This window comes from Streptomyces sp. CNZ287 (genome assembly GCF_007827615.1).
The window spans coordinates 114409-211112 of the sequence record NZ_VISV01000014.1 but is presented as its reverse complement, the minus strand read 5'-3'; the positions used below and the strand labels follow the sequence as shown (position 1 = coordinate 211112).

The window sequence follows — 96704 nt, the reverse complement described above, 5'->3', positions numbered from 1 at the left end:
ACAGACACGACGTACCAGCTCAGAACCCCGCTCCCCCCGCACTGTCAGACCAGCCGCATACCCTTGGGCGGGCGTGAGGGGAAACGGGGAAACGGTTAAACGGGGAAACGGGGCCCGCGCACACCACACCAACCTGCTGCGTCGATCACGCAGCCCCTACGCCGCCCCCTTGCCGCCCCGGACGACGAGCGAGTCCAGCAGCTCCTGCGTCACCGCGGCGATCTCCTCCACCGCCTTGTCGAACGCCTCGGCGTTGTGCGGCGCGGGGTGGCGGAAGCCGGAGATCTTCCGTACGTACTGCAGCGCCGCGGCCCGCATGTCGTCGTCGGTGACGGTGTCGGCGTACGGGGGGCGCAGGGTCTTGATGCTTCGGCACATATGTACGACGGTACGCCGTACCACTGACATCCGGACGGGGCTGGAAAGGGCGGGGATCTACCAGCTTGTGACCAGCAGGTGGTTCACCGCCAGTGCCACCGCCGCCTGCGCCGTCAGCCAGGTCCGGTGGTCGCGGGCCGGGAGCAGGGCGGCGGCGGGCAGCAGCCAGAGCGTGAACGGCAGCCAGATCCGCTCCGTCTCCGCCTTGCTCAGACCGGAGAGATCCGCCGCCACGAGGCAGGCGAGCCCGGCGACCGCCATGACCGCCACGGCGTACGCCGAGGAGCGCCCGGCGCCGCGCCGGCAGGCGGTCCGTACCGCGCGGCGCGTGCCCGCCACCGCCGCCAGGCCCGCGCTGATCGCCGCGACCGTCAGGTTCGCCCACACCCAGTAGCTGTACGGGCGCTCTCCGCCGAAGCCCTGGTAGTAGCGCTCGTGCAGCAGCGTGTACCCCTCCCACCACCAGAAGCCCGCCGCCGTGAAGGCCACCGCGACCGGCAGCGCGCCCAGCACCACCCACGGCAGCGTCCGCAGCACCCCGGTCCCGCGCCCCCGGCGGGCCGCGCACCACAGCACCGCCGCCATCGGCAGCACCAGCAGCGTCAGCCCGTACGACAGGTACACCGCCCACCCCAGCAGCAGCCCCGCGCCCGTCGCCGCCACCGCGGGCCGCCGCGCGGTCCGCGTCGCCGCGAGCGCCAGCAGCGCGAGGCCCCAGGCGGCCACCGCCGCGAAGTAGCCGTCCGCCGACACCCCGGCCCAGACCGCCCACGGACCCAGCACCAGGAACGGCGCCGCGCGCCGCGTGCGCTCCTCGCCGCCCAGCGTCCGCAGCGCCACCAGCACCGCGACCGCCGCGGACCCGCCCACGGTGATGCAGAAGACCGCCGCCCACGCCCCGCCGCCCAGCCCCGCCCGGTCCAGGCCGACGAAGGTGAGGATCGCGGCGGGCGGGTGCCCGGCGATGTGCGCGGGCCAGTTGTCGGGGGTCTGGATGAGGATGTGGTCGGTGAAGGTGCGTACGGCGTGCCCCAGGTCGGCGAAGCGGGCGACGGTCTCCGGCCGGGCGTATTCGTTCGTCGCCGTCAACTGCCCGGTGACGCCGTCCCGCCAGCCGTCGACCAGTGCCAGGGACCAGATCCACGCCATGGACGCCGCCCACGTGGTGAGGAGCAGCCGGCGCCACGGAAGCCGGTCGGCGAGCGCGGGCCCGTACGCGACGACGGCGGCGGCCACCGCGAGCGCCGCGGGGGTGCCGGGTCCGTAGTGCGGCTCCCAGACGGCGGACAGGGGCGGGAAGTGCACGTGCAGGATGTCGCGGTCGTTGACGGCCCGTCCGACGAGGGCCGCCGTCGTGATCGCCACAGCGGCCAGGCCGGCGGCCAGGAGGTCCCACCGGCGGCCGGCGGCGGGGGCGGACGCCGGTGAGGCGGGGACGACGGTCTCCGCGGCCGGTCCGGGGCCGGTCCCGGTCCCGGTCCCGGTTTCCGTCTCCGTGCCGGCGGCGGGCGGCCCGAGGGGTGAGGAGGTCACGTCGTCACGCTAGGCAGCCGCACCCCGCCCGCGCGGGGAACGCGCGGCGACGTCACGCTTTCGTCAGGAGTCGTTGCGGTGATACGGGCGCATTCGCGGCCTACGGTCGGTCCATGTCCGCCGTACGCCCGCCGGCACCCCGACCCGGCCCTCACTCCGGCCCCGCCGCCGGCCCGGGGGCCGGCCCGCCCCCGCCCGGCCCCTTCCGGCCCGCCTTTTGGCGCAGCCCGCTGCGCGGCCCGTGGTTCACCGCGCTCCTCGGCACGGTCCTCCTCGCCGGCCTGCCCCTGATGCTGCTCACCGGCTTCCTGTCGTACGCCGCCTACAACCCCGACCTCCCCGGCAACGACACCACCCCCGGCAAGGGCCTCCTCGGCTTCTACCTCTTCTCCTGGCCCACGGACCCGCACTGGCTCTACCGCCTCAACCAGGGCGTCCACGTCACCCTCGGCGTCGCCCTCGTCCCCGTCCTGCTCGCGAAGCTCTGGTCCGTCCTGCCGCGGCTCTTCGCCTGGCCGCCGCTGCGCTCCGCCCGGCACGCGCTGGAGCGCGGCTCGACGCTGCTGCTCGTGGGCAGCGCGCTCTTCGAGTTCGCGACCGGCATCCTCAACATGCAGCTCTTCTACGTCTTCCCCGGCTCCTTCTACACCCTCCACTTCTACGGCGCCTGGGTGTTCCTCGGCGCCCTCGCCGTCCACCTCGCCACCCGCGTCGGCAAGCTCCGCCGCGGGCTGCACGACCGGGGCATGGACGAGCTGCGGGCCACGGAACCCGCGCCGCCGACGATCTCGCGGCGCGGCGCCGTGGCGCTGGTGGGCGCCGGGTCGCTGGGCCTGGTCGCGGTCACCGCGGGGCAGAGCATCGGCGGCCCGCTGCGCCGCACCGCGCTCCTCGCCCCGCACGGAGGCGGGAACCCGGGCGAAGGACCGAACGGCTTCCAGATCAACAAGACCGCCGCGGCACTCGGGATCGAGCCGGCCGACATCGGCGAGCGCTGGCGGCTGGTCGTACGCGCCGGGGACGGCCGCCCCGCGGTGCTCACCCGGGCGGAACTGCTGGCGCTGCCGCAGCACACGGCGGCGCTGCCGATCGCGTGCGTGGAGGGCTGGTCGACGGACGACCAACTGTGGCGCGGGGTCCGGCTCGCGGACCTGGCCGCGCTGGCGGGCGCGGGGGAGGGGGACGGGGTGTTCGCGGAGTCGGCGCAGCAGAAGGGGGCGTTCCGCGCGGCGTCGCTCCGGGCCAACCAGGTACGCGATCCGCGGTCGTTGCTGGCGCTCCACGTCAACGGCGCGCCGCTGTCCCGCGATCACGGGTACCCGGCGCGGATCATCGTCCCGGCGAACCCGGGGGTGCACAACACGAAGTGGGTCACGAGGCTGACGTTCGGGGAGCTGCCGTGAGCGCGGGTCGCCCTCCGGGCGGATCCGGGCGGGAGCCGGGGGCGGAGGAGCCGGACGCGCAGGGTGCCGGGCACCCGGGTGCGCGGGATGCCGTGGGGCCGGACGCGCGGGACGTACGGCACGCACATGACGCACATGATGCAGGGGACGCGCCCCATGCACCTGACGCACGTGACCCGGGGGGTGTGCGGGATACGCCGGACACTGAAGAGACTGCGGGGCGGCTGGACGGAGGCGGATCGCGTACGGAACGGGCGCCCGGGTCCGTGGGCCACCGCCTCCGCGCGCTCCTCCGCCGCACGCCCGCCCCCGGGCCCGTACGCCGTCTGCTCGCCCCCGGGCCGCTCCCCACCCTCGCCCTCCTCCTCGCCTCCTTCGCGCTCACCGGCTACGCCGGCGTCCGGCTCTTCGGCAAGGACCCCCTCGGCGTCGCCCTGTGGCTGGCGGGTGCGGCGGTGCTGCACGACCTGGCGCTGCTGCCCCTGTACTCCCTCGCCGACCGAGGGGCCCAACGTGTCCTGGGCCCGCGGCTGGTGAACTACGTGCGCTTCCCCGCCGCCGTCTCCGGGCTGCTGCTCCTCGTCTACTTCCCGCTCATCACCCGCCAGGTGGGCCGCTACGAGACCGTCACCGCGCTGCCCGCCGACGCCTTCCTGCACCGCTGGCTGCTCATCACCGCCGCGCTGTTCGCGGCGTCGGCTCTGGTGCTCGCAGCGCGGCGAACCGTCGCCCGCCCGCGGTCCAGCGGTCCTCCTCCCGCCAGCGGCCCGCCGCCGCGTACCTGAGCAGGGCGGGCAGCCCGACCCGGGCCCAGGGGAAGGCGGCACGCTCGGGGCGGGGCCCCGCGGCGGAGTGAGGGGTGCCGCCCGTGCCGTGGGTGCCGGGGGTGCCGTCCGTGACGTGGACGTGCACGCGCTCGTCCACGTCGTCGTCCGCGGCGACCTCGACGACCAGCCGCCCGCGTGGGCGCAGCAGCGCGGCGGCGCGGGCGAGGAGCGCGGCGGGGTCGCCGCCGATGCCGACGTTGCCGTCGACGAGCAGCGCGGTGCCCCAGCGGCCCTCGCCGGGCAGCGGCTCGAACACCGACCGGCGCAGCGCGGCGGCGCCCCGCGACCGGGCGTGCGCGACGGCCTCGGAGCTGACGTCGACGCCGAGCGCGGGCCGCCCCAGCGCGGCCAGCGCGGCGACGAGGCGGCCGGGCCCGCAGCCGATGTCCAGCACGGGCCCGGTGCACCGCCGCAGCACGGTCACGTCACCCCCGTCGGGCACCCCGCACCACCGCTCCACGTCGAGCGGCAGCAGCCACCCGTCGTGCCGCCTGAGGAAGAGCGGCCCGGCACCGCTGCGCAGGGCACGGGCGTACGGATCGGCGCGGTCCCAGGCGTCGTCGGTGACGTCGAGGCGGGGCGGGGGAGCCGCGGGGTGGGGCAGGGGCCGGCGGGCGCCGGGGCGGGAGGCCGCGGGGCCCGGCGGGGCGGGGTCGGGTGAGTGGCGGGGTGGGGGCGAGGTCATCCGGCGGCTCGGTCGAGTGCCGCACCGTCCGCCGCCGCGGGGTGCACGGCGGCGCCGTCCGGTGCCGCGGCGCCCGGTGCGGTGGCCGCACGGGCCGCGCGGGTCCAGGCGTCCAGGCGGTGGGCCGTGGCGGCGAAGCGGCTGCCCGGGGCGGCGGCTTCGGCGACCGGCGGGACGTCCGCCGGGGTGTCCACGTCGCGGAGCGGCGGCAACTCCCGTACGCGCAGCCCCGCCTCGCGCAGCCGCCGGTGCTGCGCCGCACCCGTGTGCGGCGTCGACATCGGTACGCCCCGCAGCAGTTCCGGGTCCGGCCGCGCCAGCCCCAGCGCCCAGAAGCCGCCGTCCTGCGCCGGGCCGAGGTAGGCGTCGCAGGCCGACCAGGCGTCCCCGGCCAGGGCGGGCGCCAGCAGGGCGGCGGTGAGCTGGGGGGTGTCCATGCCGACGAGCAGCGCGGGGCCCGTACAGCCGCCGAACGCGGCGGCCAGCCGCTCGTCGAGCCCGCCGGCGGCCTGCGGTACGACGGTGAAGCCGGGCGGCAGCCAGTCGCCGGGAGCGCCGTCGAGGACGAGCACGCGGCGCCGGGCGGGCAGGCCCCGTACGACGGCGAGGGTGTCGGCGAGCGCCGCCTCCGCGAGCCGGGCGGCTTCGGCGGGGGTGTAGGCGGGCGTGAGCCGGGTCTTGACCCGGCCGGGGCGCGGCTCCTTCGCGATGACGAGTACGGTGACGCCCCCGCCCCTCACCGCCCGCCCTCCGCACCCCGGCCACCCGCGGCGACACCGCCGCCGGAACGACGTACCGTCCCGCCGGCCCCGGACGCCCGGGTACCGGCGCCGTCGCTCACCGGACGACCGGAACCCGACCGGGATCGCGCCCCGGCACCGGAGCCCGCACCCGGCCCCGCGGCTACGCCCGCGCCCGCGCTTGCGCCGCCACCCGCGCCCTCACCCGGCCCCGCCCCGGCAGCCGTCGTTCCCCCGGTTCCCCCGCCCGCCTCCGGACGCACGCCCGCACCGGCTCCGGCCACCGCCTCCGGTCCGGCCGTGCCCCCGTGGCCTCCCGGCGCGGTCCGCAGGACATCCGGTGCGGACCGCGGGTCGCGCCGCAGGTCGCCCCGGAGGACGCCGCTCATGTCGTGGACCGCCTGCCACGTCCCCCGCCACGTCCCCGTCACCTTCGACTTCCCCGTCCGCGGCGCGTACGGCACCGGCAGCTCCGCGATCCGCCACCCCGCGTCCGCGGCCCGTACCACCGTCTCCAGCGGGTACCCGCTGCGCCGGTCCGTCACCCCGAGATCCAGCAGCGCCGCCCGCCGGGCGGCCCGCATCGGGCCCAGGTCGTGCAGCCGCACCCCCGTGCGGCGGTACAGCATCAGGCCCAGCGCCGCGTTGCCCGCCCGGGCGTGCAGGGGCCACGCCCCGCGCGAGGTAGGGCGGCGGCGGCCGAGGACGAGGTCCGCCGTGCCGGCCGTGATGCGGTCGGTGAGCAGGGGCAGCAGGCCGGGGTCGAGCGAGCCGTCGCAGTCGCAGAAGCAGACCAGTTCGGCCGTGGCCGCCGCGAGGCCCGCCGCGCAGGCGGCGCCGAAGCCGCGCCGCGGCTCGTGCACGACGGTGGCGCCGAGCGCGCGGGCGAGGTCGCCCGAGCCGTCCGTGGAGCCGTTGTCGACCACGATCGCGCGCCAGCCGGCGGGGATCCGGGCCAGCACCCGGGGCAACGCCCCGGCTTCGTCCAGACAGGGGAGTACGACGTCGGTCATGGCCACCACCCTACGAGCGCAAAAGCCGCATAGCGGACGCACGGTTCTTACGAATCACGGACGTCGCCCGCCGCCATCCGTTCGGCCCCCGCCCATCGCCGCCCGCCCGTGCCACGCTGGCACCATGGACCTCGTCCCGCCCGCCAGGATGACCCGGCCGCCGGACGGCCCGGCCCGCGTACTCGTCGTCGACGACGACCCCACCGTCGCCGAGGTCGTCGCCGGCTACCTCGACCGCGCCGGCTACGCCGTCGAGCGCGTCGAGGACGGCCCGCAGGCGCTGGCCGCCGCCGCCTCCGCGCGCCCCGACCTCATCGTGCTCGACCTGATGCTGCCCGGCATGGACGGCCTGGAGGTCTGCGCGAAGCTGCGCGCCGCCGGCCCCGTACCGGTGATCATGCTCACCGCCCGCGGCGACGAGGACGACCGCATCCTCGGCCTCGAAGTCGGCGCCGACGACTACGTCACCAAGCCCTTCAGCCCGCGCGAGCTGGTGCTGCGCGTGGAGTCCGTGCTCCGCCGCAGCCGCGCCGCCCCGCCCCGCGGCGGCGAACTGAGCGGCGCCGGGCTCACCGTGGACCCCGCGGCGCGCCGGGCCGCCAAGCACGGGGCCGAGCTGGCGCTGACCCTGCGGGAGTTCGACCTGCTCGCGCACTTCCTGCGGCACCCGGGGCGGGTGTTCGGGCGGGAGGAGCTGATGCGGGAGGTGTGGGGCTGGGAGTTCGGCGACCTGTCGACGGTGACCGTGCACGTACGGCGGCTGCGCGGCAAGGTCGAGGACGACCCGGCCAGGCCCCGGCTGATCACCACGGTCTGGGGCGTCGGGTACCGCTTCGACACCGCGGTACGGGACGGGGCGTACGACGGCGAGAAGGCCCCGGAGCCCGGCCCCGCCGCCCGCACCGACGCCACCCCCGAAAACGGCACCGACGGGGGCGGCCGCCCGTGAACGACATCCTCCTCATGGCCGCCTTCGCCTTCCTCGGCGCCGCCGTCGCCGGCCTCCTCGGCGCCGTCGCCCTGCGCCTGCTGCGCAACCGCTCCCTCGTCGTCTCCGTCTCCGTCGTCGCCGCGACCGCCGTCACCGCGATGCTGCTGGGCACCCTCGCCGTCGCCCGCGAGATGTTCCTCTCCGGGCACGACCTCACCGTCGTCAGCATCGTCTGCCTCATGGCCGCCGTCGTCTCCCTCGCCACCGCCGTGCTCCTCGGCCGCTGGGTCGTCGCCCGCAGCAACGCGCTGGCCGCCGCGACCCGTTCGTTCGGCCACGCCTTCGACGCGGGCGGCTCCTTCGCGCCCCCCGCGGGCGGCGCGACCGCCGAGCTGGCCGCGCTGAGCCGGGAGCTGGCGGCGACCGCCGAGCGGCTGGCGCAGTCCCGGCAGCGGGAGCGGGCGCTGGACGCCTCCCGGCGCGAGCTGGTCGCGTGGATCTCGCACGATCTGCGGACCCCCCTGGCCGGGCTGCGCGCCATGGCGGAGGCGCTGGAGGACGGCATGGCCGCCGACCCGGGGCGCTACCACCGGCAGATCCGTGCCGAGACCGAGCGCCTCGACGCCATGGTCGGCGACCTCTTCGAACTCTCCCGCATCCACGCGGGCGCCCTCGCGCTCGCGCCCACCCGGATGTCGGTCCACGACCTCGTCGGCGACGCGCTCGCGGGCGCGGATCCGCTCGCGCGCGAGCGGGGCGTACGGCTCGTCGGTGAGCCGCCGGAGCCGGCGGCGGCGGTGCCGGTGGAGGTCGACGGCAAGGAGATGACCCGGGTACTGGGCAACCTCCTCGTCAACGCCATCCGCCGCACCCCCGCGGACGGCACGGTCGCGGTCACCGTCGCGGTGCGGGAGCGGGAGGGCCCGGCGGTCGTCGTCTCGGTCACCGACCAGTGCGGCGGGATCCCGGAGGAGGACCTGGCGCGGGTCTTCGACACGGGGTGGCGGGGCAACCACGCCCGCACTCCGGTGCCGCCCGCGGGCGCCGGGCTGGGCCTCGCGATCGTGCGCGGGATCGTCGAGGCGCACCGCGGGCGGGCGGAGGTGCGCAACGTGCCGGGAGGCTGCCGCTTCGAGGTCACCCTGCCCGCGGCTACCGGCTGACGATCCGCGGTCGCCCGCCCGCGGCCGGCGGCCGGCGCCTCAGGGCGCCGCGCCCAGCGGGGACTTCGCGAACTCCGTCACGCCCTCCGCGAACCCCACCGCCGGCCGCCACCCCAGCTCCGCCCGCAGCCGCGCCGAGTCCGCCGTGATGTGCCGTACGTCCCCCAGCCGGTACTCGCCCGTGATCCGCGGCGCGGGACCGCCGTACGCCGCGGCCAGCGCCGTCGCCAGCTCGCCGACGGTGTGCACGTCCCCGCTGCCCGCGTTGTACGCCGTCAGCGCCCCCGCCGCCGCGCCGTCCCCGTACACCGCCTCCAGCGCCCGGACGTTGGCCTCCGCGACGTCCCGTACGTGGACGAAGTCCCGCCGCTGCGCCCCGTCCTCGTAGACCCGCGGCGCCTCGCCGCGCGCCAGCGCCGAGCGGAAGAAGGAGGCGACGCCCGCGTACGGGGTGTCGCGGGGCATCCCGGGGCCGTAGACATTGTGGTAGCGCAGCGACACCGCACACGCGCCCGTGACCCGCGCCCACACACCCGCGAGGTGCTCCTGCGCCAGCTTCGTCGCCGCGTACACGCTCCGCGGGTCCACGGGCGCGTCCTCCGCCACCAGACCCGGCGCCAACTCCGCGCCGCAGCGCGGGCACCGCGGCTCGAAGCGCCCGCCCGCGAGGTCCGCCGCCGCCCGCGGCCGCGGCCGTACGGGGCCGTGTGCGGCGCAGTCGTAGCGCCCCTCCCCGTACACGACCATCGACCCCGCCAGCACCAGGCGCCGCACTCCCGCGTCGGCCATGGCGGCGAGGAGCACGGCGGTGCCGAGGTCGTTGACGCCGACGTACGCGGGCGCGTCGGCGAAGTCCTCGGTGAGGCCGACCATCGCGGCCTGGTGGCAGACGGCGTCCACGCCGGCGAGGGCCGCCGCGACGGCGTCGCGGTCCCGCACGTCGCCCCGGCGGTACGCGTCGCACGTATGACCGGGCGGCCCTCCGTCCCGGACGTCCAGCACCACCGCCTCGTGCCCCCGCTCGGCGAGGGCGGAGACCACGTGCGATCCGATGAACCCGGCGCCGCCGGTGACGAGTACGCGCATGCCGCGAGCCTAGGGTCGCCGGCGGCGGCGGGCGGCTACTGCCACGCCCACCGTCATACTCCGGTAAGAGCCAGCTCTATCCAGGAATCAAGACAGATATTCCTACTCTTTCGAGCGATTGCTGCCGCTTTGCGCCGAAGCCTAGCTTCGGTGGCATGACGACCTCGCCAGAAGAAACGTCCGCGTCCGTCGAACTCCCCGCCCGGCTCAGCCTCGACACCGCCGCTGCGCGGAACCTCACGACCACCACCAAGACGCCCCCGCAGATGCAGGGGATCTCCTCCCGCTGGCTGCTCAAGGCGCTGCCGTGGACGGAGGTCAAGGGTGGTGCGTACCGGGTGAACCGGCGCCTCACCCACACGCTCGGCGACGGACAGGTCGAGTTCACCTCGGTCGGCGACGAGGTGCGCGTCATCCCGCAGGAGCTGCGCGAGCTGCCGCAGTTGCGCGCGTACGAGGACGAGGAGGTGCTGTCGGCGCTGGCCGACCGGTTCGCGCAGCGGGAGGTCGCGCCGGGGGACGCGGTCGTGTCCGCGGGGTCGGCGGCGGACCAGGTGGTGCTGGTCGCGCACGGGCGGCTGGAGCGGGTCGGCACCGGGAAGTACGGGGACGAGACCGTCCTCGGCGTCCTCGCCGACGGCGACTACATCGGCGGGGAGGTGCTCCTGGAGGCCGACGGGACCTGGCCGTTCACGGTGCGGGCCCAGACCCGCGGTACGGTGCTGGTCCTCGCCCGCTCCGCCCTCGACGATCTGCTGGCGCAGGCGGCGGGGCTGCGCGAGCACCTGGCGGCGTTCGGCTCCCTCCCGCAGCAGCCGCAGAACAGCAAGGGCGAGGCCGAGATCGCGCTGGCCTCCGGCCACCACGGCGAGGCGGAGCTGCCGGGCACGTTCGTCGACTACGAGCTGACGCCCAGGGAGTACGAGCTGGAGGTCGCGCAGACCGTGCTGCGCGTCCACAGCCGCGTCGCCGATCTCTACAACGACCCGATGAACCAGGTCGAGCAGCAACTGAGGCTGACCGTCGAGGCGCTGCGCGAGCGCCAGGAGCACGAGCTGATCAACAACCGCTCGTTCGGCCTGCTGCACAACGCCGACCTCAAGCAGCGCATCCACCCCCGCTCGGGCCCGCCCACGCCCGACGACCTGGACGAGCTGATCTCCCGCCGCCGGCAGACGCACGTGCTGCTGGCGCACCCGCGGGCGATCGCGGCCATCGGCCGGGAGTGGAACAAGCGGGGCATCTACCCGCCGCGCACGGAGTACCTGGGCAGCGAGGTCAACAACTGGCGCGGCATCCCGCTGCTGCCCTGCAACAAGATCCCGGTCACCCAGGAGGGGACCAGCTCGGTCATCGCCATGCGGCTCGGCGAGGCGGACCAGGGTGTGGTGGGGCTGCACCAGACGGGGCTGCCGGACGAGATCCGCCCGGGGATGAACGTCCGGTTCATGGGGATCAGCGACAAGGCGATCATCTCGTATCTGGTGAGCGCCTACTTCTCCGCGGCGGTGCTCGTCCCCGACGCGCTCGGCATCCTGGAGGACGTGCAGATCGGCGCCGGCTGACCGGGACGCGACGGCTACCGGCCGGTCCGGCGGAAAGCGCCGCCCCGGCCGGTAGCCGCCCTCGGGACCACCGCGGCCCGGCTCAGCCCGGCCAGGTCCAGTCCGCCACCTCGGGCAGGTCCGTGCCGTGCTCGCGGATCCAGGCGTGGTGCCGGCCGCGTACGTCCGCCATCCGCTGCCGCACCGCCGCCGCCCGCACCGCCAGGCCGGGGACGCGGTCGACGACGTCCATCACCAGCCGGTAGCGGTCGAGGTCGTTGCGTACGACCATGTCGAAGGGCGTGGTCGTGGTGCCCATCTCCTTGTAGCCGCGGACATGGAACTGGTCGTGTCCCGCGTGCCGGTAGGCCAGCCGGTGGATCAGCCACGGATAGCCGTGGTACGCGAAGATGACCGGGGTGTCGCGGGTGAACACCGAGTCGAACTCCCGGTCCGTCATCCCGTGCGGATGGTCCTCGTGCGGCATCAGCCGGGCGATGTCGACGACGTTGACGACCCGTACCGCCACCTCCGGCAGATGCTCGCGCAGCATCGCCGCCGCGGCCAGCACCTCCAGCGTCGGCACATCGCCGGCGCACGCCAGCACCACGTCCGGCGCCTCGCCGGGGCGTTCGGTGCCGGCCCACTCCCAGATGCCGACGCCGCGCAGGCAGTGCGCGCGGGCCTGCTCCAGCGTCAGCCAGTCGAACGACGGCTGCTTGCCGGCGACGACGACGTTGACGACGTCGCGGGTGCGCAGCACGTGGTCGGCCACGCACAGCAGGGTGTTGGCGTCCGGCGGCAGGTAGACCCGGACGACGCCGGGGCTCTTGTTGAGGATGTGGTCGACGAAGCCGGGGTCCTGGTGGCTGAAGCCGTTGTGGTCCTGCCGCCAGACGTGCGAGGTGAGCAGGTAGTTGAGCCCGGCGACCGGCGCCCGCCAGGGCTCCTCGTGCGCGGTCTGGATCCACTTGATGTGCTGCGCGGCCATGCTCGCGACGATGTGCGCGAACGCCTCGTACGACGAGAACAGCCCGTGCCTGCCGGTGAGGACGTACCCCTCCAGCCAGCCCTGGCACAGGTGCTCGGAGAGCACCTCCATGACCCGGCCGTGCGGCCCGTGGTGCTCGTCGGTCCGCTCCGTCTCCGCCTGCCACGCCCGGTCCGTGACCTCGAACAGCTCCTGGAGCCTGTTGGACGCGGTCTCGTCCGGGCCGAAGACGCGGAAGTCGCGGCGTTCCGCGGTGTCCGCCATCACCTGCCGCAGCATGGCGCCGAGCACCCGGGTCGGCTCGTGCATCCGGCCGCCGGGCCGGTCGACGGCGACGGCGTACGTCTCGGGCCCCGGCAGCGGCAGGGCGCGCAGCAGCCGGCCGCCGTTGGCGTGCGGGTTGGCGCCGAGGCGGCGGTCGCCGTGCGGCACGCAGGCGAGCACCTGCGGGCGCGGCCGGCCGTCGGCGCCGAAGAGCTTCTCCGGTTCGTAACTGCGCAGCCACCGCTCCAGCTCCGCCAGGTGCTCGGGGTTCTCGCGCACGTTGGGCAGCGGCACCTGATGGGAGCGCCAGGTGCCCTCGACGGGGGTGCCGTCGACGTCCTCGGGGCCGGTCCAGCCCTTGGGGGTGCGCAGCACGATCGCCGGCCAGCGGGGGCGCCCGCGCAGCCCGCCGCGGGCGCGGGCGGCCTGCTGGAACTCGGCGATCCGGTCGAGGGCCGTGTCCATCGCGTCGGCCATGTCGCGGTGGACGCGCGCGGGGTCCTCCCCGCTCACGTGCAGCGGTTCGTGCCCGTAGCCGCGCAGCAGCTCGTCCAGCTCGCGTTCCGGGATGCGGGAGAGCACGGTGGGGCCGGCGATCTTGTAGCCGTTGAGGTGCAGGATGGGCAGTACCGCGCCGTCGTACGCGGGGTCGAGGAACTTGTTCGCGTGCCACGACCCGGCGAGCGGCCCGGTCTCCGCCTCGCCGTCGCCGATGACGCAGGCGGCGACGAGCCCGGGGTTGTCGAAGGCGGCGCCGTAGGCGTGCGCGAGGGAGTAGCCCAGCTCGCCGCCCTCGTGGAAGGACCCCGGGATCACGGGCGCGACGTGGCTCGGCGTCCCGCCCGGGAAGGAGAACTGCCGGAAGAGCCGCGCCATCCCGGCGGCGTCGCGCGAGACGTCGGGGTGCGCCTCGCCGTACGAGCCGTCGAGCCACGCGCCGGCGTAGACCGCGGGGCCGCCGTGTCCCGGGCCCCAGACGCAGACGGCGTCGAGGTCGCGGGCGCCGATGACGCGGTTGAGGTGGGTGTAGACGAGGTTGAGGCCCGGGCAGGTGCCCCAGTGGCCGAGCAGCCGCGGCTTGATGTCTTCGGGCGTCAGCGGATCGGTGAGCAGCGGATTGCGGGTGAGGTAGATCTGACCCGCAGCCAGGTAGTTGAGGGCGCGCCAGTGGGCGTCGAGGTCGGCCAGCTCCTGCTTCTTCATCGTCGTCCCATCGACGAAGGGGGCGGTAGGCGGTACGGCCAAGTCTTACGGCCCGGGGGCGCGCCCACCACCCGACGGCGCGCGACGCGCGCCCGCCCGCCCCGGACGGCCCCGCTATCACCCGGATGGCGGGCACGGCTCGCACGGAACGGGGGGCACAGGTGGGACAGACTGCCACGTATGTGGACGGCGAACCCGGGGACCGGTGATCAGATGGCCGTGTCGGTGTCGGTCGTGCTGCTGCTCTTGGTGCTGGCCGTGGTGTTTCTGCGCAGCGGTTCGCTGAAGACCTCGCACGCGGTGGTCTGCGTGCTCCTCGGCTTCTATCTCTCCGGCACCACCGTGGCCCCCACGATCCAGTCCGGTCTGGAGGCCACGGCGAACGTGGTGAGCAGCATCCGGCCGTGAATGTGGCCGCGCCGGGAACTATTCGGTACTGCCTTGTACGTTGAACCCCCGGGGGATGACCTTGGTGGGTGCCTGATCGGAATCAAGCGCGCACGCTGTGTGCACGTACATTTGCGCGTGCACCTAGCCGCCAACACAGCTATGATCCCCGACAGTTGACACTGGCAACCACCTTGGAGATGCACTGTGGCCCACGCATACAACGGCATTGCGGCCAGAGATCTTCACGGCGCCGCCTGGCAGAAGAGCCGGCACAGCAACTCGCAGGGTTCCTGTGTGGAGTTCGCCAGGCTTCCCGGCGGCGAGATAGCCGTTCGCAATTCCAGATTTCCCGAAGGACCCGCCCTCGTCTACACCCGTGCCGAGGTAGAGGCGATGCTGCTGGGCGTCAAGGACGGAGAGTTCGACCATCTCATAGTTGACTGACACCCCCCTATTCCCGGCCGCACCGCCCGCTTCCGTCATCGGCGGCGTGACACCGCGGCCGGCCGTCATCCGGATCCAGGCTGAGATATCGCCCACGTAGGCGTTGCTCGCGGCACGTCCGTCGATCCGCACAGAATGCGATCGCTTCCTTTCCGTCCGCGAACGGTCCAGGAGTGTGAATCACACCCGGTATCCGGGGCACGGCGAACATCCGCCGCCGCGCGGCGGTTCCGTCTCCGGTACGCCCGTAGGTCCGCCCGATCCTCCGCGGGGCCCGCCGCGCCGCAGCGCGCCGCTTCCCTCGTACCCGGGCGCCCGGGAGCGGGCAGGGGGCGGCGGATCCGGGGCGGGTGCGGGTGTGTGCCGTACGGGGAGTTCGACTGCGGCAGGGCTGCCGGGCCGGGCTGCGGGCCGTCAGCCCGCCGCCGGCGGCGGCAGGTGGAACACGGCCCACACGACCTTGCCGCGCAGCGGGCCGTCCAGCGGGTGCCAGCCCCAGCCGTCGCTGAAGGAGTCGACCAGATAGAGCCCGCGCCCCGACTCGGCGCCCACATCGGCCACCCCGGCCACCGGACTGGCGGTGCTCGGGTCGCGTACGGCGCACACCAGCCGGGACGCCCAGCGCATCAGGTGCAGCCGCACCGCCGGGTCCTGTCCTTCGCGGCCGGTCAGGGCGTGCCGGAGCGCGTTGGTGACCAGTTCGGAGACGACCAGGGCGACGTCGTCGCTGAGGTCGGTCAGCTCCCAGTGCCGCAACGTGGTGTGCGTAAAGGCGCGCGCGCCGCTCACTGACTCGTGGCTGCCGGATATCGCACAGGAGGCCGCACCGTCGACGGCGCCGGAGTCCAGCGAGGGCAGCCCTCGCCATAGGGGGGCGAGCACGGCTGCTGCTTCGGTCCCCATGCGCGGCACTCCCCAGTCGCGTGCGTGTCTGTCGTCACCGTGCGGATGCCCATGCTTCCGAATGACTTTGGCAGATGCAAGGGCAGATGCACGTGCACGCGCGAGGAATGTCTAGCAACTTACCGGTTCATGGGCATTGCCCGGCAAGATTTTCTCGGTTGGGTAACCGTTCGAGCACGCAATGATACGGAGTGGTGGCAGTATGGGCCGGTGGCGCCGGGGGCGCGCTTGTAGTGCCATGTCGTTTGTAAGTGCCATGTCGCCGAGGTGGGTGGAGGGCTCCGATGGCCGTGGACGGATCAAGCGGATCGGTCGTGCGCCGTATCCTGCTGGGCTCCCAGCTCAGACGGTTGCGGGAAGAACAGGGGATCTCGCGCGACGCCGCCGGATACGCGATCAGGGCCTCGGAATCCAAGATCAGCCGGATGGAGCTGGGCCGGGTGAGTTTCAAGAGCCGAGACGTGGAGGACTTGCTCACGCTGTACGGCGTGACCGATCAGACCGAGCGCGACGCCCTCGTCGGCCTCGTCAGCGAGGCGAACACCGCCGGGTGGTGGCACAGCTACAGCGACGTCCTGCCGGGCTGGTTCCCCACCTATGTGGGACTGGAGTCGGCCGCCGCCGGTATCGACGTGTACGAGGTCCAGTTCGTACACGGCCTGCTGCAGACCGAGGACTACGCGCACGCCGTCGTCACCGCCGGGCTGCCCATCTCGCCCGCCGAGGCGGACAAGCGCGTCGGCGCCCGGCTGGAGCGGCAGAAGCGGCTGTACGCCGAGCACCCCGCCCAGCTCAGGGCGGTGCTCGACGAGGCCGCGCTCAGCCGCCCGTACGGCGGCCGGCAGGTGATGCGCAAGCAGTTGCAGCACCTGCTCGACGCCTCCGAGATGCCGAACGTGTCGCTGCGGATCATCCCGCTGGCGCAGCACGGCCACACCCCCGACTCCGGCGCCTTCACGATCCTGAGCTTCCCGGAGAAGGACCTCTCCGACGTCGTGTACGTGGAGCATCTGACGAGCGCCCTCTACCTGGACAAGCCGGAGGACGTCGCGACCTACACGAAGGCCATGGACCTGCTGCGCGTCGCCGCCCAAGACGAGTCGGAATCAAGGGAGTTGCTGCACAGGCTCATCCGGGAGGTGTAGCGGGGGCGCTTTCGCGCACCAGTACGATGGCGGGTCAGCGGTCACAGCCGTGCCCGCCGTCCGCTGTGCGCAGGGGGGTGCAGCCTCGCTCATGTCTCTCTTCTCCGACCTGGCACTGCAGTACATCGACGGCAAGTGGTGCCCCGGCGCCGGCTCGTGGGACGTCATCGACCTCGACCCGTACACCGGCGAGCAGCTCGCGGCCGTCACCGTCGCGACCGCCGCCGAGGTGGATGCCGCATACCGCGCGGCGGAGCGGGCGCAGCGGCCCTGGGCGGAGCGCTCGCCGTACGAGCGGCGGCTGGTCTTCGAACGCGCGCTGCGGCTGGTGGAGGAGCGCGAGGAGGAGATCACCCGCGCGATCGTGGCGGAGCTGGGCGGCACCCGGCTGAAGGCCGCGTTCGAGATCGCCCTCACGAGGGACGTGCTGCGCGAGTCCGTGTCGTACGCGCTGCGCGCCGAGGGCCGGGTGCTGCCGTCGCCGACGCCCGGCAAGGAGAACCGCGTCTACCGGCTGCCCGTGGGCGTCGTCGGCGTCATCGGCTCGTACGACTTCCCGCTCTTCCTGGCCGCGAAGTCCGTGGCGCCCGCGCTCGCGCTCGGCAACGCCGTGGTGCTCAAGCCGCACGACTACTCGCCCGTCGTCGGCGGCACGCTGCTCGCGTGGCTGCTCCAGGACGCCGGGCTGCCGCCCGGGCTGCTGAACGTCGTCATCACCGACACCTCCGAGATCGGCGACGCCTTCCTCGAGCACCCGGTGCCGCGCGTGCTCTCCTTCACCGGCTCCACCGAGACCGGCCGGCACGTCGCGGGCGTCGCCGCCCGGCACTTCAAGCGCACGGTGCTGGAGATGAGCGGCAACTCGGCCCTCGTCGTGCTCGACGACGCCGACGTCGACTACGCGGTGGACGCCGCCGTCTTCAGCCGCTTCGCCCACCAGGGACAGGTCTGCATGGCGGCCAACCGGGTGCTGGTGGACCGGGCGGTGCTGCCGGAGTTCGCGGCGAAGTTCGTCGCCAAGGCCGCCGCGCTGAAGACCGGCGACCCGTCGGACCCCGCGACCCAGCTCGGCCCGCTCATCGGCGCCCGCGAGGCCGCCGACCTCGCCGCCCGGGTCGACGCGGCGCTCGCCGCCGGCGCCACCGCGCTGCTGCGCGGGCGCACGGAGGGCACGCTCGTGGAGCCCACGGTGCTCACCGGGCTGCCGGCGGACAGCGAGCTTCTGCGGCGGGAGTTCTACGGTCCCGTCGCGTTCCTGCTGCCGTTCACGGGCGAGGACGAGGCGGTACGGATCGTCAACGACACCCCGTTCGGGCTGAGCGGCGCGGTGCACACCCGGGACCTGGAGCGGGGCGTACGGCTGGCGGGGCGGATCGACTCGGGGATGGTGCACGTCAACGACGGCACGATCCACGACGAGCCGCTGGTGCCGTTCGGCGGCGAGAAGTGCTCGGGGCTGGGGCGGCTGAACGGCGAGTCGACGGTCGACGCCTTCACCACGCTGAAGTGGATCTCCGTACAGCACGGCCGGACGCCGTTTCCCTTCTGAGCGGCGGCCTCCTGCGCGCGGTCGTCGCCCGTTCGGCGGCGCCCAGCTCGCCCACCCGGTCGGGGGCCCGGAGCATGGCGGTGACGGTACCCCTTCCGTACCCCCTCCGGATCTCAGGACTCACGAACAGGAGCCCACCGCATGACCGCTCCCACCACCGCCCGGACCGCCCGCGACCTCATGCATGAGGGCTGCGAGTGCATCGACTCGACCGAATCCGTCGCCACCGCCGCCGCGAAGATGCGCTCCATGGATGTCGGCTGCCTGCCGGTGTGCGGCCAGGACGGCAAGATCGCCGGCATGATCACCGACCGCGACATCGTCGTGGAGTGCGTCGCTCAGGGCCGCGACATCACGACCTGCATGACCGGTGAGCTGGCGGAGGGCCGCCCGGTGTACGTCGAGGCCGGCGCCCCGGTCGACGAGGTGCTGCGCGCGATGGAGCAGCACCAGGTGCGCCGCCTCCCGGTCATCGAGAACCACCAGCTCGTCGGCATGATCAGCGAGGCGGACCTGAGCAGGGCCCTGTCGGACGAGCAGATGGCGGCCTTCTGCCGCAGCGTGTACGCGGGCGGCCACCACTGACCCGTACCACCACAGGACCGGCGCAGGGCCGGGCTCCCGCGCGGGGAGCCCGGCCCTTCGTCGTGCGCCCCGCGGCGCGTCCGGCCCTCGTGCCGCTCTTCGCGCGGGGCCCCCTCACCGTGCTAGTCAAGGTTGACTAGGCTGGGAGGCCACACTTCTCCGCGGAAGGCAAGGGGTCCATTTGTCCGCGACTCGCCTCCTGGTCCTGGGGGCCGTCCGCCGGCACGGCCGGGCGCACGGCTACCAGGTCCGGGCCGACCTGGAGTACTGGGGCGCCCATGAGTGGTCCAACGTCAAGCCGGGCTCGATCTACCACGCGCTCAAGCAGATGGCCAAACAGGGGCTGCTGATCGCCCACGAGGTGGCGCCCAGCACGGCCGGCGGCCCGCCGCGCACCGAGTACGAGATGACGGCCGAGGGCGACTCCGAGTACTTCCGCCTGCTGCGCGAGGCGCTGCGCCGGCATGACGAGAAGATCGACTTCCTCACGGCGGGCGTCGGCTTCCTCGTCGACCTGCCGCGCGCCGAGGCCATTTCGCTGCTCAAGGAGCGCGTCGCGGCGATGGAGGAGTGGCGCGGCGCGGTGCTCCGGCACTACTCGCCCCAGGACGGCGAGGACTACGGCCACATCGGCGAGATCATGCGGCTCTGGCTGCACACCGCCGAGGCGGGCGCCGAGTGGACCCGCGCCCTCATCGCGCGGCTGGAGGGCGGCGCGTACGTGATGGCCGGCGAGGGCGATCCGTGGGCCGGGGTGGCGACGAGCCCGGAGGGGCCCGCCGCCCGGGACCCCCATTAATCAAGTTTGACTAATGGTCGGACGGTGGGTACCTTCGCCTCGGTGGTCAAACTTGACTACCCGAGGAGCGGAGGAGGCGTATGACGGCGATCCTCGCCGAAGGACTGCGCAAGACCTACGGGAAGAAGGGCGCCGCCAAGGCGGCGCTCGCGGGCCTGGACCTCGCGGTCCCCGCGGGCACGGTGCACGCCGTGCTCGGCCCGAACGGCGCGGGCAAGACCACGGCCGTACGGATCCTGGCCACCCTGCTGCGCCCCGACGGCGGCACCGTGCGCGTCGCGGGACACGACCCCGTACGGGAGCCGGACGAGGTCCGCTACCGCATCGGGCTGCTCGGCCAGCACGCCGCCGTCGACGAGGTGCTCAGCGGCCGGCAGAACCTGGAGCTGTTCGGCCGGCTCTACCACCTCGGCCGGGCCGGCGCCCGGCGGCGGGCGGCGGAGCTGCTGGCGCGCTTCGGCCTCGACGGCACCGGGGACAAGCCGGTCGGGCAGTACAGCGGCGGCATGCGGCGCCGGCTCGACCTGGCCGCGAGCCTCCTCATGCGGCCGCAGGTGCTCTTCCTGGACGAGCCGACCACGGGCCTCGACCCCCGCGGCCGTACGGAGGTGTGGCAGGCGGTCCGCTCGCTCGTCGGCGACGGCACCACCGTGCTGCTCACCACCCAGTACCTGGAGGAGGCCGACCAGCTCGCCGACCGGGTCTCGGTCGTGGACCACGGCAGGGCCGTCGCCGAGGGCACGGCCGACGAGCTGAAGGCCCGGCTCGGCGGGGACCGTATCGACGTCGTCGTACGGGACGCGGACCGGCTCACCGCCGCCGCGGCCGTCATCGGCATGGCCGCCCGCGCCGAGGAGGACGACATCGAGGTCGACGCGGACGCCCGGCGGATCAGCGCACCGGTCGCCGACCGCATGGCGGCGCTGGCCGAGACCGTCCGGGGGCTCGGCGCGGCCGGCGTGGCGGCGGAGGACGTGTCGCTCCGCCGGCCGACGCTGGACGAGGTGTTCCTCCACCTCACCGGCCGCAGACCGGAGCAGGACCGTAAGCCGGACAAGGACCGGGACCGGGCGGACGGCGGCGCCGCCGGCCCGGCGGGCACCGTAGCGGAAGGGAGAACCGTATGACCGCCACCACCCCCCTCGCCGTCCCGCCGCCCGCCCGCACCGCGGGCGCGCGGCTGAAGTGGGCGGTCGCGGACGGGCTGACGATGACCGGCCGCGGCCTCGCGCACTGGGCCCGCCGGCCGGCCCTGGTCGCGGTGAACCTGGCCTTTCCGGTGATGATGCTGGTGGTCTTCACCTACCTGCTCGGCGGCGGCATGGCCGTCGGCGGCGGTGGCAGCTACCGCGAGTACCTGGTGCCCGGCATGTTCGCCCTCTCCATGTCCTTCGGGCTGGAGGCCACGATGGTCTCCCTCACCTCCGACCTCGGCAAGGGCGTTGTCGACCGCTTCCGGACCATGCCGATGGCCCCGTCCGCGGTCCTCGTCGGCCGCGCGCTCACCGACATGGCCGAGTCCGCCGCCGGCCTTGCCGTGATGGCCGGCGCGGGGCTCGCGGTCGGCTGGCGCTGGCACGGTACGTGGGCGGAGGCGCTGGCCGCGTTCGGGCTGCTGCTGCTCCTGCGGTTCGCGATGCTGTGGGCCGGGATCTTCCTCGGTCTGGTGGCGGGCAAGCCGGAGATGGTGCAGGCCGTGCAGATCCTGGTGTGGCCGGTGGCGTTCCTGTCCAGCGCGTTCACCTCGCCGGAGACGATGCCGGGCTGGCTGGGCGCCGTCGCGGAGTGGAACCCGATGTCGGCGACGGCGGGCGCGATCCGCGAGCTGTTCGGCAACCCCGGCTGGACCGGCGACTCGTGGGCGGCGCAGCACCCGGTGCTGCTGGCGGTGGTGTGGCCGCTGGTGCTGCTCGCGGTCTTCTTCCCGCTGGCGGTGCGGAGGTACCGGGGCCTGGGGCGCTGAGGGCGCGTACGAGCGGGTGGCGGGCGGTGCCCGCGGGCGTGGGCGACGGCGCTCTCGACGCGGGTGGCGCCCCCGCTGCACACCAGTGGCGCCTCGTTCGTACGACTTGATCCGATGTGCCGCCGTGCCTCCGTACCCTTCCGACCCCCCGGGGGCGTTCTTCATGCGGCCGACTTATGCTCGCGGGCGTAAACCTTTCGGCACGTCCGCGGGGGGTGATGGTCCAGTGGGTCAGGAGCCCGAACCGGATAACGGTGAAGAGAAGCCGCAGTCCGACGAGGCACACAGCGCGTTCACGCCGCCCTTCGGCGTGCCCCTCCCCCCGCCGCCTGAAGACGGGCAGACGACCTCGGAGTTCGCCCTGCCGGCGGGCGTCGGCGAGCACGCGGCCGAGGACCACGGCAACGGCCACTCCGGCTTCCGGCCCCCGCGCGGCGGCCCCGCGGCCGCCGCCGGGGTCGCCCCGCCACCCCCACCCGCTACGGGTCCTCTGTCACGATCCACGCCGTGGCAGGACCGGATGCGTGTCATGCTCCGTACGCCCATGACGGAACGCCCCACGCCCGAGCGGACGCTGTCGCCCACCGAGGAGACCGCGCTGCCGGTCCCGCGCGTACTCGACCTCACCCTGCGCATCGGCGAACTGCTGCTCGCCGGCGGCGAGGGCGCGGAGGACGTCGAGGCCGCGATGTTCGCCATCGCCCACGCCTTCGGCCTGGACCGCTGCGAGCCGACGGTCACGTTCACCCTTCTGACGGTCACGTACCAGCCCTCCCTGGTCGACGATCCGGTGACGCTCAGCCGCACGGTGCGCCGCCGCGGCACGGACTACAACCGGCTCTCCGCCGTCTACCGCCTCGTCGACGCCATCGTGGACGAGGAGGCCGCCGTCAGCCTGGAGGAGGCGTACCGCGGCCTCGCCGAGATCCGGCGCAACCGGCACCCGTACTCCAAGTGGGCCCTCACCGTCGCCAGCGGCGGCCTGTCGGGCGCGGCGGCGACGCTCGTGGGCGGCGGGCCGCTGGTGTTCTGCGCGGCGGCGATCGGCGCCATGCTCGGCGACCGGCTCGCGTGGCTGGCGGCGGGGCGCGGGCTGCCGGAGTTCTACCAGTTCGTGGCCGCCGCGATGGCCCCCGCGGCGGTCGGCGTCACGCTCAACATCGCCGCCGTCGAGGCCCAGTCCTCCGCCGTCATCACCGGCGGTCTCTTCGCGCTGATCCCCGGGCGGGCCCTGGTCGCGGCCGTCCAGGACGGGCTGACCGGCTACTACATCACCGCCTCCGCCCGCCTGCTCGAAGTCCTCTACCTCGTCGTCGGCATCGTCGTCGGGGTCCTGATCGTGCTCTACGTGGGCGTCCAGCTCGGCGCCGAGCTGAGCCCGGACGCCGCGCTGCACCGCCAGGAACGGCCGATCGTCTCGCTGCTCGCGGCGATGCTGCTGACGCTGGCCTTCGCGGTCCTGCTCCAGCAGGAGCGTTCCACCGTGATCGTCGTGACCCTCAACGGGGGCGTCGCCTGGCTGATCTACGCGGTCATCGCCCACCAGGCGAACAAGTCGGCGGTGCTGGCCACCGCGCTGGCCGCGGGCCTCGTCGGGCTCTTCGGCCAGCTCCTCTCGCGCTACCGGTTCATCTCCGCGCTGCCGTACGTCACGGCCGCCATCGGCCCGCTGCTGCCGGGCAGCGCCACGTACTTCGGCCTGCTGGGCTTCGCCCAGGACAACCTGAACGCGGGCGCGCGCTCGCTGCTGACCGCCGCCGCGCTGGCGCTGGCGATCGCGATCGGGGTGAACCTGGGCGGCGAGATGGCCCGCCTCTTCATGAAACGCCCGGGCGAGAAAACGGCCCCCGCCCGCCGAGGCGTCAAACGCACCAGAGGCTTCTGACCCACCAGCCCTGGCGAGGCGTTCGCGCCGGCACCTCCCGCGCCGTACCCCGCACAGGCCCCCCGCCGGACCACGCCGCCGGCCTCCTCGCGGAAGCCGGCGGCGTGGGACCTACGTCAGTGGCCCGTCAGTGGTGGCCGCCCGAGGCTTCCAGGCGCTTCTTGGACGCCTCGATCTCCGCCTCCGCGTCCTGGCGGCCCACCCAGCTCGCGCCCTCCACGGACTTGCCGGGCTCCAGGTCCTTGTACACCTCGAAGAAGTGCTGGATCTCCAGCCGGTCGAACTCCGACACGTGGTGGATGTCCCGCAGGTGCTCCACCCGCGGATCGTGCGCCGGCACGCACAGCACCTTGTCGTCGCCGCCGGCCTCGTCGGTCATGCGGAACATGCCGATCGTGCGGCACGCGATGAGGCATCCGGGGAACGTCGGCTCGTCCAGAAGGACCAGCGCGTCCAGCGGGTCGCCGTCCTCTCCGAGCGTGCCTTCGATGAAGCCGTAGTCTGCCGGGTAGCTGGTCGAGGTGAAGAGCCGCCTGTCCAGGCGGATCCGGCCCGTCTCGTGATCGACTTCGTACTTGTTCCGCGAACCCTTCGGGATCTCGATGGTGACGTCGAACTCCACGGGTGGCTCTCCTTCAAGATCAGCATGGTTCAGATGATTAAGTGTCCCCCACGCAGCGGGGTGGTGGCGAAAGGGGCTGGTCCCTGGTGAGGGTCAGGGTCGCGGTGGCACGGCGGAAGGCCGCCCGCTGGGTACGGCACTGGACCCGGCGGTGGGAAGCGCAGCCCCTGCACACCCGGCGTACGGTGCGGCTGGTGGCCGCGTCCGGCGCGCTGGGCGGCGTCCTCGCCGCCGGCATGATCGCCGCGGCGGGGCCCTGGGACTCGGGTCAGCGTACGGCGGAGAAGCAGACGGCCGCGCGCGCGGATGCCGCCGGAGGCCGTACAGGTGACGCGGATCACGGCTCCTCCGACGGCGTACCGGGCAAGGGCGCCCCCGGAGACGGCCTGCAGGGCGCCGGCGCGGGCGCTCCGCGGGTGCTGACCCCGCTCGGCCCGCAGGACGGCACGAGGCCGGTCGCCGCCCCCCGGCCGACCGGCGCCGGGCTCGCCAAGGAACTGGCGCCGCTGCTGAAGGACCCCGCGCTCGGCTCGCCGACCACCGCGGCCGTGTGGGACGTGACCACGGGCCGCGAACTGTACGGCGCGCACGAGACCACCGGCGTCGTCCCCGCCTCCACGGTCAAGCTGGCCACCGGCGCCGCCGCCCTCGCCGCCCTCGGCCCCGACCACCGCATCCCGACCGCCTCGCTCGCCGAGGGCGGCGAGGTCTTCCTCGTCGGCGGCGGCGACCCCACGCTGTCCGCGAAGCGGCTGAAGGGGCTGGCGCGGGACACGGCGCGGAAGCTGAAGAAGGACGGCGTGCGGAAGGTGGCCGTACGGTACGACGCCACCGCGTACGCCGGAGACGTCCTGCACGAGATCGGGCCGAACGAGAACATCGCCCCCGTCACCCCGCTCATGGTGAACGAGGCCCGGCTCGACGACTCCTGGCACGGCCCGGCGCCCCGCGGCACGGATCCGGCACGGGACGCGGCGGACGCCTTCGCCGGGGAACTGCGCGAGGCGGGCGTACGGGTCGCGGGCGAGCCGCGGGCCGAACGGGTGCCGGAGAAGGCGGGCGAGCTGGCGGCGACGTACTCGGCGCCGCTGGCGGAGCTGACCGAGCGGATGCTGACGTACAGCGACAACGACCTCGGGGAGGCGCTGGCCCGGCAGACGGCGATCGCGGCGGGACGGGACGCGAGCTTCGCGGGGTCGGGGAAGGCGGTCGCGGGGCAGTTGAAGAAGCTGGGGCTGCCGGTGCGCGGGGCGCGGTTCGCCGACGGCAGCGGCATCAGCCGCGACAACCGGGTCTCGGCGGACCTGCTGGCCCGGCTGCTGGTCACGGCGGCGGACCCGGACCGCCCGGAGCTGCGGTCGCTGCTGACGGGGCTGCCGGTGGCGGGGTTCAACGGCACGCTGCGGGACCGGTACGGGGACGCCGGCGCGGACGGCTCGGACGCCGGGGACACGGCGGCGGCGCGGGGCGTGGTGCGGGCGAAGACGGGGACGCTGACGGGGGTCAACTCGCTGGCGGGGACGGTGGTGGACGCGGACGGGCGGCTGCTGGCGTTCGCGTTCTTCACGATGGGCGCGACGGACCGCACGGGGGCGGGGGACGCGCTGGACCGGATGGCGGCGGCGGTGGCGAGCTGCGGCTGCCGCTGAGGACGGGCGGCTTCGCGTGCGAACCTCCGGGGACTCCCGAACCTTCTGGAACCCCCGGGGGGCCCTGCGAATCCTCCGAATCCTCCGGACCCGCCGGGACCCCCTGAACCCCTGAACCCCTGAACCCCGGGGGACCCCCTGAACCCTCCGCCGCCCCGAACTCCCCCGGAGCCCCCGAAATCCCCCGAACCTCCAGAATCACTCGAACCTCCCGCACCTCCCCGAACCACCCCGTGTCCCAGCCGTGTTGCAACTTCTCATCCGGTTATCCACAGGTCTGTGGATGAGGGCTGCGGGAGTTGCGGCGGATATGGCAGCATCCGAGGCATGTGATCGCGCGGGGCTGGCCAGAGCCCCGTGACGGGCCCGCCGGAAGGAGGGGCCCGCGGACCACGATCGGGGGAGTGGGGGAGACGCATGCGCGGAATCGGGGAGGCGGCGGGAGCGCGCCGGCGCAGGAGCATCGTCCTGGCTTTGACCGGCCTGCTGGCGCTGTTCGTGCCGCTGACAGGGCCGGCCGCCGAGGCGGAGCCGAAGCCGACGGTCGAGGAGGTGCACGCCCGCGTGCAGCGGCTGTACCGCGAGGCGGAGGCCGCCACCGACGCGTACAACGACGCGGAGGAGAAAGCGAAGAAGCAGCGCAAGGAGGTCGAGCGGCTCGACGAGGCCGTGGCCGACGCGAGCGAGCGGCTGGCCGGGCTGAAGGACGAGGCGGGCGCGCTGGCCCGGGCGCAGTATCGCGGCGGCGGGGTGCCGATGGAGGCGCAGTTGCTGCTCAGCGACGATCCGGAGGAGTTCGTCGACGACCTGCGGCTGGCCCGCAAGGGGCAGCACGCGCAGCGGCGGCTGATCACCGAGGTGACCGGCACGCAGCAGCGGCTGGACGGCTATGCGAAGAAGGCCGCCGGGACGTACGAGCGGCTGGAGCGCAGCCGCGAGGCCAAGGCCGGGGCGAAGGAGCGGATAGAGGAGCGCCTCGCCGAGGCGAAGGAGCTGGAGAAGAAGCTCAAGGCCGAGGAGCGGGAGCGGCTGCGCCGGCTGGAGCGGCAGCGTGCCCGCGAGGCGCAGGCGCGCTGGCTGGACTCCGGGATCCTCGACGAGATCGACGCCGAGGCGACGCCCGCCGGCCGGAAGGCCATCGCGTACGCCACGGACCAGCTCGGCAAGGACTACGTGTGGGGCGCGGAGGGGCCGGACACGTTCGACTGCTCGGGGCTGACGATGCGCGCCTGGGAGGCGGCGGGGGTAAGGATCCCGCGGACCTCGCAGACCCAGTTGGCGGGGCTGGCGCGGATCGACGTGAGCGAGATGCGCCCGGGCGACCTGATCATTTATCACTCTGACGCCAGCCACGTCGGCATATATGTCGGTGACGGCGCGATCGTGCACGCGCCGCGGCCCGGCCGGCAGGTGACCGTCGCGGGCGCGGGCAGCATGCCGATCAAGGCAGTGGTGCGTCCCGACGCGTGATCTGCGTCATGTGACCGACCTGACGGATTCGGACCGGGAGGGCCCGGCGCGACCCCTCCGAGCAGGGCAAAGGACCGGGGGAGCGGCCGTCTTCCAGGCCGCGTCGCCCGTTCCTGCCGGCGGGTGATCACGCTAGGGTCCCTCCTTGGCGGTTTTGCCGGAGGAACGGCACGAGCCGCCGCCCACGGCCGCGAGCGCGCTCGCGCCCGGCCGTCACCCTCGGGGGGAGGGAAGGAAGAGCGATGCCCGTACCCGGGCGTTCCCCGGCCTCCGGATCGTCCGGCGGAACTGACCAGTCCGCCGCAGGTGCCGGGGTGGCCGAGACGCAGGCCGCGACGCGGCGACGGCACCCGCTGCCGTCGGCCGCGCACGCGCCGTCGCCGCAGCCGCACGCGCCGTTGCCGGCGCAGCGCTCGGGCCACGGCCCGGTGCCCGGGCAGCCGCACGCGCGCCAGCGGGCGGTGCCGGAGGCGCTGACGCTGCTGCTGATAGAGGCGGAGCCGGGCAGCGGTCCCGGCATCGCGCGGCTGCTGGAGCAGGCGGGCGCCGGGCGCCACGGCGAGCGGATCCGGGTGCGTACGGCGCGCAACCTCACGGAGGCGGAGCGGCTGCTCGGCCCCGACGTGCACTGCATCCTGCTGGACCTCAGCGTGACCGGCGAGGCGGCCGCCGCGGACGACGGCGAACCGGCCGAGGAGGGCGACGAGCTGGGGGCGCTGCGCGAGGTGCTGGCCATGGCGCCGCTGCACGCGGTGCTGACGCTCACCGACGAGGACGACGTCGAGCTGGCCGCCGAGGCCGTCCGCGTCGGCGCGCAGGACTACCTCTTCCGCGGCGAGCTGGACGGCCGGGTGCTCGGCCGGGCCATCCGGTACGCGGTGGAGCGCAAGCGCGCCGACCTGGCGCAGAGCCGGCTGACGGCCTCGCGGCTGCGGGCGCAGGAGAACGCCCGGCTGGAGCGCGGGCTGCTGCCCACGCCGCTGCTCGCCGGCTCCGGCCTCGGCTTCGCCGCCTGCTACCGCCCCGGCCTGCCGCCGCCCGCCGCCGGCGCCACCCCCACCCGCGCACTGCTCGGCGGCGACTTCTACGACGCGGTGCGCACCCCCGACGGCGCGGTGCACGCCATGATCGGCGACGTCTGCGGCCACGGCCCGGACGAGGCCGCGCTCGGCGTGGAACTGCGCATCGCCTGGCGGGCGCTGACGTTCGCCGGCCTGGTCGGCGACGAGCTGCTGGCCACGCTCCAGCAGGTGCTGGAGAACGAGCGGGCGGACGACGAGATATTCGCCACGATGTGCACCGTCGACGTCTCCCCGGATGCCCGCCGCGCCGGCCTCTACCTGGCGGGCCACCCGGCGCCGCTGGTCGCCGTCCCGGGCGGCCGGCCGCGGCTGATGCCGCAGGAGCTGGGCGGCCCGGCGCTCGGCCTGCTGCCGCGCGCCCGCTGGCCGCGTCAGCAGGTGGAGCTGGGCGGGGCCTGGAGCCTGATGCTCTACACCGACGGCCTCATCGAGGGCCGTACGGGTCCTGGCCGCGGCCGGCTGGGCCAGGACGGCATGCTCGCGCTGGTCGGCAGGCTGCTGGACCAGGGCCTGGCCGGCGACGATCTGCTGCACGGCGCGGTCACCGAGGCGCGGGCGCTCAACGGCGGCGACCTCACCGACGACGTGGCGGTGCTGCTACTGGATCGGCCCCCGGGCCCTTGCGGACCCGGGGACCGGATGCCGTGAGCGCGGACGCGCGGGTCAGCGCCCGTTGAACGGGCCGTAGGGCCCGTCGGAGCTGCTGCCCCCGCGTCGCCGCCCGCCGCCGACCTGCTTGAGCGCGGGCCGCACGTCCACCATGAAGACGATGGCCGCGATCAGCGCGATGATCGGCAGGAACGACATGATCGGGAAGATGACCATCACGGCGAAGCCGACGCCGAGGATGATCAGCCAGAACTGCTTGGTGTTCTTGTCGGCGGCGCGGTACGCGTCCTCGCGGGCCAGGGCCGCCAGGATCAGGGCCGCCCCGGCGAACACCGTCAAGGCCAGGCTGAGCAGCCCGAGCAACGAGTAGAAGCCAGAGATGAGCACGCGGTCCACCGCCTATTAGTCCGACTCAGTGTTCAGGGATCCGGCGCAGACACCGTACCCGGATAACGCCCCGGGCACGCGAGGGGTGCCCGGGGCGCGAAGCTCAGGAGTCCGCCTTGGGGGTGTTCTTCTTGGCGGCGGACTTCTTCGCGGTGCCGTTGGCGCCGGCCCGGGGGGCGCGCTTGCGGGGGGCGGCCTTCTTCGCGGCGGGCTTGCCGGCGGCGGGAGCGTCGTCAGCGGCGACGTCCTCGTCGGCACCCTTGTCGGCGACGCCCTCCCCGGCGGCGGTCTTCTCGCCACCGGGCCGGATGATCTCGGTGGTCACCTGCACCGCGTCGGCGGTCTCGCCGCGCCACTCCGCGACGGCACCGCGACCGCGCTCGGCCAGCTCGTCGTAGGTCTCGCGGGCCTTCACCGCGTACTCGGCGGCGCGACCGACGCCCTGAAGGGCGAGGTCCTGCGCCGTCTCGCGCAGCTTCTTGATGTCGGTGTCCAGGTCGCCGAGCCGCTCGGCGACCTTCGCCTGCGCCTCCTTGGCCTGCTTCGACACCCGCTCCTGCACCTCACGCGGGTCGGTCTCGCGCACCGCGGACAGCCGCTCGGGCGCCTCGGCCCGCAGCCGCTCCACCAGCGCGGGCACCTCACGCAGCTTCTCCAGCGCCAGATCGGCGGTACCCGCGACGGCGTAGAGGGGCGTGGGGTCGCTGAGCGTCTTGCGTACGTCGTCGGTCATGGTCATGGTTTTCTCCTCCGGTCACTGGCGGGCCTCGCGTCGCCCTCACCCCGCCCGCCACCCGGCCGCGGGGCATCCCCTTCCCTCTGTCCCTCCTCCACGCCGCCGCCCGCGTCCTCGCGCGCGTTCTCCTTGCGGAAGGAGTCGTAGATCTGCAGCAGCACCTGCTTCTGCCGCTCGCTGATCGCGGGATCGGTGAGTATCGCGGTGTGCACCGCCATCCCGTCGGCCCCGTCACCCCGGCGCTCGTCCAGAATCCCCGCCTGCACATACAGCGTCTCGGCGGAGATCCGCAGCGCCTTCGCGAGCTGCTGCAGAATCTCGGCGCTGGGCTTGCGCAGCCCGCGTTCGATCTGACTGAGGTACGGATTCGACACCCCGGCGGCATCGGCAAGCTGCCGCAGACTGAGCCGCGCACTGCGCCGCTGCTCCCGCAGGAACTCCCCGAGATTGCCGACGTGTATCGAACCCATACGTCGATGCTGCCGCACCCGTGCTAACTATTGCAAGCACTTTGCTTGCAAGTGTGTCGCACACCACATATCGCGACACTATCGCGAGTCCCGCGATCGCGGCGACCGCGGCCGCGCGGTCTCACATCCGGGATCTCAGCACGTCGACCTCGCAGCCCGGTGCGAACGGGTCGAAGCCGTGCTCGACCAGCCAGCGAACCCCCAGCAGGCTGCGCAGCGACCACCATGCGCGGATCGCGTCGATGTCGACGTCGGTGCCGTAGCCGGCGAGGAGGTCGTCGAGGTTTTCCTCGTGCCCGAGCGTCAGGGTGGCGAGGTCGAACAGGGCACTGCCCCGGCCCGCCTCGGACCAGTCGATGATGCCCGTGACCTCGTCTCCGTCGACGAAGACGTGCTCGATCTGCAGGTCGCCGTGCGCGAACACCGGAGCCCACGGCCGGAGCGCGGTCTCGGCGACCTGGCGGTTGCGGCCGACCAGGTCGGCGGGGAGGATGCCGTTCTTCACGAGCAGGTCGCACTCCCGGTCGAGTTCCGCCGCCCACTCGCCGGGACCCCGGCGGCGCCGGCCGGGCCAGGGCGGCAGCGGTGCCTCGTGCAACCGCCGCACGGCGGCACCCGCCGCGGCCCACGCCGCCGGCGACGCGGTACGTGACGCGCGCGTACGGACTCCGCCGCCGGGCCGGTGCGTACCGGCTCGTCCGGCGCGCCCGGGCGCCCGTCCGCCTCGAAGACGAGACCCGCCTCCGCCGCCCGGGGGAGGCGGACACCTCCGGCGGTGGACGTACGGGGGCGGGTGAGGGCCGAGCCTGGTGTTCCTGCCGAGGGAGGGACATCCGGTGGAAGGCTGGGACCGAGTCGGCCGGTGGTCGGGATACGGGGCGGCGCTGGCCGGAGGCGTTCACGGGGCGGGCCGGGGACGGCCCCCGTACCGTGGCGTGCCGGTCCTCCGGCGTCGCCGCCGCCGTCGGCCTGGTGTGGCTGTACTGGGCCGCGGGCGGCACCGCGGGCGTGGCGCACCCGGGCGAACGAAGCACGGACGGGTACCTGCTGACCGGCCTGAGCGCGTTCTGGGCGCTCGCCGGGGCCGCCGCCGTCCGGTCGCTCGCCCGGACGCGTCCGGCCCCCGTACCCCGCCCGCTCCTGCTCGGACTCGGCTGGCTCGGTTCCGGTTCGCTCTTCGCGTGGAGCGGCTGGAAGCTGCCCCTCACGGTGTACGTGGCACTCGCCCGCCCCGCGGACGTCACCCTGCCCGAGAGCCCCGCCGTCGCCGCCGCGCTGCATCTCGCCGCGGCCATCGCGGGGCTCGGCATGCTGAGGATGCTCGTCAGCCCTGCGCGAAGGTGTACGTCGTCCAGTCGGCGAACACGTCGTAGCCGAGGCGCTGGTACAGGGCGTTGCTGGTCGGGTTGGTCGCGTCGGTGAAGAGCGCCACCTCCGTGGCGCCCGCGGTGAGCGCCGCGCGGGTCACCGCCGCCGTCACCGCGGCCGCGTAGCCGTGGCCGCGGTGGGCGGACGGGGTGTAGACCGGGTCGACCTGGGCGAGCCCGGCGACGGCCGGGTTGACGCCGGCCGTGGAGACGGGGGTGCCGTCCGGGGTCTCCCAGAAGGTGTAGTGCTTGTCGGCGTAGCGGGTGGTCGGCCAGGTGGCGGCGTCGATGGTGACGTCCTCGCGGACGTCGGCCGCGAAGCCGCGGCAGAAGTCCATGAGTTGCTCGTGGTCCGCCTCGCCCGCGGCCCGTGCCCGCCCCGCCGGCGCGGGATCCGGCGGCGTGAGCGTACGGAGGCGGCGCAGCCGGAGGCGGACGGCGGGGGACGGGGTGGCGCCCGTGTGCCGCTGCCAGGCCGCCGCGAAGGCCGTGGTGGTGTCGTGGTCGCCGCCGACGCCGGGCGGGGTGTGGCCGAGGGCCGCGAGGTGCGCGGCGAGGGAGTCGGTCTCTGCCGGGGTGAGCGGGGTGAGGCCGAGGCTGCGGCCCGGCAGTTGGTGGCAGGCGCCGGCCACCGACCCCGCCCGGGACAGCCGGCCGAGCAGCAGGCGCCCGCCGCCGTACGGGCCCGTGCCGCGCGCTTTCAGCCGGGCCGCCCAGGTCAGCGCCATGATGTGCGGTACGGGCCGGTCGCGCAGGAACTCCCCCGCTTCGGCCAGGAATTCGTCGAGGTCTTCGGTGAGGTGCCAGCCGTCCGCGCGCATGCCACATGATCCCCCGCGGCCCCGGCGTGCGGAAGTCCGTGATCAGCGTGCGGACGCCCGTGGTCAGTCCCGGCGGCGTCCGTTGATCAGCGCCTCGATGCCGTCGAGCACACGCTCCAGGCCGAACGCGAACTCGTCGTAGTCCGAGGGGTTCTGCGGCGCCTCCGCGTCCCCCTCGTCGAAGGCGCCGCCCTCCACCGCCGTACGCAGATGGGGCAGGTGGCCGGCGTCGGAGACGCGGAGCAGGAACCGGCTGTACTCGTTCATCAGCCGCTCCACGTCGGGGCTGCCGCCCATCGCCAGGGCGATCGTCACCTCCGCGCGCACCTGGTTGCTCACCAGCAGCGCCGTGGCCACCTTCTCGAACTCCGTGAGCGGGGTGTCGCGCAGGATGTAGAGGGCCTGGTCGAGCGCCGCGAGCTGGTTCGGCGTGACCGGCGGGCCTCCGCTCGGTACGTGCGCCACGGCCCACGGGTGCGCGAACATCGCCTTGCCGACGGCCTGGTACCAGTGCCGCAGCCCCGCCCGCCAGTCGCCCTCGGCCTCCGCCGGCAGCGGCGGCGGCGGGCCGAAGGCCCCGTCGACCATCAGCGTGACCAGCTCGTCCTTCGTGGCCACATACCGGTACAGCGCCATCGTCGAGACGCCCAGCTCCTTGGCCACCCGCCCCATCGACGCGGCCTCCAGCCCCTCCGCGTCCGCGACCGCGACCGCCGCCGCGACGATCCCGTCGAGCGTCAGCCCCCGCTTCGGTCCTTTCTGCGGCCGCGGCCGCAGGCCCCACGCGGCCTCGACGCTGGCGGGAACGGCTCCGGCGTCGCGCTTGTCCTCGCCGCGCCGGCCTTCGCCCGCGGCGTCCATGGCGTCCATCTGCTCAGTTTACGCCATACGCAGTTCCGTGTATGTTCTACGCAGTAGTGTGTAAGGCATACGCAGAAGTGGCTCTACGGAGCTTCTACGGAGAAAGGGGGGAGCTGTGCCCCAGCCCACCCGCCCCGCCGTCGAGGCCGCCGGCCTCACCAAGGCGTACGGCGGCACGAAGGTGCTCGACGGTGTCGGCCTGACCGTCGGGCCCGGCACGGTCTTCGCCCTCCTCGGGCCCAACGGCGCAGGGAAGACCACCACGGTCCGTATCCTCGCGACGCTGCTGCGCGCCGACGCGGGCACGGCGAGCGTCGCCGGGTTCGACGTGGTCGCGGAGCGCGCGCAGGTCCGCCGGGCCATCAGCCTCACCGGGCAGTACGCCGCGCTGGACGAGGAGCTGACCGGCGCCGAGAACCTCCGCATGGTCGCCCGCCTCGCCGGCCTGTCCCGCCCCGCCGCCGCCCGCCGCGTCCGCACGTACTCGGGAGGCATGCGCCGCCGTCTCGACCTCGCGGCGGGCCTGGTCGGCGACCCCTCGGTGATCTTCCTCGACGAGCCGACCACGGGCCTCGACCCCCGCAGCCGCCAGGCCGTCTGGGACGAGGTGCGCCGCCTCGCCGACGCGGGCGTCACGGTCTTCCTCACCACGTCGACTCGATGCCGGGCTGGCTCCACGGCTTCGCCGAGCACCAGCCGCTGACACCGGTGATCGAGTCACTGCGGAAACTGCTGCTGGGCCAGCCGGCGGGCAGCAGCCCGTGGGAGGCCCTGGCGTGGTGCGCGGCGCTGACGGTGGGGTCGATGGCGGCGGCGGGGGTGCTGTTCAGGAGGCGGGTGAGGTAAGGGGGCGTACGGAAGGGGCCGATGGCCGACGAGGGGTGAGCCGCGCACCGCAGCGGGAACGGAGAGCCCCGGCACCCCCCACGGCCGACCCCGGCGCGGGCCTCACACCCCGCCGAAGAGCTCCAGCAGCTCCGTCCTGCCGGCCACCCGCGCGGTCGCGACCGCCGAGGGGGACCCGGCCTGCGGGTCCGCCCCGTGCCGCAGCAGCACCCGCACGACGTCGTCCGCCCCGGCCCGCACCGCCGCGGCCAGCGGCGTGGCGCCGGCGGCCCCGACCTGATCCGCGTCGGCCCCCCGCTGCAACAGCGCGGCGACGGTCCTGGGGTGCCCGTTGACCGCGGCGAGCATGACGAGGGTGTTCCCGTCGTCGTCCCGCAGCCCGGCCGGCACTCCGGCGTCCACATAGGCGGCCAGTGTGTCGGTCTGCCCCTGCCGGGCCAGCTCGAAAGCCTTGGTGGCCAGCTCGAACACGGCGGGGTCGTGCGCGGGCTCGTCGACTCCACTCATGCCGTCACCCTACGATGCGGAAGGCGTTCCGCCGGTATTGGCCGCGCCCCGCGGGCGGGGTGTGGCCAGCCATCGCACCAGCTGGTGCTCGATCTCGCCGGCACCGGCCACGGTGGGCAACAGCAGTGAGTCCGCCGCACGGTCGAGCGCGGCGTTGATCACCTTGGCCGCCTCGGCGGTCGACGTCTCACCCCGCTCCGTCGAGTACGCCTGCCGGATCACATCCGTGTACACCGACTGGATCCGCTTGAACGCGAGATACCGGGGCAGGTCGGCCTCGATACCTGCGGCGGCCCCGGGCCGGGACTCCTCCGCCACGTCGGCCCAGCGGGCGATGACCTCGCCCTCCTGGCGGGCCGGATAGCGCATCAGATGCAGGTGGGTGGCCAGGTCGTACAGCGGGTCGCCGATCAGGGCCAGCTCCCAGTCGATGGCCCAGAGGGCGTCGTGCTCGTCGACGATGAGGTTCGCGCGGTGCACGTCCCCGTGCAGCAGCCCGAAGGGGCGCGGGGTCATGCCCCGGAGCCGGGCCTCCAGGGAGGAGGGGGTGGCGGGGGCGGACCCCGGGTGGATGCTCAGGCTGTGGAAGAGCGCGTCGAAGTGCGGCAGGGAGTGCTCGACCACGTCGGTGAAGGTGAACCGGACGAGATCCCGGGCGAACTCCGCGCTCCCGCGCTCCGCCGGCAGCGGCGCGTGCAGCGCGAGCAGCGCGGGATCGCAGGGATCGACGGCCAGCAGCTCCCGGAAGAGCCGGATGATCTGGCCGACGAACGCGGCGGGCACTTCCTCCCCGGGCGGCGCGACCTCGGCCAGGGTGCACCCTTCGATGAAGCCCTGGACGGTGAGGGAGTCGATGTGTCCGACCGCGGGAATGTGGGAGACGCGCCCGGCCAGCGTGGCGAGCAGCTCGTCCTCGGACCCGAAGCACCGACGGTCGAACCACAACAACCCGGGCCGGGGATCCCGCAACTTCACCCACCCGGCCGACTGCCCGAACAACCCGGAAGCAGCGCCCAGCCGGACCGCGAACGTCTCGTGGTGGTATCCGGGCAGCGGCCCCACGACCTGCTCCGCCACGGCGAAGATGGTCTGAAAAGGGGATGCTTGGGAGGCCGGCATCGGTCGGAAGTCCTCGACAGTGGCGTGGTGGGTGGTGTGGCAGTGATCAGGGAAGGTTACTCGTCTGCGACCTGCACGGCCCCCTCGACGCTACTGAGAGCCAGTTAATTGTCTGGGGGGCGGACCGCGGCCGGGGCAGCACCGGATATCGCGTCGAGAATCTCCTTCATCGAGTGGACGATGAGCCGTACTCCCGCCTGCTCCAACGCCTCGGCCTTGTGCGGCGCACGGGCGTAGCCGACGAAGTTCACGCCTGCGGTCTCGGCGGCCTTCCAGTCCGAGGGCGAGTCCCCGATCATGAGGCACTCACCGGGCATGGCTCCCGTCGACTCCAGCGCGCGCCACAGGCAGTCCGGGTCGGGCTTGAGCCGGATCGGGTCCGCCCGGCGGCCGTGGACGTGGGGCGAGAAGCAGGGGGCGAGCCCGTGCCGGTCCAGGTAGACGCGGATGGCGGCGGCCGAGTTGTTCGACGTGATGGCCAGTGCCCGGCCCTGCCCGTCCAACTCCTCGATCAGCGCGTGGGCATCCGGGGTGCTGGTGGCGTGACGCGCGGCCTTCTGCTCCTCCTGCGTGAGCAATTGTTCTGCGGTAGGTATCACTTCGTGGTCCGGCGCCACCTGGAGGGCGGCCGACAGTATGCCGAGCGGGTCGTTCGGCCGGTACATGCCCGGTCCCAACAGGCGGGGTGCCCAGTGGTCCAGCAGATCCAGGAGCTGCCCGGCAATGAGGCCGGCGGGGTGCGCGGAGAACAGCCGGCAGATCGGCCCGTCGAAGTCGAAGAACACGCACTTCGCCGAGTCGAGCGCCGCTGCGAGGGGAGTTGCGTTCATCCCACCCCTCGGGCGGGGACCGGGCCGGTGGAAATGCCGCAAGGGGGCTCCATCCCGTACGCGTCGTGGGTGCCGTGACGTTTCTCCGAGTCGGCAATGACCCGATCCCCACGCCGAGGGACCAGGGTTCGGACAGCACCGTACAACGGCCGGTCATTTTCAGGCAGTCGACGCTTGGGAGGTGAAGAGGTACGGCTTGGCGATCGTCTCCCACATCGACGCGAACCACGTTCGGGAGTGCTCGACGAAGTCCACGTCTCTCTTGCCGCGGCTGTCGGAGCCCGCGGAGTAGCGGAACAGGTGGGAGTTGAGGCCGAGGACGTCGTAGATGTCCATGTGGTCCTCGCTGAACGGGGCGGGGACGCTGTTGCGGACGACCTCGTAGAAGCCGGTGAGGGCTTCGGTGCCGTTGAGGACGTAGAGCTTCGTGGTCGGGGTGAGGGGCACGCCACGGACTTCGACGGAGAGTTCCTGTACGAGGCCGCGTTCGCCGAGGTACTGCATGCCGTGCGCGAAGGCGCGCGTGTGCAGTTCGATGAGGCGGTTGAGGCGCTGGAGGGGGCGGGGGTCCGCCGGGTCGTCGATCAGGAAGGGGAGGGCCAGGTGGGCCTCCGGGCTGGGGACCATGATGCGGCAGGTGACCGAGCGGGGGGCGACGCGGCCGGCCCTGATGGCCATCAGGGTGGGCGCAATCGCGCTGTTGAGGGTCTCGGTGGTCAGACCGAAGACGTCGAGGGTGACGTCGGTGGCCTGAAACGCCACGTCGAGCCGCTCTGCCAGTTCCACGTCCGCGGTGAGCGACGAGGCCCCTTCGCGGTGGTTCGCGGGCTCCGCCACCGTCGGGGGTGAGCCCCTGCCGACGTCCGCGAGGCGGTGTTCGCTCTTGAGGAGGGCGAGGGCCTTGCGGACCACGCCGCGTTCGACGTCGAACTCGTCCATCAGGGCTTTCTGCGTCGGCAGGCTGTCGCCCGGGCGGAGTTCGCCGGAGTCGATGCGTGCGCGCAGTGCGTCGGCGACGCGGTCGCGTTCGGCCCGGGCGCTGGTTGCCGAAGGTTGGTCCCTGCTCACCTCGCCAACCTTACAACTTCCGGCCAACCGGCGGGGGTTGTCTCCAAAATGTTTTGAGTTGGTTACCAACTGGGCACAAGTTAAGCAGAGTTGGTCACCAACTCTGCGACCCTGGCGGCAACTGAGAGAAGTTGGCAGTGATGGTCGTCGCCCGGGGCTCGCGCTCTCCCGCTGTCCGAAGGCGCATGGGGGGAGGGGGGACCGCTGCGTACGCAGAAGGGAGGGACCCACCATGCCGGTCGGAATCACTCTGGCCATGTCCGCGCTGCTCGTCGGCTTCGAGCGCTTCGTCGAATGGCGCTTCGGCGCGGTGGGAGCGATCGGGCTCACCACCCTGCTCGTGGGGCTCAAGGCGCAGAACGTCACGTGCATGACCATCGGCGGCCTCGCGCTCGCCGTGCTGCTGCTCCAGTCCGCCGAGCCCGGCCGCGCCGCGGCCGGGCAGTGAGGCAGAAGAAATCTAGAACATGTCGGGACACCACGGTCGGCGCGAGGTGCGCAGCAGGGCGTCCGCCCGTGCGGCGGCGCCCGGGCGCTCCTCGTCGACCACGCCCAGGGCGGCGAGCCGTACCGCGGACTCGTCGCCCAGGCTGAGCCGCGCGAGCTCCGCCACGCTCAGGGCGAGGTCGGCGGGCCGGTCCGTGGGTACGCAGCCGGTGCCGCCCGGGCCACCGGCGTCCAGCAGGAAGCGGCCGCCGGCCAGGCCGGCCGGGTCGTGCACGTCGAGCACCAGAGAGCCGGAGGCCGCGTATGCGCGGGCCTCCAGAAGTCGCGGGACGTCCAGTGGCCGCAGCCACAGGTAGTCCGCGTGCGTGGTCACCCGGGCCGCCCGAGGGTCACCTAGGTGGAGGGGGAGGAGATCGTCGGGCGCCCGGTGGCCCGTATGGATCGTCGTGATCCAGTCGAAGGAGACCAGATAGCGCCAGAGCGCCCGCTCCGCGGCCGGGGTGACGGCGAACAGGTCGGTCACGGTCAGCTCGTCGTCGGAGAGCTTGCCGGGCCAGTCACCCCACTTGGTGCGGTACGTGACGATGCCCTCCGGCTCCCCCGCCGCCGAGCGGTACGCCGCGTAGAAGGGCTCGTGCCACGGCTCGTCGACGCTGTACCGGGCCGCACCGGTGTGCGCCTGCCACCGGGTGGCGCTCCGGTTCACCGCGCCCGGGACCAGCCGGCGGAAACGGTCGTGCAGCGCCGGGGCGATCGCCGTCAGCTCGGCGGCGTCGAGGAGTTCGACCGTGCCGCCGTCGTCCGGGCCCGCGTAGCGCGGGTCGAGCTGGGCGCGCGGGGTGGTCACGTCGTAGTCGGTCGTCCAGGCGGCAGGGCCGAAGCCGTAGCGGCCGTAGATCGGGTACTCCGCGGCGATCAGGCTGGCGACCACGTCGCCGCGCTCCTTCGCCGCCTCCATGTCCTCCCGCAGCATCCGGCTGAGCAGCCCGCGTCTGCGGTGCGTCGGCGAGACCGTGACGGCGGACACCGCGCACGAGGACACCGCGGCCCCGCCCGGGACGGTCAGTTCCTGATCGAAGCTGCGGTACGTGCCGACCCAGCGTCTGCCGTCGTACGCGCCCCGCGTGCGGGAGAGGTCGCGCGTCTTCAGGAACAGCTCCACGTCCGCCTCGGTGACCGAGGGGGGCCGCATGAAGCCGGTCTGCATGGCGCGCATCCAGCCGGCCACGTCGCCTTCGGTGAGCGTGCGGATCTCGGTGCCGTCGTTCATGACCGCACCCCGCTCGCGGGGTGCACAGCTCTGCCGGAGGAATCGATCATCTGCCCACGCTAAGCGCCGTGCGTCAGAACGTCGCGCGAATTTCCCCCACCTGCTCCCCGCCGCCCAGCAGCGGCGCCGCCCCGATCCTGGCCAGCACGGGGGACCGTACGCCCAGCAGCGCAAGGCCCCGCGCCAGCACGGGACCGACGGCACGCAGCGCCCCGTCGTCGACCTTGAACGCCAGCGCCCGGCCGTCCGGCAGCGCCACCGCCTGCACGCCCTCCGCGCCGACCTTCGCCAGCGCCCCCGGTACCCCGCGCATCAGCCAGGTGTCCCACCGCCGGGTGCCCGCGACGTACTCCGGATGCGCCCGCATCGCGTCCGCCACCCGCCGCTCCGGCGTGCCCTCCGCGGCCAGCACCAGCCGCCGGAAGCCGCGCGCCAGCGCCGTCAGCGACAGCGACATCAGCGGCGCGCCGCAGCCGTCGACGCCGACGTGCCGCACCTCCTCGCCCGCCGTCTCCTCCACCACCTGCCGCACCAGCCGCTGCAGCGGGTGCTCGGCGGCGAGGTACGACGCCCGCGGCCAGCCGTTCGCGACGCACGCCGCGAGCATCGCGGCGTGCTTGCCCGAGCAGTTCATGGCCACCCGGTCCCGCCGCCCGCCGGCGGCCAGGTACGCCTCCCGCTCCTCCGGGTCCAGCGGCAGGTCGGGCGGGGTCCGCAGGTCGTCCTCCGACAGCCCGGTCCCGGCGAGCATCTTGCGTACGAGATCCAGGTGGAACCGTTCGCCCGAGTGGCTGGCCGCGGCCAGCGCCAGCCGCTCGCCCGCGAGCGGCCCCGCGTCCGTACGCGCCCCCGCCCGCAGCACCGCCACCGCCTGGAACGGCTTGTTCGACGACCGCGGGAACACCTGCCCGGTCACGTTCCCCCAGGCCCGCTCCACCTCGCCGTCCGGGTCCAGCAGCACCAGCGACCCCCGGTGCCGCCCCTCGGCGAAGCCGGAGCGCATCACCTCCGCCAGTACGGGCGCGGCGCCGGCGTACGCGCCCTCCTCGGTGGCCGCGGGACCGGGGACCGGCGGCGGGTGTATCCAGGTGTCGTCGTGCATGCGCGGGCGCCCTCCGTGCCGGGACGGCCTCGGGGTCTCCGCTCCGTCGCTCGGTCAGAACTCAGGACAGCAGGTCGTCGACCTGCGCCTCCCCTTCACGATAGCGGCGGGCGATCTCGGCGCAGCACTCGTCCGCGGTCCGCTGCAGCCGCTGCCGGCGGCGGGAGATCCGGGCCTCGTAGCCGGCCAGCCGGGCGAGGCCCCGGTGCAGTTCCTCGTCCGTACGGGCCGAGAGGTCGGAGAGTGCGACTTCGGCGAGCATCTCCTCCGCCAGCTCCCGGTACTCCTCGCGCAGCGGCGTGCCCAGGGTGACGTGCCGGGCCGAGGCGGGGCGTGGCGAGGGGCCGTCGGTGAGGATCTCGGGGAGCCGGTCGAGCACCGGCGAGTGCGGGCTCGCGCGGCGGCCCAGCTCGGCGCGGAGGATGTCGATCCGGCCGTGCAGCAGGCGGCGTACGTAGCTGAGGTCAGCCTCCTCCTGCTGGGCGGAGCGGCGCAGCCGGCGCAGCTCGGGCAGGCCCAGGGAGTCGAGCGGCGCGGGCGGAGTGGCGGGCCCCGCGGCGGCGAGCACGGCGGTGGCGCCGCCCCCCGCGGGCGCGGTCGCCGCGGCCCGCGCGGCCTGGGACGCCTGCGCGGGACCGCCGTCCGGGGCGCGCGGCCCCGGCGGGCGGGGCGGGCGGTCGGCGGGCGGGCTGCTGCGCGCGGTCGGTACGGGCGGCGTGGGCCGCCCGGCTCCGGGAGAGCTCATGCGAGTGTCAGTCCCCTTCGTCCGAAGATGCCGCGTCGGCGTGGCGACCTTCCGGACACCGTAGGCAATCGTGCCATTGCGCACGGTCGAATCGCAGGGAGACTGCGCCCGTTCGGCCCCGCGCACGTTGCGGCGCCCGGGGGCACGGCGGCGCACGTGGCGCCCTGGGGATAATGCGATGTATGCGAGCGGTGGTGCAGCGGGTGGACGGCGCGCGGGTCGAGGCCGGTGGCGAGACGGTCGGCGAGGTGATCGGCGAAGGGCTGTGCGTACTCGTGGGCGTCACCCACGACGACACTCCCGCGAAGGCGGCGCAACTGGCCCGCAAGCTGTGGACGCTGCGGGTGCTGGACGACGAGAAGTCCTGCTCGGACGTGTCGGCGCCGCTGCTCGTGATCAGCCAGTTCACCCTCTACGGCGACCCCCGCAAGGGCCGCAGGCCGACCTGGCAGGCGGCGGCGCCGGGGGAGGTCGCGGAGCCGCTGGTCGAGGAGGTCGTGGCGCGGCTGCGGGCGCTGGGCGCGCAGGTGGAGACGGGGGCGTTCGGCGCGAAGATGCGGGTGACGCTGACGAACGACGGCCCGTTCACGGTGCTGGTCGAGGTCTGAGCCGTACGGGCCGGAGGCGGGCGAGCGCAGCCGTACGGAGCAAGGCGTACGCACGCGCGGCGCACGGGTGTACGTATCGTGCGGGGCACGGGGGGGCGTACGCGACATCCGAGGCGCACGGGAGCACGCCCCCGCGCGCGGGGCGCCGCCGCCCCGCGGGCTCAGGGCTCGACGACCGTCTCCTGCGCCGCCGCCGTCTCGTCCGCCAGCAGCGCCGCGTCCGCCGGAACGTTCCGTTTCACCAGCGCGAGCGCGATCGGCCCCAGCTCGTGGTGGCGCACCGAGGTCGTGACGAAGCCCAGCTTGCGCCCCTCCTCCTCGGCCGCCAGCCGGATCGTCGCCCCGTGCGGCGGCAGCGTCACCTCGCTGCCGTCCAGGTGCAGGAAGACCAGGCGGCGCGGCGGCCGGCCCAGGTTCTGCACCCGCGCGACCGTCTCCTGCCCCCGGTAGCACCCCTTCTCCAGGTGCACGGCGGTGCCTATCCAGCCCACCTCGTGCGGGATCGTGCGGTGGTCGGTCTCCAGGCCGAGCCGCGGCCGGTGCGCCGCCACCCGCAGCGCCTCGTACGCCAGCACCCCGGCGGGCGGGCCCGCGGCGGCGGCGAAGTCCGCCAGCGAGGCGCGCGGCAGGAAGAGGTCGCGCCCGTACGCCGTCTCGCGGACGGTCACACCCTCGGGCGCCTCCGTGATCGAGCCGGCCGGCAGATGGACGACGGCGAGGTCGTCCGTACGGTCCGCGATGTCCACCCGGTAGAAGAACTTCATGCTCTCCAGGTACGCGATGAGGTCCTTCTGCGTGTCCGGCTCGACGTGCGCCCACGTCGTCTCGCCGTCGTCGACGAGGTACAGCGCGTGCTCGATGTGCCCGTGGGCGGACAGCACCAGTGCCTCGGTGGCGTGCCCCGGCGCGAGCGCCTCCACGTGCTGCGTCAGCAGCAGGTGCAGCCAGCTCAGCCGGTCCTGGCCGGAGACCGAGACGATGCCGCGGTGGGAGAGGTCGACGAAGCCCTCGCCGGCGTCCAGCGCGCGCTGCTCCCGGAAGAGATCGCCGTAGTGCGCGGCGACGCCCTCGTCGGGAGCCTCGGCGGCGACCGCCCCGGGCAGGGAGAGGAGGGGAGAAGGCGCGTTCATGCTTCAAGAGTACGTCCGGGTGGCCACCCGCGGTCACGGGCCGGATTCGGCCGCGTTCGGGGCGTCCCGGCGCCGCGGAGCCTCAGGTGCCCCGGGGTTCCGGGCGTCTCAGGGGCGGGACGGGGCGGCGGCGTCGGTCGCGCCCGCCTCGGTGCAGGTCGCGCAGCGGCCGAGGATCGCGAAGTGCTGCACGTCGCTCTCGAAGCCGAACCGCTGCCGCAGCGTCTCCGCGAACGGCTCCGCCACCGCGTTCTCCGCCTCGATCACCCGGTCGCAGACGCGGCAGACGAGGTGCAGGTGGTGGTGGCGGTCGGCGATGTGGTACGTCGGCGGGCCGTGGTTGAGGTGCGCGTGGCTGACGAGGCCCAGCTCCTCCAGCAGCTCCAGCGTGCGGTAGACCGTGGAGATGTTCACGCCGGCGGCGGTCTTGCGGACCTCGCTGAGGATGCCGTCGGGCGTCGCGTGCTCCAGGGAGTCGACGGCCTCCAGCACGAGCTGCCGCTGCGGCGTCAGGCGGTAGCCGCGCTCGCGCAGGTCGCGCTTCCAGTCGGTGGTCTCCACGGCACAAGTGTATGAGCGTCGCGGCGGAACCCCGGCCGGTTGCCGGAAAGCGCCCCCCGCCGGGCCCCGCGCGGAGCCGGGGGTCAGCGGAAGAAGGCGATCCCGTCGTCCGGGAGGTCCTTCAGGTCCTTCGCCCACTCCCGCGGGTTCACGACCTTCTTGAGCTGGGCCGACATGTACGGGCGCAGCCCCACCTCCGGGGTGGCCTTCTCGCCGACCCACATCAGGTCGCCGTTCACGTACCCGTACAGCCGCTTGCCGCCCGCGTACGGCGGGGAGGCCGCGCTGCGCGCGACCGCGTCCGTGGCCAGGTCGAGCTGGGGCTTGCCCTCGGCCAGCTCGCCGTACCAGACCTCGGCGACGCCCTGGTCGCGCACCATGACGACGTCGAGCTGCCGGTCCGGCCGGATCCGCCAGTAGCCGGACTCGCTCTCCAGCGGGCGCACCTTCTCGCCGTCCTCGTCGAGCACCCAGGTGTACGACGTGTACGCCAGGAAGTCCCGGCCGTCGTGGCCGAAGCGCACCTCCTGGCCGAAGTTGCACTTCTCGCTGCCGGGGAAGTCGAAGACGCCCGCACCCTGCCAGTCGCCCAGCAGGAACGCCAGCGGGACCAAGTCCTTGTGCAGGTCGGAGGGGATTTCGATCGGCATCGTCAGCGCTGGCCCTGGTACAGCTTCTTCACGACCAGGCCGGCGAAGGCGAGTGTGCCCACGCAGACCAGCGCGAGCAGGATGTCGAAGGTGACGACAAGCACGGGGGCGCTCCGTAACGGTGAGGGACGTACCGCCAGCGAGTCTAACCGCCGGTCCCGGCACCGGCCCGGCGGGCGCCGGGCGCGGGTGCCGGACGGGGTGCCGGGCGGGGTCAGCCGAGGAGCTGGTGCTGGAGGACGAGGGTCTGCTGGAACGGGACCAGCTCCGCCTCCCCGGGCGCCTCGACGGTGACGAGGCCCACGGTGTCGCCGGCGACGACGTACGCCTGCCGGACGTGCTCCTTGCCGCGCGGCTTCGCCTCGTCGTACACGTACAGCTCGATCTCCGGCAACTGGTCCTTGTCCGACCAGCGCTCGTCGACCGCCACCTCGGGGGCGCCGGTGAGGTCCCGGGCGGTGGAGATGCCGCCGGCGAGCTGCTCGTCGTAGAAGTGCGCGGCGAGGGAGGCCGTGTTGAACTGCAGCAGGTAGATCCGGGCGCGGGTGCCGTCGGGCATGGTCCAGCCGGTGGCGGCGATGTGGCGCACGGCGTCGTCGGTGAGCGCCTGCCGCAGCTCCTCGCGCTCCCCCTTGGCGTAGACGGAGGTGAAGTCGGCGGGCGCCAGCCAGCCGTCCTCGGTCTTCAGCCCGTCGTCGTCCTCGGCGCCCGCGGGGGCGGGCAGCAGCAGGTCGCGGAGGTCGGCGTGGTGGATCTCGCCGGCGTTGGCGGGTGCGAACGGGGGCGGCTTGCCCTCGGGCAGCGGGGGCAGCTCCAGCTCGGGGTAGTCCCAGCGGCCGTCGCTCTCGGTGGCCAGTCCCGGCAGGTCGCCGCGCTCGGCGCCGGTGACGGCGTACGCGGAGCCGAACGCGGCGCCGGCCAGCAGCAGGACGGCGGCGCCCCAGCGCAGGGCGGGGCGCAGCCACCGGCGGGGCGGCCTGGGCGGCGCGGGCGGCGGGGGATGCGGCAGGACCTGGCCCTGGACCTGGCCCTGGTACGGGGACGGGGGCTGCTGGGCGTACGCGGGGGCGGGCGCGGCGGGTTCGGGCGCGGCGGGTTCGGGCGCGGGCTGCGCGTACTGCGGCTGCTGGTGCGGCGGTTGCCCGTACTGCGGCTGGGACGGGGCCTGCTGGGCCTGCGGCTGCTGCTGGGGCTGCTGCGGCGGGGCCGCGTGGGACGGCAGCGGGGTGGGGTCCGGGTGCCGGGGGTCCGGGTCGTAGCCGCTCATATGGACTTCCCCGGGGCGTCGATGTGGTCGAGCTGCTTCTCCAGGAGCTGCACCGCCCGCTTGCCGTGCCCGGCGGGGCCGTACGCCGTGACCGTGACCAGCATCTCGCCCTTGGCCGCCGAGCAGGTCATCATCTTCACCGCGTCGCCCTCCGCGCTGAGGGCGGTCTCGGGCACCAGGAAGCACGCGGCGCTCTTGTGCCCGTCGACCTTCGGCCCCTCCTCGAAGAGGTCCATCGTCCGCGTCAGCTCCTCCTGTACGGCCGCGAGCCCCGCCGCCCTGCCCTCGCCCGACAGCTCGGCGAGCTGCACCTCGACGACGAGGTCGGACTCGTCGGCCGCGTAGGACCGCATGGCCATCCCCTTCAGTTCGAGGTCGTCCAGCGCGTCGAGCTGCAACCGCCGCTGGTCGGGCGGCAGTCCGCGCGCGCTCTGCTCGTAGACGGCCTCCGCCTGCTTGGCGGTGAGGACGGTGTCGTTGCCGAACTCGTCGATGTCCGGGCCCGGGTGGTAGCCCGTCGGCATCGGCAGCAGCGCGTCGCCGATCGGGCCGCCGGGGGGCGCGGCCACGCCCGGGTCCTTGGCGGCGTCGCCCTCCAGACCGCGCTCCTCGGGCTTCTGCCACACGTCGGTGCCGCCGGCGCCGCGGTCGGCGCCCTGGACCTTCAGCGCGGTGACGACGACCCCGGTGGCCGCCGCCCCGGCGACGAGCACCGCGGCCAGCACGGCGGGCACGAGCCGCCGCCGCCCGGACCGCGGGGCGGCCGGCGGGGGCGGAGCGGGCGCGCCGGCCGGCGGCGGGACGGATGCGGGGTAGTGGCCGGTCACAGGCGCTCCAACTGGCGTTCGGCGAGCTTCTTCAGATCCTTCTGCTCCAGCGGGGAGCTTTCGATCTGGTAGATCTCCATCACGATGTCGCCGCGGCGCGCAATGGCCATGCCCTGGTAGAGCGGCGGCACCCCGGCCTCCTGGAACGGCTCCTCGGGGAAGTAGGCCATGCCGTCCGCGGAGCCCTTCAGCGACACGGCTGGCACCCGGCCGCCGGGACCGAGGGAGGAGTACAACTGCTGGTTCTCCAGGTAGTCCACGGAGCCCGCGGTGGCGTCGTTGCGGAACTGGTAGAGGTTGATCATGACGACGGACTCGGTGTCCCCCTCGTTGCGCCACGCGGTGAACGCGGTCCGCCGCAGCCCGTTCTCCAGCATGAACGTGAGCACTTCCTCGGGCGCACCCGTGTCGGCCGCCACCTCGTACGGCGCGAGCCAGCCCCGGCCCTCGCCGCCGATGTCGATCTCGGCGTCGACCGTCCCGTCCGGCCGGGAGACGAGCAGCTCGCGCAGGTCGCCGTCCGTCTTCACCCGGCGGTCCTGCGCGGCGGACAGCGGCTCCGCCTCGCCGGCGGGCAGCGGCTTGTCGGGGTGGGCGAGGCCCGGCTGGTTGAGCGGGGGGAGCGGGGTCGGGGGGTTGCCGGCCTGCTCGAAGTAGCCGTAGGCGACGCCGCCGAGGGCGCCCGCGAGCACGGCGGCGGCCAGCAGCAGCGCGGTGCGCTTTCCGCGGCGGCGCGCCCTGCCGCCCGCCTCCGGCGCCGGTCCGGCTGCCGCGGCCGTGCTGCCGTACGTCCCCTGTGCCGTGCTCCCGTACGCTCCCTGCGCCGGGCTCCCGAACGTCCCGTACGACGAGGCCCCCGGGGGCCGGGTGTCGGGTCTGATCGGCGTGAGCCTGGTCGTCGGCGGGTCGTCGGCCGCCTGCGGGCCGCTCGTTCCGTCGGGAAAGGTCACAAGCGCCCCCTGCTCCGGTCCATACCTGTACAGCGCGCGGTGCCGCGAGAATGTCACCCTCGCGGCACTCCCTACAGTTGGCGCATGGCCAAGAAGCTTGTGATCAAGGTGACCGCGGGTACGGATGCGCCGGAGCGCTGCTCCCAGGCGTTCACGGTGGCGGCCGTCGCCGCCGCCAGCGGGGTGGAGGTGTCGCTCTGGCTGACCGGCGAGTCCGCCTGGTTCGCGCTGCCCGGGCGGGCCGCGGAGTTCGAGCTGCCGCACGCCGCGCCGCTGCCGGAGCTGATCGACGGGGTGCTGGCGAGCGGGCGGATCACGCTGTGCACGCAGTGCGCCGCGCGCCGCGGGATCGAGGAGAAGGACGTGCTGGAGGGCGTGCGGATCGCGGGGGCGCAGGTCTTCGTCAGCGAGGCGATGGCGGACGGCAGCCAGGCCCTCGTCTACTGAGTCACTTCTCGTCCCACCACTTGTCGCCCTTCTCCCGCCGGTTGCCGATGATCACCGCCACCGGCACGAGGGCCGCCGCGGCCACGCACATGGCGATCGCGGCGGGTGCGGAGAAGGGGGCGACGACGGCGCCGCCGAGGACGAAGAGCAGCACCGCGGTGCCCATCAGCAGGAGGTACCGCCTCCGGCGCCGCGGCTGACTCCGCGGCGCGCGGGGGTCCGTCTGGACGCCGGAACGGCGGAAGCCCCGCATACCTCCACGGTACGCCGGGGAGGCGGTGCGGGGCTTCGCGCGACCGCGCGGTCTCAGACCGCGATCGCGACCTCCGAGAGGCCGCCCTGCCGGGCGACCACGGTGCGGTCGGCGGTGGCGCCGGGCACCAGGGCGCGTACGGTCCAGGTGCCCTCCGCGGCGTAGAACCGGAACTGGCCGGTGGCCGAGGTCGGCACCTCGGCGGTGAACTCGCCGGAGGCGTCCAGCAGCCGCACGTAACCGGTGACGGGCTCGCCGTCGCGGGTCACGGAGCCCTGGATGGTGGTCTCGCCGGCCTTGACGCTGGCGGCGTCGGGGCCGCCTGCCTTGGCTCCGCACATGAAGGGTGGTGTCCTTTCTCGGGGTGTGACCGGGCGGTCAGCGTCAGTCGTTGGCGCCCAGCTCGATCGGCACGCCGACGAGCGAGCCGTACTCGGTCCAGGAGCCGTCGTAGTTCTTGACGTTCTCCTGGCCCAGCAGCTCGTGCAGCACGAACCAGGTGTGCGCCGAGCGCTCGCCGATGCGGCAGTAGGCGATGGTGTCCTTGGACAGGTCCACGCCCTCGCCCTCGTACAGCTCCTTCAGCTCCTCGTCCGACCTGAAGGTGCCGTCGTCGTTGGCCGACTTCGACCACGGGATGTTCCGCGCGGAGGGCACGTGCCCGGGCCGCTGCGACTGCTCCTGCGGCAGGTGCGCCGGGGCCAGCAGCTTGCCGGAGAACTCGTCGGGGGAGCGGACGTCGACGAGGTTGAGGGTGCCGATCGCGGCCACGACGTCGTCGCGGAAGGCGCGGATGGCGGTGTCCTGCGGCTTGGCCCTGTACGCGGTCGCCGCGCGCTGCGGCACCTCGGCGACCAGGTCGCGGGAGTCCAGCTCCCACTTCTTGCGGCCGCCGTCGAGGAGCTTGACGTCCTCGTGGCCGTAGAGCTTGAAGTACCAGTAGGCGTACGCGGCGAACCAGTTGTTGTTGCCGCCGTAGAGGACGACCGTGTCGTCGTTGGCGATGCCGCGCTCGGACAGCAGCTTCTCGAATCCGGCCTGGTCGACGAAGTCGCGGCGCACCGGGTCCTGGAGGTCGGTCTTCCAGTCGATGCGGACGGCGTTCTTGATGTGGTTCTTGTCGTACGCGGCGGTGTCCTCGTCGACCTCGACGAGGACGACCTTCGGGTTGTCGAGGTTGGCCTCGACCCAGTCGGCGTCCACCAGGACGTCACTGCGGCGACTCATCTGCTTCTCTCCTCCGGAGCGCTGAGACAGGGGTACGGGCGGGTGTGCCGCCGGCGCGCGCAGCAGGCAGGGCGGAGCGCCGGGGGCGGAGTATGGGGACAGCCGGGCGGGCGGTGCGGGGAGGCACGGACCCGGCTGGGGGCGGGAGCTGCGGACCCGGACCCCGGTCAGGCGGTGCGACAGAGCATGGCGGCGACGCGGCACAGGTCGACGGCGCGCCGCTGGGTCAGGTGATCTGCCTGTCCCCGGGGGCGGGGACCGCTCATCGAGCACAGCATGCGGTCGATCGTACGGAGGGACGTGCGCATGTGTCACCGTTGTGTCGGATAATGAGACGGCTTCGTCCGGGATGCGGGACGAAGGGTGGGGCGGCGGGGTCGCGCGGCCGGGCGGACGGGGGGTGGCGGGGGCGGGGTTTCTGCGGTATGGACGCGAGGGTCTCAGCTTACGGACGGCGGCGGGTCTCCGCGGCGTACGGCGGCCGTGTCGGTGCCGTGGACCGGCGGGCGGGGGCGGTGCGCCCGCTCACTTCCCGGCCGAGCGCTCGTCGCCCAGTTCCACGTCCGTGCCGCTGCCCGTGACGACGATGCCGTCCTTCCGCACCTCGACGTCCGTCAGGCGTATACCGGGCGGCAGGTCGTTGATCGTCCAGTTGTAGTTCATGTGGTCGCGGACGTAGTCCTCCAGACCCGGTACACCCCCGAGGTTGTCGACCCCGGTCGCGCGCAGCCGGATCGTGTCGCCGTCGACCACGCTCACCTTGCCGAGCAGCGACTCCTCCAGCCGCTGCCCGAGGAAGGACGTGCCGACCGTCGCCTTCACCTTGTTCTCGCCGGCCGCGCCCTTCCCGCCGTACGAGACCTTCACCACCGGCAGCGCCGCCGAGATGTCCTCGTACCTGATCGTCACCTTGCCGTCGGCCTTGTCCGCCGTCGCCCGGTCCCAGTCGTCGCCCGAGATCCGCACCCCCTCCAACTCGCCGCGCACGCCGTCCAGGCGCAGCGCGCGGCCGCCGCTGCCGGTGGCGTCGATGCCGTCGATCCGTACGTCCACGGCCTCGAACTCACGCGACATCAACTGGGTGAGGAAGGGGAACCCCTTGATGTCGATCTCGGGCCGCTGGGAGAACCCGTACTCCTTCTCGATGCGCTCGGCCGCGTCCGACTCGGCCATCTTCAGCGCCACGCGGTCGGCGGCGAGCGTGAGCAGGCCGAGCACGACCAGCACCACCGCTGTGATCTTCAACGCGCGCATCGGTTCTCCGCCCCCCGGTCGGTCGTGCCTGAGAGCTTAGACAGGTGTACGGCTCCGTACCCGCAGGTTGGCGGGAGCGGCGGCCTGCGGCCGGGGCTCAGTCAGAGCACGGGTCAGACCCGCCTGCGGAGTCACCACGGACATCATCACTGTCAGAGCAGGGCCAGGCCGAGCAGGTGGACCGCGGGCACCGAGAGCGTGAGGGGCAGGGAGACCCCGGCCGTCATGTGCACGAACCGCGAGGGGTAGTCGTAGCTGGCCACCCGGACGGCGATGAGCACGCACACCCCGGCCGCCAGCCCCAGCAGCCCGCCGGCCGCGCCCATGTCGGTGCCGAGCCCCGCCGCGAGCCCGCCCGCCCCGGCCGCGGCGACCGCGGCGACGGGCGAGGCGTTCGGCGGCAGCGGCACCGCGCGGCCCATCGTCCCGGCGGCCACCGCGACGGCGCCGACGACGACGGCGTGCCGCTCGGCGGCGAGGTAGCCGGAGGCGAGGACGGCGAGGGTGGCGGCGGCGAGGGCGACGTTGAGTGCGGTGAGGCGCTCCTTGGGCGCGGTGGTGCTGCGCAGTTGGACGAGGCAGATGAGGAGGAACCAGCCGCCGAGGGAGCCGAGCGCGGCGATCGTGGCGTCGTCCTCGTCGACGGCGAGGACGGCGCCGGTCGCGGTGAGCCCGGCGGCCGCGGCCAGGGCGATGCCCTCGCGGGCGGGCCACATGCCGTTGAGCCGGAACCAGCCGGCGGCGGTGACGCCCTGGAGCAGCGCCACGGCGACGGCGAGGCCGGGCCGCACGTCGAGCGCGGCGGCGACGGCGAGGAGGGCGGCGAGCACGGCGGTGAGCGCGGCGGGCTGCGGCCCGGGCGCTATGAGGACGGAGGTGCCCTCCTCGCGGAGCACCTCGGCGGGGGGCTTGGGGCGGCGGAGGGTGGGGGCGCCGTAGAGGGTGCCGGTCTCGGGGCCGCCGGGGCCGGGGAAGCCGGCCGCGGGGGCGTCCGGGCGGCCGTGGGCGCCGGCGGCGGGGACATCGGGGTGGACGTCGCCGGGGTGGCCGTTCACGGCGGCGGGGTGGCCGCCTGCGCTGCCGTGGGCCCCCTGCGGGGTGCCGGGGTGGCCCGCGGGTCCGGGGTGGCCCGTGCCGCCGCGGTCCCAGCCGTCGGGCCACTGGGCGCCGGCACCGCCCGGGGGCTCGTGTCCGGTGACCGGCGGGAGGTAGGCGGTCTGCTCGGCGGCCGCTCCGGCGCCGGTCCCGCCGTAGCCGGGAGGGCCGTCGTCCGTCACCGGGGGCAGGTACGCCGTCTCCTCGACCGCCCCCGGCCCCTGCGGCGCCGGCGCGCCGGCGCCGTCGCTCCCGGCCGGGGACGGATAGCCCGCACCCGCGGCGCCGCCGGGGGCGTACGCCTGCGGGTGCCCGCCCGGCCCCGTACCCCCGCCGAGCGAACCGCCGCCGTACGGCGCTGCGGACCCACCGGGCCGCCCCTGGCCGCCCCCTCCGAACGGCGCCGCGTGCCTGCCGGCCTGCGCCGCGTCCGCGTGGCCCGTACCACCGCTGTACCCCGGGCCGCCGGTCTGCCCCGCGGCCTGCCCCCCTGCCGGGGAGCCGTGCCTGCCGCCGTACGAGCCGTCGCCGTGTCCCGCGCCGCCGGACCGTCCCGCGCCCGCGGCGTCCTGGCCGCCGCCGTACGGCACTCCGTGACCGCCGTCGCTCCCGCCGGGCCGGCCGCCGCCCCCGTACGAACCCGCGTAGCCGCCCTCGTAGGGGCCCGCGTCCGTCACCGGGGGCAGGTACGACGTCTGCTGGGCCGCCGCCGACTCCTCGTGCAGGGCCATCCCCAACTGCGTCTCCGGGCCCGCGTAGCCGTCGTCGCCCTGGCCCGCCGCCGGCGGGAACTGCGTGTGCCCGCCCGGGGCGCCTGCCTCGGCGCCCTCGCGCGGTTCCTCGTACGGGGCCCAGCCCGCGGGCGCCGGCGGGGCCGCCGACCACGGCGTGGGGTCGTGTCTCTGGTCGCTCATCGTGCGCCTAGCCTCCCGCGAACGGGGGCAGGACCTCAACCGTCCCCCCGTCCGCCAGCGCCACCCCCGCGTGGTCGCGCTTGCCGACCGCCCGTCCGTCCACCAGGAACGAGCAGCGCGCCAGCACCCGGGTCAGCTCCTCCCCGTGCCGCGCACCGGCCGCGGCCAGCGCTTCGGCCAGCGTGTCCGCCGCGTAGGGCTCCTCCGCGGTGCCCGCCGCGGCCTTGGCCGCGGCCCAGTACCGGATGGTGCCGTTCGCCGCCATGGCGTCCCGTCCTTCCCCGTCCGCCGACTTCCGACCCCCATCATGCCCCTGGCGAAATTCTCGTCGCCCCGGGCAACCTACGACGTACGCTGCGGACGTGCTCGTCCGAATCCTCCGCGCTCACCTGCGCCCCTACCGCCGGGACCTCGGCTGGATCGTCGCGCTGCAGCTCGTCGCGACGGTGACGACGCTCTATCTCCCCACGCTCAACGCCGACATCATCGACCACGGCGTCATCCCCGGCGACAACGGCTACATCCTGCGCACCGGCGGCTGGATGATCGTCTTCAGCGTGGTGCAGTTCTGCGCGGCCGGCGGCGCCGTGTTCCTCGGCGCCCGTACGGCCACCGCCCTCGGCCGGGACATGCGCGCCTCGGTCTTCGACCGGGTGCAGTCCTTCTCCGCCCGCGAGATGGCCCGCTTCGGCGCCCCGTCGCTCATCACGCGCACCACGAACGACGTGCAGCAGATCCAGATGCTCGCCCTGATGACGTTCACGATGATGGTCGCGGCGCCGATCATGTGCGTCGGCGGCATCGTCATGGCGCTCAACCAGGACGTGCCGCTGACGTCCCTGCTGCTCGTCGTCGTGCCCGCGGTCGGCGTCGTCGTGGCCCTGATCGTGCGCCGCATGCGCCCGCTCTTCCGCAGCATGCAGAAGCGCATCGACGAGGTGAACCGGATCATGCGCGAGCAGATCACCGGCATCCGCGTCATCCGCGCCTTCGTCCGCGACGGGCACGAGCAGCGCCGCTTCGGCACGGCGAACGCCGACCTGAGGGACGTGGGCGTACGGGCCGGGCGGCTGCTGGCGCTGCTGTTCCCCACCCCGATGCTCGCGGTGAACCTGTCGAGCGTCGCCGTCGTCTGGTTCGCGGCCGGGCGCATCGAGAGCGGTGCCATGGACGTCGGGGCGCTCACGGCGTTCCTGTCCTACCTCATGTACATCCTCAGCAGCGTGATGATGGCCACCTTCATGTTCATGATGATCCCGCGCGCGGAGGTCTGCGCCGAGCGGATCCAGGAGGTGCTGGACACCGAGTCGTCCGTCGTCCCGCCCGCCGCCCCGGTGCCCGCGGCGGCCGAGCCGCGCGAGCGCGGCCGGCTCGACCTCCGCGGCGTCGGGTTTCGCTATCCGGGGGCCGAGGAGCCGGTGCTGAAGGACGTCGACCTGGAGGCCCGGCCGGGGCGTACGACGGCGGTCATCGGCAGCACCGGCAGCGGCAAGTCGACGCTGCTGGCGCTCGTGCCGCGGCTCTTCGACGCCACCGGGGGCAGCGTCGAGGTGGGCGGCGTGGACGTACGGGACCTGGATCCGGCGGCGCTGGCGCTGGCCATCGGCTACGTACCGCAGAAGCCGTACCTCTTCAGCGGCACCGTCGCCTCGAACCTCCGCTACGGCAAGCCCGACGCCACCGACGACGAGCTGTGGGACGCGCTGCGCACCGCGCAGGCCGCGGACTTCGTCCGGGAGATGGACGGCGGCCTCGACGCGGCGGTCGCGCAGGGCGGCTCGAACGTCTCGGGCGGCCAGCGGCAGCGCCTCGCGATCGCCCGCGCGCTGGTGCACCGCCCCGACATCTACCTCTTCGACGACTCCTTCTCCGCCCTCGACTACGCCACTGACGCCGCCCTGCGCGCGGCCCTCGCGCGCCGGCTCGGGGACGCGACGGTCGTGATCGTCGCCCAGCGGGTCGCGACGATCCGGGACGCGGACCGGATAGTGGTCCTGGACGCGGGCCGGGTGGCGGGCGCGGGGACGCACACGGAGCTGATGGCGGCGAACGAGACGTACCGCGAGATCGTGCTCTCCCAGCTCACCGAGGAAGAAGCGGCGGCATGAGCGCGCCGCAGAAGGAGGCCGCGGCATGAGCGCGCCGGCGAAGGAACCCGAGAAACGGCAGCCGTCGCCGCCCGGCCCGCGCCCCGGCGGCGGCGGGCTCATGCGCATGTTCAGCGGCCCGCCCGTCGAGCGCTCCCTCGACTTCCGCGGCTCCGCCGTCCGCCTCCTGCGCACCCTGCGCCCCGACCGCACGCTGATCCGCGTCATCCTCGTCCTCGGCGCCGCCGGCGTCGCGCTCACGGTCGCGGGCCCGAAGCTCCTCGGCCACGCCACCGACCTCGTCGTCGCCGGCGTCTACGGCGACCGCGTCGACACCGGCTCCGCCCGCGCCAGCGACGGCATCGACTTCGACGCGGTCGGCCGGACGCTGCTGTGGGCGGCCCTGGTGTACGCCGCCGCGTGGGGCCTCGGGCTCGCCCAGGCGCGGCTGACGGCCGTGGTCGTGCAGCGGGCGGTCTTCCGGCTGCGCGAGGAGGTGGAGGCGAAGCTGTCGCGGCTGCCGCTGTCGTACTTCGACCGCCACCAGCGGGGCGAGATCCTCTCCCGTACGACCAACGACATCGACAACGTCGGGCAGTCGCTGCAGCAGACCATGAGCCAGATCGTGACGTCGCTGCTGACGATCGCGGGGGTGCTGGCGGTGATGTTCTGGATCTCGCCGCTGCTGGCGCTGGTCGCGCTGGTGACCGTGCCGCTGTCGATCACGGTGGCGACGCGGGTCGGCAAGCGGGCGCAGCCGCAGTTCGTGGCGCAGTGGGCGTCCACGGGCAAGCTGAACGCGCACATCGAGGAGATGTACACCGGGCACTCGCTGGTGCAGGTCTTCGGCCGCCGGGAGGAGGCGGCGGAGACGTTCCGGAAGGAGAACGACGAGCTGTTCCGGGCGGGCTACCGGGCGCAGTTCATCTCCGGGCTCATCCAGCCGGCGATGATGTGCATAGGCAACCTCAACTACGTGCTCGTCGCCGTCGTCGGCGGCCTGCGGGTCGCCTCGGGGGCGCTGTCGATCGGCGACGTGCAGGCGTTCGTGCAGTACTCGCGGCAGTTCAGCCAGCCGCTGGGGCAGATCGCGTCGATGGCGAACCTGGTGCAGTCAGGTGTCGCGTCGGCGGAGCGGGTCTTCGAGCTGCTGGACGCGGACGAGCAGGAGCCGGACGCCGCCACCCCGGCCCGCCCGGCGGAGCCGGTGCGGGGGGAGGTGGCGTTCGAGGGCGTCTCCTTCTCGTACGACCCGGAGAAACCGCTGATCGAGGACCTGTCGCTGACGGTCCGCCCGGGCCAGACGGTGGCGATCGTCGGCCCGACGGGGGCGGGGAAGACGACGCTGGTGAACCTGCTGATGCGGTTCTACGAGGTGGCCGGGGGCCGGATCCTGCTCGACGGCGTGGACGTGGCGGAGATGAGCCGCGAGGAGCTGCGGGCGCAGATCGGGATGGTGCTCCAGGACACGTGGCTGTTCGGCGGCACGATCGCGGAGAACATCGCCTACGGGGCGCCGGCGGGCACACCGCACGAGAAGATCGTCGCCGCCGCGAAGGCCACCCACGTGGACCGCTTCGTCCGCACCCTCCCCGACGGCTACGACACGGTGATCGACGAGGAGGGCACGGGCGTCTCGGCGGGCGAGAAGCAGCTCGTCACCATCGCCCGCGCGTTCCTCGCGGAACCGGCGATCCTGGTCCTGGACGAGGCGACGAGCTCGGTGGACACCCGCACGGAGGTCCTGATCCAGCACGCGATGGCGGAACTCCGCACGGGCCGCACGAGCTTCGTGATCGCCCACCGCCTCTCCACGATCCGCGACGCGGACGTGATCCTGGTGATGGAGTCGGGCACGATCGTGGAACAGGGCACACACGAGGAACTCCTGGCATCGGAAGGCGCCTACGCCCGCCTGTACCAGGCCCAGTTCGCGGAGCCGGCAGCAGAAACGATCTAGGCGCCCCGCGAGGGCCGCCGGCCGGCCGCCTCGGCCGCCCACGCGGCGATCCGCTCCAGCAAGTCCTCGCTCGCCGCGTTCTCCGCGTGGGCGAAGTCCTCCTCCAGCCACAGCTCCGCCGTGCCCGGAGCCGCCGCGGCGGCCAGGGCCTCGGGGTGGTCCAGGGGGAAGTAGCCGTCCCGGGTGCCGTGGACGATCAGCAGCGGGGCCGGGGCGATCCGGGGGACCGCGGCCGTGGGGGAGAGGGGTACGGGATTCCAGCGGCGGTGGTGGATGCGGGTCTTCAGCGCGAGGCGGGAGACCGCGCGGCCCGTACGGCGCTCCACTATCCAGTGCAGCCGCCGCATCGGCGCCGTGCCGCGGTAGTACCAGCGGGCCGGGGCGCTGACGGACACCACGGCGTCCGCGTACGGGACCGTGCCCGCGGGGATCGCCCCGGCGCCGAGGGCGTCGGCGCCGAGCGCCACCGAGCCTTCCGCACCCGAGCCGAGCGCCACCGGGCCGTCCGGACCCGCGCCGTGCGTCGCCGGGCCCCGGGCGCCCCCGCCGGCTCCCGCGGCGGCGTTTCCGTACGCCCCCGTGCGCCCCTCGCGCTCCCATTCGTCACCCCGCGCCTCCGGGCGATACAGCGCGCCGTGGCGCAGCACCACCGAGCCGCCCATCGAGAACCCCACCGTCGCCACCCGGGCGTGCCCCAGCGCCCTGGCCCACGCCACCGCCGCCGCCAGGTCCAGCACCTCCCGGTCCCCGACCGTCGACCGCCCGCCGGACCCGCCGTGGCCCCGGAACGAGAACGTCACCACCCCCGCACGCTGCGCGAACACCGCCGCCGCCCGGCGGATCGCCGGCCGCTCCAGCGCGCCCGTGAAACCGTGCGCCACCACGATCGCCGGGGCGCCGGCGCCGGGGCCCGGGGCGTACGCCGCCTCGATCGGCACCCCGTCCGCCGCCCGCAGCAGCGCCGTACGGGAAACGGGGGGCACGGGTGCGGCCGAACCGGGTGCGGCGTCTCGTCGGCCGGACGAGGCAGCGGAGGTGGAGCTCATGTGGGCTATTCTGACCTGTGAAGGATCCGGGCAAGGTTGCCCCCGGGTCCTTTCGTGCTTTCATGCCACCTTCTGAGGAGGCCGACCACATGGGCAAACGCAGAGGCAGAGCCGAGACCGAGACGACAGCGACCGGCGTCCCCCACCGGGAGGTGCGCCCGTGAGCTCCCTGCTGCTTCTGACCAACGCCCTGCAGCCCTCCGCCGAGGTGCTCCCCGCGCTCGGGCTGCTCCTCCACAACGTGCGCGTGGCCCCCGCCGAGGGCCCCGCCCTGATCGACACCCCCGGCGCCGACGTCATCCTCGTCGACGGCCGCCGCGACCTGCCGCAGGTGCGCAGCCTGTGCCAGTTGCTGCGGTCCACGGGCCCCGGCTGTCCGCTGATCCTCGTCGTGACGGAGGGCGGGCTCGCCGCCGTCACCGCCGAGTGGGGCGTGGACGACGTACTGCTGGACACCGCGGGTCCCGCCGAGGTGGAGGCGCGGCTGCGGCTCGCGCTGGGCCGGCAGCAACTGCCCGCCGACGAGAGCCCCACCGAGATCCGCAACGGCGATCTGACGGTGGACGAGGCCACGTACAGCGCGAAGCTGAAGGGGCGGGTGCTGGACCTGACCTTCAAGGAGTTCGAGCTGCTGAAGTACCTGGCGCAGCATCCGGGGCGGGTGTTCACCCGGGCCCAGTTGCTCCAGGAGGTCTGGGGCTACGACTACTTCGGCGGCACCCGCACCGTCGACGTCCACGTGCGGCGGCTGCGGGCGAAGCTCGGTCCCGAGCACGAGTCGCTGATCGGCACCGTGCGGAACGTGGGATACCGCTTCGTGGTGCCGGAGAAGGGCGAGAAGAAGCCGGAGAACAGGGCCGAGAAGCAGGAGCAGAAGGGCGCCGCGCAGGAGGCGAGGCACCGCGCGTAGGTAAGCCCCCATGCGCTGGCCGGGGCATCACAGAGGCGGGGTAGTGCGGGGAGTCATCACGCGTAGACTTGCGCCGTGGCCAAGGTGACGCGGGACGACGTGGCGCGGCTGGCGGGGACCTCGACCGCGGTCGTGAGCTACGTCATCAACAACGGACCCCGGCCGGTCGCCCCGGCCACCCGGGAGCGGGTGCTCGCCGCGATAAAGGAGCTGGGCTACCGCCCGGACCGCGTGGCGCAGGCCATGGCCTCGCGGCGTACGGACCTCATCGGCATGATCGTGCCGGACGCGCGGCAGCCGTTCTTCGGCGAGATGGCGCACGCGGTGGAGCAGGCGGCGTCCGAGCGCGGCAAGATGGTGCTCGTCGGCAACTCCGACTATCTCGACGACCGCGAGGTCCACTATCTGCGCGCCTTCCTTGGGATGCGCGTCTCCGGCCTGATCCTCGTCAGCCAGGGCCCGAGCGCGGCCGCGGCGGCGGAGATCGACGCGTGGGACGCGCGGGTGGTGCTCATGCACGAGCGCCGGGACCAGCCGGACGACCTCGTCGTCGTCACCGACGACGTCGGCGGCGCGCGGCTGGCGACGAGCCATCTGCTGGAGCACGGCCACGCGTACGTGGCCTGCCTCGGCGGCGTCGAGACGACCCCGACGACGGGCGACCCGGTCACCGACCACGTGGAGGGCTGGCGCATCGCGATGCGCGCGGCGGGCCGCTCGACAGAGGGCCGGCTCTTCCAGTCCCCGTACAACCGCTACGACGCCTACCAGGTCGGCCTCAAGCTCCTCTCCGGACCCGACCGCCCCCCGGCCATCTTCTGCGCCACCGACGACCAGGCCATCGGCCTCCTCCGCGCAGCCCGCGAACTCCGCATCGACGTCCCCGGCGAGCTCGCCGTGGCGGCCTTCGACAACGTCAAGGAGGCGGGCCTCACGGACCCGCCCCTGACGACGGTCGCCTCGGACCGCCCGGCGATGGCCCGCGCGGCGGTGGACCTGGTCCTGGACGAGACCCCGCTGGCCACGCGCCGCGAACGCCTGAAGCAGTTCCCGTCGCACCTCGTGGTCCGCCGCTCCTGCGGCTGCCCGTAGCGGGGGCGGGGCGTCAGCCCCGGTCCGGCGGCAGCCGGAGCCGCACCCACACGCACTTCCCGATGCCGTTGGCCCGCCGATAGGTACCCCAGTCGTCCGCAAGCGCGTCCACGAGCGCCAGCCCGCGCCCGCTCTCGTCGTCCTCGCCCGCGATGCGGGGGTGGGGCAGGTCGTCGTTGGCGTCGGCGACTTCCAGCCGTAGTGCCTCCGCCCGCAGGGCGAACCGGGTGCCGATTTCTCGCCCGGGGGGCACCTTGCCGTGCCGCACGGCGTTGGTGACCAGTTCGGAGAGCAGCAGCACGGCCGTATCGGCCACGTCCTGATCCACGCCCCACAGCCCCAACTGGGCTCTCAGAGCGGTCCGGGCACGGCCCACGCTTTTGACGTGCCGCGGAAAGCGTCGGCTGGCTTCGCGTTGCTGGCCTGCCGTGAGTGCAGGGAGCGACGGATCCATGAGCAAACCCCCTTGTCCACGCGGGTGTTCGGCAGGTGGGAACGTGCCCACTCTGCTGGCGAAGCACAAGGATGCTCTTGCACTTGCTCGAACAGCAATCGTTCCTTTGGAACTCGTTCCATGATCTTTGCGAGGAGGGTAATCTCCTCCTGTCGTTGAGTAAGCAGATGGGGGCACCACATGACCGGAGCGCGGCCCACCGTGCGCCGTCGACGTCTGGCCGCCGTCCTCCTGGCGCTCCGGGAGGCGGCCGGTATTTCGCCGGAGGAGGCAGCGGAGCGGATCGGTTGCCATCGGACGAAGATCAACCGGATAGAGAACGCGCGGTTGGGAATCTCTCTGGGCGAGTTGCGCGACCTGCTGACCTTCTACGGTGTGGAAGACGGCGACTACGTCGAGCAGTTGGTGGCCCTGGCCCGACGCGGAAGAGAACCGGGCTGGCTGCAGCAACTGGGCACGGCCTTGCCCTCGTACGCCGACTACATCGACTATGAGCGAACCGCTGACTACATCCGCTCCTTCGAGCCGCTGCTGATCACCGGCCTGCTGCAAACCCCGGACTACGCCCGGGCGCTTGTGGAGGGCAGCAACGCGATGCTCAGCCGGGAGCGCGTGGACGAGTTGGTCGGCATCCGAATGGAACGACAGAGGGTGCTGGAGGGCAACGATCCACCGCGGGTGTGTGTGATCCAGGGGGAGGCCGCGCTGCTGACGTGCGTCGGCGGTACGAAGGTGATGCGCGCACAGCTCGACCGGCTGCTGGCGGTGGGGGAGCATCCGAGCGTCGAGTTGCAGGTTGTCCCGCACCGCGCGGGCGCGCATGCTGGGCTCATGGGGGCTTTCGTGCTGTTCAGCTTCCCCACGCCTGCCTATTCCGATGTTGTGTGCGTGGAGCACAAGACAGGCACGCTCTACCTGGAGACCGCGGAAGAGATCGATACGTATACGCTCACGTTCGACTCGCTGCGGTCCACGGCTCTGGCTCCGGCCGAGAGCCGTGATCTGATCGCTCGTTTGAGAACGACGTTGGACTAGTCGCCCGGAGAGGGGCTTATGCGGTCACTGGAGCACGGCAGCGTTGCGTGGCGCCGGTCCAGCTACAGCGGTGAGTCCGGCAACTGCGTCGAGATACGTCGAGGCGCGGCCGCGGTCAGCGTCCGGGACAGCAAGGACCCCGGGAGCGGCGTCCTCGCTGTCAGCGCTGCCGCGTGGGCCGACTTCGTTGCAGCTGTCAGACGCGGGGAGTTCCCGCAGACGTAGCGCTCAGTCCGGATGGGCAGCCGCCGGGGGCGGTCTGTACGACCTCACCGGGTCGGCCCAGCCGCCGAGGCGGCGGCTCAGGCCGAAGCGCCTGGGGAGCCACCAGCGCCTTCGTACGTGGCCGTCCGTGGCGGGCGACCACTGCGGGCCCGACAGGTCCTCCACGCCCCACCACGTTTTGACCGCCTTCCGCCCGTGGAGCTTCAGCAGCGGCCATCGCGGTATGTGCAGGCCGACGTAGACCATGTTCACGTCGTCTCCGCACTTGGTCGTGTAGAAGCACCGGTGCCCGTCCGTGTAGCTCGACCCCAGCCCGCAGTCGAGTCCCATGGTGCCGCCGAGCCAGGTGAGGGCCAGCTTTCCGTCCGCGGGGATCGACGGTACGAGCACCGGGTTGTACCAGACCTCGCGGTTGAGGCCGCGCGTGAGCGAGGTGCGCGCCGTCTGGGCGACCACGACGTTGGTTGCCGGGCCCCGGCCCACGTTCATGAGCCACCACTTCGGTTCGGCGTCGTCCGTCTGCGCGCTCTCCCACATGAACTGCAGGACGGGCATGTGGGAGCGGCGGTCGGTCATGTAGGCGAGGATGAACGAGCCGAGCGATACCAGAACGGCGAACGCGGAGATGATCAGTGCCAGCACGGCACCTCCCCCTCGGGGCTGGCGTGCTGTCCGGATCCGGTGAGGAGCAACGCGGCGCCACGACGGCCACCGTAGTACCGCCGCGCCTCCGGCCCCACCCCTCGCCTTTATATCGGGCAAACGCGGTTTTACTCCGCTTCTTACCCACGTCTCAGACGCCTCTCAGAATCCGCGGGGATCGTCGAGGGCATGACGGAGCAGACATACCGCACCAGCACCCAGCCCGCCTTCGCAGCCGGCCGTGACGGGGTCCTGCCCGCCGACCGGGCCGGCGCGGGCCACCCTCAGACCTTCGCCGGCGCGCACGGCGGCGGGTACGCCGGGTTCGGCGCCCCGCCGCCGCCCCCCGCCGGGCCGCCACGGCGCGGGCGGGCCAGGGGGCCCCTGGGGCTGCTCGCCGCCGCCGCGCTGGTCGCCGCCATCGTCGGGGGCGGCAGCGCCGCCCTCGTCGGGGAGCTGACCGATTCGTCCGGTACGAGCACCAGCGCCTCCAGCCCTGCCAGCGGCACCCAGGTCTCCTCCGGGAACAGCGGCTCCGTCGCCGGCGTCGCCGCCGCCGTCAGCCCCAGCGTCGTGGAGATCAAGTCCTCCTCGACCGCCGGGCAGTCGACGGGGTCCGGGGTGATCGTCACCGAGAGCGGCGAGATCCTCACCAACAACCACGTCGTCTCCGGCGCCGAGCAGGTCCAGGTCACCTTCAGCGACGGCTCCACCGCCGCCGCCGACGTCGTCGGCACCGACCCCGACCTCGACATGGCCCTCATCAAGGTGCAGGGCAAGAGCGGCCTCAAGCCCGCCACCCTCGGCGACTCCGACTCCCTGAAGGTCGGCGACGAGGTCGTCGCCATCGGCTCCCCCGAGGGCCTGAGCGGCAGCGTCACCAGCGGCATCGTCTCCGCGCTCGACCGCGACGTGACCGTCGAGAAGGAGGAGGGCGGGCAGCCGCAGCGCGGCGAGCAGTGGCCGTTCGGCTTCGGCGGCGGCCAGTACAACGGGCGGCTCGGGCCGGAGACGACCACGTACCAGGCCATCCAGACCGACGCCTCGCTCAACCACGGCAACTCCGGCGGCGCACTCATCGACATGCAGGGCCGGATCGTCGGCATCAACTCGGCCATGTACACGCCGCCGGACGACTCCTCCGCGGGCAGCGTCGGCCTCGGCTTCGCCATCCCCATCAACGATGTGAAGCACATCCTCGGCGACCTCAGGAACAATTGAGGCCGTGACCGAGCAGCAGCAGCGCATCCTGATCGTCGACGACGAGCCGGCCGTACGCGAGGCGCTGGAGCGCAGCCTCGCCTTCGAGGGCTACGGAACCGAACTCGCCGTCGACGGTCTCGACGCCCTCGACAAGGCCGCCTCGTACCGGCCGGACCTCGTCGTCCTCGACGTCCTCATGCCCCGCATGGACGGCCTGACCGCCGCCCGCAGGCTCCGGGCCGGCGGCGACCGGGTACCCATCCTCATGCTCACCGCCCGCGACACCGTCGGCGACCGCGTGACGGGCCTCGACGCGGGCGCCGACGACTACCTCGTCAAGCCGTTCGAGCTGGACGAGCTCTTCGCCCGCATCCGCGCGCTGCTGCGCCGCCGCGCGTACGCCGAGGGCGGCGAGCCGGCCGACACCGCCGAGGCGCTGGAGTTCGGCGACCTGCGGATGGACCTCGCCGCCCGCGAGGTCACCCGCGGCGGCCGGCCGGTGGAGCTGACCCGCACCGAGTTCACGCTGCTGGAGCTCTTCCTCAACCACCCGCGGCAGGTGCTCACGCGCGAGCAGATCCTCAAGGCCGTCTGGGGCTTCGACTTCGAGCCGTCCTCCAACTCCCTCGACGTGTACGTCATGTACCTGCGCCGCAAGACCGAGGCCGGCGGCGCCCCCCGGCTGGTGCACACGGTCCGCGGCGTCGGCTACGTCCTGCGCGCCCCGGAGGGCGACGCGAGGAGCGGCGGCAGGGGCGCCGCCAGGTGACGTCCCGCTTCGGCCGCCTGCCCCTGCGCTCGCGGCTGGCTCTGCTCACCGCTGCGGCGATGGCGGTGGCGATCGCGGCGGCGGCGGTCTCCTGCTGGCTGATCACCCGCGACCAGCTCATGAACGAGTTCAACCGTTCGCTGCGGCAGGCCGAGGTGCCGAACACCCTGCCCCGGATCGTCCGCACCGGCTGCCTCGACGAACGCCCCCCGGGCTCGCCGGAGGACCTGAACACGGACCGGACGACCGCCCAGATCGTGCTCCCGGATGGCAGGGCCTGCCTGCTCCAGGGCGAGCACACGATCCCCGTCACCGAGACGGAGCAGGCGGTCGCCGCCCAGGGCGGCGCGCAGCGTACCGAAATCATGCACGACGTGACCTCGGACGGCACCGAGTGGCGGGTCCGCACCATCGGCGGCGCCCTCACACTGAACGACGAGCCGGCCGCCATCTCCTTCGCCCGCCCCCTCAGCGAGGTCACCGACCCCCTCAACACCCTCGCCCTCGTCCTCGCCCTCGTCGCCGGCTGCGGCGTCCTCGGTGCCGGGGCGATCGGGCTCGGCGTCGCCCGCGCGGGCCTGCGCCCCGTGGAGCGGCTGACGCATACCGTCGAGCACATCGCCCGCACCGAGGACCTCGCCGTCGAGATCCCCGTCGAGGGCGACGACGAGATCGCCCGGCTGTCCCGGTCGTTCAACGCCATGACCGCCGCCCTCGCCACCTCCCAGGAGCGGCAGCAGCAGCTCATCGCCGACGCCGGGCACGAGCTGCGGACGCCGCTGACCTCGCTGCGTACGAACATCGAACTGCTCGCCCGCAGCGAGGAGTCAGGACGCGAGCTGCCGCCGCGGCAGCGCAGGGAGCTGCTGGAGTCCGTCACCGCGCAGATGACCGAGCTGGCCGCGCTCATCGGCGACCTCCAGGAGCTGTCCCGGCCCGACGCGGCGCCGGACAAGGCCCAACTGGCGGTCGTCGCGCTGGACGAGATCGCCGAGCGGGCGGTGCGGCGGGTGCGGCTGCGGGCGCCCGAGGTGCGGATCGACGCGGAGCTGGCGCCCTGGTTCGTACGGGCCGAGCCCGCGGCGCTGGAGCGGGCCGTGGTCAATCTGCTGGACAACGCGGTGAAGTTCTCGCCGCCCGGCAGCCGGGTCGAGGTCGGGCTCGGCGGCGACGGGCTGCTGCGGGTGCGCGACCACGGGCCCGGTATCCCGGAGGCGGAGCTGCCGCACGTCTTCGAGCGGTTCTGGCGCTCGCCGTCGGCGCGCGGCCGGCCGGGCAGCGGGCTGGGGCTGTCGATCGTGGCCCGTACGGTGCAGCAGGCCGGCGGCACCGTGGCGCTGCGCCGGGCGGCCGGCGGCGGGACGGAGGCGCTGCTGCGGCTGCCGGGGGCGCCGGAGCCGCCGCCGGGGTCCTTGTCCGCGATCCGGGGGCGCGGGCCCCACCGGCCGGCGTAGCGCGGGACGGCGCGGGGGCCGGCGGGCGCTGGGCCGTTCGGCCCAGCGCGCCCGAAGCGGCGCAAACGGCCGCGGGCCCCGTACGGGCGGGGGCAATCGGAATCGAAGGACATGCCTCCTTCGGGTGACGGTACCTCGCGCCGCTGACGGACTGGGGTATCTCTGACGTTCCAGACGCCCGCACGCCCCACGCCCCCGCCGAGGAGAAACCCCCATGACCGTCCGGCCCCTCGCCGCCGTCCTGGCCGCCACCGCCACCGCCGTGCTGTTGCCGCTGACCGCCGCCGCCACCGCTTCCGCCGAGCGCCCGCTGCCCGAGCCGTTCGACGCCACGCACCTGCGGCTGACGACGAAGTACGTCAGCGACCGCGCCAAGGGCGGCTTCACGTATCTGGACTGCGACCCCGCCGGGGGCTCGCACCCCGCGGCGGAGTCGGCCTGCACGGACCTGGCGAAGGTCGACGGGCGGTTCGAGGACCTGTCCGACAAGGAGGGCGCGTGCACGATGCAGTACGAGCCCGTGGAGCTGCACGCCACCGGCACGTGGCGCGGCAAGCCCGTCGAGTACGTCTCCGAGGTCTTCCCCAACCCCTGCACGGCGGACCTCGCAACCGGCGGCAACGTCTTCAACTTCTAGCCGTCCCGGCCACCACCGCGGTGGGCGCGAGCGTCCTACGGCTTGCGTCCCACCGCGCCGTACGCGTCGATCGGCTTCGCCGCGCCCACCTTCGCGGCCGGCCGCCAGATGCCGGGCCATCGTGACGATGCCCGGATAGACCTCCGCGACGGCGTCGCCCGCGGCACGGTGGGGTCGACCGCCGGTTCTGCCGCGTCCTCGTTGCTCATCGTGCCCGTCCTGCCGGGAGAGGGCTGCGCCGGAAGGGCCCGTACCGCCGGGGAGCCGGGGCGGGACGCGCCGGGGGGCCATCACAGCAGAAGGGGGTGAGCGGCGCAGGCCGGTTCCGGCCGCCTCGCCGCTCACCCCCCCCGGGGTCTCCCCGGCCGGCTACTGCTGCCCGATCACCGTGATCCGGTCGGCGGCCGGCGGTGCCAGCGGCTTGTCCGCGCTGGAGTTCGCCGTCAGGTAGCTCTCAAGGGCGGCCAGGTCGTCCCCGCCGACCAGCGTGTCCGTGCCGTCGGCCAGGGTGGGGAAGCCGTCGCCGCCGCCGGCGAGGAAGGAGTTGACGGCGACCCGGTACGTGGCAGCCGGGTCGAGCGGCTGCCCGTCGAGCCGGACCGAGTCGGCGACGACGCGGTCGGCGCCGGACTCCGTGAGGTCCAGCGTGTACGTCAGCCCCGCGGACGGCTGCAGGATCTTCGGCGCCGCCTCGTTGGCGCCGCTGACCTGCTCGCGGAGCACCTGGAGGAGCTGCTCCCCGGTGAGGCCGGTCAGGTTCACGGTGTTCGAGAACGGCTGGACGGTGAAGCCCTCCCCGTACGTGACGACCCCGTCGCCCTCGTCGCCGGCCGACGCGTACGTGATGCCCGCGCGGATGCCGCCCGGGTTCATGAACGCCACCCGGGTGCTCTCGTCGAGCGTCCTGGCGTGGGCGAGCTGCGCGTCGGCGATGAGGTCGCCGAGCGGGGACTCGGTGCCCTCGCGCGGGATGTCGCCGGAGACGTAGCCGACGGGCTTGGCGGCGATCGGCGCGGCGAGCTCGTTCCACTCCTCGACCAGCGAGGTCATGTCCGGCGCCCGGCGCTGCTCGCGGTCGACCACGTGGTTCTCGGCGTCCGGCAGCTTGGTCGCGGTGCGCACGATGTCGCCGGTGCGGCGGTCGTACGTCAGCGTGGTGTCGGTGTAGAGCCGGCCGAAGGACGACGCGGAGGTGACGCTGCGCGCGTTGCCCTCCGGGTCGGGGATGGTGCAGGCGTACGGCTGGTGGGTGTGCCCGGTGACGAAGGCGTCGACGCTCGCCGTGGTGCCCTTGGCGATCTCGGCGACGGGACCGGAGATCCCGGCGCCGGGGCCCGGGGTGTCGCAGTCGTAGTTGTACGCGCCGCCCGCCGAGGCCGCGGGGTACCCGCCCTCGTGGACGAGGGCGACGATGGACTCCACGCCCTGGCGCCGCAGTTGCTTCGCGTACGTGTCGATCGTCTCGATCTCGTCGTGGAACTTCAGCCCCTTGACGCCCTCCGCGGAGACGATGTCGGGGGTGGCCTCCAGCGTCACGCCGATGAAGCCGATCTTCACGCCCTCCTTCTTCCAGACGTACACCGGGTCGAGGGCCGGCTTGCCGGTTTTCTCGTCGGTGACGTTGGCGGCGAGGTAGGGGAAGTCCGCGCCCCCGTAGGTGCGGCCCTCCCGGTAGCCGCCGTCCTCGGGGTGGTTGCCGCCGTCCTGGAGGCGCCGCAGCTCGGCGATGCCCTCGTCGAACTCGTGGTTGCCGACGCCGGCGACGTCGAGGCCGAGGCCGTTCATGGCCTCGACGGTGGGCTCGTCGTGGAAGAGGCCGGAGACCAGCGGGCTGGCGCCGACGAGGTCGCCCGCGGCGGCGGTGACGGAGTAGCGGTTGCCCTCGCGGGCGTCGCGCAGGGAGGTGGCGAGGTAGGCGACGCCGCCTGCCTTGACGGTCTTCTTCGAGCCGTCCGGCTGGAGTTCCGCGACCTCTCCCGACGAGCCCTGCGGGGGTTCGAGGTTGCCGTGGAAGTCGTTGAAGGACAGCAGTTGGACGTCGACGGTACGGCCGCGGTCCTGCTTCTCCGCGCTGTCCGCGCCCGCGGGCTGCGCGGCGGCGAAAAGGCTGCCGGCCACCGCCAGCGCGGCGGCACCGGCCGCGGCCCGGCGCCCCCTTCGTGTCGTACGGAACCTGTCTGACGGCTCTGTTCTCCCAGACCTCACTGCGAACGCCCCCTCGGCGCGACGTGGAACACCGCTCGGCAGCTTAAGGTCGACGCGCGTAGCGCGTCTCCAACAAGGACTGAACTCTTCCCCAAGCTTCTCCGGCGTTCCGCCGGCCTTAGGCTTTCTCCATGACGGAGTCCGGTAAGACCGACACGGGGAAGCCGCGCGGCAGGCGCATCGAGGTGCTCGACGAGCTCACGCCCTCCCAGTCCCACGCCGTGCTCGGCATCATCGACGCCGCCGCCGCGACCGACGGCCGGGAGGCCGTCTCCGAGCAGGGCCGGCTCACCCTGCGCAGAGGCCACCGCGAGGGCGTCAAGCACCTCCTCCTCTACGACGGCACGGAGCCGGCGGGCTACGCGCAGCTTGAGGAGACCGACCCCGTCGAGCCGCCCGCCGCCGAACTCGTCGTCCACCCCGGCCACCGCCGCCGCGGTCACGGCCGCGCGCTGGGCCGCGCGCTGCTCACCGAGTCGGGGCAGCGGATGCGGCTGTGGGCGCACGGCGGCCACCCCGCCGCCAGGCACCTGGCGCAACTGCTCGGCCTCACGCTCTTCCGCGAGCTGCGCCAGTTGCGGATGCCGCTCGACGGGTACGCGGGGGAGGACGCGCCCGAGCCGCGGCTGCCCGCGGGGGTCACGGTGCGTACGTTCCGGCCCGGCGAGGACGACGCGGAGTGGCTGGCCCTCAACGCCGCCGCCTTCGCCCACCACCCCGAGCAGGGCTCGCTCACGCGGGCCGACCTGGACGACCGGATGGCGGAGCCGTGGTTCGACCCGCGCGGCTTCTTCCTCGCCGAGCGCGGCGGGAAGCTCGTCGGCTTCCACTGGACGAAGGTGCACAGTGCGGAGCACCTGGGCGAGGTGTACGTGCTGGGGGTGCACCCCGACGCACAGGGCGGCGGGCTCGGCAAGGCGCTGACGACGATCGGGCTGCGCCATCTGGCGTACGACCGCAGCATGCCCACGGGCATGCTGTACGTCGACGCCGACAACACCCCCGCGGTCGTGGTCTACGAGGGCATGGGCTTCAGCACCCACGAGACGGATCTCATGTACCGCACGGAGGGCTGACCAGGGCGGGCGGGCCGTACCGCGCACCGAGGGTTAGCCGCGTCGTTACCCTCGGTTCAACCTCAATTGCGAGCATCGACGGATGCAGCGCTCCGCCGCGAACCTGTCCGCCGTGCCGGGTCAGGCCCGGACACGGGAGAATAGGGGCATGGACGACAGCTCGCCCCTCGTCACGCAGCCCGCGCAGCCGGCCCAGCCGTCGGTGGGCTCGATCGCCGCCCGCCGCCCGCACGCGGTGGCCCCCGCCGCGCAGCGCGCGGCCCAGCAGATCGACCCGGACATCGACGCCGACGCCGACGACTACGACGGGCAGGAGGCGGACGAGGAACTGCCCCAGGGCCGCTTCCTGGACCGCGAGCGAAGCTGGCTGGCGTTCAACGAGCGGGTGCTGGAACTGGCCGAGGACCCGGCGACCCCGCTGCTGGAGCGGGCGAACTTCCTGGCGATCTTCGCCAGCAACCTGGACGAGTTCTTCATGGTGCGCGTCGCCGGCCTCAAGCGCCGCATCGCCACCGGCGTCGCCACCCGCTCCGCCTCCGGGCTCCAGCCGCGCGAGGTGCTGGACCTGATCTGGAACCGCTCGCGCGAGCTGATGGCGCGGCACGCGGCCTGCTTCCAGCAGGACGTGCAGCCGGCGCTGGCCGACGAGGGCATCGCCCTGGTCCGCTGGGCCGACCTGGGCGAGAAGGAGCAGGCCCGGCTCTTCACCCTCTTCCGGCAGCAGATTTACCCGGTGCTGACGCCGCTTGCGGTCGACCCGGCGCACCCGTTCCCGTACATATCGGGACTGTCCCTGAACCTCGCGGTCGTCGTCCGCAACCCCGTCAGCGGCCACCGGCACTTCGCCCGCGTCAAGGTGCCGCCGCTGCTGCCGCGGTTCCTGGAGACCGCCTCGGTCGGCGGCGCGCAGCGGTTCGTGCCGCTGGAGGACGTCATCGCGGCCCACCTCGAAGACCTCTTCCCGGGCATGGAGGTCCTCGCCCACCACACCTTCCGGGTCACGCGCAACGAGGACCTGGAGGTCGAGGAGGACGACGCGGAGAACCTGCTGAAGGCGCTGGAGAAGGAGCTGATGCGGCGCCGCTTCGGGCCGCCGGTGCGGCTCGAGGTGGAGGAGTCCATCGACCCGTACGTGCTGGACCTGCTCGTCCGGGAGCTGAAGATCTCCGAGGCCGAGGTCTATCCGCTGCCGGGGCCGCTCGACCTCACCGGGCTCTTCGGCATCGCCGCGCAGGACCGGCCGGAGCTGAAGTACCCGAAGTTCGTCGCGGGCACGCACCGCGACCTCGCCGAGGTCGAGTCGGCGTCCGCGCCGGACGTCTTCGCGGCGCTGCGCGAGCGCGACGTGCTGCTGCATCACCCGTACGACTCCTTCTCCACCTCCGTCCAGGCGTTCCTGGAGCAGGCGGCGGCGGACCCGGACGTGCTGGCCATCAAGCAGACGCTGTACCGCACGTCGGGCGACTCGCCGATCGTCGACGCCCTCATCGACGCGGCGGAGAGCGGCAAGCAGGTGCTGGTGCTGGTGGAGCTGAAGGCGCGCTTCGACGAGCAGGCGAACATCAAGTGGGCGCGGAAGCTGGAGGAGGCGGGCTGCCACGTCGTGTACGGGCTCGTCGGGCTGAAGACGCACTGCAAGCTGTCGCTGGTCGTACGGCAGGAGGGCGAGACCCTGCGCCGCTACAGCCACGTCGGCACCGGCAACTACCACCCGAAGACCGCGCGGCTCTACGAGGACCTGGGCCTGCTCACCGCCGACCCGCAGGTGGGCGCGGACCTCTCCGACCTCTTCAACCGGCTCTCGGGCTACTCGCGGCGGGAGAACTACCGGCGGCTGCTGGTCGCGCCGACGTCGGTGCGCGAGGGCCTGGTCCACCGGATCCACCGCGAGATCACGCACCACCGGGCCGGGCAGCCCGCGTACGTCCGCATCAAGGTCAACTCGATCGTCGACGAGGCGGTCATCGACGCCTGCTACCGGGCGTCGGCGGCGGGCGTGCCGGTCGACATCTGGGTGCGCGGCATCTGCGCCGTGCGGCCGGGGGTGCCGGGGCTCTCGGAGAACATCCGGGTCCGCAGCGTCCTGGGCCGGTTCCTGGAGCACTCCCGGGTCTTCGTCTTCGGCAACGGGGGCGAGCCGGAGGTGTGGTTCGGCAGCGCGGACATGATGCACCGCAACCTCGACCGGCGCATCGAGGCGCTGGTCCGGGTCGCGGACCCGGCGCACCGCGAGGCGCTGAACCGGCTGCTGGAGACGGGCATGTCGGACACGGTCGACTCCTGGCGTCTGGACTCCAACGGCGACTGGACGCGCAACGCGGTGGACGACGCGGGGAACCGGCTGGCGAACGTCCAGGAAATGCTCATCGACGCCCGGAGGCGCCGGCGTGTCATCGCGGCATGAGACATCCCTGACGGCCACGGCGGCGCCCGGCGGCGGCACGCTCGCGGCGGGCGAGGTGCTGGCCCGGTACCTGAGCACGCAGGCCACCGAGCTGCTCCGCGGCCTGCGGGACCTCCCGGCGCAGGAGGCGGGCGCCGGGGCGGGCGCGGCGGCGGTCGCGGGCGCGGTCCACGGCGCGGCCTTCCGTATCGCCGACACGCTGGGCAGCTTCGGCCCCTTACTGGACCCGGAGTGGGCGGAGCGCCTGGAGGGCGAGCTGTACTGGCTGGGCACGACGGTGCTGCGCGAGCACGTGTACGCGGCGCGCCGGGACCGGCTGGTGACGGCGCTGCGGCGGCTGTCGGGCGAGGAGGACGCGGCCGACTCCGCGGCCGGCGCGGTGGACCGGGGCCGGGCCGTGGACGCCGCGGCCCGCGGTGCGGCGGGCGGCGACGCGGATACCGGCAAGGCCGCCGAGGGCAGCGCGCCCGCGGGTCCGGGCGCGGGTGCACGGGATACGCGGGGCACGGCGCCCGCGTCGGCGGGTCATGCCGGGTCCGGCGACACGCCACCGGGAGCGGCGGAACGGCCGGACCGGATCGCGGACCCGGCCGGTACGGCCCGCGCCGCCGGCGTGGTGCCGGGGGCGCGGCCCGGGAGCGGCGGCGTGACGCGGGGTGGACCCGACGATCTCGACCGGGGGACCGTCACCGGCGACGCAGGCACCGCAGCCGCCGCCGCGGCGCGGCGGCCGGGCGGCGCGCTCGCGGGCGCGGCCCGCGGCGGGCGGTCCCGGGACGGGGTCGGGCGACATGCCTCCGAGACCTCCCCTTCGGCCGGTTCCGCCTCCGGCGTCTCCACGTCCGCGGCCGGTGATCCTTCCTCCGCCGGTTCCGCATCGCGCGCTTCGGGCTCCTCCGGCTCCGGTTCCGGGTGGACGGCTGCCGACGGCGGGCGCCGTACCGGGGTGGCCACCACCGCCATGCCCGCGGCAGGCGCCCCGCGGAGCGTGGGGGCGGCGCGGGCCGGGGCGCTGCTGGAGCGGCGGCTGGGGCTGGCACGGAGCCGGGCGCACTCCGAGGCGCTGGACGCGCTGACGTCCGCCCGGTACCACGCGCTGGCCGACGCCGTCGCCCTGCTCGTCTCCGACGCCCCGTTCACCGGCGCTGCCCGGCGGCCCGCCGCCGCACTGCCCGAGTACCACGACGAGCTGCGCCGCGTCCTGGCCGCCGCCGTCGCCGCGCTGCCGCTGGCCCGCGCCGGCCGCCCGTACAACGCCGCCGCCCTCGCCCGCGGGCTCGCCGCCCCCCGCGCGCCCGCCGTCGACGACCGCGACGACGCCCCCTGGCGGCACGTGCACGCCCTCGTCCGCCGCGCCCGGCATGCCGCGGAGATCCTCGCGGCGTGCCCGCCCGGCACCGTCCCCGTACGGACCGGGGGCCCGCCGCTGCCCGCGGCCGGCGCCGCGCTCGACCGCGACCGCGAGGCCGTCGAGGCCGCCGCCGCGGCCGCGGCCGCCGCGGCGACGCCGCGGATCGCCCCCGCCACCGCCTACGCCCTCGGCGTACTCCACGCCGACCAGCGCCACGAGGTGGAAGCCGCGCGCTACACCTTCGGCCGGCTCTGGCAGACGAGAGGGGAGCAGGAGTGAAGGATCACCCGGCCCACCCGGCCCCACCGATCCGCGCCGCGGGCTGCGTCCTGTGGCGTACCGCACCCGGCGTCCCCGGCGGGCTGGAGATCGCTCTCGTCCACCGTCCCAAGTACGACGACTGGTCCCACCCCAAGGGCAAGCTCAAGCAGGGCGAGGAGCCCCTGGCCGCCGCGGTCCGCGAGGTGGCCGAGGAGACCGGCATGGCCTGCGAGCCCGGCGCCCCGCTGCCCACGACCCGCTACCGGGTGGCGGACGGCCGCCCCAAGGAGATCCGCTACTGGGCCGCCCGGGCGGCCGCGGGCACGTTCGTCCCCAGCCGCGAGGTGGACCGCGTCGTCTGGCTGCCACCGGCCGCGGCCCGCCACCGGCTGACCCAGGGCCACGACCGCGCCCTCGTCGACGCTCTCCTGGCGACCCTGCCCTCCGAGGCGGCCTGAGGGACCCCGACCGGCCCCGGGCGCTACCGCGCCGCGTACTGCCCGGCGAACTCGCCCGTCGGCGCGATCGGCGTGATCACGTCGATGAGGATCCCGTTCGGGTCCGCGACGATGAAGTGCCGCTGCCCGAAGTCCTCGCTGCGCAGCTCCAGTTCCGGCCGCAGCCCCTCGCGGACGACGAGCCGCTCCCACTCCGCGTCCACGTCCGCGACCTCGAAGTTGAGCAGCAGCCCCCGCGCGGACGCCCGGTGGCCCTCGGGGACCGTGGGGTGCTCCGGGTCGAGGAGGGCCAGCTCGTACGCCGGGTCGCCGGGGCGGCGCAGGCTCACGTACCAGTCCGCCTCGAAGGTGACCTCGAAGCCCATCAGCCGGACGTAGAAGTCCCGGGACTCGGTCAGCCGGCTCGTGCCGATCACCGGATAGAAACTGGTCAGCTCCATGGCCGACTCCTTTCGCGTACCATCGGTATGCCAAAACCGTAGTTCGCATACCATCGGTACGTCAAACGGGAGGTGCGCATGACCGCGCGCGGCGGAGTCAGGGCGGAGCAGCGGGCGCAGACCAGACGGGCGCTGCTGCGCGAGAGCCGGCGCCTCTTCGCGGGCCGCGGCTACGGGGCCGTGGGGCTGGCCGAGATCGTGCGCGCGTCCGGCGTGACGAAGGGCGCGCTGTACCACCACTTCGACGGCAAGGCGGACCTCTTCCGCGCCGTCCTGGAGGAGGTGCAGCAGGAGGTCGGCAGGCGGGTCGCGGCGGCCGCCGGGCGGCACCCGGACCCCTGGGACCAACTGACCGCCGGCTGCCGCGAGTTCCTCACCGCCAGCACCGACCCCGAGCTGCAGCGGATCATGCTCGTGGACGGGCCCGCGGTGCTGGGGTGGAGCGAGTGGCGGGCGATGGACGAGGCGGCGTCGGCGCGGCACCTGACGGAGGCGCTGACGGAGCTGGTCGCGGCGGGGGTGGTGGCACGGCAGCCGGTGGCGCCGCTGGCGCACCTGCTGTCGGGGGCGATGAACGAGGCGGCGCTCTGGCTGGCCGCCGACGCCGGTCCCGACGATCTCGCCGCCACCTGGGCGGCGCTGGCGCGGATGATGGACGCGCTCCGTACTACTCCGGGCGCTCCGGCTGCTCCGGGCGCTCCGGGCGCGTCAGGTGCGTGAACGCCTCCAGGTTGCGCGTCGACTCCCCGCGGCTCGTACGCCACGCGTACTCCTTGCGGATCGCCGTCGCGAACCCCAGCTCCAGCAGCCTGTTGAAGCTGCCGTCCGCCGTCTCCAGCACCGTGCCCAGCACCCGGTCCAGCTCCTTTGGCGTCACCGCGGCCAGCGGCAGCCGCCCGACGAGGTAGATGTCGCCGAGCCGGTCGACCGCGAAACCCACCCCGTACAGCCGGGTGTTGCGCTCCAGCAGCCAGCGGTGGACGCCGGCCTCGTTCTCGTCGGGGTGGCGGATCACGAAGGCGTTCACCGACAGGGAGTGCCTGCCGACGATGAGCTGGCAGGTGGTCGAGAGCTTCCGGGTGCCGGGCAGGGAGACGACGTACGTGCCCGGGGCGGGCGACTCGTACGCGATCCCGGCCTCGCGGAGGGTGTCCTCGACGACCTTGCCCGCGGCGGCCGTGTCCGTGCTCGCTGCCCTGCCGTCCGTGCTCGCTGCCTCAGTCATGCGGCGATGGTAGGCGAGGTGCTACGGCGTGGGAGTACCCGGCGATCGCCGCCGCGTACACGTCGGCCGTCGCGCGGGCGGCGGCGTCCCAGCCGAAGCCCGCCGCGTGCCCGGCCGCCGCGGCACCCATCCGGCCGGCCAGCACCGCATCGGCGGCGAGCCGCCCCAGCGCGTCGGCGAAGTCCGCCGGGTCGTGGCCGTCGACCAGCAGTCCCGTGACGCCGTCGCGCACCGCGACCGGCAGCCCGCCGACCGCCGCCGCCACCACCGGCGTCCCGCACGCCTGCGCCTCCAGCGCGACCAGCCCGAACGACTCGCTGTACGACGGCATCACCAGCACCGACGCCGCCCGGAACCAGCGGGCCAGCGCCTGCTGCGCCACCGGCGGCGTGAACCGTACGACGTCGGAGATCCCCAGCTTCGCCGCCAGCTTCTGCAGCGCCGCCGGCCTGGCGAGACCGGTCCCGCTCGGCCCGCCCACCACCGGCACCACCAGCCGCTCGCGCAGCGCAGGATCCCGCTCCAGGAGCAGCGCCACGGCGCGCAGCAGCACGTCGGGGGCCTTGAGCGGCTGTATGCGGCCGGCGAACAGCGGCACGAAGGCGTCCTGCGGCAGCCCGAGCGCGGCGCGGGCCCGGGCGCGGGAGCCGGCGGGTCCTTCAGGACCCCCGGGGCGGAAGACGTCGAGGTTCACGCCGGGGCGCACGATGGCGACGCGGGCGGGGTCGGCGTCGTAGTGGCGGACGAGGTCGTGGGCCTCGTCGTCGGTGTTGGCGATGAGCCGGTCCGCGGCCCGTACGACCTGGCTCTCGCCGATCACGCGGGCGGGCGGCTCGGCGCTGTCGCCGGTGGCGAGGGCGGCGTTCTTCACCTTGGCCATGGTGTGCATCGCGTGCACGAGCGGCACGCCCCAGCGCTCGGCGGCGAGCCAGCCGACCTGGCCGGAGAGCCAGTAGTGGGAGTGCACGAGGTCGTAGTAGCCGGGGCGGTGACCGGCCTCGGCCTGCATCACGCCGTGCGTGAACGCGCAGAGCTGCGCGGGCAGATCCTCCTTGGCGAGCCCCTCGTACGGGCCGGCGGCCACGTGCCGTACGAGCACCCCGGGCGCCAGCTCGACGGCCGGCGGGAGGCCGGCGGAGGCGGCACGGGTGAAGACCTCGACCTCGACGCCTATCTCGGCGAGGCGGCGGGCGAGTTCGACGATGTAGACGTTCATGCCCCCGGCGTCGCCGGTACCCGGCTGATGGAGGGGGGAGGTGTGCACGGAGAGCATGGCGACGCGACGCGGCCGCCGGTGCCGCGCGAGCGCGCGGAGCCGGGACAGGTGGTGGCTCACGGCTGCTGTTTCCTCCTCGGAATCGCCGTCCTCCCCGCCGTCCTGGGAGGAACACCGGCGGCGGGCGGCTTCATTCCCCGGGGGACGGTTCCCCCCCCCCCGGGGCCACGCCCGGAGGGGGCGGGGACGGGCTAGGCCGTCCAGCCCCGCGGGGCCACCGCCGCCCAGGGGACCGTCAGCTCGCCCTGGCGCCAGCGGCCCGGCCCGTCGGTCAGCGGCCAGTCCGCCGACAGGGCGCTCGCCGTACGGATCCAGCGCTGCCGGGCGCCCAGGGGTGCGTACGGGGCCGCGGCCGACCAGGCGCGGTCGACGTCGCGGAGGAACGCGTGCACCGGCTCGCCCGGGACGTTGCGGTGGATCAGCGCCTTCGGCAGCCGCTCCGCCAGGTCCGAGGGCGAGGGGAGGGTCGCCAGGTGGGCGGCGAAGGTGACGGTACGGGGGCCCTCCGGGCCCAGAGCCACCCACACGTGCCGCCGGCCCGCCTCGTCGCAGGTCCCCTCCACCAGCAGCCCGTCCGCGCCGAGCCGCGCCGTGAGCCGCGCCCACGCCGCCGGAACCTCCTCCTCGCCGTACTGCCGCAGCACGTTGGCCGCCCGGATCAGCGCCGGGCGGGCACCGCCGGGCAGCGGGACCTCGAAGCCGCCGCGCAGGAACGTCAGCCCCTCGCGGGCGTACGGACGGGCGGCGGCCACGCGCTCCGGATCGATCTCCACACCCGCGACCTCGGCCCGCGGGCACGCCGCGCGGAGCCGGGCCAGCAGTTCGACGGCGGTCCAGGGGGCGGCACCGTATCCGAGGTCGACGGCGACGGCCCGGCCCTCGGCGCGCGCCGTACGGCGCAGGGCGGCGCCGTGGGCGGCGGCGATCCAGCGGTCCATGCGGCGCAGCCGGTTGGGATGGGTCGTCCCCCGCGTCACGGACCCGACGGGCCGCGCGCCCCGCCCGGGAGGCGCGGCCCGCCAGGACCGCTCCGGGGACACCATGCCTCCAGCCTACGAGCCCCCGACCGCGCCGCGGCGCGTCAGCGTGGGACCCGGACCCCCGCCGCGCGTAGCTCCGCGATCAGTTCCCTGCGGTGCGGGGTGCGGAGTTGCACCGCCTCGCCCGACCGCAGGTGGACGTCCACGCAGCCCTGCACCGGCCAGGTCCCCGGCTGGTCCACCGCGCCCAGCAGCGCCCTGCGCCCCCCGGCGCCGCCTCCCCGGGACGCGCAAGCAGCTCCCGCATCAGCAGCCGGTTGCGCGCGACGATCTCCGCCGGGCCCGCCGAGCCGCTACCCCGCGGGCGCGGGCCCATCCTGCGCCTCGTCCACGAACACCGACCGGCCCGCGATCACCGCCACCAGCCCCGCCAGCTCCCCGGCCTGCAGCGGGTTCAGGCTCGTGCCGACGACCAGCAGCCCGAGGCCGCCCCCGGCCGGTGTGGCCAGCGCCCCCGCGAGGCCCACCTGCACGGGGTCCTCGCCGGCGCCCTCGACGCCCGCCACCGCCGCCCGCGGCAGCGCCGGCTGCGCGACGAAGCCGAACCCCATCCCCATGTCCGTCGCGTACGCCTCCGTGTACGCCGGCGCCGCGCGGTAGTGCTCCGCGAACACCGACGTCATCAGCTCGCCCAGGTCCAGGTCCGACGGGTTCTCGGGCACCTCCACCACACCCGCGAACACTAGCCACGCCGCCTGCTCCCCGCTGCTCGGCAGCGGCGCCGTGACGATGCCGTTCATCAGCACCCCGTCCGCGTACAGCACGTCGTGCCACGCCAGCAGCGCGTCGGTGAACTGCTCCCGCCGCTCTGCCGCCGTCCGCGGGTACGTCAGCCGCACCAGCTCCGCGCAGCGGGCGCGGGTCGCCGCGCGGTCGCCGCCGTCGGCCATCAGGTCGAACCAGTCGGCCGGGGCGTACAACCGGATCCTGCCGGGGGTCAGCGTGCCCATGGCGCCACCGTCTCCCTGTTGGTCAGCGGGCCGAAGTCCCAGGTGAGGAGGTTCCCGGCGGTCTCGATCGTGTCCTTCGAGCCCTCGGCGGTGAAGGCGTTGCCGGTCCAGGTGGTGAAGTACTGCCCGGTGCGCATGCCGAACTCGCGCACGCTCATGCTGTACGAGGCCCCGCGCGCGAGCTGGAAGTAGCCCTGCGGCAGCTCCATCGCCGGCAGCCGGCCGCCGAGCTGGGCGACCATCCGGGTCGGCTGGTTGCTCGCCCGCGCGGCGGACAGGATCTCGTCGCCGAAGCGGGCGCCGAGCTTGCCGAGGCCGAAGCCGACGGCGTCCATGATGACGTCCTTGGTGGTGAGCGCCTTGAGGAAGCTGCCGGTGGTGCCGACCGCGGAGAGGTAGTGCGCGACGAGCGCGACGCCCGCGAGCGCGAGCGAGGCGGCGCCGAGGAACTGCAGCCCGGGGACGAGCGCGAGGAGTCCGGTGACGGTGCTGAGCAGGCCGGCGATGTCGCCGAGCGTCTTGAAGAGCGGCGCCAGCTCCGCGAGCGTGCCCATCGGGTCCATCACGGCCTGGCCGATGGCTTCCAGCGCCCCGCCGACCGCGTCGCCCAGCTTGTCCCAGAAGCCGGGCTCGTTGGGGGCGATGTCGAGGGCCCGCTGCAGCCGGTCGGCGGCGTCTCGGCCGTCCTGCTCGTAGTCGTCCTGGAGGCTGCGCGCCCGGCGGCGTACGTCGGCGAGGGGATCCTCCTCCGGCCCGGACCCCCCGGACCCCGACCTCGGCCGGGAGCCCGAACCCCCGTCGTCCTCCTCGTCCTTCTTCTCCTCTTCCTTCGCCGCCGCCGCGTCCGCCGCCCGCTTCAGCTCCGCGGCCTCGTCCTCCAGCCGCGCCGCCGCCCGCTGCCGGCGGTCGATGTTCTCGGCCCAGTCGGTGAGGACCGTACGGGCCGTGGAGAAGGCGCTGTACGCGTCCTGCACCTTGGGGCGGAAGTCGTCGGCCAGCAGCGCCCGGAAGGCGTCCGCGGCCTTGCCGCGCCAGTCGCCCTCGCCGGCCCCTTCCAGGACCCGGCATATCTCGCCCAGGGCGTCGGAGGTACGGCGGACGGTGGCCGCCGTGTCCTTGGCCGTCTCGTAGTCGCCGGGGCAGGGCACGAAGCCCAGCGTGGGGTAGTCCGCGGCGGTGGGCGCGCTCACTGCTGCGCCGCCTCGGAGAGCGCGGCGGCCAGGTCCTTGTCGAGGTCGGCGAAGCCCTTCTCGATCTGGTCGAGCGCCTCCACCGCTCCCTTGGCGAACTTACGCAACTGGCCGAACCCGTACGACCATTCGTCGCCGAACTCGTCCATGCGCCGCTCCAGCGCGCTCGCCCCCATGGCCCTGGCGTCCACGTCCGCCATCGCGCGGGCCGGCTTGTCCAGGACTTCCCCGATGTGGGCCAGGTTGTGGCGGACGCGTGTGAGCATCTCGTTGTCGATGTACAGGTCGGACACGGACGTTCCCCTCGGACCGGAAAGGTGGGCTTTTCCGAGGGGCTGACGCTACCCGTGTGACGCGTGGGGCTGCTACAGCGGTCTGGCGGACGATTCCCCGACGGCGTTTCCGGCCGGGCCTCCGACCGCTCCGGTGGCCGGATCCGCCCCCGGCGCCCCGCCGTTGGCGGGCTGGGCCCCCGGCTTCCCCGCGGGATCGCCCCCCGGCTTCCCCGCCTGCTTCCCCGCCTGCTTCCCCACCGGTTCCACCGCCGGGTCCTCCGTCGGCAGCCCGCGCATCAGCAGCCCGTACCCCGCCGCCGCCACCGTGCCCACCACCGCGCACCCCGCCCACAGCCACTCCGCCCCGGCCGCGTCGATGACCCACCCGCCCAGCAGCGGCGCGGCCAGCGACGCGACGGCCCAGGACGTGGTGTACATGCCCTGGTAACGCCCGCGGCCGTGGACGGGGGAGAGGCGGACGACGATGCTGGTCTGCGTCGGGGCGTTGACGATCTCGCCGAGCGTCCAGACGCAGACGACGAGCGCGTACACCGCGACGGACCCGGCGAAGACGTTGAGCCCGAACCCGTACCCCGCCAGCAGCGAGGAGACGATCAGCAGCATCCGCGGGTCGCGGTGCTCGATGAACCGGGTCACGGGTATCTGCATGACGACGATCAGCACGCCGTTCACGGCGATGGCGAGCCCGAAGTCCGAGCTGGAGAAGCCCTGGTCACCCATCGCCACCGGCAGCGAGACGTACGCCTGCATGAAGACGAGCGCGATCAGGAACGACAGTCCCACGACCCCCATGAACCGCCCGTCGCGCACCACCGTGCCCAGGCTGACGGGGTCCGCCGCCTCGCCCGCGGCGCCCGCGGGGCGCTCCGGCCGGGACTCCGGGAGCTTGACGAAGACGAGGATCGCGCAGACGAGCGTCAGGGCGCCCTCGATGAGGAAGCCGGCCCGGTAGCTGTACTCGGCGATGAAGCCGGCGCCGGCGGAGGAGATCGCGAAGCCCAGGTTGATCGCCCAGTAGTTGAGCGAGAAGGCCCGCACCCGGTCCGCGGGCGGGACGATGTCCGCCATCATCGCCTGCACCGCGGGCCGGGAGGCGTTGGACGCCATGCCCACGGCGAAGGCGACGGCGGGGATGGCCACGGGGTGGCTGGTGAAGCCGAGGACGGCGACGGTCACGGCGGTCGAGGACTGCGCGAGCATCAGCGTGGGGCGGCGCCCGAGGCGGTCGGCGAGCACGCCGCCGCCGAGCGAGGAGATCACGCCGCCGAGCCCGTACAGCGCGGCGACCAGACCGGCGTACGAGGCGGAGTGGCCGCGCTCCTGCGTGAGGTAGAGCGCCATGAAGGTGGCGACGAAGCCGCCGAGCCTGTTGACGAGCGTGGACGTCCACAGCCACCAGAACTCGCGCGGCAGTCCCGAGACGGTCTCGCGCGCGGCACGTCCGATGCGGGTGACGGACACGGCGGGACCCCCGGATGTAAGTGGCGTGATGGGTAAGGGGATGTTACGAAGCGGGGTCTCCGTTGCGCCACCGAATTGACGGCTGCCGTCAATCCGGGGCCGCGGGGGAGGGGGTGGGGCACTCGATTAGGCTCGGAGCCATGGCCGACGCACCGTACAAGCTGATCCTCCTCCGCCACGGAGAGAGCGACTGGAACGCCAAGAACCTGTTCACCGGCTGGGTGGACGTGAACCTCACCGACAAGGGCGAGAAGGAGGCGGTGCGCGGCGGGGAGCTGCTGCGCGAGGCCGGCTGGCTGCCGGACGTCGTCCACACGTCGCTGCTCAAGCGCGCCATCAGGACCGCGAACATGTCGCTGGCCGCCTGCGACCGGCACTGGATCCCGGTCGCCCGCTCCTGGCGGCTCAACGAGCGGCACTACGGCGCGCTCCAGGGCAAGGACAAGGCGCAGACGCTCGCCGAGTTCGGCGAGGAGCAGTTCATGACCTGGCGCCGCTCGTACGACACGCCCCCGCCGCCGATCTCCGACGACAGCGAGTTCTCGCAGGCGCACGACGCGCGCTACGCGCACATCCCCAGCGAGCTGCGGCCCAGGACCGAGTGCCTGAAGGACGTGCTGGAGCGGGCCCTGCCGTACTGGTACGACAGCATCGTGCCGGACCTCCAGGCCGGCCGGACGGTGCTCGTCGCGGCGCACGGCAACAGCCTGCGGGCGCTGGTCAAGCACCTCGACGGCATTTCCGACGAGGAGATCCCGGGCCTGAACATCCCCACCGGCATCCCGCTGGCGTACGAGCTGGACGCCGACCTCCGCCCGGTCGGCAGCGGCGGCAGGTACCTCGACCCGGAGGCGGCGGCCTCGGCCATCAAGGCGGTCGCGAACCAGGGCAAGAAGTAGCGGCGCGCCCCGGGGCGCACGTACACCGCAGCCCCTGCCCGGCGTCGTCAGGGCAGAGGCTGCGGGCGTCTCGTCGCAGGCGTCGTCCGGCGGCTCAGCCGCAGCTCCCGCCGCAGTTGCACGACCCGCCCGACTGGCACCCGCAGGAGCAGCCGGGGCCGCAGGAGCAGGAGCTGAGCTTCGGCAGCGGGGTCATCTTCGGGCGCATCCGCGGCGGCCGTGCCGTGGCGCGCGGGTCGGCACGGGTGCGGGAGGTGAACTCTTCCGGCATGCGGACCTCCTAGCAGGGTGTTCCCTTCCACCAGGAGGCTGCCCCGGCGGCCGGGGCGCACATGCGGGCGCGCGGATGCATCTGCGACCGTCGTACGGCCGTACGCCCCGGAGGCCGCGCCCGGCGCGCGATCCGCCTCCGAGCGCGCCCGGCGCGCGCGGGGCCGTGCCCCCCGCGCTCCGGTGGCTACGCCCCTACGCCCCTACGCTCCTTCGACCGGTGCCGCGCTCAGTTCGTCGGCGTGCTCGCCGGTCACCAGGTAGACCACCCGTCCGGAGCAGGCCACGGCGTGATCGGCGAAGCGCTCGTAGTAGCGGCCGATCAGCGTCACGTCCACAGCGGTCTCGATGCCGTGCTTCCAGCGGTCGTCCATCAGGTGCTGGAAGATCTTGCGGTGCAGGTAGTCCATCCGGTCGTCGTCCTGCTCCAGCTCCAGCGCCAGGTCGACGTTCTTGGTGGTGACGACCTCCGCGGTCTTCGCCATCAGCCGCTGCGCGAGCTGCCCCATCTCCAGGACGGTGGCGTGGAGGTCGTCGGGGATGCAGCGGCCGGGGTAGCGCAGCCGGGCGAGCTTGGCGACGTGCTTGGCCAGGTCGCCCGCCCGCTCCAGGTCGGCGCTCATCCGCAGCGACGTCACCACGATGCGCAGGTCCGTGGCCACCGGCTGCTGCCGGGCGAGGAGCTGGATGGCCCGCGTCTCCAGCTCGCGCTGCAGGTCGTCCACCTTCTCGTCGCCCGCGATCACGCTCTCGGCGAGCTGCAGGTCGGCGTCGAGCAGGGCTGCCGTGGCACGGCCCATGGCGGAGCCGACCAGCCGGGCCATGTCGACCAGTCCCTCGCCGATCGAATCGAGCTCCTCGTGGTAAGAGTCGCGCATCCCAGTGTCCCGTCCATCCTCTTTGCCGATTTATGCAGCATCCACCATGCAGGGGACGATGCGCCACTTAGTGAATCGAGACCGACCTGAGAGTGAACTCTTGGCGACCAGTGTTCGAGCCGGCACCCGGATGGCTGTGGAAGGGGTGCACGACGTGCCTAACCTGGAGTCATGGACGTGAACGCGGCGGTCGCCGCGGCGGCAGCGATCGCCGGGCTGTGCACCGGCGTGATCGCCGTGCTCGCGTTCCGCTGGAGCGAGCGTGAGCAGGCCAGGCCCACGCGCACCTCGCTGCACACGGACGCGGTGCTGCCGCCCGGTGTGGACACCGTCCTGTCGGTCCTGCGCTCCTCCGCCGTCGTGCTCGACGAGGACGACGCCGTCGTCAAGGCCAGCTCCGCGGCGTACGCCCTGGGACTGGTCCGCGGCGGCCGGCTGGCCGTGGAGCCGATGCTGGCCATGGCCCGCGACACGCGGCGCGACGGCGAGATACGGCAGGTGGAGCTGGACCTGCCCCGGCGCAGCGGCCGCGGCGAGGCGCTGGCGGTCTCCGCCCGCGTCGCCCCGCTCGGCTCCCGGCTCGTCCTGCTGCTCGTCGAGGACATGACGGAGGCCCGGCGCATCGAGGCCGTCCGCCGCGACTTCGTCGCGAACGTGAGCCACGAGCTGAAGACCCCGGTCGGCGCGCTGTCCCTGCTCTCCGAGGCGGTCATGGACGCCGCCGACGACCCCGAGGCCGTGGAGCGGTTCGCCGGCCGGATGCAGGGCGAGGCGACCCGGCTGACCAGCCTCGTGCAGGAGCTGATCGACCTCTCCCGGGTGCAGAACGACGACCCGCTGGAGGACGCCGAGCCGGTACGGGTCGACGAGCTGGTCGGCGAGGCCATCGAGCGGTGCCGGCAGCAGGCCGGCGCCAAGCAGATAACCATCGCCACCGGCGGCACGGCCGGGCTCCACGTCTGGGGCAACCGCGGCCAGCTCGCCGCGGCCCTGGGCAACCTGGTGGAGAACGCCGTGAACTACAGCCCGGCCCGTACCAGGGTCGGCATCGCGGCCCGCCGGCTGCCCGCCCAGGGCGGCGACCTGATCGAGATCGCGGTCACCGACCAGGGCATCGGCATCTCCGAGAAGGACCGCGAGCGGGTCTTCGAGCGCTTCTACCGGGTCGATCCTGCGCGCTCGCGGGCCACCGGCGGGACCGGACTGGGTCTCGCCATCGTCAAGCACGTGGCAGCCTCGCACGGCGGGGAGGTCACGGTATGGAGCGCTGAGGGCCAGGGCTCCACGTTCACCCTGCGGCTACCCGAAGCCGCACGTCCGAAGAGCGGCCGGCCCGACACCGGCCGCAGCGGCGCTCTCATCGGCCCGGAGGACCTCGACGGCGAGGTCCGGCTCCGGTTCGACGGGACCGACGCGCCAGACACAGCTCCGGAGGTCATTCCGTGACCCGCGTGCCCACCCCCCGGCGCGGCCCCACCCCCCGCCGCCCCGCCCCTCCCACTTCGTGCTGTCCGTCCCCCTCGGAGGTCAGAGCGTGACCCGGGTTCTCGTCGTCGAGGACGAAGAATCGTTCAGCGACGCACTGTCGTACATGCTCCGCAAGGAGGGCTTCGAGGTAGCCGTGGCCACCACGGGCCCCGAGGCGCTCGACGACTTCGACCGCAACGGCGCCGACCTGGTGCTGCTTGACCTCATGCTGCCGGGCCTGCCCGGCACCGAGGTGTGCCGCCAGTTGCGCGGCAGGTCCAACGTCCCGGTCATCATGGTGACCGCCAAGGACAGCGAGATCGACAAGGTCGTCGGCCTGGAGATAGGAGCCGACGACTACGTGACCAAACCCTTCTCCTCCCGGGAACTGGTCGCCCGGATCCGCGCGGTCCTGCGCCGCCGCGGCGAACCGGAGGAGGCGGAACCGGCGGCCCTGGAGGTCGGCCCGGTCCGGATGGACGTCGACCGGCACGTGGTGACGGTCGCCGGCGACAAGGTCGATCTGCCGCTGAAGGAGTTCGACCTGCTGGAGATGCTGCTGCGCAACGCCGGCCGGGTGCTGACCCGGATGCAGCTCATCGACCGGGTCTGGGGCGCCGACTACGTCGGCGACACCAAGACACTTGACGTCCACGTCAAGCGGCTGCGCGCGAAGATCGAGCCCGATCCGGGCGCCCCGCGGTATCTGGTGACGGTCCGCGGCCTGGGCTACAAGTTCGAGCCGTAGGCGGGCCGGTGCGGCGGGTGCGTGTGCGTCCGCCGTACGGAACGGAAGGGGCACCCGGCCCCGGCGCGCGGCAGCGCCGGGGCGCCGGGGCGTAGCCGCACTGCCGCGCGCCCGGGGCGTACCGCCTACTGCTCGGTGACCGGGCTCTCCGAGGACGTCGCGCCTTCGGTGGCGTCCGTGCCCTCCACGGCGTTCTCCGTGGCATCCGCGTCCGGCGAGGCGCCGTCGGTGGCGTCCGCGCCCGCGGCGCCGCCCTCCGCGCCCTCGGTGGCGTCTGTGCCCGTACCCGCGTCCTCGCCGGGCTCGGCGTCCGGGGAGGACGTCCCTGTCTCCACCGGGGTCGGCGTCGGGGTCGCGGCCCAGGGCGCGTACTCGCCGTCGTCCGCGACGATGAAGGCGGCGAGGCGTACCTCGCCCTCCCGGCTGAACTCGAAGGCGAGCTTCTTCGTCGCGCCGTGCCCGGCGTCGTGCCCGTCGGGCAGCACCGCCGACGCGTGGCCCTCGCCGCCCAGCATCACCGAGCCACCCGCCGGCACCACCACGCCGCCCCGGCCGTTCGCACCGGACAGCTCCAGCTCCTGGCCCCCGTCCGCGAGCGTCAGCCGCTCCAGCGTCTGGTCCCGGTCGCCATTGTTGAAGATCCGGGCGGAGACGGCGGCGGGGCCGTCGGCCTCGTCCGCCGGGGTGATGACCACCGCGTTCTGGATCTTGATGCTGCCCGCGGTGACCCGCGCGTTGTCGGGGTTGATCTTCAGGGTCTCGGCGTTGTTGCCCGCCCCGCACGCGGTGAGGGCGGCGAGCGAGAGAGCGAGGGCGGTCGCGGCGAGCGTGCCGCGTCGAATGCTGCTGCTGCTCACGGCGGCGGCATCTCCTTGGACGTGAGGGCCGGTTCGGCTCGGGTGCGGTGACGGTGGTGCTGGGGGGAACAGTACCGACCCCCTTCTGGGGGCACGGACCCGACCCGCCCTCTCACGTCCCGGCGCCCCTTCGCTCACCTCCTGCGTACGGCCGTGCTAATGCCCGGCAATATCCGCGGGGGAAGGGTGGTGGGAAGAAGGAGCGGAACACCGGCGGAGGGAGAGCGGGGATATCGATCACAGCCCGCGTGATCAATTCAGGGAATCCGGCCGGATTCGATCGTGATCGGCCGAACGGAGCAGTACGACTTCACCGGCCGACTCCGACAAATCGGGACGATCGTCGCCCTGTCGAGCCTTCCGGCGGCAGGTAACCTTCGTGTTTCGGGTTTCCGGCAGGAGCGGTCCGACCTGCGGAAACCGTGATTCCGGCGCCGGGCGAAGCACGTTCCAGGGTCGATTGTCAAGCCCCGAGACGGGCCCTGACCTGCGAAAACGCCATTCAGAAGCGGCCTGTGCCGTGTTACCCTGGATAGCCACGGAAGGGGTACCTGTCACATGACGTTCAAGGTTGGCGACACCGTGGTCTATCCCCATCACGGGGCCGCGCTGATCGAGGCCATCGAAACTCGCCAGATCAAAGGTGTGGACAAGACCTACTTGGTGCTGAAAGTCGCGCAGGGCGACTTGACGGTGCGCGTGCCGGCGGACAATGCCGAGTTCGTCGGGGTACGCGATGTGGTTGGCCAGGAAGGGTTGGAGCGGGTCTTCGAGGTGCTGCGTGCACCGTATGCGGAAGAGCCCACCAACTGGTCCCGGCGGTACAAGGCGAACCTGGAGAAGCTCGCTTCGGGTGACGTGATCAAGGTCGCGGAGGTCGTCCGGGATCTCTGGCGCCGGGAGCGCGAGCGCGGTCTCTCCGCCGGAGAGAAGCGGATGCTCGCCAAGGCCCGTCAGATCCTGGTGAGCGAGCTGGCGCTGTGTGAGAGCACGAACGAGGACAAGGCGGAAGCACTGCTCGACGAGGTGCTGGCGTCCTGAACGGCGCCTGACCGCGCCTCACGTCACGTCGGAGGTGCCCCATGGGCGCCGTGGCCGTGACGGCTGCGGCATCGCCCGGTTTCCGGGTGCCGCCGCGGCTGCCCGGTGAGGTGGGGTCACGGCTCTGTTCGGCGTCGGCTCGCCGGTGCCGCCGTCTCGGCATCGGTACGGATCCGGGCTGTCCGGTTCCGGCCGTCGGCGTTCGTCGGTCGCGTGTGTCGCCACACACGCGCATTCCGCCGATCCGCCGAACCCCGGTGCCGATCCGGGTGCCGCTGCCGTCGGCGGAGTGCAGGCGCTGCCCGGCCACGTCCTCCGTGGTCCGTCCGTTTGTCCCCGCTCGTCCTTTCATGTCCGTCCGACGGCTGAAAGCGTGCCGGGTTTCAGGGGGGCAGCCGTAGGCTCCCGCGCCGCGCGTGCGTATGCTCGCGTGCGGCGCGCCGGGCCGACGGCTGTCCCGCTTTCTGTGGACAACCGTGCCGGGCCCGGGTAGCTGCTGCGACCATGTGCGTCACGGAAGGGGGTCGTCAGCGAGCTCCGCGGTGGGGGCACGAAGCACGTGCCCGGCACGCTTTTGGCCATACCCATGTCGTCCGAGGACACAAACCTGAACACCGCAATGTCTCCCTCAGGCACGTCCGACTCGCCCGCCGCGTCCGTACGGACCCGGCCCGGCCACTCGGACCCGTCAGGTCCGTACAGATGCGCCGCGGTGATCCCCGCCGCAGGCCGCGGAGTACGGCTCGGCCCGGGCGCGCCCAAGGCCCTGCGCGCCCTCGGCGGTACGCCGATGCTCGTGCACGCCGTCCGCGCCCTGTCCCGCGCCCGTGCGGTGTCCCTCGTGGTCGTCGTAGGCCCGCCCGGTGAGGCGGCGCAGGTGCGCACCCTGCTCGACGACCACCTGGAGCACCTCGACTCGACCGAGATCGTCGTCGTCCCCGGCGGTGACACCCGCCAGGACTCCGTACGCCTCGGGCTGGCCGCGCTCCCCGACGACGTCGACGTCGTGCTCGTGCACGACGCCGCCCGCCCGCTGGTCCCGGTGGACACCGTGGAGGCCGTCGCCGCCGCGGTACGGGCCGGGGCGCCCGCCGTCGTACCTGCGCTGCCCGTCACCGATACCGTCAAGCAGGTCGTGCCCGGCGGCGAGCCGGGCCGTCCGGAGCCGGTCGTCGCCACCCCCGAGCGGGCCGCGCTGCGCGCCGTGCAGACCCCGCAGGGCTTCGACCGCCGGGTGCTCACCGAGGCCCACGAGAAGGTGCCCGCCGCCGGCGAGGGCGCCACGGACGACGCGGGCATGGTCGAGCGGCTGGGCGTCGAGGTCGTGCTCGTACCCGGGCACGAGGAGGCGTTCAAGGTGACGCGGCCGCTGGACATGGTGCTGGCCGAGGCCGTGCTGGCGCGCAGGAGGGCGACGGATGCCTTCTGACGCGAGCGGTCACGCTGCTGAGGCCGGTGCGGCCGGTCCGTACGGCGTGCTGCCGCGCATCGGCGTCGGCACCGACGTGCACGCCTTCGCGGAGGGGCGCGAGCTGTGGTGCGCCGGCCTGCTCTGGGAGGGCGAGAGCCACGGCCTCGACGGCCACTCCGACGGTGACGTCGCCGCGCACGCCGCCTGCGACGCGCTCTTCTCCGCCGCCGGCCTCGGCGACCTCGGCGCGCACTTCGGCACCGACCGTCCGGAGTGGTCCGGCGCCGCGGGCGTCGCGCTGCTGGGCGAGGCGGCCCGTATCGTGCGCGCCTCCGGCTTCCACGTCGGCAACGTCGCGATCCAGGTGATCGGCGTCCGGCCGAAGATCGGCAAGCGGCGGGCCGAGGCCCAGGAGGCGCTGTCGGCCGCGGCCGGGGCGCCGGTGTCCGTCTCCGGCACGACGACCGACGGCCTCGGGCTCACCGGCCGCGGCGAGGGCCTGGCGGCGATCGCCACCGCGCTCCTCCTGCCGCCGGCCGGGTGACGGACGTTCCGCGCTGCCGCGCGGAACGTCCGCGGCGGGTTGGTTGTTGGGTACTCAGGTAGTGCCATACGTGCGTGAAACCCGAGGAGCCCCACCGTGTCAGTCGCCCTCCCCGCCAGCCTCAAGCAGGTCCTCGACGGCCAGGTCTTCATCACCGTCGCCACCGTGCAGCCCGACGGCGCCCCGCAGGCGTCGCCCGTCTGGGTGAAGCGGGACGGCGACGACCTGCTCTTCTCCACCACCGCCGAGCGCGTCAAGGCCCGTAACCTGAGCCGCGATCCGCGCGTCAGCGTCGTCGTGATCGACCCGGCGGCCCCGTACAACTACGCCCAGGTGCGCGGCACGGCCAGCGTCACCACGGAGGGCGGCCGTGAGCTGATCGACGAGCTGTCGGTGAAGTACACGGGCAAGGACTACGACACCTTCAGCGGCGGCCGCGCCGGGGAGGGTACGAGGGTGGTCGTGCGCGTCACCCCGGAGAAGATCTCGGGCCAGGGAAACCTGCACTGAGCGACGCCGCCCGCGGCGTGGGGCGGCGGGCCGCCCCACGCCCGGCCGTCGGTGCCGCGGCCTACCCTGGGGCGGGTGTGCGGGCAGGCAGGGGGAGGCCGGGGGAGGGGCGTTCGGGGCGTCGTGCGGGAGACCGCCCCGGGGCGGCCTCCGGGGCGTCTATACACGGGCTGCGGCCCTCGGGGCGTCCCGGCCCTACTACCCTTGAGGGGTGACCATTCGCCTGTACGACACCAGCGCCCGGCAGATCCGTGACTTCACCCCGATCGTCCCGGGTTGCGTCTCGATCTACCTGTGCGGCGCCACCGTGCAGGCCGCCCCGCACATCGGCCACATCCGGTCGGGGCTCGACTTCGACATCCTGCGCCGGTGGCTGCTCCACCGCGGCTACGACGTGACGTTCATCCGCAACGTCACCGACATCGACGACAAGATCATCTCCAAGTCCGCGGACCAGGGCCGCCCCTGGTGGGCCATCGGATACGAGAACGAGCGCGCCTTCAACGACGGCTACGAGGCGCTCGGCTGCCTCCCGCCCACGTACGAGCCGCGGGCCACCGGGCACGTGCCCGAGATGATCGAGATGATGCGCGCGCTCATCGACTCCGGTCACGCCTACACCGCCGACGGCAACGTGTACTTCGACGTGCGCTCGTACCCCGGCTACCTCGCCCTTTCCAACCAGGAGCTGGACAACCTCCGCCAGCCCGAGGGCGAGGGCGAGACCGGCAAGCGCGACCAGCGGGACTTCGCCATGTGGAAGGCCGCCAAGCCCGGCGAGCCGTCCTGGGAGACCCCCTGGGGCCGCGGCCGGCCCGGCTGGCACCTGGAGTGCTCGGCGATGGCCCACAAGTACCTGGGCTCCCGCTTCGACATCCACGGCGGCGGCATCGACCTCGTCTTCCCGCACCACGAGAACGAGATCGCGCAGTCCAAGACCTTCGGCGACGAGTTCGCCGACTACTGGCTGCACAACGCCTGGGTGACCATGAGCGGCGAGAAGATGAGCAAGTCGCTCGGCAACTCGGTGCTCATCTCCGAGATGGTCAAGCGCTGGCGCCCCATCGTCCTGCGCTACTACCTGGGCACCCCGCACTACCGCTCCACCATCGAGTACAGCGAGGAGGCCCTGCGCGAGGCCGAGTCGGCGTTCGCGCGCATCGAGGGCTTCGTGCAGCGCGTGGTGGAGAAGGCGGGTGGGCCCGTCGCGCCCGCCGCCGACGTGCCGCCCGCGTTCGCCGAGGCGATGGACGACGACCTCGGGGTGCCGCAGGCCCTCGCCGTCGTGCACACCACCGTCCGGCAGGGCAACGCCGCCCTGTCCGCCGACGACAAGGAAGCCGCCGTCGCCCGCCTCGCCGAGGTGCGCGCCATGCTGGGCGTGCTCGGTCTCGACCCGCTCGACCCGCAGTGGACGGGGGCCGGTGACGCCGGCCGCGGCGCGGATCTGCACGGGGCCGTCGACACGCTCGTCCGGCTGGTGCTGGAGCAGCGCGAGGCGGCACGGGCACGCAAGGACTACGCCGCCGCGGACGCCATCCGCGACCAGCTCCAGCAGTCGGGCCTCGCCATCGAGGACACCCCGGACGGGCCGCGCTGGACGCTCTGCTGACCGGCGGAGCAGGGCGCACGAGCCCGGTGGTGCCGCCCGGCGGGCCGGGCGGCACACTCATGACGTAGAGAACGACGATCGCAGAAGCAGGTGGAAGCCCCATGGCCGGGAACAGTCAGCGCCGAGGCCGCAGAACGGCGAGCAAGAAGGGCGCGACCAAGGGCAGCGGCGGCAAGGGCCGCCGCTCCCTCCAGGGCAAGGGCCCCACGCCGCCCGCCGAGCAGCGTCCCGGGCACGCCAAGCAGCGTGCCGCCAACGCGCGCTCGAAGAGGGCCGTCGCCGCCCGTCCGGCCGCGAGGCGCCGGGGCGGGAAGGGCAGCAGCGAGCTGGTCGTCGGGCGCAACTCGGTGTACGAGGCGCTGCGTGACGGCGTGCCCGCCACCACGCTCTACGTCCAGCAGTACGTCGACAGCGACGACCGGGTGCGCGCCGCCCTCCAGCTCGCCGGCGACCGCGGCGACGTCCACCTCATGGAGGCGCCGCGCCCCGAGCTGGACCGGATGACGGACGGCCTGAACCACCAGGGCCTGGTGCTCCAGGTCCCGCCCTACGAGTACGCCCACCCCGAGGACCTCCTCGACGCCGCCGCCGAGGACGCCGAGGACCTGCTGACCGTCGCCCTCGACGGGGTGACCGACCCGCGCAACCTCGGCGCCGTGGTCCGCTCCGTCTCCGCCTTCGGCGGCCACGGCGTCGTCATCCCGGAGCGCCGGGCGGCGGGCATGACCGCGGGCGCGTGGAAGTCCTCCGCGGGCACGGCGGCGCGCACCCCGGTGGCGCGGGCGACGAACCTGACGCGCGCGCTGGAGGCGTACCAGAAGGCCGGCGTGATGGTCGTCGGGCTCGCCGCCGACGGCGAGGTCGAGCTGCCGGACCTGGACCTGCTGGACGGCCCGGTGTGCATCGTGGTCGGCAGCGAGGGCAAGGGCCTGTCGCGGCTGGTGGGGGAGACGTGCGACGTGCGGGTGCGGATCCCGATGCCCGGCGGCGCGGAGTCGCTGAACGCGGGCGTCGCGGCCGGTGTGGTGCTGTACGAGGCGGCGCGCCGGAGGGCGTGACCGCCGTACGGGACGGCGTGCGGCGAATCGGAACGAGCCCCTGCGAACGGTGTGTTTGACCGGCCTCCGACACAAAAGGGTTCTGTCAGGCAGTGTCTTCGTGGCGCGTCACTCGGTTAGTGGAGCGTGGACACCAGAACACCGCCCACCCCCACGGGTGGTAGCGCCCAGGAGCCCGAGGACACCGGCCGGCTGACGATGGTGCGGGTGCCGAGCGCGCCCACCCGGATCAACGTCGACAACCCCAGTTTCCGGGTCCGGCTCGGGCCCTCGTCCCGCCGCACGCTCGCCGCGGCGGGCGCGCCGCTGTACGGGGGCGGCGGGTACGAGCCCGCCCTCGTCGGCGCGGGCGTGGGCGCCGGGGCGGTGGGCGCCGGGACCGTCGGCGCCGGCGGGGCCGGGCGGCGGCGGGTGCCCGTGGTGTGGACCGGGCGCGTGGACGACACCGCCGCCGGGCGGCTGCTCCAGGCCATCCCCCGGGGCGACGCGGGACCGTACCCCGCGGGCGGCGCCGACGCGGCGCCGACGCAGTTCCTGCCCCGCTACGACGGCGTCACGCAGGTGCTCCCGCCCATGGACGACGCCACCCACCGGCTGCCCCGCATCGACGCCTCCGGCATGCCGCCGGGGGCGGCCGCCGACGCGACGCAGGTGCTCCCGCGCATCCCGGCGCCCTCCGGCCCGTACGCGACCGGCCACCCCGGGGCGTACGGCCCCGGGGACGGCCCGTACGACGACGGGCAGGGCGACTACGACGCGCCGTACGACCTCGACGCCGGGCCGGGCGGAGCCGGAGCCGGGCCCGGGGACGGCCGCCGCACCCAGCGCCACGGCGCCGACCCCGTGCGGCACGCCTACTACCCCGGGCGCCGGATGAACCTCGGCGTCGTCCTGCTGCCCCTGCGCATCGTCCTCGGCCTCGTCTCCCTCTACGCCGGCATGGGCAAGCTCAGCGACCCGCTCTTCTTCGACGGCGGCGAGCACGGCTCGATGCGGAGCTGGCTGGAGCGGATGGACCCGTGGTTCATCGCCAGGCCGCTCTACGACTTCGGGCTCGCGCACCCCGTCGGCACCGGGCTGACGGTGGCGTTCCTGCAGATCATCGTCGGGGTGCTGACGATCTGCGGGCTGTGGCAGCGGCTCGCGGCGGCCATCGGCGGGCTGCTCGCGCTCGGGCTGCTGGTGACGGTGGCGTGGCAGACGTCCTCCGCGTACGACGCGACGGACGCCCTCTTCCTCGCCGCCTGGTCCCCGCTCGTGATCGCGGGCGCACCCGTGTACTCCCTCGACGCCCGGCTCGCGGGCGAGGCGTGGCGGACGCTGGGGCCGCGCTCGGAGCTGTGGGAGCTGCGCCGCCGGGTGCTGCGCCGCGGGACGGTGCTGGCCACGGTGATCGTCGGGCTCGCGCTGCTGGTCGGGTCGATGCTGGGGGCGGCGGTGCGGTCGTCGAGCACGGTACGGGTACCGGGTCCCGATGAGCCGCCGGTCAACCACCTGCCGGGCACCCCGCTGCCCGCCACGCCGGGCGGCAAGGCCCGGGGCGGCGACGCGGGTTCCGCGACCCCGTCGCGGGACGGCTCCGCGGAGCCGGGCGGCGAGGCGTCCTCCCCCGGTGCGGCGGGCGAGCCGGGTACGGAGGAGGCGGGCCCGGCGACGGAGTCGGGCAGCGTTCCCCCGGAGCAGCGGCAGCCGGCGGCGCCCCCGGCGTCGCAGCAGGCGCCGCCCCCGTCCGCCGAGAACCCGGCGCCGCCGCCCTCCCGCACGGGTTCCGGCGCGGACTCCGGCACCGCCCCGGCGCCGGGCGCGGGCGCGCCGGAGTCGGGCGCCGACGGCGAGGGGAGCACGGGCGGCGGCGGCTCGCCGGGCGGCGGGTCGACGGGCGGCGGCGGTGAGGAGAAGCCGAAGGGCCTGGTCGGCGGACTGCTGGGCTAGCCGCGGACGTACGGGCCGGGGCCCCTCCGTATCGCGGAGGGGCCCCGGCCCGGTCCGTACCGCCGCGGCCCCCGCACCTATCCCCGGCGCAGTTCCCTCGCCGCCTCCGTCAGGTCCTTCGCCGTGTCGATGGCCCGCCAGTACGCCCCCTGCGGCAGCGGGAAGCCCGCCAGCCGGCGCTCCCGCGCCAGCCGCGGGAAGGTCGTGCGCTCGTGGTCGCCGCGCTCCGGCAGCAGGTCGCCGAAGGCGGCGGAGAAGACGTACACCCCCGCGTTGATGAGATACGGCGACGGCGGCGCCTCGATGAAGTCGATGACGTGCCCGAACTGGTCCGTCTCCACCGCGCCCCACGGCATGTGCGGCCGCGCCAGCGCCAGCGTGGCGTCCGCGCCCCGCTCCTGGTGGAACGCGGCCATCGCGGCCAGCGAGAACCGGGTCCAGATGTCGCCGTTCGTCGCGTACCACGGCTCGTCGGGCCGCGGCAGCGACTCCGCCGCGAACTTCAGCCCGCCGCCCCGCCCCAGCGGCTCCTTCTCGACCACGCAGGTCACCTTCAGCGGCAGCTCCGAGGCGTCCAGCCAGTCCATCAGCACCTCGGCGAGATGCCCGCAGGACACCACCGCGTCGGTGACGCCCTCGGCCGCCAGCCACGCCAGTTGGTGCCCGATGATGGGCACGCCGGTGCCGGGGATCTCGACCATCGGCTTGGGGCGGTCGTCGGTGTACGGACGAAGCCGTGACCCCTGCCCCCCGGCAAGGACCACGGCTTGAGTGGGTAGTGCTGCGGCTGCGGTCATACCCCGCACCCTAACCGGCCGGTAGCAAGGCCCCGCGGGTGCGGGGCCCTCTGCTCCGGGCCGGTGGCGGACGCCCTACTGGGCCGCGACGACCCCCGACGCGAACGCGGTGTCGCACACGGGGCGCGAGAACGACTGCGCGCGGGCGACGCCGTACTTGGCGACCGCCGCCTCGCCCAGCGCGCGGGCGAGGCCGGCGCAGTGCCGCGCGAGCGACGGCCGGGCGTGCACCTCGCGCTGCAACTGCGTGAGCGCGGCATCCGGGTCCTTCTCCTGCAACTCGGCGATCAGCCGCTCCCGTAGCACCTCCTGCGGGGCGCGGGCGCCGGACCTGGCGGTGGCGCTCTCCGCGGAGGCGCTGAGCATCCGGGCGTCGGTCGAGGGCGACGCCCAGGGGACGGTGGCGACCGCGAGCGTACCCGACAGCACGAGTACGACGGGGAGGACGAATGCGATGGTTCTGCCGATACGGCGGGCTGCCTGTTTCACGAGGGCGATCGTAGCGACCGGTAGTGATGTGGCGACAATGAGTCACCCTAACGGGCGCGGTTGGACGGGGAATTCGAATTCCGTGTTGACGCGGACGTCGAACGAAGTGGCGGACTTTCCGACGTACTTGCCGTTATGCGCGCGGTATCCGGCGGCCGGAAACGTGCAACGGCGCCGCAGCCTTGAGAGGCTGCGGCGCCGTCCCGTGGGAACTGCCCGGCGGCGGCGCTCAGTCAGTCGCTGAGGCGCTCGCCGGTGGAGGTGGAGAACACGTGCGTCTCGCCGGAGCGCGGGACGATGTGGAGCGTGGAGCCCTTCTCCGGCACGGCGCGGCCGGAGACGCGGACGACCAGGTCCTTGTCCTCGCCGCCGACGTTCGCGGAACCGTAGACGTAGGCGTCGGCGCCCAGCTCCTCGACGACGTTCACC

The 96704-nt window shown here is 73.8% G+C and carries 97 protein-coding genes and 4 pseudogenes (1 of these 101 running past the window's edge); 47 read left to right on the top strand and 54 right to left on the bottom strand.

The genetic code is table 11. The features are described from left to right. Positions 1-156: 156 nt before the first annotated feature. Both FB457_RS24305 and FB457_RS24300 read right to left on the bottom strand, forming a co-directional pair. Positions 157-378 (bottom strand): DUF2277 domain-containing protein, encoded by a 222-nt coding sequence (locus FB457_RS24305; RefSeq protein ID WP_047016475.1) that lies wholly within the window; start codon positions 376-378, stop codon positions 157-159. A 57-nt stretch (positions 379-435) separates the two neighbouring features. Continuing rightward, the gene (locus tag FB457_RS24300; protein ID WP_145783251.1) at positions 436-1911 is read right to left on the bottom strand and encodes a hypothetical protein; all 1476 of its coding nucleotides are present in this window, start codon (positions 1909-1911) and stop codon (positions 436-438) included. 113 nt (positions 1912-2024) lie between these two features. Between FB457_RS24300 and FB457_RS24295 the strand changes: the two genes are divergently transcribed. After that, on the top strand, positions 2025-3314 hold the full coding sequence (locus FB457_RS24295; protein WP_047016473.1) for a molybdopterin-dependent oxidoreductase: 1290 nt from the start codon (positions 2025-2027) through the stop codon (positions 3312-3314). A gap of 266 nt (positions 3315-3580) precedes the next feature. After that, positions 3581-4099 carry a hypothetical protein gene (locus FB457_RS24290; protein ID WP_047016472.1) on the top strand — a complete coding sequence of 173 codons (519 nt, stop codon included), beginning with the start codon at positions 3581-3583 and terminating at the stop codon, positions 4097-4099. On the opposite strand, the gene FB457_RS24285 is transcribed toward FB457_RS24290, so the two are convergent. The 3 genes and pseudogenes from FB457_RS24285 to FB457_RS24275 form a co-directional block, all read right to left on the bottom strand. Further along, positions 3987-4826, bottom strand: coding sequence for a class I SAM-dependent methyltransferase (locus tag FB457_RS24285; protein WP_145783250.1), 840 nt, complete (start codon positions 4824-4826; stop codon positions 3987-3989). The two genes, FB457_RS24290 and FB457_RS24285, sit on opposite strands and share 113 nt — an antisense overlap. Further along, positions 4823-5566: a TIGR04282 family arsenosugar biosynthesis glycosyltransferase gene (locus FB457_RS24280; RefSeq protein ID WP_347614792.1), complete on the bottom strand. Its 744-nt coding sequence runs from the start codon at positions 5564-5566 to the stop codon at positions 4823-4825. Before FB457_RS24280 ends, FB457_RS24285 begins: the two co-directional genes overlap by 4 nt. A gap of 344 nt (positions 5567-5910) precedes the next feature. Beyond that, positions 5911-6579: pseudogene (locus tag FB457_RS24275) on the bottom strand (glycosyltransferase family 2 protein); the annotation flags it as partial. A 124-nt stretch (positions 6580-6703) separates the two neighbouring features. On the opposite strand from FB457_RS24275, the gene FB457_RS24270 reads away from it, so the two are divergent. Beyond that, the gene (locus FB457_RS24270; protein WP_047016469.1) at positions 6704-7528 is read left to right on the top strand and encodes a response regulator transcription factor; all 825 of its coding nucleotides are present in this window, start codon (positions 6704-6706) and stop codon (positions 7526-7528) included. After that, positions 7525-8673, top strand: coding sequence for a sensor histidine kinase (locus FB457_RS24265; RefSeq protein WP_047016468.1), 1149 nt, complete (start codon positions 7525-7527; stop codon positions 8671-8673). The genes FB457_RS24270 and FB457_RS24265 overlap by 4 nt, the downstream gene beginning before the upstream one ends. A 39-nt stretch (positions 8674-8712) precedes the next feature. Here the strand turns inward: FB457_RS24265 and FB457_RS24260 are convergent, their stop codons facing one another. Next, positions 8713-9759 (bottom strand): NAD-dependent epimerase/dehydratase family protein, encoded by a 1047-nt coding sequence (locus FB457_RS24260; protein WP_145783249.1) that lies wholly within the window; start codon positions 9757-9759, stop codon positions 8713-8715. A 155-nt stretch (positions 9760-9914) separates the two neighbouring features. Between FB457_RS24260 and FB457_RS24255 the strand changes: the two genes are divergently transcribed. After that, entirely contained in the window at positions 9915-11324 is a 1410-nt protein-coding gene (locus FB457_RS24255; RefSeq protein WP_145783247.1) for a family 2B encapsulin nanocompartment shell protein, read from the top strand. Between the two features lie 82 nt (positions 11325-11406). On the opposite strand, the gene FB457_RS24250 is transcribed toward FB457_RS24255, so the two are convergent. After that, positions 11407-13803: a phosphoketolase family protein gene (locus FB457_RS24250; protein ID WP_486589120.1), complete on the bottom strand. Its 2397-nt coding sequence runs from the start codon at positions 13801-13803 to the stop codon at positions 11407-11409. 171 nt (positions 13804-13974) lie between these two features. Between FB457_RS24250 and FB457_RS24245 the strand changes: the two genes are divergently transcribed. Next, positions 13975-14169, top strand: a complete 195-nt coding sequence (locus FB457_RS24245; protein ID WP_027753143.1) for a hypothetical protein — start codon at positions 13975-13977, stop codon at positions 14167-14169. 186 nt (positions 14170-14355) lie between these two features. Continuing rightward, positions 14356-14595 (top strand): DUF397 domain-containing protein, encoded by a 240-nt coding sequence (locus FB457_RS24240; protein ID WP_018835984.1) that lies wholly within the window; start codon positions 14356-14358, stop codon positions 14593-14595. A gap of 414 nt (positions 14596-15009) precedes the next feature. Here FB457_RS24240 and FB457_RS24230 read toward each other — a convergent pair whose 3' ends face one another. Beyond that, positions 15010-15498 (bottom strand): ATP-binding protein, encoded by a 489-nt coding sequence (locus FB457_RS24230; protein ID WP_047016464.1) that lies wholly within the window; start codon positions 15496-15498, stop codon positions 15010-15012. A 284-nt stretch (positions 15499-15782) separates the two neighbouring features. Between FB457_RS24230 and FB457_RS24225 the strand changes: the two genes are divergently transcribed. The 7 genes from FB457_RS24225 (at position 15783) to FB457_RS24195 (ending at position 23424) form a co-directional block, all read left to right on the top strand. Beyond that, on the top strand, positions 15783-16643 hold the full coding sequence (locus FB457_RS24225) for a helix-turn-helix domain-containing protein (RefSeq protein ID WP_047016463.1): 861 nt from the start codon (positions 15783-15785) through the stop codon (positions 16641-16643). 91 nt (positions 16644-16734) lie between these two features. Continuing rightward, a complete protein-coding gene (locus FB457_RS24220) occupies positions 16735-18192 on the top strand; it encodes an aldehyde dehydrogenase family protein (RefSeq protein ID WP_145783243.1) in 1458 nt (485 codons plus the stop codon). A gap of 141 nt (positions 18193-18333) precedes the next feature. Continuing rightward, positions 18334-18777, top strand: a complete 444-nt coding sequence (locus FB457_RS24215; RefSeq protein ID WP_047016461.1) for a CBS domain-containing protein — start codon at positions 18334-18336, stop codon at positions 18775-18777. 181 nt (positions 18778-18958) lie between these two features. After that, positions 18959-19576 carry a PadR family transcriptional regulator gene (locus FB457_RS24210; RefSeq protein ID WP_145783240.1) on the top strand — a complete coding sequence of 206 codons (618 nt, stop codon included), beginning with the start codon at positions 18959-18961 and terminating at the stop codon, positions 19574-19576. 80 nt (positions 19577-19656) lie between these two features. Then, a complete protein-coding gene (locus tag FB457_RS24205; RefSeq protein ID WP_145783238.1) occupies positions 19657-20703 on the top strand; it encodes an ATP-binding cassette domain-containing protein in 1047 nt (348 codons plus the stop codon). Then, complete coding sequence (locus FB457_RS24200) at positions 20700-21539, top strand: ABC transporter permease (RefSeq protein WP_047016458.1); 840 nt, start codon at positions 20700-20702, stop codon at positions 21537-21539. Before FB457_RS24205 ends, FB457_RS24200 begins: the two co-directional genes overlap by 4 nt. 226 nt (positions 21540-21765) lie before the next feature. After that, positions 21766-23424 (top strand): threonine/serine exporter family protein, encoded by a 1659-nt coding sequence (locus tag FB457_RS24195; RefSeq protein ID WP_047016457.1) that lies wholly within the window; start codon positions 21766-21768, stop codon positions 23422-23424. A 127-nt stretch (positions 23425-23551) separates the two neighbouring features. Here FB457_RS24195 and FB457_RS24190 read toward each other — a convergent pair whose 3' ends face one another. After that, complete coding sequence (locus FB457_RS24190; protein ID WP_047016456.1) at positions 23552-24046, bottom strand: inorganic diphosphatase; 495 nt, start codon at positions 24044-24046, stop codon at positions 23552-23554. Between the two features lie 86 nt (positions 24047-24132). Here FB457_RS24190 and dacB point away from each other — a divergent pair, with 86 nt between their 5' ends. The 3 genes from dacB (at position 24133) to FB457_RS24175 (ending at position 28895) form a co-directional block, all read left to right on the top strand. Next, entirely contained in the window at positions 24133-25695 is a 1563-nt protein-coding gene (gene dacB / locus FB457_RS24185; protein ID WP_047016455.1) for a D-alanyl-D-alanine carboxypeptidase/D-alanyl-D-alanine endopeptidase, read from the top strand. 417 nt (positions 25696-26112) lie between these two features. Beyond that, entirely contained in the window at positions 26113-27165 is a 1053-nt protein-coding gene (locus FB457_RS24180) for a C40 family peptidase (protein WP_145783236.1), read from the top strand. A gap of 314 nt (positions 27166-27479) precedes the next feature. Further along, positions 27480-28895: a response regulator gene (locus FB457_RS24175; RefSeq protein ID WP_145783234.1), complete on the top strand. Its 1416-nt coding sequence runs from the start codon at positions 27480-27482 to the stop codon at positions 28893-28895. 15 nt (positions 28896-28910) lie between these two features. Here the strand turns inward: FB457_RS24175 and FB457_RS24170 are convergent, their stop codons facing one another. The 6 genes and pseudogenes from FB457_RS24170 to FB457_RS24140 form a co-directional block, all read right to left on the bottom strand. Beyond that, a complete protein-coding gene (locus FB457_RS24170; RefSeq protein WP_047020032.1) occupies positions 28911-29243 on the bottom strand; it encodes a DUF2516 family protein in 333 nt (110 codons plus the stop codon). 103 nt (positions 29244-29346) lie between these two features. Next, positions 29347-29982 (bottom strand): hypothetical protein, encoded by a 636-nt coding sequence (locus FB457_RS24165; RefSeq protein ID WP_047016452.1) that lies wholly within the window; start codon positions 29980-29982, stop codon positions 29347-29349. Next, entirely contained in the window at positions 29979-30449 is a 471-nt protein-coding gene (locus tag FB457_RS24160; protein ID WP_047016451.1) for a helix-turn-helix domain-containing protein, read from the bottom strand. The genes FB457_RS24165 and FB457_RS24160 overlap by 4 nt, the downstream gene beginning before the upstream one ends. Before the next feature lie 121 nt (positions 30450-30570). Beyond that, positions 30571-31161 (bottom strand): annotated as a pseudogene (locus tag FB457_RS24155) (phosphotransferase); the annotation flags it as partial. Between the two features lie 612 nt (positions 31162-31773). Then, on the bottom strand, positions 31774-32637 hold the full coding sequence (locus FB457_RS24145) for a GNAT family N-acetyltransferase (RefSeq protein WP_145783232.1): 864 nt from the start codon (positions 32635-32637) through the stop codon (positions 31774-31776). A gap of 63 nt (positions 32638-32700) precedes the next feature. After that, on the bottom strand, positions 32701-33507 hold the full coding sequence (locus tag FB457_RS24140) for a TetR/AcrR family transcriptional regulator (RefSeq protein WP_047016449.1): 807 nt from the start codon (positions 33505-33507) through the stop codon (positions 32701-32703). 106 nt (positions 33508-33613) lie between these two features. Here FB457_RS24140 and FB457_RS24135 point away from each other — a divergent pair. Together FB457_RS24135 and FB457_RS24130 are read left to right on the top strand one after the other, a co-directional pair. Beyond that, positions 33614-34150: pseudogene (locus FB457_RS24135) on the top strand (ABC transporter ATP-binding protein); the annotation flags it as partial. Next, positions 34150-34344, top strand: a pseudogene (locus FB457_RS24130) (ABC transporter permease); the annotation flags it as partial. The pseudogenes FB457_RS24135 and FB457_RS24130, both read left to right, overlap by 1 nt. A gap of 102 nt (positions 34345-34446) precedes the next feature. Here the strand turns inward: FB457_RS24130 and FB457_RS24125 are convergent. The 4 genes from FB457_RS24125 to FB457_RS24110 form a co-directional block, all read right to left on the bottom strand. Further along, entirely contained in the window at positions 34447-34851 is a 405-nt protein-coding gene (locus FB457_RS24125; RefSeq protein ID WP_047016448.1) for an ankyrin repeat domain-containing protein, read from the bottom strand. Between the two features lie 9 nt (positions 34852-34860). Then, entirely contained in the window at positions 34861-35928 is a 1068-nt protein-coding gene (locus FB457_RS24120) for a phosphotransferase (protein WP_186462039.1), read from the bottom strand. 146 nt (positions 35929-36074) lie between these two features. Next, a complete protein-coding gene (locus FB457_RS24115; RefSeq protein WP_047016446.1) occupies positions 36075-36800 on the bottom strand; it encodes an HAD family hydrolase in 726 nt (241 codons plus the stop codon). Between the two features lie 159 nt (positions 36801-36959). Continuing rightward, positions 36960-37868, bottom strand: coding sequence for a winged helix-turn-helix domain-containing protein (locus FB457_RS24110; protein ID WP_145783228.1), 909 nt, complete (start codon positions 37866-37868; stop codon positions 36960-36962). Positions 37869-38100: 232 nt separating this feature from the next. On the opposite strand from FB457_RS24110, the gene FB457_RS24105 reads away from it, so the two are divergent. Further along, positions 38101-38316 carry a hypothetical protein gene (locus FB457_RS24105; protein ID WP_027772341.1) on the top strand — a complete coding sequence of 72 codons (216 nt, stop codon included), beginning with the start codon at positions 38101-38103 and terminating at the stop codon, positions 38314-38316. A gap of 12 nt (positions 38317-38328) precedes the next feature. Here FB457_RS24105 and FB457_RS24100 read toward each other — a convergent pair whose 3' ends face one another. The 3 genes from FB457_RS24100 to FB457_RS24090 form a co-directional block, all read right to left on the bottom strand. After that, on the bottom strand, positions 38329-39585 hold the full coding sequence (locus tag FB457_RS24100) for a GNAT family N-acetyltransferase (protein ID WP_047016444.1): 1257 nt from the start codon (positions 39583-39585) through the stop codon (positions 38329-38331). A 73-nt stretch (positions 39586-39658) separates the two neighbouring features. Beyond that, positions 39659-40687 (bottom strand): asparaginase, encoded by a 1029-nt coding sequence (locus FB457_RS24095; RefSeq protein ID WP_145783226.1) that lies wholly within the window; start codon positions 40685-40687, stop codon positions 39659-39661. A gap of 61 nt (positions 40688-40748) precedes the next feature. After that, positions 40749-41432, bottom strand: a complete 684-nt coding sequence (locus FB457_RS24090; protein WP_047016442.1) for an RsiG family protein — start codon at positions 41430-41432, stop codon at positions 40749-40751. Between the two features lie 182 nt (positions 41433-41614). On the opposite strand from FB457_RS24090, the gene dtd reads away from it, so the two are divergent. Further along, positions 41615-42040 carry a D-aminoacyl-tRNA deacylase gene (gene dtd / locus FB457_RS24085; RefSeq protein WP_047016441.1) on the top strand — a complete coding sequence of 142 codons (426 nt, stop codon included), beginning with the start codon at positions 41615-41617 and terminating at the stop codon, positions 42038-42040. Between the two features lie 161 nt (positions 42041-42201). On the opposite strand, the gene ygfZ is transcribed toward dtd, so the two are convergent. The 6 genes from ygfZ to FB457_RS24055 all read right to left on the bottom strand — a co-directional run bounded on the left by ygfZ (position 42202) and on the right by FB457_RS24055 (position 47425). Continuing rightward, positions 42202-43170, bottom strand: a complete 969-nt coding sequence (ygfZ, locus tag FB457_RS24080) for a CAF17-like 4Fe-4S cluster assembly/insertion protein YgfZ (protein ID WP_145783225.1) — start codon at positions 43168-43170, stop codon at positions 42202-42204. A gap of 108 nt (positions 43171-43278) precedes the next feature. Continuing rightward, positions 43279-43731, bottom strand: coding sequence for a Fur family transcriptional regulator (locus FB457_RS24075; RefSeq protein WP_047016439.1), 453 nt, complete (start codon positions 43729-43731; stop codon positions 43279-43281). 83 nt (positions 43732-43814) lie between these two features. Beyond that, a complete protein-coding gene (locus tag FB457_RS24070) occupies positions 43815-44381 on the bottom strand; it encodes a heme-binding beta-barrel domain-containing protein (RefSeq protein WP_047016438.1) in 567 nt (188 codons plus the stop codon). A gap of 214 nt (positions 44382-44595) precedes the next feature. Next, positions 44596-45648, bottom strand: a complete 1053-nt coding sequence (locus tag FB457_RS24065; protein ID WP_486589119.1) for a hypothetical protein — start codon at positions 45646-45648, stop codon at positions 44596-44598. Then, positions 45645-46475 (bottom strand): hypothetical protein, encoded by an 831-nt coding sequence (locus FB457_RS24060; protein WP_253911264.1) that lies wholly within the window; start codon positions 46473-46475, stop codon positions 45645-45647. Before FB457_RS24060 ends, FB457_RS24065 begins: the two co-directional genes overlap by 4 nt. Beyond that, the gene (locus FB457_RS24055; protein ID WP_047016436.1) at positions 46472-47425 is read right to left on the bottom strand and encodes a hypothetical protein; all 954 of its coding nucleotides are present in this window, start codon (positions 47423-47425) and stop codon (positions 46472-46474) included. The genes FB457_RS24060 and FB457_RS24055 overlap by 4 nt, the downstream gene beginning before the upstream one ends. 84 nt (positions 47426-47509) lie before the next feature. Between FB457_RS24055 and FB457_RS24050 the strand changes: the two genes are divergently transcribed. Continuing rightward, positions 47510-47872 carry a DsrE family protein gene (locus FB457_RS24050; protein ID WP_047016435.1) on the top strand — a complete coding sequence of 121 codons (363 nt, stop codon included), beginning with the start codon at positions 47510-47512 and terminating at the stop codon, positions 47870-47872. A gap of 1 nt (position 47873) precedes the next feature. Here the strand turns inward: FB457_RS24050 and FB457_RS24045 are convergent, their stop codons facing one another. From FB457_RS24045 to FB457_RS24020, 7 genes are all read right to left on the bottom strand, one after another. Next, positions 47874-48125: a DUF3099 domain-containing protein gene (locus FB457_RS24045; RefSeq protein ID WP_047016434.1), complete on the bottom strand. Its 252-nt coding sequence runs from the start codon at positions 48123-48125 to the stop codon at positions 47874-47876. A gap of 53 nt (positions 48126-48178) precedes the next feature. Beyond that, positions 48179-48466 carry a DUF1416 domain-containing protein gene (locus FB457_RS24040; protein ID WP_047016433.1) on the bottom strand — a complete coding sequence of 96 codons (288 nt, stop codon included), beginning with the start codon at positions 48464-48466 and terminating at the stop codon, positions 48179-48181. A 43-nt stretch (positions 48467-48509) separates the two neighbouring features. Further along, positions 48510-49352 (bottom strand): sulfurtransferase, encoded by an 843-nt coding sequence (locus FB457_RS24035; RefSeq protein ID WP_047016432.1) that lies wholly within the window; start codon positions 49350-49352, stop codon positions 48510-48512. Between the two features lie 167 nt (positions 49353-49519). Beyond that, entirely contained in the window at positions 49520-49618 is a 99-nt protein-coding gene (locus FB457_RS36370; protein ID WP_367648459.1) for a putative leader peptide, read from the bottom strand. Between the two features lie 259 nt (positions 49619-49877). Then, positions 49878-50606, bottom strand: coding sequence for an LmeA family phospholipid-binding protein (locus FB457_RS24030; RefSeq protein WP_047016431.1), 729 nt, complete (start codon positions 50604-50606; stop codon positions 49878-49880). A 152-nt stretch (positions 50607-50758) separates the two neighbouring features. Beyond that, positions 50759-52615: a YML083C domain-containing protein gene (locus FB457_RS24025; RefSeq protein WP_145783223.1), complete on the bottom strand. Its 1857-nt coding sequence runs from the start codon at positions 52613-52615 to the stop codon at positions 50759-50761. 7 nt (positions 52616-52622) lie between these two features. Beyond that, the gene (locus tag FB457_RS24020) at positions 52623-52880 is read right to left on the bottom strand and encodes a MoaD/ThiS family protein (RefSeq protein WP_047016429.1); all 258 of its coding nucleotides are present in this window, start codon (positions 52878-52880) and stop codon (positions 52623-52625) included. A 97-nt stretch (positions 52881-52977) separates the two neighbouring features. Between FB457_RS24020 and FB457_RS24015 the strand changes: the two genes are divergently transcribed. Together FB457_RS24015 and FB457_RS24010 are read left to right on the top strand one after the other, a co-directional pair. Beyond that, positions 52978-54723: an ABC transporter ATP-binding protein gene (locus FB457_RS24015; protein ID WP_047016428.1), complete on the top strand. Its 1746-nt coding sequence runs from the start codon at positions 52978-52980 to the stop codon at positions 54721-54723. Between the two features lie 100 nt (positions 54724-54823). Further along, on the top strand, positions 54824-56662 hold the full coding sequence (locus FB457_RS24010; protein WP_145783274.1) for an ABC transporter transmembrane domain-containing protein: 1839 nt from the start codon (positions 54824-54826) through the stop codon (positions 56660-56662). On the opposite strand, the gene FB457_RS24005 is transcribed toward FB457_RS24010, so the two are convergent. Next, positions 56659-57708, bottom strand: coding sequence for an alpha/beta fold hydrolase (locus tag FB457_RS24005; RefSeq protein ID WP_145783221.1), 1050 nt, complete (start codon positions 57706-57708; stop codon positions 56659-56661). The genes FB457_RS24010 and FB457_RS24005 overlap by 4 nt on opposite strands. Positions 57709-57868: 160 nt before the next feature. On the opposite strand from FB457_RS24005, the gene FB457_RS24000 reads away from it, so the two are divergent. Together FB457_RS24000 and FB457_RS23995 are read left to right on the top strand one after the other, a co-directional pair. After that, positions 57869-58618, top strand: coding sequence for a response regulator transcription factor (locus FB457_RS24000; protein ID WP_047016426.1), 750 nt, complete (start codon positions 57869-57871; stop codon positions 58616-58618). Between the two features lie 75 nt (positions 58619-58693). Beyond that, the gene (locus FB457_RS23995; protein WP_047016425.1) at positions 58694-59710 is read left to right on the top strand and encodes a LacI family DNA-binding transcriptional regulator; all 1017 of its coding nucleotides are present in this window, start codon (positions 58694-58696) and stop codon (positions 59708-59710) included. Positions 59711-59723: 13 nt separating this feature from the next. Here the strand turns inward: FB457_RS23995 and FB457_RS23990 are convergent, their stop codons facing one another. Next, positions 59724-60164: an ATP-binding protein gene (locus FB457_RS23990; RefSeq protein ID WP_145783219.1), complete on the bottom strand. Its 441-nt coding sequence runs from the start codon at positions 60162-60164 to the stop codon at positions 59724-59726. A 180-nt stretch (positions 60165-60344) separates the two neighbouring features. Here FB457_RS23990 and FB457_RS23985 point away from each other — a divergent pair, with 180 nt between their 5' ends. Further along, complete coding sequence (locus tag FB457_RS23985; protein WP_347614841.1) at positions 60345-61199, top strand: helix-turn-helix domain-containing protein; 855 nt, start codon at positions 60345-60347, stop codon at positions 61197-61199. Between the two features lie 18 nt (positions 61200-61217). Next, positions 61218-61424 (top strand): DUF397 domain-containing protein, encoded by a 207-nt coding sequence (locus tag FB457_RS23980; RefSeq protein ID WP_145783217.1) that lies wholly within the window; start codon positions 61218-61220, stop codon positions 61422-61424. A 3-nt stretch (positions 61425-61427) separates the two neighbouring features. Here the strand turns inward: FB457_RS23980 and FB457_RS23975 are convergent, their stop codons facing one another. Further along, positions 61428-62066, bottom strand: a complete 639-nt coding sequence (locus FB457_RS23975; RefSeq protein WP_145783215.1) for a hypothetical protein — start codon at positions 62064-62066, stop codon at positions 61428-61430. 189 nt (positions 62067-62255) lie between these two features. Between FB457_RS23975 and FB457_RS23970 the strand changes: the two genes are divergently transcribed. The 4 genes from FB457_RS23970 (at position 62256) to FB457_RS23955 (ending at position 66129) form a co-directional block, all read left to right on the top strand. Further along, positions 62256-63287, top strand: a complete 1032-nt coding sequence (locus tag FB457_RS23970; RefSeq protein ID WP_145783213.1) for a trypsin-like peptidase domain-containing protein — start codon at positions 62256-62258, stop codon at positions 63285-63287. Between the two features lie 4 nt (positions 63288-63291). Then, positions 63292-64038, top strand: a complete 747-nt coding sequence (locus FB457_RS23965) for a response regulator transcription factor (protein ID WP_047016422.1) — start codon at positions 63292-63294, stop codon at positions 64036-64038. Next, entirely contained in the window at positions 64035-65492 is a 1458-nt protein-coding gene (locus FB457_RS23960; RefSeq protein ID WP_145783211.1) for a sensor histidine kinase, read from the top strand. The genes FB457_RS23965 and FB457_RS23960 overlap by 4 nt, the downstream gene beginning before the upstream one ends. A gap of 214 nt (positions 65493-65706) precedes the next feature. Then, on the top strand, positions 65707-66129 hold the full coding sequence (locus tag FB457_RS23955) for an SSI family serine proteinase inhibitor (RefSeq protein ID WP_047016420.1): 423 nt from the start codon (positions 65707-65709) through the stop codon (positions 66127-66129). Positions 66130-66164: 35 nt separating this feature from the next. Here FB457_RS23955 and FB457_RS35350 read toward each other — a convergent pair whose 3' ends face one another. Further along, positions 66165-66338, bottom strand: coding sequence for a hypothetical protein (locus tag FB457_RS35350; protein ID WP_164492495.1), 174 nt, complete (start codon positions 66336-66338; stop codon positions 66165-66167). Between the two features lie 160 nt (positions 66339-66498). Beyond that, positions 66499-68334 carry a bifunctional metallophosphatase/5'-nucleotidase gene (locus tag FB457_RS23950; RefSeq protein WP_186462038.1) on the bottom strand — a complete coding sequence of 612 codons (1836 nt, stop codon included), beginning with the start codon at positions 68332-68334 and terminating at the stop codon, positions 66499-66501. Positions 68335-68465: 131 nt separating this feature from the next. On the opposite strand from FB457_RS23950, the gene mshD reads away from it, so the two are divergent. From mshD to FB457_RS23930, 4 genes are all read left to right on the top strand, one after another. Further along, on the top strand, positions 68466-69410 hold the full coding sequence (mshD, locus tag FB457_RS23945) for a mycothiol synthase (protein WP_047016418.1): 945 nt from the start codon (positions 68466-68468) through the stop codon (positions 69408-69410). Between the two features lie 148 nt (positions 69411-69558). Continuing rightward, entirely contained in the window at positions 69559-71814 is a 2256-nt protein-coding gene (locus tag FB457_RS23940; RefSeq protein WP_145783209.1) for an RNA degradosome polyphosphate kinase, read from the top strand. Beyond that, entirely contained in the window at positions 71798-73444 is a 1647-nt protein-coding gene (locus FB457_RS23935) for a hypothetical protein (protein ID WP_145783207.1), read from the top strand. The genes FB457_RS23940 and FB457_RS23935 overlap by 17 nt, the downstream gene beginning before the upstream one ends. Next, a complete protein-coding gene (locus FB457_RS23930; RefSeq protein WP_145783205.1) occupies positions 73441-73884 on the top strand; it encodes an NUDIX domain-containing protein in 444 nt (147 codons plus the stop codon). Before FB457_RS23935 ends, FB457_RS23930 begins: the two co-directional genes overlap by 4 nt. A gap of 23 nt (positions 73885-73907) precedes the next feature. Here FB457_RS23930 and FB457_RS23925 read toward each other — a convergent pair whose 3' ends face one another. Further along, the gene (locus FB457_RS23925) at positions 73908-74324 is read right to left on the bottom strand and encodes a VOC family protein (protein WP_047016415.1); all 417 of its coding nucleotides are present in this window, start codon (positions 74322-74324) and stop codon (positions 73908-73910) included. 78 nt (positions 74325-74402) lie between these two features. On the opposite strand from FB457_RS23925, the gene FB457_RS23920 reads away from it, so the two are divergent. Further along, entirely contained in the window at positions 74403-75044 is a 642-nt protein-coding gene (locus tag FB457_RS23920; protein ID WP_047016414.1) for a TetR/AcrR family transcriptional regulator, read from the top strand. On the opposite strand, the gene FB457_RS23915 is transcribed toward FB457_RS23920, so the two are convergent. From FB457_RS23915 to FB457_RS23885, 7 genes are all read right to left on the bottom strand, one after another. Next, entirely contained in the window at positions 74992-75549 is a 558-nt protein-coding gene (locus FB457_RS23915; protein WP_145783203.1) for a type III secretion system chaperone family protein, read from the bottom strand. The genes FB457_RS23920 and FB457_RS23915 overlap by 53 nt on opposite strands. Continuing rightward, on the bottom strand, positions 75542-76885 hold the full coding sequence (mshA, locus tag FB457_RS23910; RefSeq protein ID WP_145783201.1) for a D-inositol-3-phosphate glycosyltransferase: 1344 nt from the start codon (positions 76883-76885) through the stop codon (positions 75542-75544). The genes FB457_RS23915 and mshA overlap by 8 nt, the downstream gene beginning before the upstream one ends. A gap of 131 nt (positions 76886-77016) precedes the next feature. Further along, positions 77017-77868, bottom strand: a complete 852-nt coding sequence (locus FB457_RS23905; RefSeq protein WP_145783198.1) for a class I SAM-dependent methyltransferase — start codon at positions 77866-77868, stop codon at positions 77017-77019. A gap of 290 nt (positions 77869-78158) precedes the next feature. Then, complete coding sequence (locus FB457_RS23900) at positions 78159-78815, bottom strand: hypothetical protein (protein WP_145783197.1); 657 nt, start codon at positions 78813-78815, stop codon at positions 78159-78161. Further along, positions 78803-80005, bottom strand: coding sequence for a putative T7SS-secreted protein (locus FB457_RS23895; protein ID WP_047016409.1), 1203 nt, complete (start codon positions 80003-80005; stop codon positions 78803-78805). The genes FB457_RS23900 and FB457_RS23895 overlap by 13 nt, the downstream gene beginning before the upstream one ends. Next, complete coding sequence (locus FB457_RS23890; RefSeq protein ID WP_047016408.1) at positions 80002-80298, bottom strand: hypothetical protein; 297 nt, start codon at positions 80296-80298, stop codon at positions 80002-80004. The genes FB457_RS23895 and FB457_RS23890 overlap by 4 nt, the downstream gene beginning before the upstream one ends. 72 nt (positions 80299-80370) lie before the next feature. Beyond that, the gene (locus FB457_RS23885; protein WP_145783195.1) at positions 80371-81762 is read right to left on the bottom strand and encodes an MDR family MFS transporter; all 1392 of its coding nucleotides are present in this window, start codon (positions 81760-81762) and stop codon (positions 80371-80373) included. A gap of 140 nt (positions 81763-81902) precedes the next feature. On the opposite strand from FB457_RS23885, the gene FB457_RS23880 reads away from it, so the two are divergent. After that, positions 81903-82661, top strand: a complete 759-nt coding sequence (locus tag FB457_RS23880; protein WP_047016407.1) for a phosphoglyceromutase — start codon at positions 81903-81905, stop codon at positions 82659-82661. Positions 82662-82755: 94 nt separating this feature from the next. On the opposite strand, the gene FB457_RS35345 is transcribed toward FB457_RS23880, so the two are convergent. Both FB457_RS35345 and phoU read right to left on the bottom strand, forming a co-directional pair. Continuing rightward, positions 82756-82932, bottom strand: a complete 177-nt coding sequence (locus FB457_RS35345; protein WP_164715891.1) for a hypothetical protein — start codon at positions 82930-82932, stop codon at positions 82756-82758. A 202-nt stretch (positions 82933-83134) separates the two neighbouring features. Then, a complete protein-coding gene (phoU, locus tag FB457_RS23875) occupies positions 83135-83809 on the bottom strand; it encodes a phosphate signaling complex protein PhoU (RefSeq protein ID WP_047016406.1) in 675 nt (224 codons plus the stop codon). A gap of 171 nt (positions 83810-83980) precedes the next feature. Between phoU and phoR the strand changes: the two genes are divergently transcribed. Together phoR and phoP are read left to right on the top strand one after the other, a co-directional pair. Continuing rightward, positions 83981-85255: a two-component system sensor histidine kinase PhoR gene (gene phoR / locus FB457_RS23870; RefSeq protein WP_145783193.1), complete on the top strand. Its 1275-nt coding sequence runs from the start codon at positions 83981-83983 to the stop codon at positions 85253-85255. Between the two features lie 88 nt (positions 85256-85343). Continuing rightward, positions 85344-86024: a two-component system response regulator PhoP gene (gene phoP, locus FB457_RS23865; RefSeq protein WP_047016404.1), complete on the top strand. Its 681-nt coding sequence runs from the start codon at positions 85344-85346 to the stop codon at positions 86022-86024. A gap of 125 nt (positions 86025-86149) precedes the next feature. Here the strand turns inward: phoP and FB457_RS23860 are convergent, their stop codons facing one another. After that, positions 86150-86881: a hypothetical protein gene (locus FB457_RS23860; RefSeq protein ID WP_047016403.1), complete on the bottom strand. Its 732-nt coding sequence runs from the start codon at positions 86879-86881 to the stop codon at positions 86150-86152. A 558-nt stretch (positions 86882-87439) separates the two neighbouring features. Between FB457_RS23860 and FB457_RS23850 the strand changes: the two genes are divergently transcribed. The 7 genes from FB457_RS23850 (at position 87440) to FB457_RS23815 (ending at position 94989) form a co-directional block, all read left to right on the top strand. Beyond that, entirely contained in the window at positions 87440-87922 is a 483-nt protein-coding gene (locus tag FB457_RS23850; protein ID WP_018836077.1) for a CarD family transcriptional regulator, read from the top strand. A 619-nt stretch (positions 87923-88541) separates the two neighbouring features. Continuing rightward, on the top strand, positions 88542-89351 hold the full coding sequence (gene ispD / locus FB457_RS23845) for a 2-C-methyl-D-erythritol 4-phosphate cytidylyltransferase (protein ID WP_047016402.1): 810 nt from the start codon (positions 88542-88544) through the stop codon (positions 89349-89351). After that, positions 89341-89877 carry a 2-C-methyl-D-erythritol 2,4-cyclodiphosphate synthase gene (ispF, locus tag FB457_RS23840; protein WP_047016401.1) on the top strand — a complete coding sequence of 179 codons (537 nt, stop codon included), beginning with the start codon at positions 89341-89343 and terminating at the stop codon, positions 89875-89877. Before ispD ends, ispF begins: the two co-directional genes overlap by 11 nt. Before the next feature lie 96 nt (positions 89878-89973). Beyond that, positions 89974-90387, top strand: coding sequence for a PPOX class F420-dependent oxidoreductase (locus FB457_RS23835; protein ID WP_047016400.1), 414 nt, complete (start codon positions 89974-89976; stop codon positions 90385-90387). Positions 90388-90598: 211 nt separating this feature from the next. Beyond that, entirely contained in the window at positions 90599-91999 is a 1401-nt protein-coding gene (gene cysS, locus FB457_RS23825) for a cysteine--tRNA ligase (protein WP_145783190.1), read from the top strand. A gap of 101 nt (positions 92000-92100) precedes the next feature. Beyond that, positions 92101-93057 (top strand): 23S rRNA (guanosine(2251)-2'-O)-methyltransferase RlmB, encoded by a 957-nt coding sequence (rlmB, locus tag FB457_RS23820; RefSeq protein WP_047016398.1) that lies wholly within the window; start codon positions 92101-92103, stop codon positions 93055-93057. Positions 93058-93255: 198 nt separating this feature from the next. Further along, positions 93256-94989: a DoxX family membrane protein gene (locus tag FB457_RS23815; protein ID WP_047016397.1), complete on the top strand. Its 1734-nt coding sequence runs from the start codon at positions 93256-93258 to the stop codon at positions 94987-94989. 77 nt (positions 94990-95066) lie between these two features. On the opposite strand, the gene FB457_RS23810 is transcribed toward FB457_RS23815, so the two are convergent. From FB457_RS23810 to FB457_RS23800, 3 genes are all read right to left on the bottom strand, one after another. After that, positions 95067-95786, bottom strand: coding sequence for a nucleotidyltransferase family protein (locus tag FB457_RS23810; protein ID WP_145783188.1), 720 nt, complete (start codon positions 95784-95786; stop codon positions 95067-95069). Between the two features lie 75 nt (positions 95787-95861). Continuing rightward, positions 95862-96275 (bottom strand): hypothetical protein, encoded by a 414-nt coding sequence (locus FB457_RS23805; RefSeq protein WP_047016395.1) that lies wholly within the window; start codon positions 96273-96275, stop codon positions 95862-95864. A gap of 233 nt (positions 96276-96508) precedes the next feature. Then, a protein-coding gene (locus FB457_RS23800; RefSeq protein ID WP_145783186.1) for a sn-glycerol-3-phosphate ABC transporter ATP-binding protein UgpC crosses the window boundary here: on the bottom strand, positions 96509-96704 show its 3' portion. It continues 941 nt past the right edge of the window; 196 of the gene's 1137 nt are visible here — the last part of the coding sequence; its start codon lies off the right edge, out of view; its stop codon occupies positions 96509-96511.

What these genes read in the sequence shown, in the direction of transcription:
- FB457_RS24305 (WP_047016475.1), bottom strand. Translation starts at nt 378, where the DNA reads ATGTGCCGAAGCATCAAGACCCTGCGCCCCCCGTACGCCGACACCGTC.
- FB457_RS24295 (WP_047016473.1), top strand. Translation starts at nt 2,025, where the DNA reads ATGTCCGCCGTACGCCCGCCGGCACCCCGACCCGGCCCTCACTCCGGC.
- FB457_RS24285 (WP_145783250.1), bottom strand. Translation starts at nt 4,826, where the DNA reads ATGACCTCGCCCCCACCCCGCCACTCACCCGACCCCGCCCCGCCGGGC.
- FB457_RS24270 (WP_047016469.1), top strand. Translation starts at nt 6,704, where the DNA reads ATGGACCTCGTCCCGCCCGCCAGGATGACCCGGCCGCCGGACGGCCCG.
- FB457_RS24260 (WP_145783249.1), bottom strand. Translation starts at nt 9,759, where the DNA reads ATGCGCGTACTCGTCACCGGCGGCGCCGGGTTCATCGGATCGCACGTG.
- FB457_RS24255 (WP_145783247.1), top strand. Translation starts at nt 9,915, where the DNA reads ATGACGACCTCGCCAGAAGAAACGTCCGCGTCCGTCGAACTCCCCGCC.
- FB457_RS24245 (WP_027753143.1), top strand. Translation starts at nt 13,975, where the DNA reads ATGGCCGTGTCGGTGTCGGTCGTGCTGCTGCTCTTGGTGCTGGCCGTG.
- FB457_RS24230 (WP_047016464.1), bottom strand. Translation starts at nt 15,498, where the DNA reads ATGGGGACCGAAGCAGCAGCCGTGCTCGCCCCCCTATGGCGAGGGCTG.
- FB457_RS24225 (WP_047016463.1), top strand. Translation starts at nt 15,783, where the DNA reads ATGGCCGTGGACGGATCAAGCGGATCGGTCGTGCGCCGTATCCTGCTG.
- FB457_RS24220 (WP_145783243.1), top strand. Translation starts at nt 16,735, where the DNA reads ATGTCTCTCTTCTCCGACCTGGCACTGCAGTACATCGACGGCAAGTGG.
- FB457_RS24215 (WP_047016461.1), top strand. Translation starts at nt 18,334, where the DNA reads ATGACCGCTCCCACCACCGCCCGGACCGCCCGCGACCTCATGCATGAG.
- FB457_RS24205 (WP_145783238.1), top strand. Translation starts at nt 19,657, where the DNA reads ATGACGGCGATCCTCGCCGAAGGACTGCGCAAGACCTACGGGAAGAAG.
- FB457_RS24200 (WP_047016458.1), top strand. Translation starts at nt 20,700, where the DNA reads ATGACCGCCACCACCCCCCTCGCCGTCCCGCCGCCCGCCCGCACCGCG.
- FB457_RS24180 (WP_145783236.1), top strand. Translation starts at nt 26,113, where the DNA reads ATGCGCGGAATCGGGGAGGCGGCGGGAGCGCGCCGGCGCAGGAGCATC.
- FB457_RS24165 (WP_047016452.1), bottom strand. Translation starts at nt 29,982, where the DNA reads ATGACCATGACCGACGACGTACGCAAGACGCTCAGCGACCCCACGCCC.
- FB457_RS24160 (WP_047016451.1), bottom strand. Translation starts at nt 30,449, where the DNA reads ATGGGTTCGATACACGTCGGCAATCTCGGGGAGTTCCTGCGGGAGCAG.
- FB457_RS24145 (WP_145783232.1), bottom strand. Translation starts at nt 32,637, where the DNA reads ATGCGCGCGGACGGCTGGCACCTCACCGAAGACCTCGACGAATTCCTG.
- FB457_RS24140 (WP_047016449.1), bottom strand. Translation starts at nt 33,507, where the DNA reads ATGGACGCCATGGACGCCGCGGGCGAAGGCCGGCGCGGCGAGGACAAG.
- FB457_RS24125 (WP_047016448.1), bottom strand. Translation starts at nt 34,851, where the DNA reads ATGAGTGGAGTCGACGAGCCCGCGCACGACCCCGCCGTGTTCGAGCTG.
- FB457_RS24115 (WP_047016446.1), bottom strand. Translation starts at nt 36,800, where the DNA reads ATGAACGCAACTCCCCTCGCAGCGGCGCTCGACTCGGCGAAGTGCGTG.
- FB457_RS24105 (WP_027772341.1), top strand. Translation starts at nt 38,101, where the DNA reads ATGCCGGTCGGAATCACTCTGGCCATGTCCGCGCTGCTCGTCGGCTTC.
- FB457_RS24100 (WP_047016444.1), bottom strand. Translation starts at nt 39,585, where the DNA reads ATGAACGACGGCACCGAGATCCGCACGCTCACCGAAGGCGACGTGGCC.
- FB457_RS24095 (WP_145783226.1), bottom strand. Translation starts at nt 40,687, where the DNA reads ATGCACGACGACACCTGGATACACCCGCCGCCGGTCCCCGGTCCCGCG.
- FB457_RS24090 (WP_047016442.1), bottom strand. Translation starts at nt 41,432, where the DNA reads ATGAGCTCTCCCGGAGCCGGGCGGCCCACGCCGCCCGTACCGACCGCG.
- dtd (WP_047016441.1), top strand. Translation starts at nt 41,615, where the DNA reads ATGCGAGCGGTGGTGCAGCGGGTGGACGGCGCGCGGGTCGAGGCCGGT.
- ygfZ (WP_145783225.1), bottom strand. Translation starts at nt 43,170, where the DNA reads ATGAACGCGCCTTCTCCCCTCCTCTCCCTGCCCGGGGCGGTCGCCGCC.
- FB457_RS24070 (WP_047016438.1), bottom strand. Translation starts at nt 44,381, where the DNA reads ATGCCGATCGAAATCCCCTCCGACCTGCACAAGGACTTGGTCCCGCTG.
- FB457_RS24065 (WP_486589119.1), bottom strand. Translation starts at nt 45,648, where the DNA reads ATGAGCGGCTACGACCCGGACCCCCGGCACCCGGACCCCACCCCGCTG.
- FB457_RS24050 (WP_047016435.1), top strand. Translation starts at nt 47,510, where the DNA reads ATGGCCAAGAAGCTTGTGATCAAGGTGACCGCGGGTACGGATGCGCCG.
- FB457_RS24045 (WP_047016434.1), bottom strand. Translation starts at nt 48,125, where the DNA reads ATGCGGGGCTTCCGCCGTTCCGGCGTCCAGACGGACCCCCGCGCGCCG.
- FB457_RS24040 (WP_047016433.1), bottom strand. Translation starts at nt 48,466, where the DNA reads ATGTGCGGAGCCAAGGCAGGCGGCCCCGACGCCGCCAGCGTCAAGGCC.
- FB457_RS24035 (WP_047016432.1), bottom strand. Translation starts at nt 49,352, where the DNA reads ATGAGTCGCCGCAGTGACGTCCTGGTGGACGCCGACTGGGTCGAGGCC.
- FB457_RS36370 (WP_367648459.1), bottom strand. Translation starts at nt 49,618, where the DNA reads ATGAGCGGTCCCCGCCCCCGGGGACAGGCAGATCACCTGACCCAGCGG.
- FB457_RS24030 (WP_047016431.1), bottom strand. Translation starts at nt 50,606, where the DNA reads ATGCGCGCGTTGAAGATCACAGCGGTGGTGCTGGTCGTGCTCGGCCTG.
- FB457_RS24025 (WP_145783223.1), bottom strand. Translation starts at nt 52,615, where the DNA reads ATGAGCGACCAGAGACACGACCCCACGCCGTGGTCGGCGGCCCCGCCG.
- FB457_RS24020 (WP_047016429.1), bottom strand. Translation starts at nt 52,880, where the DNA reads ATGGCGGCGAACGGCACCATCCGGTACTGGGCCGCGGCCAAGGCCGCG.
- FB457_RS24010 (WP_145783274.1), top strand. Translation starts at nt 54,824, where the DNA reads ATGCGCATGTTCAGCGGCCCGCCCGTCGAGCGCTCCCTCGACTTCCGC.
- FB457_RS24005 (WP_145783221.1), bottom strand. Translation starts at nt 57,708, where the DNA reads ATGAGCTCCACCTCCGCTGCCTCGTCCGGCCGACGAGACGCCGCACCC.
- FB457_RS23990 (WP_145783219.1), bottom strand. Translation starts at nt 60,164, where the DNA reads ATGGATCCGTCGCTCCCTGCACTCACGGCAGGCCAGCAACGCGAAGCC.
- FB457_RS23985 (WP_347614841.1), top strand. Translation starts at nt 60,345, where the DNA reads ATGACCGGAGCGCGGCCCACCGTGCGCCGTCGACGTCTGGCCGCCGTC.
- FB457_RS23980 (WP_145783217.1), top strand. Translation starts at nt 61,218, where the DNA reads ATGCGGTCACTGGAGCACGGCAGCGTTGCGTGGCGCCGGTCCAGCTAC.
- FB457_RS23970 (WP_145783213.1), top strand. Translation starts at nt 62,256, where the DNA reads ATGACGGAGCAGACATACCGCACCAGCACCCAGCCCGCCTTCGCAGCC.
- FB457_RS23955 (WP_047016420.1), top strand. Translation starts at nt 65,707, where the DNA reads ATGACCGTCCGGCCCCTCGCCGCCGTCCTGGCCGCCACCGCCACCGCC.
- FB457_RS35350 (WP_164492495.1), bottom strand. Translation starts at nt 66,338, where the DNA reads ATGAGCAACGAGGACGCGGCAGAACCGGCGGTCGACCCCACCGTGCCG.
- mshD (WP_047016418.1), top strand. Translation starts at nt 68,466, where the DNA reads ATGACGGAGTCCGGTAAGACCGACACGGGGAAGCCGCGCGGCAGGCGC.
- FB457_RS23940 (WP_145783209.1), top strand. Translation starts at nt 69,559, where the DNA reads ATGGACGACAGCTCGCCCCTCGTCACGCAGCCCGCGCAGCCGGCCCAG.
- FB457_RS23925 (WP_047016415.1), bottom strand. Translation starts at nt 74,324, where the DNA reads ATGGAGCTGACCAGTTTCTATCCGGTGATCGGCACGAGCCGGCTGACC.
- FB457_RS23920 (WP_047016414.1), top strand. Translation starts at nt 74,403, where the DNA reads ATGACCGCGCGCGGCGGAGTCAGGGCGGAGCAGCGGGCGCAGACCAGA.
- FB457_RS23915 (WP_145783203.1), bottom strand. Translation starts at nt 75,549, where the DNA reads ATGACTGAGGCAGCGAGCACGGACGGCAGGGCAGCGAGCACGGACACG.
- FB457_RS23905 (WP_145783198.1), bottom strand. Translation starts at nt 77,868, where the DNA reads ATGGTGTCCCCGGAGCGGTCCTGGCGGGCCGCGCCTCCCGGGCGGGGC.
- FB457_RS23900 (WP_145783197.1), bottom strand. Translation starts at nt 78,815, where the DNA reads ATGGGCACGCTGACCCCCGGCAGGATCCGGTTGTACGCCCCGGCCGAC.
- FB457_RS23880 (WP_047016407.1), top strand. Translation starts at nt 81,903, where the DNA reads ATGGCCGACGCACCGTACAAGCTGATCCTCCTCCGCCACGGAGAGAGC.
- FB457_RS35345 (WP_164715891.1), bottom strand. Translation starts at nt 82,932, where the DNA reads ATGCCGGAAGAGTTCACCTCCCGCACCCGTGCCGACCCGCGCGCCACG.
- phoU (WP_047016406.1), bottom strand. Translation starts at nt 83,809, where the DNA reads ATGCGCGACTCTTACCACGAGGAGCTCGATTCGATCGGCGAGGGACTG.
- phoR (WP_145783193.1), top strand. Translation starts at nt 83,981, where the DNA reads ATGGACGTGAACGCGGCGGTCGCCGCGGCGGCAGCGATCGCCGGGCTG.
- FB457_RS23850 (WP_018836077.1), top strand. Translation starts at nt 87,440, where the DNA reads ATGACGTTCAAGGTTGGCGACACCGTGGTCTATCCCCATCACGGGGCC.
- ispD (WP_047016402.1), top strand. Translation starts at nt 88,542, where the DNA reads ATGTCTCCCTCAGGCACGTCCGACTCGCCCGCCGCGTCCGTACGGACC.
- ispF (WP_047016401.1), top strand. Translation starts at nt 89,341, where the DNA reads ATGCCTTCTGACGCGAGCGGTCACGCTGCTGAGGCCGGTGCGGCCGGT.
- rlmB (WP_047016398.1), top strand. Translation starts at nt 92,101, where the DNA reads ATGGCCGGGAACAGTCAGCGCCGAGGCCGCAGAACGGCGAGCAAGAAG.
- FB457_RS23815 (WP_047016397.1), top strand. Translation starts at nt 93,256, where the DNA reads ATGGTGCGGGTGCCGAGCGCGCCCACCCGGATCAACGTCGACAACCCC.
- FB457_RS23810 (WP_145783188.1), bottom strand. Translation starts at nt 95,786, where the DNA reads ATGACCGCAGCCGCAGCACTACCCACTCAAGCCGTGGTCCTTGCCGGG.